Origin of the sequence: Spirosoma soli (genome assembly GCF_042684525.1) — a bacterium.
In the GTDB taxonomy this organism is placed as follows: Bacteria; Bacteroidota; Bacteroidia; order Cytophagales; family Spirosomataceae; genus Spirosoma; species Spirosoma soli.
Window position 1 is genome coordinate 1 of the sequence record NZ_JBHULN010000001.1, and the last position, 115,343, is coordinate 115,343.

At 50.0% G+C, this 115,343-nt stretch carries 88 protein-coding genes and 3 pseudogenes (1 of these 91 running past the window's edge); 40 read left to right on the plus strand and 51 right to left on the minus strand.

Going from position 1 to position 115,343, the window contains the following annotated elements; all coding sequences use genetic code 11:
- Positions 1-579 precede the first annotated feature (579 nt).
- Positions 580-1,890 carry a WG repeat-containing protein gene (locus tag ACFSUS_RS00005; RefSeq protein ID WP_381517294.1) on the plus strand — a complete coding sequence of 437 codons (1,311 nt, stop codon included), beginning with the start codon at positions 580-582 and terminating at the stop codon, positions 1,888-1,890.
- 108 nt (positions 1,891-1,998) lie between these two features.
- Here the strand turns inward: ACFSUS_RS00005 and ACFSUS_RS00010 are convergent, their stop codons facing one another.
- A complete protein-coding gene (locus ACFSUS_RS00010; protein WP_381517297.1) occupies positions 1,999-2,505 on the minus strand; it encodes a GNAT family N-acetyltransferase in 507 nt (168 codons plus the stop codon).
- Positions 2,506-2,550: 45 nt separating this feature from the next.
- Positions 2,551-2,904 carry a helix-turn-helix domain-containing protein gene (locus ACFSUS_RS00015; RefSeq protein ID WP_381517300.1) on the minus strand — a complete coding sequence of 118 codons (354 nt, stop codon included), beginning with the start codon at positions 2,902-2,904 and terminating at the stop codon, positions 2,551-2,553.
- A 154-nt stretch (positions 2,905-3,058) separates the two neighbouring features.
- Between ACFSUS_RS00015 and ACFSUS_RS00020 the strand changes: the two genes are divergently transcribed.
- On the plus strand, positions 3,059-3,661 hold the full coding sequence (locus ACFSUS_RS00020) for a DUF4254 domain-containing protein (RefSeq protein ID WP_381517303.1): 603 nt from the start codon (positions 3,059-3,061) through the stop codon (positions 3,659-3,661).
- Positions 3,662-3,769: 108 nt separating this feature from the next.
- Entirely contained in the window at positions 3,770-4,828 is a 1,059-nt protein-coding gene (locus ACFSUS_RS00025) for a glycosyltransferase family 9 protein (protein ID WP_381517306.1), read from the plus strand.
- Positions 4,829-4,950: 122 nt separating this feature from the next.
- Here the strand turns inward: ACFSUS_RS00025 and ACFSUS_RS00030 are convergent, their stop codons facing one another.
- From ACFSUS_RS00030 to ACFSUS_RS00060, 7 genes are all read right to left on the minus strand, one after another.
- Entirely contained in the window at positions 4,951-5,949 is a 999-nt protein-coding gene (locus tag ACFSUS_RS00030) for a glycosyltransferase family 9 protein (RefSeq protein ID WP_381517309.1), read from the minus strand.
- A gap of 166 nt (positions 5,950-6,115) precedes the next feature.
- Positions 6,116-8,338 carry a heparinase II/III domain-containing protein gene (locus ACFSUS_RS00035; RefSeq protein WP_381517312.1) on the minus strand — a complete coding sequence of 741 codons (2,223 nt, stop codon included), beginning with the start codon at positions 8,336-8,338 and terminating at the stop codon, positions 6,116-6,118.
- A 287-nt stretch (positions 8,339-8,625) separates the two neighbouring features.
- The gene (locus ACFSUS_RS00040) at positions 8,626-9,210 is read right to left on the minus strand and encodes a hypothetical protein (RefSeq protein ID WP_381517315.1); all 585 of its coding nucleotides are present in this window, start codon (positions 9,208-9,210) and stop codon (positions 8,626-8,628) included.
- A gap of 10 nt (positions 9,211-9,220) precedes the next feature.
- Positions 9,221-10,897, minus strand: coding sequence for a DUF6973 domain-containing protein (locus tag ACFSUS_RS00045; RefSeq protein ID WP_381517318.1), 1,677 nt, complete (start codon positions 10,895-10,897; stop codon positions 9,221-9,223).
- Positions 10,898-11,266: 369 nt separating this feature from the next.
- Positions 11,267-12,328, minus strand: a complete 1,062-nt coding sequence (locus ACFSUS_RS00050; RefSeq protein ID WP_381517320.1) for a DUF4249 domain-containing protein — start codon at positions 12,326-12,328, stop codon at positions 11,267-11,269.
- Positions 12,329-12,330: 2 nt separating this feature from the next.
- Positions 12,331-14,742, minus strand: a complete 2,412-nt coding sequence (locus tag ACFSUS_RS00055; RefSeq protein ID WP_381517324.1) for a TonB-dependent receptor — start codon at positions 14,740-14,742, stop codon at positions 12,331-12,333.
- A gap of 183 nt (positions 14,743-14,925) precedes the next feature.
- Complete coding sequence (locus ACFSUS_RS00060) at positions 14,926-16,632, minus strand: helix-hairpin-helix domain-containing protein (RefSeq protein WP_381517327.1); 1,707 nt, start codon at positions 16,630-16,632, stop codon at positions 14,926-14,928.
- 103 nt (positions 16,633-16,735) lie between these two features.
- Here ACFSUS_RS00060 and ACFSUS_RS00065 point away from each other — a divergent pair, with 103 nt between their 5' ends.
- The 3 genes from ACFSUS_RS00065 to ACFSUS_RS00075 all read left to right on the plus strand — a co-directional run bounded on the left by ACFSUS_RS00065 (position 16,736) and on the right by ACFSUS_RS00075 (position 18,367).
- Complete coding sequence (locus ACFSUS_RS00065; RefSeq protein WP_381517329.1) at positions 16,736-17,254, plus strand: DUF2306 domain-containing protein; 519 nt, start codon at positions 16,736-16,738, stop codon at positions 17,252-17,254.
- Between the two features lie 180 nt (positions 17,255-17,434).
- On the plus strand, positions 17,435-17,989 hold the full coding sequence (locus ACFSUS_RS00070) for a DUF2306 domain-containing protein (protein WP_381517332.1): 555 nt from the start codon (positions 17,435-17,437) through the stop codon (positions 17,987-17,989).
- Positions 17,990-18,076: 87 nt separating this feature from the next.
- Positions 18,077-18,367 (plus strand): 2TM domain-containing protein, encoded by a 291-nt coding sequence (locus ACFSUS_RS00075; protein WP_381517335.1) that lies wholly within the window; start codon positions 18,077-18,079, stop codon positions 18,365-18,367.
- A gap of 63 nt (positions 18,368-18,430) precedes the next feature.
- On the opposite strand, the gene ACFSUS_RS00080 is transcribed toward ACFSUS_RS00075, so the two are convergent.
- From ACFSUS_RS00080 to ACFSUS_RS00095, 4 genes are all read right to left on the minus strand, one after another.
- Positions 18,431-19,252, minus strand: a complete 822-nt coding sequence (locus ACFSUS_RS00080) for a thymidylate synthase (protein ID WP_381517338.1) — start codon at positions 19,250-19,252, stop codon at positions 18,431-18,433.
- Positions 19,249-20,133 carry a DUF3667 domain-containing protein gene (locus tag ACFSUS_RS00085; protein ID WP_381517341.1) on the minus strand — a complete coding sequence of 295 codons (885 nt, stop codon included), beginning with the start codon at positions 20,131-20,133 and terminating at the stop codon, positions 19,249-19,251. The genes ACFSUS_RS00080 and ACFSUS_RS00085 overlap by 4 nt, the downstream gene beginning before the upstream one ends.
- A 135-nt stretch (positions 20,134-20,268) precedes the next feature.
- Entirely contained in the window at positions 20,269-20,430 is a 162-nt protein-coding gene (locus ACFSUS_RS00090; protein WP_381517344.1) for a hypothetical protein, read from the minus strand.
- A gap of 218 nt (positions 20,431-20,648) precedes the next feature.
- Positions 20,649-21,107: an OsmC family protein gene (locus ACFSUS_RS00095; protein ID WP_381519130.1), complete on the minus strand. Its 459-nt coding sequence runs from the start codon at positions 21,105-21,107 to the stop codon at positions 20,649-20,651.
- Between the two features lie 75 nt (positions 21,108-21,182).
- On the opposite strand from ACFSUS_RS00095, the gene ACFSUS_RS00100 reads away from it, so the two are divergent.
- Positions 21,183-21,536, plus strand: coding sequence for a hypothetical protein (locus tag ACFSUS_RS00100; RefSeq protein WP_381517347.1), 354 nt, complete (start codon positions 21,183-21,185; stop codon positions 21,534-21,536).
- Between the two features lie 43 nt (positions 21,537-21,579).
- Here the strand turns inward: ACFSUS_RS00100 and ACFSUS_RS00105 are convergent.
- Both ACFSUS_RS00105 and ACFSUS_RS00110 read right to left on the minus strand, forming a co-directional pair.
- A pseudogene (locus ACFSUS_RS00105) lies at positions 21,580-21,816 on the minus strand (sensor histidine kinase); the annotation flags it as partial.
- A 212-nt stretch (positions 21,817-22,028) separates the two neighbouring features.
- The gene (locus tag ACFSUS_RS00110) at positions 22,029-22,217 is read right to left on the minus strand and encodes a hypothetical protein (protein ID WP_381517350.1); all 189 of its coding nucleotides are present in this window, start codon (positions 22,215-22,217) and stop codon (positions 22,029-22,031) included.
- 396 nt (positions 22,218-22,613) lie between these two features.
- On the opposite strand from ACFSUS_RS00110, the gene ACFSUS_RS00115 reads away from it, so the two are divergent.
- Positions 22,614-23,702 (plus strand): GntR family transcriptional regulator, encoded by a 1,089-nt coding sequence (locus tag ACFSUS_RS00115; RefSeq protein WP_381517353.1) that lies wholly within the window; start codon positions 22,614-22,616, stop codon positions 23,700-23,702.
- Between the two features lie 165 nt (positions 23,703-23,867).
- Here the strand turns inward: ACFSUS_RS00115 and ACFSUS_RS00120 are convergent, their stop codons facing one another.
- The 4 genes from ACFSUS_RS00120 to ACFSUS_RS00135 form a co-directional block, all read right to left on the minus strand.
- Positions 23,868-25,271 carry a glycoside hydrolase family 28 protein gene (locus ACFSUS_RS00120; RefSeq protein WP_381517356.1) on the minus strand — a complete coding sequence of 468 codons (1,404 nt, stop codon included), beginning with the start codon at positions 25,269-25,271 and terminating at the stop codon, positions 23,868-23,870.
- A 176-nt stretch (positions 25,272-25,447) separates the two neighbouring features.
- On the minus strand, positions 25,448-25,888 hold the full coding sequence (locus tag ACFSUS_RS00125) for a nuclear transport factor 2 family protein (protein WP_381517359.1): 441 nt from the start codon (positions 25,886-25,888) through the stop codon (positions 25,448-25,450).
- A gap of 44 nt (positions 25,889-25,932) precedes the next feature.
- A complete protein-coding gene (locus tag ACFSUS_RS00130) occupies positions 25,933-28,470 on the minus strand; it encodes a glycoside hydrolase family 95 protein (RefSeq protein WP_381517362.1) in 2,538 nt (845 codons plus the stop codon).
- A gap of 345 nt (positions 28,471-28,815) precedes the next feature.
- Positions 28,816-29,688, minus strand: a complete 873-nt coding sequence (locus ACFSUS_RS00135; RefSeq protein ID WP_381517366.1) for a hypothetical protein — start codon at positions 29,686-29,688, stop codon at positions 28,816-28,818.
- 62 nt (positions 29,689-29,750) lie between these two features.
- Here ACFSUS_RS00135 and ACFSUS_RS00140 point away from each other — a divergent pair, with 62 nt between their 5' ends.
- The 4 genes from ACFSUS_RS00140 (at position 29,751) to ACFSUS_RS00155 (ending at position 33,303) form a co-directional block, all read left to right on the plus strand.
- Positions 29,751-30,215 (plus strand): hypothetical protein, encoded by a 465-nt coding sequence (locus ACFSUS_RS00140; RefSeq protein ID WP_381517369.1) that lies wholly within the window; start codon positions 29,751-29,753, stop codon positions 30,213-30,215.
- A gap of 638 nt (positions 30,216-30,853) precedes the next feature.
- Positions 30,854-31,798, plus strand: coding sequence for a hypothetical protein (locus ACFSUS_RS00145; RefSeq protein ID WP_381517371.1), 945 nt, complete (start codon positions 30,854-30,856; stop codon positions 31,796-31,798).
- A gap of 750 nt (positions 31,799-32,548) precedes the next feature.
- The gene (locus ACFSUS_RS00150) at positions 32,549-33,091 is read left to right on the plus strand and encodes a hypothetical protein (protein ID WP_381517374.1); all 543 of its coding nucleotides are present in this window, start codon (positions 32,549-32,551) and stop codon (positions 33,089-33,091) included.
- Positions 33,092-33,123: 32 nt separating this feature from the next.
- A complete protein-coding gene (locus ACFSUS_RS00155) occupies positions 33,124-33,303 on the plus strand; it encodes a hypothetical protein (RefSeq protein WP_381517376.1) in 180 nt (59 codons plus the stop codon).
- 52 nt (positions 33,304-33,355) lie between these two features.
- On the opposite strand, the gene ACFSUS_RS00160 is transcribed toward ACFSUS_RS00155, so the two are convergent.
- The 7 genes from ACFSUS_RS00160 to ACFSUS_RS00190 all read right to left on the minus strand — a co-directional run bounded on the left by ACFSUS_RS00160 (position 33,356) and on the right by ACFSUS_RS00190 (position 50,669).
- Positions 33,356-34,285 carry a hypothetical protein gene (locus ACFSUS_RS00160; protein WP_381517379.1) on the minus strand — a complete coding sequence of 310 codons (930 nt, stop codon included), beginning with the start codon at positions 34,283-34,285 and terminating at the stop codon, positions 33,356-33,358.
- Between the two features lie 259 nt (positions 34,286-34,544).
- Positions 34,545-36,710, minus strand: a complete 2,166-nt coding sequence (locus tag ACFSUS_RS00165; RefSeq protein WP_381517381.1) for a rhamnogalacturonan lyase family protein — start codon at positions 36,708-36,710, stop codon at positions 34,545-34,547.
- A gap of 194 nt (positions 36,711-36,904) precedes the next feature.
- Positions 36,905-38,818 carry a RagB/SusD family nutrient uptake outer membrane protein gene (locus ACFSUS_RS00170; protein ID WP_381517384.1) on the minus strand — a complete coding sequence of 638 codons (1,914 nt, stop codon included), beginning with the start codon at positions 38,816-38,818 and terminating at the stop codon, positions 36,905-36,907.
- Between the two features lie 33 nt (positions 38,819-38,851).
- Complete coding sequence (locus ACFSUS_RS00175; protein WP_381517387.1) at positions 38,852-42,106, minus strand: SusC/RagA family TonB-linked outer membrane protein; 3,255 nt, start codon at positions 42,104-42,106, stop codon at positions 38,852-38,854.
- A gap of 210 nt (positions 42,107-42,316) precedes the next feature.
- Positions 42,317-45,616 (minus strand): rhamnogalacturonan lyase family protein, encoded by a 3,300-nt coding sequence (locus ACFSUS_RS00180; RefSeq protein ID WP_381517388.1) that lies wholly within the window; start codon positions 45,614-45,616, stop codon positions 42,317-42,319.
- A 347-nt stretch (positions 45,617-45,963) separates the two neighbouring features.
- Complete coding sequence (locus ACFSUS_RS00185; RefSeq protein ID WP_381517391.1) at positions 45,964-47,463, minus strand: RagB/SusD family nutrient uptake outer membrane protein; 1,500 nt, start codon at positions 47,461-47,463, stop codon at positions 45,964-45,966.
- A gap of 14 nt (positions 47,464-47,477) precedes the next feature.
- Positions 47,478-50,669, minus strand: a complete 3,192-nt coding sequence (locus tag ACFSUS_RS00190) for a SusC/RagA family TonB-linked outer membrane protein (RefSeq protein WP_381517394.1) — start codon at positions 50,667-50,669, stop codon at positions 47,478-47,480.
- A 574-nt stretch (positions 50,670-51,243) separates the two neighbouring features.
- On the opposite strand from ACFSUS_RS00190, the gene ACFSUS_RS00195 reads away from it, so the two are divergent.
- The 4 genes from ACFSUS_RS00195 to ACFSUS_RS00210 all read left to right on the plus strand — a co-directional run bounded on the left by ACFSUS_RS00195 (position 51,244) and on the right by ACFSUS_RS00210 (position 59,512).
- On the plus strand, positions 51,244-51,822 hold the full coding sequence (locus tag ACFSUS_RS00195; protein WP_381517398.1) for a hypothetical protein: 579 nt from the start codon (positions 51,244-51,246) through the stop codon (positions 51,820-51,822).
- 70 nt (positions 51,823-51,892) lie between these two features.
- The gene (locus tag ACFSUS_RS00200) at positions 51,893-52,525 is read left to right on the plus strand and encodes a leucine-rich repeat domain-containing protein (protein WP_381517401.1); all 633 of its coding nucleotides are present in this window, start codon (positions 51,893-51,895) and stop codon (positions 52,523-52,525) included.
- 56 nt (positions 52,526-52,581) lie between these two features.
- Complete coding sequence (locus ACFSUS_RS00205; RefSeq protein WP_381517403.1) at positions 52,582-53,100, plus strand: phage tail protein; 519 nt, start codon at positions 52,582-52,584, stop codon at positions 53,098-53,100.
- A 151-nt stretch (positions 53,101-53,251) separates the two neighbouring features.
- Positions 53,252-59,512: a putative Ig domain-containing protein gene (locus ACFSUS_RS00210; protein WP_381517406.1), complete on the plus strand. Its 6,261-nt coding sequence runs from the start codon at positions 53,252-53,254 to the stop codon at positions 59,510-59,512.
- Between the two features lie 35 nt (positions 59,513-59,547).
- Here ACFSUS_RS00210 and cysC read toward each other — a convergent pair whose 3' ends face one another.
- Positions 59,548-60,099 (minus strand): adenylyl-sulfate kinase, encoded by a 552-nt coding sequence (gene cysC / locus ACFSUS_RS00215; RefSeq protein ID WP_381517408.1) that lies wholly within the window; start codon positions 60,097-60,099, stop codon positions 59,548-59,550.
- 29 nt (positions 60,100-60,128) lie between these two features.
- Here cysC and ACFSUS_RS00220 point away from each other — a divergent pair, with 29 nt between their 5' ends.
- Positions 60,129-60,845 (plus strand): aspartyl/asparaginyl beta-hydroxylase domain-containing protein, encoded by a 717-nt coding sequence (locus ACFSUS_RS00220; RefSeq protein ID WP_381517411.1) that lies wholly within the window; start codon positions 60,129-60,131, stop codon positions 60,843-60,845.
- A 9-nt stretch (positions 60,846-60,854) separates the two neighbouring features.
- Positions 60,855-61,838 carry a sulfotransferase gene (locus ACFSUS_RS00225; protein ID WP_381517414.1) on the plus strand — a complete coding sequence of 328 codons (984 nt, stop codon included), beginning with the start codon at positions 60,855-60,857 and terminating at the stop codon, positions 61,836-61,838.
- Here ACFSUS_RS00225 and rhaM read toward each other — a convergent pair.
- Positions 61,835-62,149: an L-rhamnose mutarotase gene (gene rhaM / locus ACFSUS_RS00230; protein ID WP_381519133.1), complete on the minus strand. Its 315-nt coding sequence runs from the start codon at positions 62,147-62,149 to the stop codon at positions 61,835-61,837. The genes ACFSUS_RS00225 and rhaM overlap by 4 nt on opposite strands.
- Before the next feature lie 55 nt (positions 62,150-62,204).
- Complete coding sequence (locus tag ACFSUS_RS00235; RefSeq protein ID WP_381517416.1) at positions 62,205-63,737, minus strand: FG-GAP repeat domain-containing protein; 1,533 nt, start codon at positions 63,735-63,737, stop codon at positions 62,205-62,207.
- A gap of 78 nt (positions 63,738-63,815) precedes the next feature.
- Between ACFSUS_RS00235 and ACFSUS_RS00240 the strand changes: the two genes are divergently transcribed.
- The 3 genes and pseudogenes from ACFSUS_RS00240 to ACFSUS_RS00250 all read left to right on the plus strand — a co-directional run bounded on the left by ACFSUS_RS00240 (position 63,816) and on the right by ACFSUS_RS00250 (position 66,135).
- Complete coding sequence (locus ACFSUS_RS00240; protein ID WP_381517419.1) at positions 63,816-64,037, plus strand: hypothetical protein; 222 nt, start codon at positions 63,816-63,818, stop codon at positions 64,035-64,037.
- Positions 64,034-64,438: pseudogene (locus ACFSUS_RS00245) on the plus strand (alpha-L-fucosidase). The gene ACFSUS_RS00240 and the pseudogene ACFSUS_RS00245 overlap by 4 nt, the downstream one beginning before the upstream one ends.
- 422 nt (positions 64,439-64,860) lie before the next feature.
- Positions 64,861-66,135, plus strand: coding sequence for an alpha/beta hydrolase-fold protein (locus tag ACFSUS_RS00250; protein ID WP_381517422.1), 1,275 nt, complete (start codon positions 64,861-64,863; stop codon positions 66,133-66,135).
- Positions 66,136-66,371: 236 nt separating this feature from the next.
- Here ACFSUS_RS00250 and ACFSUS_RS00255 read toward each other — a convergent pair whose 3' ends face one another.
- The gene (locus ACFSUS_RS00255; RefSeq protein ID WP_381517425.1) at positions 66,372-66,902 is read right to left on the minus strand and encodes a hypothetical protein; all 531 of its coding nucleotides are present in this window, start codon (positions 66,900-66,902) and stop codon (positions 66,372-66,374) included.
- Between the two features lie 129 nt (positions 66,903-67,031).
- Here ACFSUS_RS00255 and ACFSUS_RS00260 point away from each other — a divergent pair.
- Positions 67,032-67,253 (plus strand): annotated as a pseudogene (locus tag ACFSUS_RS00260) (IS481 family transposase); the annotation flags it as partial.
- A gap of 151 nt (positions 67,254-67,404) precedes the next feature.
- Here ACFSUS_RS00260 and ACFSUS_RS00265 read toward each other — a convergent pair.
- The 9 genes from ACFSUS_RS00265 to nudK all read right to left on the minus strand — a co-directional run bounded on the left by ACFSUS_RS00265 (position 67,405) and on the right by nudK (position 79,020).
- Complete coding sequence (locus ACFSUS_RS00265; protein ID WP_381517427.1) at positions 67,405-70,290, minus strand: glycosyl hydrolase; 2,886 nt, start codon at positions 70,288-70,290, stop codon at positions 67,405-67,407.
- 219 nt (positions 70,291-70,509) lie between these two features.
- Entirely contained in the window at positions 70,510-71,649 is a 1,140-nt protein-coding gene (locus ACFSUS_RS00270) for a glycoside hydrolase family 88/105 protein (protein ID WP_381517430.1), read from the minus strand.
- Positions 71,650-71,809: 160 nt separating this feature from the next.
- Positions 71,810-73,030: an oligogalacturonate lyase family protein gene (locus ACFSUS_RS00275; protein WP_381517433.1), complete on the minus strand. Its 1,221-nt coding sequence runs from the start codon at positions 73,028-73,030 to the stop codon at positions 71,810-71,812.
- A gap of 13 nt (positions 73,031-73,043) precedes the next feature.
- A complete protein-coding gene (locus ACFSUS_RS00280; RefSeq protein ID WP_381517436.1) occupies positions 73,044-73,814 on the minus strand; it encodes a polysaccharide deacetylase family protein in 771 nt (256 codons plus the stop codon).
- Positions 73,815-74,399: 585 nt separating this feature from the next.
- Positions 74,400-74,615: a hypothetical protein gene (locus tag ACFSUS_RS00285; RefSeq protein WP_381517438.1), complete on the minus strand. Its 216-nt coding sequence runs from the start codon at positions 74,613-74,615 to the stop codon at positions 74,400-74,402.
- A gap of 335 nt (positions 74,616-74,950) precedes the next feature.
- On the minus strand, positions 74,951-76,057 hold the full coding sequence (locus ACFSUS_RS00290; protein WP_381517441.1) for an SGNH/GDSL hydrolase family protein: 1,107 nt from the start codon (positions 76,055-76,057) through the stop codon (positions 74,951-74,953).
- A 207-nt stretch (positions 76,058-76,264) separates the two neighbouring features.
- Positions 76,265-77,185 (minus strand): helix-turn-helix domain-containing protein, encoded by a 921-nt coding sequence (locus ACFSUS_RS00295; protein WP_381517443.1) that lies wholly within the window; start codon positions 77,183-77,185, stop codon positions 76,265-76,267.
- Between the two features lie 72 nt (positions 77,186-77,257).
- Positions 77,258-78,268 carry an aldo/keto reductase gene (locus ACFSUS_RS00300; protein WP_381517446.1) on the minus strand — a complete coding sequence of 337 codons (1,011 nt, stop codon included), beginning with the start codon at positions 78,266-78,268 and terminating at the stop codon, positions 77,258-77,260.
- Positions 78,269-78,435: 167 nt separating this feature from the next.
- Positions 78,436-79,020: a GDP-mannose pyrophosphatase NudK gene (nudK, locus tag ACFSUS_RS00305; RefSeq protein ID WP_381517449.1), complete on the minus strand. Its 585-nt coding sequence runs from the start codon at positions 79,018-79,020 to the stop codon at positions 78,436-78,438.
- A gap of 27 nt (positions 79,021-79,047) precedes the next feature.
- Here nudK and ACFSUS_RS00310 point away from each other — a divergent pair, with 27 nt between their 5' ends.
- The 4 genes from ACFSUS_RS00310 (at position 79,048) to ACFSUS_RS00325 (ending at position 85,296) form a co-directional block, all read left to right on the plus strand.
- On the plus strand, positions 79,048-79,827 hold the full coding sequence (locus ACFSUS_RS00310) for a DeoR/GlpR family DNA-binding transcription regulator (protein ID WP_456243007.1): 780 nt from the start codon (positions 79,048-79,050) through the stop codon (positions 79,825-79,827).
- Positions 79,828-79,879: 52 nt separating this feature from the next.
- Positions 79,880-83,737 carry a hydantoinase B/oxoprolinase family protein gene (locus ACFSUS_RS00315; protein WP_381519136.1) on the plus strand — a complete coding sequence of 1,286 codons (3,858 nt, stop codon included), beginning with the start codon at positions 79,880-79,882 and terminating at the stop codon, positions 83,735-83,737.
- Positions 83,738-83,826: 89 nt separating this feature from the next.
- On the plus strand, positions 83,827-84,270 hold the full coding sequence (locus tag ACFSUS_RS00320) for a hypothetical protein (protein WP_381517455.1): 444 nt from the start codon (positions 83,827-83,829) through the stop codon (positions 84,268-84,270).
- A gap of 87 nt (positions 84,271-84,357) precedes the next feature.
- Positions 84,358-85,296 (plus strand): sugar phosphate isomerase/epimerase family protein, encoded by a 939-nt coding sequence (locus ACFSUS_RS00325; protein ID WP_381517457.1) that lies wholly within the window; start codon positions 84,358-84,360, stop codon positions 85,294-85,296.
- A gap of 25 nt (positions 85,297-85,321) precedes the next feature.
- Here ACFSUS_RS00325 and ACFSUS_RS00330 read toward each other — a convergent pair whose 3' ends face one another.
- Positions 85,322-85,825 carry a DinB family protein gene (locus ACFSUS_RS00330; protein ID WP_381517460.1) on the minus strand — a complete coding sequence of 168 codons (504 nt, stop codon included), beginning with the start codon at positions 85,823-85,825 and terminating at the stop codon, positions 85,322-85,324.
- A 176-nt stretch (positions 85,826-86,001) separates the two neighbouring features.
- Between ACFSUS_RS00330 and ACFSUS_RS00335 the strand changes: the two genes are divergently transcribed.
- From ACFSUS_RS00335 to ACFSUS_RS00370, 8 genes are all read left to right on the plus strand, one after another.
- Positions 86,002-86,967, plus strand: a complete 966-nt coding sequence (locus tag ACFSUS_RS00335) for an NAD(P)H-quinone oxidoreductase (RefSeq protein ID WP_381517463.1) — start codon at positions 86,002-86,004, stop codon at positions 86,965-86,967.
- 148 nt (positions 86,968-87,115) lie between these two features.
- Entirely contained in the window at positions 87,116-87,640 is a 525-nt protein-coding gene (locus ACFSUS_RS00340) for a Dps family protein (RefSeq protein WP_381517466.1), read from the plus strand.
- A gap of 538 nt (positions 87,641-88,178) precedes the next feature.
- Entirely contained in the window at positions 88,179-89,279 is a 1,101-nt protein-coding gene (locus tag ACFSUS_RS00345) for an acyltransferase family protein (RefSeq protein ID WP_381517469.1), read from the plus strand.
- 294 nt (positions 89,280-89,573) lie between these two features.
- Positions 89,574-90,143 carry a Crp/Fnr family transcriptional regulator gene (locus ACFSUS_RS00350; protein WP_381517472.1) on the plus strand — a complete coding sequence of 190 codons (570 nt, stop codon included), beginning with the start codon at positions 89,574-89,576 and terminating at the stop codon, positions 90,141-90,143.
- Between the two features lie 91 nt (positions 90,144-90,234).
- Entirely contained in the window at positions 90,235-90,588 is a 354-nt protein-coding gene (locus tag ACFSUS_RS00355) for a nuclear transport factor 2 family protein (protein WP_381517475.1), read from the plus strand.
- 12 nt (positions 90,589-90,600) lie between these two features.
- Entirely contained in the window at positions 90,601-90,948 is a 348-nt protein-coding gene (locus ACFSUS_RS00360; protein ID WP_381517478.1) for a YciI family protein, read from the plus strand.
- A gap of 18 nt (positions 90,949-90,966) precedes the next feature.
- The gene (locus ACFSUS_RS00365) at positions 90,967-91,365 is read left to right on the plus strand and encodes a hypothetical protein (RefSeq protein ID WP_381517481.1); all 399 of its coding nucleotides are present in this window, start codon (positions 90,967-90,969) and stop codon (positions 91,363-91,365) included.
- Positions 91,366-91,441: 76 nt separating this feature from the next.
- Positions 91,442-92,668 (plus strand): NRAMP family divalent metal transporter, encoded by a 1,227-nt coding sequence (locus tag ACFSUS_RS00370; protein WP_381517483.1) that lies wholly within the window; start codon positions 91,442-91,444, stop codon positions 92,666-92,668.
- Between the two features lie 49 nt (positions 92,669-92,717).
- Here ACFSUS_RS00370 and ACFSUS_RS00375 read toward each other — a convergent pair whose 3' ends face one another.
- From ACFSUS_RS00375 to ACFSUS_RS00405, 7 genes are all read right to left on the minus strand, one after another.
- Positions 92,718-93,725: a hypothetical protein gene (locus ACFSUS_RS00375; RefSeq protein ID WP_381517486.1), complete on the minus strand. Its 1,008-nt coding sequence runs from the start codon at positions 93,723-93,725 to the stop codon at positions 92,718-92,720.
- A gap of 71 nt (positions 93,726-93,796) precedes the next feature.
- Entirely contained in the window at positions 93,797-95,599 is a 1,803-nt protein-coding gene (locus tag ACFSUS_RS00380) for a peptidoglycan recognition protein family protein (RefSeq protein ID WP_381517489.1), read from the minus strand.
- 43 nt (positions 95,600-95,642) lie between these two features.
- The gene (locus ACFSUS_RS00385) at positions 95,643-97,067 is read right to left on the minus strand and encodes a hypothetical protein (protein ID WP_381517492.1); all 1,425 of its coding nucleotides are present in this window, start codon (positions 97,065-97,067) and stop codon (positions 95,643-95,645) included.
- A 28-nt stretch (positions 97,068-97,095) separates the two neighbouring features.
- Positions 97,096-98,403, minus strand: a complete 1,308-nt coding sequence (locus ACFSUS_RS00390) for a hypothetical protein (protein ID WP_381517495.1) — start codon at positions 98,401-98,403, stop codon at positions 97,096-97,098.
- Complete coding sequence (locus ACFSUS_RS00395) at positions 98,400-99,260, minus strand: hypothetical protein (protein ID WP_381517497.1); 861 nt, start codon at positions 99,258-99,260, stop codon at positions 98,400-98,402. Before ACFSUS_RS00395 ends, ACFSUS_RS00390 begins: the two co-directional genes overlap by 4 nt.
- 263 nt (positions 99,261-99,523) lie before the next feature.
- Positions 99,524-102,598, minus strand: a complete 3,075-nt coding sequence (locus tag ACFSUS_RS00400; RefSeq protein ID WP_381517500.1) for a sensor histidine kinase — start codon at positions 102,596-102,598, stop codon at positions 99,524-99,526.
- A 7-nt stretch (positions 102,599-102,605) separates the two neighbouring features.
- Positions 102,606-103,220, minus strand: coding sequence for a response regulator (locus ACFSUS_RS00405; RefSeq protein WP_381517502.1), 615 nt, complete (start codon positions 103,218-103,220; stop codon positions 102,606-102,608).
- A gap of 418 nt (positions 103,221-103,638) precedes the next feature.
- Between ACFSUS_RS00405 and ACFSUS_RS00410 the strand changes: the two genes are divergently transcribed.
- On the plus strand, positions 103,639-104,445 hold the full coding sequence (locus ACFSUS_RS00410) for a hypothetical protein (RefSeq protein ID WP_381517504.1): 807 nt from the start codon (positions 103,639-103,641) through the stop codon (positions 104,443-104,445).
- Between the two features lie 75 nt (positions 104,446-104,520).
- Here ACFSUS_RS00410 and ACFSUS_RS00415 read toward each other — a convergent pair whose 3' ends face one another.
- On the minus strand, positions 104,521-104,850 hold the full coding sequence (locus ACFSUS_RS00415; RefSeq protein WP_381517508.1) for a tetratricopeptide repeat protein: 330 nt from the start codon (positions 104,848-104,850) through the stop codon (positions 104,521-104,523).
- A gap of 111 nt (positions 104,851-104,961) precedes the next feature.
- Here ACFSUS_RS00415 and ACFSUS_RS00420 point away from each other — a divergent pair, with 111 nt between their 5' ends.
- From ACFSUS_RS00420 to ACFSUS_RS00430, 3 genes are all read left to right on the plus strand, one after another.
- A complete protein-coding gene (locus tag ACFSUS_RS00420) occupies positions 104,962-105,699 on the plus strand; it encodes an electron transfer flavoprotein subunit beta/FixA family protein (RefSeq protein WP_381517511.1) in 738 nt (245 codons plus the stop codon).
- Positions 105,700-105,836: 137 nt separating this feature from the next.
- Complete coding sequence (locus ACFSUS_RS00425) at positions 105,837-106,814, plus strand: electron transfer flavoprotein subunit alpha/FixB family protein (RefSeq protein WP_381517514.1); 978 nt, start codon at positions 105,837-105,839, stop codon at positions 106,812-106,814.
- 104 nt (positions 106,815-106,918) lie between these two features.
- The gene (locus ACFSUS_RS00430) at positions 106,919-107,515 is read left to right on the plus strand and encodes a bifunctional nuclease family protein (RefSeq protein WP_381517516.1); all 597 of its coding nucleotides are present in this window, start codon (positions 106,919-106,921) and stop codon (positions 107,513-107,515) included.
- Between the two features lie 221 nt (positions 107,516-107,736).
- On the opposite strand, the gene ACFSUS_RS00435 is transcribed toward ACFSUS_RS00430, so the two are convergent.
- Positions 107,737-108,237, minus strand: a complete 501-nt coding sequence (locus tag ACFSUS_RS00435; protein ID WP_381517519.1) for a PPC domain-containing DNA-binding protein — start codon at positions 108,235-108,237, stop codon at positions 107,737-107,739.
- A 39-nt stretch (positions 108,238-108,276) separates the two neighbouring features.
- On the opposite strand from ACFSUS_RS00435, the gene ACFSUS_RS00440 reads away from it, so the two are divergent.
- A complete protein-coding gene (locus ACFSUS_RS00440; RefSeq protein ID WP_381517522.1) occupies positions 108,277-109,344 on the plus strand; it encodes a transglutaminase domain-containing protein in 1,068 nt (355 codons plus the stop codon).
- Between the two features lie 374 nt (positions 109,345-109,718).
- Here the strand turns inward: ACFSUS_RS00440 and ACFSUS_RS00445 are convergent, their stop codons facing one another.
- Positions 109,719-111,773: a hypothetical protein gene (locus ACFSUS_RS00445; RefSeq protein WP_381519138.1), complete on the minus strand. Its 2,055-nt coding sequence runs from the start codon at positions 111,771-111,773 to the stop codon at positions 109,719-109,721.
- 1,208 nt (positions 111,774-112,981) lie between these two features.
- Positions 112,982-113,743, minus strand: coding sequence for an HpcH/HpaI aldolase family protein (locus tag ACFSUS_RS00450; protein ID WP_381517524.1), 762 nt, complete (start codon positions 113,741-113,743; stop codon positions 112,982-112,984).
- Positions 113,744-114,097: 354 nt separating this feature from the next.
- Between ACFSUS_RS00450 and ACFSUS_RS00455 the strand changes: the two genes are divergently transcribed.
- On the plus strand, positions 114,098-115,343 hold the start of the coding sequence (locus tag ACFSUS_RS00455) for a ligand-binding sensor domain-containing protein (RefSeq protein ID WP_381517527.1). Its footprint extends 1,847 nt past the window's final position; the window shows 1,246 of its 3,093 coding nt (coding positions 1-1,246); its start codon is at positions 114,098-114,100; its stop codon lies beyond the right edge, outside the window.

Sequence of the window (115,343 nt, forward strand, 5' to 3'; positions counted from 1 at the left end):
GAAAGAACCGTCTACATTTGGTAAAAAGTGGCTTGGCCATAGTGGTAGTTTAGATAAGTTTTAGCGAACTTAAACTTACCATCGGTCAGCCACTTTTCTGCTTTTATCCCTCATGTCCAGTAATCTGTCAAAACGCGTTGATCCAGCCAACTTATATAAAGCCAGTAACCTTCCTCCTATTAAACTGCGAAACTATCTTAACATACATCAGGTGATGTATCTAGTCTCAATAAAGGCTCCTCAAAGCGAGACGACGAAGTCTGCATGTGTCCGCTCATTAATTCAGGTGATTGTTGATATGAACAAAGTAGGAGGCAACAACTGATTTATTCCCTTATCAAGAGAACTTGTAAATGCATCGATCAGCCAATCACGTTGATCCCCAACAAATCTTTAGTCTATATTTACCAGCGTAACTTTATGGAATCTAGAACGACACGACATCAAAGGAGAATAGTCAGCCTCTTTTCTTAAACAACGTGTATGCTCCAAAATTACTTCAGAAGTACCTGGCATAATTTAAATAGGCAGAAGGGGGCAAACCAACGTCTAACGCCCCTTACTACTTTTCGAACCTTTGTGCTTCTTTCCCTACTTTTACCATCAGTCAGACTATTCGCCCAGACCAACACCTCACCAAATGAGGCCTGGCTGACCAAATACGATGAATGCCAAGACTATGGCGAGGTCTATGTGGTCAAAAAGATTACTAAGCCGTGCCGTTCCTACCAAACCTTCCTGACCGACAAAAACGGACGTAAACTAACTCCAGCCTACCGCGACATTGGGGACTTCGAAGAAGGGCTGGCCGAGTTTGTCCCTATGAAACTTAATCAGCAAGGACATGGACTGCACGGATTTATTGATAAACAAGGGAAAGTCATCGTAGAACCTAAATACATTTCTACCGATCGGTTCCGCCAGGGCAAAACCTGGGTCATTTACCCCGCTGATACCCATTACGGGCTTTCCTATATTGATAAGACTGGAAAAGAGGTGTATAAGATCTCCATTCAGCACTATTCAAACGACTATCTGATTCACGACGCTACGATCGATTATGAATGTAACCACGACACTAAAGAAGATGTGTTGTGGTGGAGAGGATCAGACTTCTTTATTCTTAACTTCAATTTCACCCCTTTTGTCACCGAGCAGATCCAGCGATCCAAATACGTTACTGCCTTTAAATATCATGGGAAATTTGGCATCATCGATCACGCTTTAGTGCTGAAAGTTCCGGTGGCGCTTGATGCCATTGATGTGGACTACACTTATTCAGGCCAAGGCCTGCAACGAGTGCAATATGGGACAAAATACGGGTATGTTAGTCCTGTAACAGGTGAACTGATCGTTCCTTTTGACTACTCGGATACCCGCAAGCCTACCAACGGTCTGTTTTGGGTCAAAAAGAGGGGCAAATGGGGCTGTATTGACAAAACGGGTAAGCTACGCATCCCCCATCTGTACGATGAAGCGACGGGCTTTACAGTCGAAGATAGATCAGCCGTGGCCATTGATGGCAAGTTCGGCCATATCGACAAGTCGGGCAAGGTGCGCACGCCGTTGACGTATGATTTTGCTTCGTATTATCAGCATGGCCTCTCGATGGTTCGTATGAATAACAAATACGGCTTTATTGATACGAGTAGCCGTTTGATTATTCCCCTCATCTACGACGAAGCGTTCCCCTTTGACCATGTAACGACGCTAGTTGAGCGCTACTGGCTTCGGTATGAACTCTCACTGGACGGTGAGACGCATTTCGTGGGCTTCTCCTACAAGCTGAAAGCGCTGTTTATCATCGCTGGCCTGCTTATTTTTATTTGGCTCAGCAGGCTAGTAAAAGACTTAAGTAGCAAGTTTAGGGCAAAACTGCCAAGGCGTTAGCCATTTGATAGTTTGTGTTTTGAAGATCTGGATGGGACAATCCGCGCTGAAGTGTTCATCTAGTTCCGATTAACAACGTATCAATAATTGCTCCTAACAAGGAATGGACTAGAAGCTTAGCTTATAGAGCCAATAGCGTTTCCCATACATGGGGGATAACTCTTTCTCCCGTTGAAACCCTAAGTTTTCATACATTTGCCGGGCGGTATTCATGAATTCACTCGTATGCAGGGCCACCCCCATTTCACCACTGACCTGAGCATGATGGACACAAAGTTGGGTTAGTTTTCGACCGATCCCTAAGCCTCGATGCAAGGGGTCCACACCTAATAAACGAATATAACTCCAATCGGCAGGGAAAATAGTAGTGGGGTTACCTTTAGGTATCAGGAAGATGACACCGGCTGGTTGATTATCAATTTCACAAATAAAAGCAACGGCTTTATTGAGTAACTCGACAAACAAGCTCTCATTGGCTAGATTGGTTTCCATCCTAGCCCAATCAGCCGGGGCTAGAACCGCTTGATAATCGTGATAGGCACGCAGCGTTAGCCGAACGATGTTAGGAGCGTCGGTAATGATTGCCCGACGATAGACCAAGTGATGATTGACCATCCAATGGGTTGTAAAAATGGCTATAGGTTGCCAAAGTACGAAACTTCAGCTAACTACTTGTGCTTTATACGTCTTACTAAACGTTCCTTTTCGGTGTTGTTGCCGGAGCCAGTCAAAGAAAGCCGTTTCTTGTTTAAACTCCTGAGAGCGAATGTATTCCATGGCCATACCAGGTAGGAACACGTAGTCGCCCGGCTCAGCCTTTACGTCCTGATAGCCCATCACAGCCCCGAAATTCAGCCCGGCAGAGCTGGTTACCGGACATTGGAACGAACAGTACAGCAGTTGGTAAGACGCTCCATAGTCAACGGCTTCGTAAAAGACCTGCACTGGTCCAGTCAAATCCAGCACGTGTACCGAGGGCGGCACAACAAAAATTAGCTGCGGAATTCGTGGCATAGAAAAAGCGTCATTACAGTGCAAAAGTACCAGGTAATACCATACCTCAAGGGCCAATAACCGGACATTTTGGGCCATCGACCTACTCACTGTATACACGCCTGTTACCAGCATTCATAGGGAAACACGTATCTTTGCGGTTGATTAACCGCTTATGAACGCCAATTTTGCCAACGAACTATTTCGCCGGAGCATTCAGGATTACCACTTGACTGATAACGTCGATGCCCCTATTCAGAATCCATACCTCGACGACGAGATTGCGTCGCTACTGTATCAAAAGAATTGGATTGATACGGTTCAATGGCATCTGGAAGACATCATCCGTAGTCCGACGATTAGCCCCAATGAACTAGTTGCCATTAAACGACGGATTGATCAGTCGAATCAGGATCGGACGGATACCGTGGAGTTGATTGATACGTATTTCGACGCGCAGTTTTGCGGAATTACGCCAAAGCCAACCGCTCGTATGAACTCCGAAACACCCGCCTGGTTGCTGGATCGAATGTCGATTCTTCAACTCAAGCTCTATCACTTCCGCGAACAAACCGAGCGGGCCGACGTTTCGGAGGAGCATCGCCAGAAAACCCAACAAAAGCTTATTGTTCTGCACGAGCAGGAGCAGGATTTAGCCCAATGCTTTGACGAACTGCTGGAAGACATCCAAAACGGCGACCGTTACATGAAGGTCTACCGACAAATGAAGATGTATAACGACCCTACCCTCAACCCGGTGTTATACGGTCAATCGTAGTCATGAAATGCTTCGTCAAAAGTGGTCAAGAATGGTCAGCTGTACTCAGTTGCCGACAGATACCATCCTTGACTATACCTGACCATTCTTGATCCTGCCTGACAATTCATGACGAACCTTCTTCTCCTCCGCTTCTCGGCCATGGGCGACGTGGCGCTACTGGCGCCCGTTGTTCAGGCGTTCACCGAACGTTACCCGAATGTGGTTGTTACGTTGGTTACCCGCCCGAAGTTTGCCGTCTTTTTTGAGCAATTCTCCAATGTTCGTGTCGTGGGTCTCGACGCAGATGGCCGCCACAAAGGCATGTTCGGACTATACCAGTTGTTTCGTGAACTCCAACAGGTGGGCACGTTTGATGTTGTCGTTGATGCCCATCAGAATCTACGGTCGTTTGTGTTGAAAAGCCTCTTTCGGTTAGCGGGCATTCCGTCCATTACCATTGATAAAGGGCGGCAGGAGAAAAAAGAACTAACCCAAAAAGAGAACAAGATACGTCGTCCGTTGCTGCATAGCGTTAATCGGTACGCTTTGGTATTCAACCAGGCAGGCTACGCTATTCAGCCAGCTAAGCCGTTTCAATTTATAACTAGTACAGCCGCTGAAGATGAAGTAGCCACCTTTCTAAATCGCCAATCGCTCATCCCAGATGCCCCCTGGCTGGGTATTGCTCCCTTCGCGCAACATTTGCAGAAAACATGGCCGTTCGACCGGTTTGCTCCCCTACTCGAACAGCTCTACCAGACGCAGCCACTTAATATCTTCCTGTTTGGAGGTGGTGCATCGGACATCGCCCAGCTCGAAACCCTCAAGCAGCGTTTTCCGCAGGCCGTGCTAGTAGCGGGACAGCTTTCACTGGCGGCCGAATTAGCGCTCATTCGTCGGCTCAACGGGATGGTTTGCATGGATTCGGGCAACATGCACCTGGCCGCTCTGAGTGGTGTACCAGTGTTGTCTATCTGGGGAGCTACTCACCCCGACGCCGGTTTCGGTCCGTGGAGCCAGGGCGATGAAGCAATCCTTCAGGTGTCGCCCGACCAACTCACCTGCCGCCCTTGCTCGGTGTTTGGCAGTAAGCCCTGCTTTCGGGGCGATCTGGCGTGTTTAAAATGGATTTCGGTAGACGTAGTGGCCGCGAGGATTGGTCAGATGCTCGGTTTCGCCGTTTAAGCCTGTCTGTTATTAATTGTTATTACGCAGTTATGAAATTCTTCGTCAAAGGTGGTCAGGGATGGTCAGTTGCCAATAGATACCATCCTTGACTATACCTGGCCAATCTTGACTACCTTCTTCTACTCGAAGTTCTTTTTTTTCTGCCGTAACTCTTTGACTTCAAAGTCAAACGACAGGTCGTTCATGCACCGAAAATGCTGTAAAGGGCAATTACCGAATCCAGTATGTGAGCAGGGGCGGCAGGGCAGACCTGCCTTTTCGAGCCGTACGTAAGGCGTTTTGTAAGGGTAATAGCCCAGTTGTGGCGTAGTGCTTCCCCAAATCGAATATACTTTTTTGCCAAAGGCCGCGGCAATGTGCATCAGGCTGGTATCGTGGCTAAACACCACCCGCGCCCGCTGCAAAATTGATGCGGACTGGTTAATGTTAAATTGGCCGCACGCGTTATAAATGAGCCGCTTACCGATGGCTTCTTCAATCTGCGCCCCGGCTTCGTGATCGCTTTTGTCGCCTAGCAACACGATTGGGTAATTGATTTTCCGGCACAGTTCAATGATACGGGCAACGGGCAGTTTTTTGGTGAAATGCTGCCCACCAATCGCATAAGCGACAAAGTCGTGCTGGTGAGTTGGGGGAAGCCAATCGGTTTCGACCTCGTCTTTGTACGGAATGAAATAATCCAGCCCCATTTCGTCGTTCTCGACGCCCAGATTACGTACCGTTGCCATATACCGATCCACTACGTGCTGGTTAGGCATGGCGTTTATTTTCCAGCGCACATAGAGCCACTTGCGGAACGACTGTTTTTCGATGCTGTTCGACCGGACGCCGAGCGCCGTTTTAATCAGGCCGGTTAGCCAGTTATGTTGCAGGTCAATGACATGATCGAACTCTTCGGCCCGCAGCTGACGGATCAACTGATACAGATTATTGTCAAGGTAATGGCACTTGTCGATATGAGGATTATAGTCAACAATAGGCTGATAAGCCCGAGCGGTACTAAAATGTACCTCAGCATTTGGAATTTGCTGCTTCAGGCAACGTACTACAGGCGTCGTCAGTATAATATCACCGATGGACGAGAATCGAAGAACTAAAATTTTTGCCGCAGTAGCCATGCCCGTTATTACCTTTCTGCAAAATTATTGCATTTGTCCTGGCCTGCCAAACCGTTTAATAGACCCACCAGCGCGGTTTTACTGGGGTACGGTATAAATTGTTTTCACAGACAACACAGCCCGATGGTTGGGAGATGGTTACGGGTCCATAGACGGTGTCAGTCCACTACTTTTCGCGGTGTTCAACAGTTAACAGTTTCTTAGTTACCTGTGCCCCCTTTTGCAGAGCAAGTTCATCAGGATTCGCCCAGATTTGCCAGGACTCGCCGGTTGAGAGTTTCACTGTAACTTTTACAGCCTGTGATTCAGGCGCTTCTTTACCTTGTTTTTGGCTGACACGTTCCAGCGAAACACTTGGTGAATTACCCCCCAGGTCGATGCACCAGGCAACAGCGGTTTGGTTCGTTTTTTGCCGGAATACCATCACCGGTACGTTCTGACCAAGATCAGGTTTTCCGTAGCCGGTCATAACCTGCATCGGCGCTAAGCTGGCGGCATGTACACTGACCTCACGACCCGCTTTCGTAAGCGTAGCCAGCGAAACCCCTTTATCAGCCGGATGCTGTTGCCAATCCTGAACCTGGTTATACCCAATTTTATCGGAAGCCGTTGTCCAGGATTGTCCCGTTGGTCGATTCACCCAGGTACCAGCCTGATGATACACAATGTCCAATGTCTGAGGAGGCAGGGGGGTCTGAAACTGGTCGATGATGAGCATGAGATTTTCGTTTAGAAGCGCAGCTGACCGTATAAATCGAACCGAATCATAGGCGTTGGTCGTTTGGGTCATCATCAGCCTGACGCGGTTTTCTCCCCCGAAGAACAGGCACTGCCCTTTCGACTTCTTCTGTGGTTTTTCGTTGACAACGAAGGTGTTGTGCGCAAACGAAGTTCGATTCCATTCATTAATCTCCGGTGAGCTATATCGAACTGCCCCAGGAACAACGCTAATGGGCTCAAACCCTTTGAATAAGGCAAAACCTAACTCATCATAGTGTCCGTGCCAGTGATGTAATGAATCATAATTCAGGTAAAAGCTAAGGTTATCGCGGCCTTGCCACGTGGCTAACATGCCGACGCCCGCTTCGGAAAAATTCTTGCTGTAGACATACCAGGGACCAGGGGGCGACACGTTTGGCTCCCCGTACAGCAAGGCCCAGCCCGTAAAAATGGCTCCCAGATTCGTAAACTCGGCGCGGTCGTCGCCGTAGATGACATGCCGAAATGGTTCGTCTTTAAACATGGAGTACCCCCATTCATACAGGTACCGCTGAGACCGCTCCCGAAGATTAAGCATCCTAGAATCGTTAAACGCCGGTAAGGTCATCGCCCCGTTCGCCAGCAGCAATGGAGCATGAAACATACGACGTAACGGGAGTAGCCGAAGCGGGTACCCATAATTACGGGAAGCCTGAGCCAGGTTGGTCAGGGCCATGAGCGAATAAAAGTGATAACCGGGCGAGAGTTGCTTCTGAAATCCTTCCATCGTCAGGCCGGCCATCAGTTGCCGGTCATACCCTCTCAGGCTATCAAACATGGCCGTGTGAATCAAATCGGCATCATTGTTTAAGAAACCGACCATCCCAATGGCGGCATTCTTCCAGCACTGGATGTTGCCAACCTCACCTACATACTCAAACGCCCGGAGCATCTTCGCCGATGGGTAAAACAACTTTTCATTAAGTTGCTTTCGATCCGTTGGCGACAGCATATCCCAGATCAGATCAGTCCCCTGGACCAAATCCATCAGCCAAATGGCTTCGTTGAGCGTTTGCTTGTAAATCCGGGTACCGCCCAGCTTGGGTTCACGAACGCCCTGGTTATCGATTCTCGGAAAGCGGGCGTACCGCTCGGCATAGGCCAGCAGAATGGCGCGTGCCTTGTCCGCGTATTTCTTCTCATGGCTCACCTGATAGGCCAGCCCCAGTTGCAACACCCCGATAGCGAGTGCGTCATGGATGAAACCAATCACTACTCCGTCGTAGTCTTTAGCAATCACGGACGTATCGCCCCGAAAGACTTCGCCTGTTTTCACGTCCACGTGCTCCCATTGCCAGTCTCCAATCTGACGGCCTTTTTTTAGATTATTGGCGGTAGTTGGGCTGATGTAATAGTGATCCCAGTTGCCGCCCCGGGGTGGAATTTCAACCGGTTGCTGAAGGTACTTTTCAGCCGTGGCCTGAAGCTGTTTCCAGCTCTGCTGCTTCCAGGGTGTCGACTGTATCTCCTGGCGAAGCGTATCAAACTGCGCTTTCGTTAAAACCAGGTAGGGGTGCTGTAGAGCGGACCCGTTGAGCGAAACAGACGAAGGCAGAGACGACTGTGCTCGGCAGAAACAACTGCCTGCCAGCACGAACCAGCTCACGAACACAAAAAAAAGCTTATTCATTGGGTTGATTAGTAATACAAAAATTGCCTGTCCTATCTTTCTCTATAACAGAGAAGTAGCAAGTCTACTTACTCAATACAATTCTACTTTTACCGTACACTATCCTTTTCAGAATGTATCACATTCATCACCTGATTGGATTCCTCAGAGGCATTTCCCGAATCTGTTGAGCTATCCGCCAGTCAGTCTACCGCAGAAACACACCGGCAAACTGACTGGCGGGCAAGAGTCAAGTGTCTTTAGGCGCTGCTAAAACGAGATTCGCTTTGCGATCAACTATCTTGTAGTTAAAAACTGCTTAATCTTTTTCTTATTTCATCGTCTGTTTGATTATACATTAAAAAAACTTCGACGTTTCTACCTGCTTGCTCAGACAACACTGGCTTCTCACGAAGACCTATAGTCAATTGTGAATTCACTTTTAGGAGTTCATAGGTAATAGACCTACCAACACGTAAACTATCCGGTAAATTATATTTAGTGAAGAGCAATGGTTCAGTAGAGATTACTGACATCCTTTTATTGAACTTACTTTGTAAAGCGTTGTGCAAAGAATCTTGCAACCCTGCCCTCCATACATAGGAATGCACATAAGAGCGTACCAGCCGACTATATAAGACGTCTTTAGATTGATATTCATTGGCAAAATCGTCGGTTTCGTAGCTGTACTCCAAGGTTACAGTATTTCCATCAACTCCTCGTGCGTAATACAAACCAGGAGGCTTATACAGTAGCTTGTATTTTTCTACTGCCTCACCAACTGTTAATGGAAATATCCATTGGGTCTTGGCAAAATCTACGCTAATAGTTTTAGATGAGCTACAACTACTGATGAATAATACCAATCCTATAAAGACGAAAATTCTGACCATAGAGTACATGTTACGGAGTTGGTGTGCCATCAATTTTTATCAACCGCCCTTGCTGAAATGCCTCGATAACAGCTGCAGCTAAATTTGATAAATTACATCCATTCGCCTGCCAATTCTGGCCAATTGCTATACCTACATTATTGTTGTGGGTGTCCATATTAAACGACTGATTCGTCCCAAATCTGCGTCCGTCGCATTCTTCATGTAATTGTGCCAATGCTCGTGTATCATCAGCACCAATTGAGCATACGTTTATAGCTTGATACAAAGCATGTTTTATAGCATTTTCTGGGCTATCCCCGTTGTCGTTACCAGCACGAAAATTATCCCTTATAAATGCTTCAACAGTGCGTCGGTTAGCAAGTACTGATGGAGCGTGAATTGCATGATTAATCATGTAATTAATCTCGCAAGAATTTGCAAACCCCTCTTGTTGAAGAATAGCAATTGCTTGATCATTTTCAGAAGGAGGGTTTGGAGGGTTACACCCGACTCCACTGCACTCGCAGGGGTTGGCCGCTGCGTAGTTGCCACAGGCACAACTGTTAGGATTGGTCTGGCAGGGGTTGGGAGGGTTACAATTGGCAGGATTACACTCACAACTATTAGGATTGAGCAGGCAGGGGTTACAAATGGCCGGATTGCACTCACAACTGTAGGGGTTGGTCTGACAGGGGTTGGGAGGAGTACAATCGGCCGGATTGCAGGCACAACGATCATAACAGCCGCTGGATGGATCACACCGATTACAGTCTACGGGAGGTAAACACGACCCGGGTTGACATATACAGGGGTCATAACAATCGCTGGCCGGGTTGCAGACGTTACAACCTGGGTTAGGCTGACACTCTCCACCGCTTTGCAACCCAAGTTCGTCGGCGATTGATCCGGCTGGCTTGGCCGGAGGAGCATCGAGGCTATCGACCACCGACGAGTCTGCAGCCGAACGCGCTCCCTTGACTGAATCTTCGGTCCTGACAGATTCGATAGACAAACCACTTAACCAGATGGGCCGTCGGCTGTGGTTGATATAACTAATCCGGATGAAACCGTTCTCCGGAACCCGCGACGCGATCTCTGACAGCCACCAGCGTTTGCGGGCTCGACGAGAAATGGGCGCTTTACGGGTAGCGACCAGAACCGTATCCTGACTGTAGATCTCATACTGCAACCAGGCATCTGGTTTTTTATCGATGCGCAACAATTGAGATAGGGGCAGCATAATCCCCACACCCATGTTGAGCCGGTTGCGTTGATCGACTGACGGGCGGGCTTCCGGTATGGCCGTGAGCGGCAGAGGTTGATTGGCTAAGTAGGCCAGGGTTCCCATTTCGAGCGACTGTCGCAATGTGGTCTTGAGGTCACGCTTGAGGTTGTAACGCGTAAACAGTTCGGTTCGTACTGAGTCGCCTTTGCGAACAGCAATCAATGGCGTCTGCACCCGCGACAAGGCCGGTACCAGTCCGGGTAGCTGCTCTAACGTAAGGGTTTTAGGAGCAGCTTCACCTTCCGCTCTACTGTCGGCAGATCGCCTGAGGGTATCGTGCTGAGCGAAGCGGCCAGGATTATTTGGTTGGTCAACATTTACCGCCCCTGAGTCGGTTTGAAGAGGATAGAGTCGGTTTGGTTGGGCACACAGGCCGTTGCCAAACAGCAGGAGTAAGGAGAGTAAGTATACGTTTTTCATGCCCTCAATGTAGGGCTATCTAACCGATCAAGTCAATCTGTCAAGTTAGCTGAAGAGCTGAAATCACCTTTTATAGGACGAAATCACCCATTACCCCGTCATTAAGCTTAAAATAAGCCACTGTTGCTATTACCCCACCCTTTTGTACGCTGGTACCCGAATGTTATCATCAGGGTAGTACTATGTTAACGCTGGTATGATCTACTTAAAACATGGCTTAGTAGCTTTTACTCAAATATAAGTTTACTTTAAAAGACATATTTAAGTATAATGTGTATTCACACAAACTACTCTCAATCATGATTTAACCTGTTTTGGCATACCGGCATAACGACCTCGTACCAAGACAGAACGACAAGCGCAAACCGTTTAATAGACCCACCAGCGCGGTTTTACTGGGGTACGGTATAAATTGTTTTCACAGACAACACAGCCTGAGGGTTGGGGGATGGTTACGGGAGGATCAGAGTCCGGAATGGCCTGCCCTGCACTTCGGTCAACGTAAATTGATGTTTCCGATATACCCGTTGCGCCAAAGTAGCCATAAACCGACGCTGTCGGATCACTTACGCAACGGAGGTTTCCCCGTATGGTCGTTGGTGCCGCGTCGAAAAGTCCTCCCGTGTTGTTAACGAGTTGACGAACGCTCTTCCAGAATGCATAAGCGCCTTTGCTAATAGCCTGTTGCTGTACTTCCAGATAATAAGGCGCTCTTGATTTGTAAGGCACCTCCATGATGTACTGGCGGCTGATGGCCTGGCCATTGACGTTGGCGTCCGAGCTGACATTAATGCAGTTGTAGCAACGGGTAATGTCCCAACACTCTGAACAGCAGCCAAGTCCGGTCAAGGTACCGCTGGGCAATTCGGTTTTCTGACAGACAAACGTAAACTCATAATGCGTCCATAGCCACCGATAGTAGTTGCTCTGCTCGCCAGGATCTTTAGTGTCCAGATACACATCCCAACTTTCTTTTCGTTTCCCAATGCCCGGAATAGGCTCATTTCGGTATTCACTGTAGAGCTTCTGAATCGGCGGTGATGCCTGCAACATCTCAAAGTCAGACTCATATCGTCGGCCGCTTTGGGTCTGAATCGTGAGTTTATAACTCCGGCCAGCAACGCCCCGTATTCCACCACTACGTTGGGTAATGTACGTTCCAGTCTGGGTTAGCTCGGTTAAGGTTTCCCGATAGCCCAGATCATCTTCTATAGTGACGGTGGCCCCGTTTTCCAGCAGGTTAAGGCTGCGGATGGAATAATCAGCCGTTCGGGTGAGCCTGACGGTATAAGGGCCGGGTTGGTCCGTAATTTGTCCTTCTACAATCAAAGCAGGCGGCAAACTAAGATTATCGGGTTGGTATTCGGTCACACAGGCGGCCACGAGTAGCGCACTCCCCAAGCCACAGAAAACTGCCTTAAACTGATTCATGATCAGAATTTAAAGTTATAGGTTAGGGATGGGAAAGCGGTGCCGAATATAGAGAGCTTGTAAGCGTCTTTGTCGGCCCGATTGTCGAGTCGGTAAAAGATGGAATACGCATTTTTATGGGCGTAGACATTATAGATCGCGAACACCCAGCTACTCTGGTTCCGCTTCTTTTTGAGGGGGTTCTGCTCAAAGAGCATCGAGAAATCAAGGCGATGATAATCTGGGATGCGTTGCTGGTTCCGATCAATGTAAATAGGTACGTATACGCCGTTGATAGTCGCTCGGGCGTAGGGCTGCGTAATGGGACGACCGGTGCTGTAGGTAAAATTCAGCGATAAGCTAAACCAGGCGTTGGGTCGATGTGTGGCCAGTATGTTCAGCGTGTGCGGCTTATCATAATTAGCCGGATACGCCTGCCCATTATTGACCCGTTCGTCAATGTAAGGGCTGTTCATGGTCAGAAACGTGCGGGCGTAGGTGTAGCTGACAAAGCCGATCCAGTGGCCTTTGTTCTTACGCAACAGTCCCTCAAAACCGTAGGCCTGGCCGCTGCCCTGCACAATCTGGGTTTCGACCGCCTGGGCCAGTTGCAATTCGGCGCCATCCCGGTAATCAATAGCGTTGGTAAGGGTTTTGTAATACACTTCCCCCGAGGCCTCGATGGCGTTATCGGTTGTATTCCTGAAATACCCAAGCGACCATTGATCGGCAATCTGTGGTTTGGTATATGTGTCGCTCAGGTGCCAGCGCGAGGTGGGCAAGGCCGCTGTCGTGTTTGTTACCTGATGGATATACTGACGAAGCCGACTGTATCCTGCTTTAATTGATTTTCCCTCGCCCACCGACCAGCGAACGGCCAGCCGGGGCTCCAGTCCTCCGGTTGAATGGTAGATTTTACCGGCTCCATAGGTTTGCGTAGACGCTACGCTTTCGTCCTGAAGCGGCCCTCCTTCCTGGTACGTCCGCACCTGGGCTGGTCCCTGATTGAGCAGTGCTGAATAGCGTAGGCCCGCGAGTACCGATACGTTGGGGTTCAACTTCCATTCGTCCTGTAGGTAAATGCCCAGTTCGAGGGCGTGTTCGCGCGCTAAGTCAATCGGAAGCACGTTTGAATAAGGCCCCGGTATCCTCGTATTCGGTTGAATCTGATAATCAATGGCACTCACGCCCACCTGCCACTGGTGGGTTTCGTTGGGCGTGTAGGTCAGGTCTGATTTAAGTTGCCGGTGCCACACACCCGATTCTAGTTGAAACGCATTTGCTGAATCGGGTGCTGAAAGGTCAGCCCGGTAGCGGCTTAAAATAGCATACGTGGCCAGATTAAGCTGCTTATTAATGAGGTAGTTCCAGCGTAACGAGCCGTTTAGCGTCTGGTAGTTGAATTGCGTTGACGACGCGTTAATTTCCTGATTCGACAACGAATCGGACGCTAGCTTGAATACATCGCTGCTCAGATAGCCCGTAAACGTAAACGTATGCTTCTCATTAGGCTGGTACTTGAGCTTCGTGGTCAGGTCATAAAAATTGGCCCTGGTTCCCCTTAGGTTTGGAGGTGCCAGTTTAAACAGGAAGTCGTTGAAAGACACCCGCGCTGCGGCCAGAAACGACAATTTATTTTTGATAAGGGGGCCTTCAATGCCTAATCGGCTTGAGATGACGCCAATACCGCCATTTACACCCCACTTTTCGGCATCCGGCTCCTTAATCCGCACATCAAGCACGGATGACGCACGGCCGCCATAGGCAGCCGCCACTCCTCCCCGGTTCAGGGTTACATCCCGAACCACATCAGGATTGAATACCGAAAAGAATCCCATCAGGTGGCTCGAATTGAATACCGGAGCTTCGTCGAACAAAATCAGGTTCTGGTCGGCACTCCCCCCGCGCACGTTAAAGCCGGGAGCACCCTCGCCTACCGTTGTTACCCCCGGCAATAGTAGCAGGCTGCGGATGACATCTACCTCGCCAAGCAGGGGCGGAATACGCCGGATGCTGCGGATGGTCAACTGCGATACGCCTATCTCCACTTTACGAACGTTTCGATCGGGCGCTTCACTCGTTACAATGACCTCCTCCAGATCTTTGGCATCGTCCTGCATCTTAATTTCACGAAGCAGTAGTTTCTGCAACGAGATGGTATCCAGCACGGGACGATAGCCGACATGCGTAAATTTTAATACATACTTACCGGGAGGTAACGTAACAATGTAGAAGCCATCTTTAGCGGTTACGTATCCTTTAGAAACGTCTAATACAACAATATTGACGCCCTGAATGGGTTTACCGGTTTTGGCGTCACGAACGTAGCCAGTGGCCGAGTAGGTTAGTTTGGGTACGGTTTGGGCAGGTTGTTGCTGCGCCATTGCGCCACTGCTTAGGCACACCATCAGGCATAGTAAACGTAAAAATTGCATAGTGAAGGTTTAGGAACATGGAATAAGGGCAATAAAGTGATAGAGTACTAAGTCGCGCAACTGGTTGTAAACAACAGGTAAGAATAAGTAAAGGGGAGTTGAAACGCCTGTAAATTACTCTTACCTGTTTAACGATATACGGTAACTCCGCTGTCTACTTATAAGCATAAAGAAAATACGAGCCTACTTCTTATCTATCCGCGCTCGTCGCTGCCGAAAATAACTATCCATTTGGTTCAATGTCAGGGCATTAAACGTCATTGATTTTGTCAATCCACCTTTTCGGGCAATCGCTACGCCATAATGCATATCCAACAATCCCACAAGGTCGTGGGCGTCGGGGTTAATGCTTATCATAACCCCTTGCTCCATGGCGTAATCAATCCACCGCCAATCCATATCGAGCCGGTAGGGACTGGCGTTGAGCTCAATGATAACGTTATGTTCGGCACAGGCATCGATGATGGCCCGATGGTCGATGGGATACCCTTCGCGGGCCAGTATCAGCCGTCCCGTTGGATGCCCCAGGATGGTGGTGTATGGATTTTCGATAGCACGTAGTAACCGAGTCATCGCCTTGTCGAGCGACATGGTCAGGGTTTGGTGAACGGATGCCACTACGTAATCGAACGTCGCCAATGTGGCCTCGTCATAATCCAGCGAACCATCGCCCAGAATGTCCGATTCAATCCCTTTAAAGATCCGGAAGTCTGATCCATACCCAGCGTTAAGCTGATCAATCTCGACCTGTTGTTGCTGCACCCGCTCTATATCGAGTCCGTTGGCGTAGGTCGCCGTTTTCGAATGGTCGGCGATGCCGAAATAGGTTAACCCTAACTGTCGGCAGTACGCGGCCATATCGGCTACCGACTGCTTGCCATCCGACCAGGTGCTATGGTTGTGAAGTGTACCCTGCAGGTCATCCCAGGTAACGAGTTCATCATTACGGTGACGGCTGGCCCAGCGAAACGCAAAATCGTCCTCCCGCATTTCGGGTACAATATACGGCAGCCCCGCCCGCTGATAAATGGCCGGCTCCGACACATCAGTACTGGTGTAGGCTGCCTGTAACAACGACGCCCCGCCCGCGCCCACTTGCTGCAAATGCGGTTCAGCCGCTGTTTGAATGAATAGTTCACGATCCATCTGTTCAGCCGGCACTAAGAGCAATTCAACGCGCACGTCGAAGCCCTCCAGCTGCCCCCGCCACACAAACGGCGACGACTCTACTTCATGCTGCACCAGATTAGGCCGACCCGCCAGGGTTAACATAGCCGATATAGGGTCACTCGTTTGTAGCAGGAGTTGCACTCTATCGACCTCCTGCGCTTTTCGCCGAACCTGTCCGCTTATCTCGACCCGGTCAAAATACTGGGCTAATTCATCATGCAACAGGTTGGCAATCATAGCGGCCTTATCCATGCGAACTTTACCTTTCTGCTCCTGCAAAAACTCCAGAGCTGCCAGAATCTTTTCCTGCGTGTTCTGGCCAAAGCCTTTGATGGTAGCGATCTGACCATTTTCGCCAGCCAGTTGCAAATCGCGAAGGTTGTCAATGCCCAATTCGTGCCAGAGCGTCCGGATTTTCTTTACGCCAAGCCCTTTTATTCGGAACATGTCCAGCACGCCCGAAGGGGTCTGGGCCAGCAAGTCGTCGAGCTCCGTCAGGTGGCCGGTATCAACAATCTCGCGAATCTTGTTAGCCACGGCTTTTCCAACGCCCGGCAGCTTAACCAGGTCATCCGCTGATAGTTGGCTCAGGTCGGCAGTAGATTTATCGAGATTAAACGCAGCCGTTTGGAAGGCCCGTGTCCGGAAGGCGTCGTGATTGTGGAGCTCCATCAACCGCCCCGTTAGTTCGAGCAGGTCAACGATTTCGGAATTGGTCATGCAAAAAAGAAAATTTACTCCGCAAATTAACCAATTGGTCGGATTTAGAAGTTACCAGCGGCTCTTCCAACCCTATCTTAGTGATGTAAACCAAACTAATCCAATGTTAGCCACCTTTCTACATTCTCCAACGGGTATTTTTCACCTGACAGCTGCGCTGCTGGCTATGCTTTTCGGAGCGCTGACATTTTACACTGAAAAAGGCTCATTGCGACATAAGCAGGTTGGTTATGTGTATGTGGCGGCTATGGTTGTCGTCAACGTTACGGCCTTTCAGATTTACGCACTTTTCAACCGGTTTGGTCCGTTCCATGGGGCCGCCATCTGGAGTAGCATCAGCATTTTACTGGGTATGGTTCCTGTTATTTTAAAACGGCCGGGCAACGGCAAATGGCTGCACCTGCACTATTATTTTATGAACTGGTCGGTGGTCGGCCTGTATGCAGCGTTCTGGGCGGAGTCACTCGTGCGGCTCTTTCCTATCCAGTATTTCTGGCCCGTTGTGGTGCTGGCAACGGTTGGTACGGTGGTTATAGGTGCTCGGCTCATCCGACGCCACAAAGACCGGCTGGTTAATCAGGCTATTCAGTCGAAGCCAACAATCGAGCCAGTGCGTGCGTAAACAGATTGGTTTGCTTACTAAGCAACGTACCCCGGCAAGGTGAAAGCTTTACCGGGGTACGTTGCATTTGTCACTTCTCTGCTGACATCAACCTACTTTTTTTAAACAGAGTCGAAAAACGCGTAGTTGAATCTAAACAGGACAAAATACGTAACTGGTCACTTAGCTAGGTTCCAACGTATGAATAGCATTCTGCACTCTTCGGTCAGCGTGGTACATCTGCTGGCAGCGCTGACCGCGATGCTAACCGGCACCTACATTTTGTTTACCGAAAAAGGCACGATAAAGCACCGGATCATAGGCCGGATATACGTAGCGGCAATGGTCGTGCTGTTGCTAACCGCCTTTCAGATTTATTTTCTCTTTGGCCGATTTGGCGTCATTCACTGGGGTGCCGTGGGTAGCGTCTTAGCCTTAACGGTTGGTACAGCCTCGGTCGGACTGCGCCAGATCGTGCCGTCGTGGCTACGATGGCATTACATTGGCATGGGGGCCTCCGTTACGGGGCTCTATGCCGCCTTTCTGGTTGAGAGCACGTATCGTTTCTTTCCCCCTTCTTACTTCTGGTGGGTTACGATGGGCTCGGCCAATGCCGTCTTCGCGGTGGGGGCGATTTTGCTGTACCGATATTATCCACGTACGTTCATCCAGAAAAGTCGGTTGACAGAATCAACCGGTTTCATCGGGCCGGCTGGGTTATTAGCCCGACTGAACCGGCAGTTTGTCAGAAAGTGATTTGGGTATGTTAACAGCGCAGCTACCTTTCGACTGTATTCGCTGGTTGTCAGCGCAATCGAATCACTCTAGACAACATATCCGCTCATGGAACCCCAACGCGACCCTTATTTATGGAAACAAGCGAAAGCCCGGGTTGGCTTTCGGATGCACCTCCGCTCTTATCTGGTTGTTAACGCTGGTCTTTGGCTGATCTGGGCCTTAACCAGTTTCGCGATTCGCGATGAATACTCCTCTAGGTTCCTCTTTCCATGGCCGCTTTTCGCCATGCTTGGTTGGGGCATCGGATTGGTATCTCACTATTTTAGTGTATACCGCACGGGCAACCAGAAAGACATGATCGAAGAAGAATATAAAAAGCTGGCCGGTCGGCAGTAAAAAAGAACGAAGTACGATACAGCAGCCTTCGGCAGACATCGTACTTCGTATTGGCCAACTCACTTATACAGCTACCGGCGCTTTGATGGCGGGGTAGGGATCATAATTTTCGAGCGTAAAATCCTCGTACGTAAAGTCGAACACCGACTTCACATTTGGGTTCAGGCGCATGGTAGGCAGCGAACGAGGAACACGGCCCAACTGCGTTTCGACCTGCTCCAGATGGTTCAGATACAGGTGCGTATCGCCCCCCGTCCAGATAAATTCGTGAGCTACGTAGCCACACTCCTGCGCAATCATCATCGTCAGCAGCGCGTAAGAAGCAATGTTAAACGGCACGCCCAAAAATACGTCGGCACTGCGCTGGTACAGCTGGCAGGAGAGCCTGCTTTTATTCTCCCCATGTAGGGGGTCAGGGGGTATTACGTAAAACTGCATCAGCAGATGACAAGGTGGTAAGGCCATACTGGGCACGTCGGCCGGATTCCAGGCCGAAATAATCATTCGACGCGAATCGGGGTTGTTTTTCAACTGCTTTAAAACGTCTTGTAGCTGGTCAATGACCTGCCCGTCCGGGGCCGCCCAGCTCCGCCACTGTTTGCCATATACCGGCCCCAGATCCCCGTTTTCGTCGGCCCATTCATCCCAGATACTGACACCATTATCTTTTAAGTATTTGATGTTTGTATCCCCTTTAATGAACCACAGCAGTTCGTGAATGATCGATCGGGTATGAACTTTCTTGGTTGTCAGCAGCGGGAAGCCCTCTTGAAGATTGAACCGCATCTGGTAACCAAACACGCTAATGGTACCAGTGCCAGTACGGTCTGTTTTGTGGGTGCCGTTGTCGAGAATATGCCGAAGTAAGTCGTGGTATTGTTTCATTTATGCGGTTGTTGTACGGTAGTAGTTGGTTTTTGGGATTTAAAGGCAGATGGGTCCTTGACAGCTGAATAAATGAAGTACCCAATAAGTATTAGCATACCAAACGCGAAAAACGATAGGTAGCCGATTGCATAGCCAATAATTGAACGCCAGACAACGGAAAAAAACCGTACCCGACGCTGGAATAACTGATAATACACTATGACATTATAACCAAGCATCGCCACTGCCGATACCCACATAACAATCTTAAAAGCGGCAACTGATCCACCCAGCGCCCAGAACAGGACGACAATCGCTAGCGACAGCAACAGATGGATGTTGGTAATAAACGTTTGTGCGACGAGCATCTCCGGATAGTTGTAGCGCTGTCGGCGGAACATGAGCCGGTACCCAAACGCGAAGAACGGAATCATCAGAATATAAAGCAGATTCTGATTCCGCTCGATCCACTGATTCAATTCTGCCTGGAACGCCTGTGCACCAGCAGATGCGTCTTTCGAGTTGAGCATTTCCTGACTAGCCTTCATGTAACTCACCCCAAGACCGTGCTGAACGAACAGAAGAACCGCGCCGAGCATGAGTAGCAGAGCCAGCGGTCGATAGTGATTGACCCGTTTTCCTTCCAGAAACTCGCGTATGGTATGACCGGGGCGCGTCAGCAGTTGGCGTAGGGTATAGACAATGCCATGGTCAACGTGCCAAACACTGTGCGGAATTTCGTGCCAGATGTAATGCCAGTTTACCGGGTGTGTATCGGCCCGCTGGCCGCATTGGCTGCAATAGCGACCAACGTATTCATGATCGCAGTTCTGGCAATTTACTAAACCACCGGTTACCGAGTGGTCGTGGACATGAGTAGTTGAGGTAGCAGAGGTCATGTATTTTAGCGTTTAGGCGTTTGCCAAAAATAAACAATATCTGCTTTTATTCTACCCACAAAGTGTAACGACTCGGGCAACTATCGCAGGATAATTGCCCGAGTCGTTACACTTTGTCGGAAATCAAACAACGCCTTATGCCTGGGCTTTCTTCATGCAGCAGGCATGGCTACCGGCCTTCTCGCATTTCTCTGATTTTGCTTTAGCTTTCGCCTTTTTGTCTTTGCGAGCGTCGGCCGCGAACGAAACGGTAGTGAGGGTGGTCAGCAGGGCCAGACCGAGTAGGGCTTTTTTCATGATACGAACTGGTTTTTAGATTCCTAAACGCAACAGTGCGTTTAGCCGAATTTAGGCAAAAACTACGCCATTGTTCCAACTAGGCAGTCAAGTATGGTCAAGGGCAGTCAGGAGCCGTATGACTCTTGACAACACTTGACTACCCCATCAACCCGGAACTAACAACCCCACTTAGTTATTCTCTCCGTTCTCTGTGAGAACCTCCGTTATCTCCGTGTTTAAAGCAATTCAAACGAATACGTAATCTCGGTCGTTGGCCGAAACTGCGCCGTTGCCGAGCAGTACTTATCCATCGACAGATCAATGGCGCGTTTCACTTTATCAGCGTTGAGCTGCCCCTTCAGCAGATACGTAATATGAACTTTTTTAAATGGCGCGGGGGTCGCACCTTTCTCGCGCAGTCCGTCTACTTTCAGGCGGAAATCGTCGATCACCTGCTTTTGCTTTTGCAGAATCAGAATTACGTCGATGGCTGAGCAACCTGCCAGGCCCATGAGCAGCATTTCCATCGGACGAGCACCGGCATTATGCCCGCCGATGTCCGTAGCCGCGTCGATATGTTGCGCTACGCCCGATGTTCCAACGGCTTCGAAATGAAAGGCATCGTCAACACGAACGAGTTCAACGTGCATCGTATTAAATTCCTGAATGGTGTCAACCGGTTGTGAATCAAGCATCATCTTTTTGCGTTTATACCTAAGAGTTCGTATTTTCACCGCTCCAGCAGCCTGGCAATATAAACAAACAGAACCATGTCCGAAAAATTCACCGACGACCTATTCGATCTTAAAAACGACCGGCGGCTGAGTGTATATCTCTACCGGGCAGGTTTTGCGGCCTGGTTGCTGTACATTGTGTCGGGCGCTCGGTTTATGCACTCGGTCAGCATGTATCGAACAGATTTCGGGGTCTTCTCGTTCTTTTTGATGGTCATGGGGTTGTCGGCCTCCATGATCTACGACTACCATCATCACCCGGCGGAGTTCGCCCAAAAGAAAAAATGGCTGGCCTTTAGCTATGTAGTACTCGCGGGTCTGGTCTATTTTTTCATTCTACGTAATGAGCCCATATCGCTGGATCACCTTTTGGGCAGGGGGCCTTTCTGATACGTACTTGTACTCTCTTGGGCATTGAGCGATCCTGAAATCGCTAAGCGTCAACATAGTCGGCAGGCAAGTACACGGAGAATGTGGCCCCTTGACCTGGCTGGCTCACGGCCGTAATAGCGCCTTTATGGTTTTCTACTACTTTTTCGCAGATAGCCAGCCCGATTCCCGTACCGGCATACTGGTGGCGTCCATGAAGCCGTTGAAACACCTGAAAGATGCGGTCCAGAAGCTTCTCGTCGAAGCCAATGCCGTTATCCGATACATTGATCCGATGGTAAGTTAATACCTGATTGGACAGGCTTAGGGAAGGTGGAAGGTCATCGTTCGGTTAGCTCGGTGATGTCCAGAAAGAAACGATCCCGGAGAACCGCACAATCCGCCCCTGCTCATCGAGCATTGTGCAGCCTTTGGCGTGTACTCAGCGCTCTTTGTTATCAATTAATCCGATGGTTCGGAAAATAATATCATGATTGCCGTCGCTCTCGGGGCTTAGTATACGCAGATTAGCCAACCGCACCCCTCCCGATCGTCCGGATGCACACGTTCGAGCAGAATATCAGCGGTAACGCTGGTATCGGGGGCCAACCCAAACAATACCTTGCAGGTAGCCGACCACTGCACCTGACCCGTTACCAAGTTAAAATCCCGGGTCCCTGAAGCGGCCGCTTCAATAGCCATCGTTAATCGTTTTTCCCTTTCTGAAAGTTAATCTCGACCCGGTTTCGCTCAGTAATGTCAATAAGTACGTTACCAAGCATCAAATGTTTCCTGTGCTGAGCGCTTATAGTTATGCGCCACCATTATTATATGGATACTTTTCTACGAAAAATTACAATTATTTAATCCCTTCTTAACGCTAAGGATACCTGCCAGAACCCATAAAATACTTGATTTTATTGTAGCCAGCCTATGAAATATTCAATTTGGCATCGTTCCCGGGAACGATTGCATAAAAAAATAGGCCTTCAGATTTCATTATAATTCCATTAAAATGTAAGCTTCCTCCATGCAAACAGGTCGATTCCTGTATAAATGGAGTGGCATTCCTACAAAAGTACAATTCTCTCCTTCGTTATGATAGCAAGATCCCCTTCCACCAGTCGTAGCCCTTCAACGGGCTTCAAGGGTATCTATCGGATACCTTCCGTCTGCTCTTACCAACTACAGTTTAATCCGCTCGATAAAACGCCCAAATACAAGCAGATCGTCCAGTCAGTTATTACGGACATTGAACGTGGCGTTTTGAAGAAAAATAATCAGCTCCCATCGATTAGCGAGTTGAGCGTTGAATATTACCTGGCTCGTGATACCGTTGAGAAAGCCTACCGTGAATTACGCGAACGGGGCTATATCACCTCCGTGCAGGGGAAAGGGTATTATGTACAATCGGGTGACTCAACGAAACTAAAAATCCTGCTGATCTTTAATAAGTTAAGCTCTTACAAAAAGATTATCTATTATTCGTTCCTGCAGGCACTGGGCGACCGAGCCACGGTTGATTTGCAGATTCACCACTACAGCGCCCGCAACTTTCAGGACATTGTGGAAAAGAACCTCGGCAAGTACAACTATTACGTGGTGATGCCGCACTTCACACAGGATGCCGACGACGTTGATTATCGCAAGGTGTTAGCTATGATTCCGACCGATGAACTGGTGTTGCTCGACAAGGACTTACCCGAGCTACCCGGAACGCCCCTCAGTGTTTTTCAGAACTTTGAGAAAGACATTTTTGCCGCCCTTGAAACCGGCCTCGACCTACTCAACAAATACAAACGGCTCGTTTTGGTACTACCCAGCGACGGTAACTATCCCGTAGAAATTGCCCGTGGGTTTCGTTCGTTTTGCATTGTCTATGACAAACAGTTTACGGTGAAGGAGAGCGCTCTGGATGAGACGCTACAAGCCAGTACGACCTACGTTGTTGTGGAAGAAACGGACCTGGCTGAGTTGGTCAAAAAAGTGCGTCAGTCTACTTACCGATTAGGACAAGACATCGGTATCATCTCATTTAACGAAACGACGCTTAAAGAGCTTTTGGGCATCACGGTTATCACCACTGATTTTGAAATGATGGGTCGGACAGCGGCCCGGTTACTGCTCGACAAGCAGCGAGTTAAGGTAAAGAATCCGTTCTACATGATTCGACGTGCATCGGCCTAATGACCTTCCATTAAAGCCTTACGCTTTATCAAGCTATTTTCCGTGTAAATTTTTGTTTTATCATAGGTAAGTAATTAAGCCCACCAGACTCCTGATGGGCTTATTTGTTTGTACTTGATACGTTACCTTTGATTAGAAAAGCTACCCGCATGGCATTGATAACTACTATAGATGTACGCCCATACTATTTTTCACTACAACAGGCTGATTGTCTTTTGCTTTTATGACTACGTTTTTGAACGTCCAGTTGCGCCCGTAGTCAACCTCACCGGCAGCATTGGCAGTGATGGTCACATCGTTTAATCGGAAGTTCTCTAAAGGCGATTCCGCCAGGCCGCTGGCCATTACGGCCCGCCGGGCATCGGTTACCGTCAGGCGCGACACCTGCACGTTGCGGAAGTGCGGAATTCCTCGTTCAACTGGTTCTACTTTCTTCAGCATAGCTTTCCAATGAGCGGGCAAGGTAGCTTCGGTATAGCCATCCGGCAGGGTCGAATAGCTGTAGCTGGGGTTCCAGTTCATGGTTACTTCGAGCGGTACACCTACACTTTGCATGTGAATATCTTCCAGGTAAATATCTTCTACGGTGCCCCCTCGGGTCATGGCAGACTTAAATCGAATGCCAACGCCCGTTCCTTTCGCTTTGAGATTGCGCGCCAATACGTGCCGGATGCTGCCCGACGTTTCGCTGCCGAACGTAATCAGTCCGCCACCGGCACCGGAAACGCAATCTCGAATGACGATATACTCGGTAGGCCGATTCACCCGCAGGCCGTCCCAATCGCGGCCCGCTTTCAAGCAAAAATTATCGTCGTTGCAATCGATGTCGCAGTTCTGGACGAGTATATACGTCGAGGAGTCGATATCGATTCCGTCGGTGCTGGGGCCGTGCCCACCAATGTTGTTACGGATTACGAGTCCATCGGCCGTTACATGGTCTGAATACAGAATGTGTACGGTCCAGAAACCCGCCTGCTGGAGCGTAATTCCCTTCAGCGTGACATTTGATGAACCTGACACTAGTAACGTACGGGGCCGTTTAGCATCGTAGTCGACAATCCAGCGCAGGCCTTTCTGTTCATACTCCTTGCGCAATGCCCAGTAACTATCCCAAAAGGGTTTGCCCTGGGCATTAACCGTTCCCTCACCCGTTACGGCAACGTTGCTCTGATCAATGATGTTGATGAGAGCGGCTGGCCACTTCATTTCAATACCGGCTACCCGCGTATCAATCTCGGCATAATCAGCGAGCGACTGACTGCCCAGCAATTCGACTCCTTTGTCGAGGTGCAGCGTAACGCCCTTTTTGAGAAACAGCGAGCCGGTAAGATAAGCCCCTGGTTTGAACGTAACAATACCCCCTCCTTTGGCGGCACAGGCATCAATAGCTGCCTGAATCGCTTTTGTGTTGAGCGTTTTTCCATCGGCTACAGTGCCGTAACTGGCAGTGGCAAATACCGTCTTTTTCGTCGGTACGGTCCGCGCACCTACTTCTTTCACCCACGGCAGCGGATCGTTACTGGCTGGCCCATTGAGCCAGAGTGAGATCAACGTGATCAGGAAGAGCATAGGCGATGATTGCTTGGATGTTGTTTTTCATTTGATGTGGGCCGGTTAGCCGTAGTCTCCAGATTAAGGCCCGGCGTTATCCGGTCTGTGACCGAAAATGTGCACCTCATAATCTAGACCGGTCAGAGACCGGATAACGCTCGAGCATAGTCTGGAGACTATGCTCAACAAACGACCTAGATTTTCACCGCTTGTCGGGCCAGCAGTTTCCAGTCGCCTTTTTGCTTTACCCATACCAGCAACACCGCCAGCTTGACCTGGCCCGCTACGCCTTTGTTGCTTGTTTCGCCGGATAACTTATGGCGCACTAAGGCCGTGTTATCAACTACAGTGATCGTCTGGTCGGTGAGGTCCATCGTTTTAAAGTCCGATGCACCGCTGACGAGCGCTTCGACAAAAGCGGCTTTGTCTTCAACATTCCCGCCCGAATGTCCATAACTTAACTCATTCGTGACCAAGGCCTCAAGCGTGGCTTTGTCGGGATCGATCATGGCTTTGCGGAGCTTCTCCACCGCCTGCGTAACGGCCTGTTTGTCATCAGCGGGCGTTTTTGGTTTAGCAGCTAGTAATATGACAAAGGCAAACAAAGCAAATGCAAGTGTTTTGATGTAGTTCATTTTGATTGAATTGGTTATGATGAACGGAAAGAAATTACATAGAGTTATTGAGCCATCAGCACATATTCCTTACCAGCTTGGGTAGCCAAATCATATACCACAGCGCCGTTAGCAGCCGTGTCGGGCGAGGTTTCTTGGTACTGATTGGCGGGCATCTGATAAAACGGATTCGGATTAGTGCCTTTGGCAGTTGTCAGTTTGGCCGCTCCGGTTGACTTTAGCTGGTTGTACACCCGCAGGCGACAGTTGCCGCCTTGCTGCGAACGAACGGTCAACTTGGTCAGCTTACCGTCTTTCCAGCTATAATCAAGTTCAAACCCGCCCCGTGCTTTAAGGCCTTTTACGGCGCCCTCTTTCCAGGAATCAGGAATGGCGGGTAACACGTGAACAACGCCGTCGTGGCTTTGCAGCAGCATCTCACCAATGCCCGATGTACCACCGAAATTACCGTCGATTTGAAACGGAGGGTGCGCGCAAAATAGGTTCGGATACGTTCCACCTCCGTCGGCGTAATCAGTGCCTTCCACACCAGTCAGCTTAAGAAGCTCGCGCAGGAGTTTATAAGCGTGGTTGCCATCGTGCAGTCGCGCCCAGAAATTAATTTTCCAGGATTTGCTCCAGCCGGTTCCGCCATCACCGCGAATATCTAAGGTCTTGCGGGCGGCTTGCGCATACTTTGGTGAGGTCAGGGGCGAAATCTGCCGACCGGGGTGTAACACAAACAAGTGTGATACGTGACGGTGCTGCGGGTCCTGGTCTTCCCAATCTTTATACCACTCCTGCAGATTGCCTTTTTTACCAATCTGCAGTGGGAACAGTTTGCTTTTCTTTTCGACCAGCATCTTACGGAAGTCGGCGTCGATCCCTAAATGCTCAGATGCTTCGATGACGTTCGAGAACAAATCCCAGATCAAGCCGATGTCCATGGTCGTGGCGATGGAGACGGATTCCTTATCGCCTTTTTCGGTTATAAACACGTTCTCGGGCGAGGTCGATGGAGCCGTAACCAGATGACCTTGTTTATCTTCCACCAGCCAATCGACGCAGAATTGAGCCGCGTCTTTCATCAAAGGATACGCTGTTTTTTGCAGATAAGCCCGGTCGCCGGTGAAGGCGTAGTGCTCCCATAAATGTTGCGACAGCCAGGCGCCACCCATCGCCCAGTTCGCCCACATAGGTCCGCCTTTGCCGCGGTCGCCCACGGGGTTCGACGTCGCCCAGATGTCGGAGTTATGGTGAACGGTCCAGCCGCCTGCTCCATAAAAGTTTTTAGCGGTTTGTTTGCCGGTTACGGCCATGTACCCAATCCATTCGAGCAGTGGCGTATGAAACTCCGACAGGTTCACCATTTCGGCAGGCCAGTAGTTCATTTCGGCGTTGATGTTCGTGGTGTAGTTGCTGCTCCAGGGTGGGCGGGTCATTGGGTTCCAGATGCCCTGTAGATTGGCGACGGTGCCTCCCGGTCTGGAACTGGAAATGAGCAAGTACCGCCCATATTGAAAATAGAGTGTTTCCAGCGCGGGGTCGGCTTCGCCACCGGCATAACGCAGGAGTCGCTCGTCGGTGGGTAAGGCGGCCGTCCTGGTAGCACCTTCAGCGTCGTTCAACGTAAACGATACGCGGTTCAGATAGCGCTGATAATCCGCGATGTGATCTTTCCGAATAGCGTCGGCACTCTTGGTTAACGCCTTTTTCAGGTAGTTTTCGGCCAGCTTTTTTTCATCCTTACCCTCCCTATCGGGGCACTTATTGTAGCCATTGAAACTGGTTGCCGCCGACAAATAGAACACGGCTTCTGTAGCATCGGAAATACGAATGCCCGCCGTATCAGCTGCAACTTTACCGTCGGATGATTTCAGTTTTAACCGCAGATCAAAGCGGGTTCCCCGGCATCCCGTCGAATCTTCGTAAATAACGGGCACCTTATTGTAGCGAACGTAGTTCGGATCGGCATGAGCTGGTGATTTCCCCCGCATCGCCAGTTCATCGCGACCAATCACCGCTTTGGTGACTGGATGGGGACTCTTCGTGCCTACTGTTACGTTCAACTTACCTTTCTGGTCGGCCCGTAGCCGCACGATAATCACCTGATCGGGTGCCGACACAAAAATTTCGCGGGTGTAGCCAACCCCACCGACTTTGAAACGGATAGTAGCGCTGGCATCGGTAATGTTAAGGTCGCGGTAGTAATCCGTTGGTTCACCGGCGAACGTCTGTTTAATCGTCAGATCTCCCAGGGGTTGGTACGCTTCGGTGTACAATCCCTGCATTTTCTTGACCAGGTTGTCGGCGGCTTTGTAATCTTCGCGAAACAAAGCTTCGCGCACCTGGGGCAGGTATGTGGCCGCGTCGGGTGTTGGATTTGGGTTCACCGGTCCGCCCGACCAGAGCGTTGCTTCGTTGAGCTGAATTAGTTCGTCGCTCGCCCGCCCAAAGACCATAGCCCCCAGCCGACCATTGCCGACCGGCAGGGCTTCGTTCCAGTTACGAGCGGGTTGCTTGTACCAAAGGGTTAACGGTTTCTGGGCAAAAGCTGCGAAAGAAGCAAAAAAGAAGAGGGTAAAAGAGGCTATTCGTATCATAGATGCACGTTGCAGCAGAGTTTATGAAACAAAGATAGACCCACCACATTGTCTACCCACCTGTATTCTCCTGACATCTCGAATTTATCTACACCAAAGCTGTACCGGCAAGTACAGGAGGGTTCTATGCTTCTTCCCCGATACGTTCGGATCAGAAACGATTTGCCTGCCTATATGTAGCCTAAGTTACCCAACCAACGATCCGAATGAGAGCCGTTGCTCTATCCGTTGCCCTGACTACTGAGGCCAAGTTCGGGATCATGATGCACTCAGGTTTGTAGGCTGTGCCTTCACCTGGTACGTAATACAGCTATGTCAGGGCTCGATGACAAACCGAAGATTGATTTATTGACTGGATACAAACCCGTATCGACCACTACCGCGCTGCCATTTGTAGTCAATGAGTTGAACCGGTAAGGGGGCGTCTTTGGGCACCGGCTTTAGGAGGACTTGCTGGGGGCCATCTGCTGTCACGGTTAGCTCCACGTTGATAGCCCCATCCGTACTGATGCCTGACCATTGATCGGTTCCTGGCAGTTGGCGGAGCCCTACTTTGTAAGGGCCAAAGTTACCGTACCGATTCAAGATCTGGACTGTATCGGCACTTACTGCTTTCAGAGCAATCAAACCCACCGGTGTTTCCTTCATGTTGCTAATCAAGCTTCCGTCGCCGGAGTAGAATCCGGCACTTCGGTCGGCGATGCTACCCGCAGGGGGTGGTTGAGTGGATTTATATAAAGACAACGGCTGGTAACGCTGAGTCACGCTTAAAGAAAATATATTGAGGTCAATTGCCCCCGGACGGAATGACCGTAAGTTACGGCGTATAATGTACAAGGTGCCAGGTTGCCCTTTGTTGAGTTTGACACTCAAGTCTAAAAGCTCATTTTTTTCGGAAAATATGGAATCACCTTTGGTGTAGAGTTTAATTCGGTAAGGAGTCAGAAAACCAACTAGTGAGTGCAATTTGACCTCACTCGGTGCCACTCGTTTCAGCAGGATGATACCATCGAAAGCCCAGATGTAAATGTCGGATGGTGACTGGCTGGTCAAGTATCCTCCGTAAACGCCTTCAATCAGCGCAGCAGGATCGGGCGGTGGAGCAATGGGTTGGGGTTCCTCGCGACAGGCTACCAAACCGACCAGCAGGCCAAGCGTTATAGCGAAACAGGACCAGCCTTTGTTCATACGTTTCTCCTGGCTATGTTGGGGGGTCATTAGCGTCTAAAAGATTAGTAAACTCATTACAACGGTTAAGATACAATAAAGGTCATAGCGATATGAAAACTTTAGACCTGTTTCGCCCCATAGGGGTTATATTCCTGCTTTTTTGTACGCTAAGCTGCGGGTTAAAGCCTGTTGAACGCGAGACCTATATAGAAGGAAAAGTCTTGCTGAGCAGTGGCCAGCCGGCAGTAAACTATCCCTTGCAAATTAATTATTACAAAGCATCGGAGGGGTTCTACGGGCGGGGCGAGTTGGTTGTCCTCCAAAAGCTAACGACAAACCAGGACGGCGCTTTCTCTTACCAGGGACTATTTAAATCAGGAGGCTTAGGGGCTGGACACTATGAGTTAAGCTATGGGTATAGTGTTTACCTGAACAACCAGTATTACACCGTAGATTCGGTTTCGGCCGAGATCCCTGGCCAGTATGCCCAGGGGCAGATTAACCATCAGTACGACGGCAGTTTGTTTCCATCTAAAAGGCACATTATCAAAATCGTCCTGAAAAAGGGAAATTGACAGGTAAGTAAAGACAGTTTAGCTGAACACGTAGCCAATATCAGTACACCGAGAGGGATTAAGCTTACGCTTATCACATTCTTTTGATTCTCAGCTTTAGCAATATGCAATTGGCAAATTTTGTATTCATCTTAATAGCTTGTTGCATTCTGACTGGTTGTGGATGTGACTATAGATACGGTGATACACCAGTACGGCTAGAAACAGCTGTTTTAGCTGTTGAATTTATTAATGCCCAAAATGGAGACAATCTATTTCGCAATGCGTCGCAATCATCAATCCACTTGGTGGATTCTATTCGATTGCTCAATACAACGAACTTAATAAAAAAGGTTTCATTAGGTAATGGCGATGTCGTTTTGCATATCGACTCAATTTATACGAGTCAGAACCAAATTGATCAGCCAGTAGACAAATTGTTTTATATCTACCTCAACCAATCTGACACGGATACGCTTCGTTTGACTTTCTCGCCGACTGTTGGTAAATGTGCTCCCTATTTTACCAACTATAAAGTTTTTTACAATCAGAAATTGGTCACTACAAGCGAGAATACAATTAGTTCGTCCATCAAAATTTCTAAACCTTGATAGGGAGTCAATACGCCAACTTACCCAACCATGCTCTTACTCACCCTTATGAACAACCATCTACTCCGCCCAGCCAACGGATGTGTGTCGACCCGGTTTGTGGTGATGCTGTTCTTACTAGCCGCTACGCTGTGGGGGTGTGACACCGTTCAGCCGCTACAACCCCAACCTCCTAAAGGTCCATACCTGAGCCGAGTGGTGGAAAAGCGTTTCACGCCACTCGACAGCGTCAGCATCACATCGCTTTACAATCCACAGGAGCAGTTACTCGAAGAGCAATACACTTCTCAGTACTTACGCCGGGCTTACTCGCTGCTCTGCCTCTATACCCCTACCAACCTGGCTAATGGTCAGGACATCAACAACGAGTTTCGAATCTATCGCCTGGATGACCGACAGCGAGTAGTCGGCATTAAGCAATACTTTTCTAAAACTGTCAACTACTGGGAGGTTAGGGAGTCTGACTCGTTAATCTATCAAGGAGAGGTCCTGATTGGCCAGCTACACCAAGACTTCTTTTTTTATGCAGATCGAATAGGATACGGTAATCGATATCCTCTTTGGGTGACTAAGCGACGCTTTACTTATGACAGCCAGAAGCGGGTTATTGAGGAGCAGGATTCGGTTTATCTCACCCACGATTTCCCGGTAGGAAGCAAGGTGATTCATCCGGCACCCGCTAAATACCAGTTTACGAATCGGACTACCTACGAGTACAATGATAAAAACGAGGTCATCAGGAAGACGACGGTTTCCGGAGCCGACGAAAACCCAACCCTCACCTTCAGCAATGGCTGGTCACTCTACTATCAAATCAGCCCTGCTTATTCCACTTACAGCAGATCCTGGACGGGTCGTCTGCTGAGCGGAACGACAACATACAGCTACGAACACAACGCCGATGGTCGGGTAATCAGCAAACAAGCCCGCTTCGAAGATAGGAAGACAAAAAAGGTGTTCATCAGCAGTTTCAGTTACGAATACGCATTGTGATGGCTAAAGACAAAGCGATGAATGGTGAGCAGTTTCAAACGGTTAGCAAGTAAGAGAGCATAAAAAAGACCGGGGTATTCTGTCTAGGTCAGCCAGGGCAAATGGTACGACTATCACTGTATTCGTAAAAAAGTAAACTACAGTCCAAGTTTTAGAATTTGTTTCACCTCCTAAGTTTTTTTATGCGCTCTAAATTACAGGGCATTTGCGGTAGCAGACTATCAACATTCTCACGAAACATTCTATCTATTTAAGACAGTACACCTTTTAACAGCATATTATCCTTACTAATGCCTACTAAATAAATTTTTGGTTCAATTTAAAAACTGGTTGAAATGGCAGGTTACTCAACTTATTGTAACCGGACATCTTGGTAAAAGACAGGGGGAAGTCATTCGTCACAGCAATCATAGTAGAGCCCTAATTTCCTAAAAGCTTATACGTTAACGGTTGAATTCCGCCGTTTCGAGCTCGTAATTGAGACGACTTATATATAAATAGTGTCCGTTGGGGCTATTGGTAGTTAGTGTAATTAACAATATGAGACGCATGAATTGGCTTTAGGAATAGTTGCTCATCCTATTCAACGACGACTATCTCTAAAGCCAATATTTACCCTGGGTGAAGAAATAATTATGTTTGGCCTCAACGACATGCAGATGATGTGAGTAGCCCCTTTATGCAAGGCCATCACACTTAATTAATAACAAGGTTAGTTAAAATAAAGTCAACGCAAAACACCTTACTGTTATGAGAACGAACCTATTGTCAAGCTTAATTCAGTGCGTCATGCTGCTGAGTCTTTTGTGGGGCTGTGGGCCCAAACAGGTTGATCCCCAACTGCCCCCCGAAACAGCAACGGGGCAAAACACACTGGGTTGTTTAATCAACGGGAAGGTATGGCTGCCGGGCGGCAAGTACCGCTTTGGCTTTGGTGCCGTAACGATGAGCTATGATCCCGGTTATCACCAGGTTTTGAATATATCTGCTGAGTATAATCGAGGAGAGCAGTCATTAACTTTTAAAAAAAATGGTGTCAAGGGACCGGGCACCTACCGGTTTGAAGGGGATTCAACTGCCGGGTTAGTTTATCGGGATGAGAGCCTACCGCCCGGCTGTGGTGACTTTCTGGGGGGCACACGCTATCAGCCCATCCAGGAAGGTCGGCTCACCATCACCCGCTTAGACGTAGAGCGCCGGGTGATTGCAGGCCGCTTCTCGTTTACTTTAGTTCAACCCGGTTGTGATACCATCCGCATCACCGAAGGCCGTTTTGATCTGCCTTTACGCTAAATCTTCCTACAAACCTCTAATTCATTCAACCCATGAAAACGTTTACAGTGATTACGCTGCTCTGGGCAGCGTTGGGCGGAGCTTTGTATCTAGTTCAGGAGCCGGTTGCACGTTCAAGGATCAGCTTGTTTGATTGGCGAGTAATAGCAACTCCTGATTTGAAGGGAATCAATAAACTGCATTATCAAGAACCAGATATTGTTAATCTATAATGGAGTACAGCTAGCCCCGCTTTTGTACAAAGGATCTATTGAAACGCCAAGCTTACAGATATTCTTCCTTATTCGTTTCTATGTTGATAACAGGGAGGCCTTTCAGGAGCGCGCTTCGTTCGGCACCGTCCAGAAAAGACATGACCCCTTCCTGATTGCGGTTTTCCCGAAAACGAGAATACACATACCCCTCCTCAACCGATAAAGCAGATAAGCCATTCAATTTCTCTTTTTTCACGAAGTACGCATTGTTACCCGCCTGATTACAGCCCACAAACGCATAGCCCTTTTCAATCGCTAAGGCATACAAAGCGGGTAGTGACGCACCAAAGTACAGATACGAGTAATGCGCTTCCTCCCGCATAAAATCAGGTTTATACGGTACACTAATCGCTCGCTCAGCCCCAAACAAACTATTGTATTCAATAACCACAATGTCGGCCTCTACCGCCGTAATGGCTTTCCACACCCAGTAATCATTGCCGTCGATGTCAATACTAAGCAACCCGATCTGACCAACAATCCCGTTGCTCACCAGCAGTTGGTTGATGTTTTCGGCGGTAACAAAGCTCGTAACGGCTTTTAGGCTATAGCGCCAATAAAATGAACTACTCTTAATGTGATCAATGAAGGTTGACGAACCATCAATAATCAATCCCTTCCAATTATCATTCATCAATAAGAAGCGCGTGTTGGCCTCTTCATAATCTTCAACGCCGAATTCAACAAAGGTATCCACGCGCGGTTTGACGTAATTGATTAAGTACTGGATAATGCCATCATCGCCAAACTGGGAAAATATTTTAAATTCCGCTTCCTTCATTGAGTTAGCCTGCTTAACTAGCTTGGCCAGCGCTGCCCCCATCACTAGTTTAGTAGCCGCGTTATCTTCTTTCGCTTGTCTGAGCTGGACTTGCACTTGGTGGAGTTGCGCTTGCAGCGGCTCAAGAAGGAATTGCCTTATTTTTTTGGTTACTTTCATAGAATATAAACGTTAAGTCTATCCGCAGAGAGGGCCAGCCGACCTCAAGTTATGAAGCATTTTATTGAACGTGAAACTAGCCTTAGTTTTTGATATTTGGCAAATACAGGCCGTAACATACCAGTACGCGAGTGTTTAGAGTCGAGTCAGCCTTCTGCTACAGAAACAAAAACACTTGGTCAGGTGCATCCACGATGCCCAACCAAGTGTTCTACTGGAGTGCCTATCTAATTATCTGTTAATTCGCCTGTAGCTCCGGCTATTGCTTCACTACTTTAATTGCCTTCTTTCCCTGCTCGGCCTGCACGTTGACAATGTACAGACCAGCTTTCAACTGCCCTCCGGCGGTCACCTCATCTTGGCCCTGCCCTTGCTCCAAGGTTCGGCCCTGCTCATCGCTGATCTGGAACGAGAACTGCCCAGCCGCCTTGATAACGAAGCTGCCCGTTGTGGGATTGGGATAAACGACGGCGATGGAGACCTTCTCCGCCGATTCGGTGTCGCCAATCCGGCCGCTGCCCGTACCAACCAGCGTAATGTTTGGCGTTGGTGGCGTACTCATGCCCGTGCCAAGGTAGAAACTTGGATGTGGGGGTTGATTATAGGCTGAATTCTGGTGAGCCACCGCAACGCGATACTGTGCATCGTGCATCAGGGTGTAGATGCGGGTAGACGTAGTGGCAGTCGTCGTAAAGAGCAGTAGTTGGGTGCTGTTGCTATTGCGGTACACCATCTCCTCCCGCCAGTCGCCCAATAAGTCAGCGGTGACGCCGGGGTTGTTCTTGGAACCGTTGATCGGCGTAGCGCCCCCTGAGTTATAAATCGTGAACAGGCGGTTCGTGGTACTGGTGTTGGGGTCCCATTTGTTGAGCGTAGCGCCGTCCAATATCTCGCGCGACAGGTCGCCGTCCCACCAGATGGCGAAGTTAGCCGACGACGGCTTGGCGGTGCTGATCTGCTGCCCTTTACAAGTGTACAGACCACCCGTCGATCCCCAGCACTCGTAGCCTTTGTAACGCGGGTCAATATCGGCGGCTAGGCCCCGGCCAACATCGCCGGTAGCGGGCACGCCCCACAGTGGCTGACCGGTTCGGGCATCGCGGAACTCCAGGCCATAGTTTCCATAAGAACCGGGATCTTCGTGCGGCTGCCACACCTCCTGACCCGGCCGATCGGGGTCCATATCACTCATGTGCAGGGCATCGCCGTGCCCTAAGCCGTTGGCATATAAGCCAGCCCCATTATCATTGATTACACTGGAGCCATTTACGATTTCATCCTTCCCATCACCGTCAAGATCGCCGGTAGTTAACTGATGGTTTCCCTGGCCGGCATAGTTGCTGTTCCCTGGCGTTGACGAATTACTATCGAACGTCCATCGGCGTGTGAGCTGACCATTCCGCCAATCCCAGGCTACGCGCACCAGACGCGTGTAATAACCACGCCCCATAATCAGGCTGGGTCGCTGACCGTCGACATACGCAATTGTCGACACAAACCGGTCGACGCGGTTGCCGTAGCCATCTCCCCAGGACGAAACCGTACCGCGAGCCGGTACGTAGTCGGCTGTAGCCATGGCCGCACCGGTCTGGCCGTTGAAGATGGTCAGAAACTCCGGCCCCGTCAGGATGTAACCGCTAGAATTACGGTAGTCGGCACTGGCGTTTCCTATCACGGTTCCGCGACCGTCGCGGGTGCCGTCGGCAGTTTTGCAGGCTACTTCGGCTTTACCGTCGCTGTCTAAATCATAGACCATAAACTGGGTGTAATGCGCCCCGGCCCGGATGTTACGGCCCAAGTCAATACGCCATAGGCGTGTACCATCGAGTCGGTACGCATCGAGGTAGACGTTACCCGTATAACCCGCTTGTGAGTTGTCTTTTGAGTTAGAAGGGTCCCACTTCACCACAATTTCGTAGTCGCCATCGCCGTCCAGGTCGCCCACGCTACAATCGTTAGCGCTGTACGTATAGGCTTCTCCGGTGGGCGTAGTGCCTCCCGGAGGGACCTGGATTGGAATGGACAGGTAGTTCTGCGCCCAGACTGAGGCCGATTCGGAAGCCGGCTGTTCAACACCATTAATCACCGGCCGAACGGTATACGTAGCGTTCGTACTCGTGTTATCAACAATATTCGTTGAATTGGTAATGGGCGATGAATTGATCTTGGTTGATCCCCGGTACACGTTGAAGGCAACATTGGCTGGCTCGGTCCCGAACATTCGCCAGCCAACGTATACCTGACTAGCGCTGGTACGGACGGCCACTACGCCCCGGTTCAGCCGCTCCATGCGTTTCTGTGCATAACCATGAAGGCCGTTTAACACAATGAACACGACTAGTGTCACCGACATAAGGCCCAGATGAGTATAGAAGTAGCGCGACAGGCAGCTGTACCACCGCCCAACAAAAGGAAAAGTTTTCATAAAAAGGAAGAGTTTAGTGTACCTACGAAGCTAGCCAGAGTAACTATGTCCACTCTCCTGACCCTACCTGTTTTATTAACTTTTTAAAGAAAAAATATACTTATTAATTTTTTTACAAAACAAAAACACTTGACCAGATACGTTAAGCATGCCCAGTCAAGTGTTCTTGTACGCTACCTCCAGTAATATCGTGGCTAATATCCCGGATTCTGCTCGGCCTGCCGCTCGGAGGTTGTCAGTGGAGCTCCGTTTTTGAAGATTCGTTCCAGGTGCGTCTGCGGAATAGGGCGTAGTTTGTGATACGGCTGGATGTTCTGCGCCTGCGGATTGAATAGCTTAGCCCGCTCAATCAATGTTTCGGTACGTACCAGGTCTTCCCAGCGGTGCAGTTCGCCCAACAGCTCACGGGTCCGTTCATTCAGGATGAAATGGATGAATCGCTGGGGCGTGGTGGTAGCCGACGGCGGGTACTGCTCAGCCGGGTCGTTGGTCGTAAACTTGGCGTCTGTAACAGTGATGGCCGGTAACGTACTGCTGACGTCGCCCCGCTGCCCACCTTCCACCATCCAATATTGGGGCACCTTCGTTTCGCCCTGTTTGTAGGCCGCCCGCTCGCGTAACTTATTGATGTAGGTCAACGCTTTGGCATAATCACCTTTTCGGCCGTAGGCTTCGGCGGCAATCAGATAGGTTTCGCCCAGGCGAGCAATAATTCCGTCGCGGGTTCCTTGCTGCTGCGCTACGCTGAGCCGGTTTGGATCAATGTATTTAAGCAGCGTCGGGAACTTGCCGCCCCCGGCAGCCGCGACACCGTCTACCAGTGAATTGTCGCTGGCTCTGCGGTAATAGCGGGCATAAAGCCGGTATCGATTCTTTGCCAGATCCGTGTCTTTTAGGGTGGTTTCTTTACTGTTCACCACCACCAGAATTGCGGTATCACCCAGCGTGTATTTAGCCCTACCCACCAAGCCAGCGTTGGGAGCATCGGTCGCTGTCCACCGTGGAATACTGGCCGCATTATTAGCCTTGTAGGCCAGCTTCATGCTTTTGTAGAAACGTGAATCGTTCTTGCGGTCGTAAATATCCATGGCATAATCCGAAGGCCGCAACCGCCGGAACGGCCGTCCGTTTACAATATCCCGAACCATGCCCGGTTCGCTGGTGTCGTAGGCCATCAGGAAATACATGTGCATCTGGTTGCCCAATCGCCCCGCCAGGTTCAGGTTAGCATTAAACTGCGCCGAAAAGATGATTTCTTTACTGCGCTGGGCAGCCGCCAGGTTATTGGCTACATTCGAGGTGGCAATGTTGGTAAAATCCCAGAGCGTACCGTAATCAGGTTCCAGGGCGTACACCGATGAACCAATCACCTGATCGGCGTAGTAAGCGGCACTATCAATGTCAGTAGGCAACTGCCCCCGCTGGTCCGTTACGGCACTCCCCCGGGTCAGATACGCATCAGCCAGGATGTGCTGCGCAGCGCCTTTGGTTGCCCGGCCAAACTCTGACTGTGTAGCGGGCAGATTATCAGCCGCAAACCGTAAATCACTGACGATACGTTTGTAGATATCCGCAACGGGTGACCGGTCGAACTCCAGCCGAACTCCTTCCGATGGCTCGGTAATGAGCGGAATGGGCCCAAATTGCTGCACCAGTAAGAAATAGTAGTAGCCCCGCAGAAACCGCACCTCGGCTAAGCGGGCGGCTCGGGCTGCGGGGGTCGTGAGCGTACGCACGCCCGGCACAGTCGGAATGCGCTGAATAGCAATGTTACACCGGTTGATGCCGTCGTAGTAGGCTCCCCACACATCGCTGAAGAAGCCGTCGAGCGCATTCAGCCGGTTGTCGTAGTTGTTATAATAGTTGTGATTAAGCTGGTCGCCCTGCACGAACTCATCATCCCCGAAGTTGAACATAGCGTACCCATGTTCATAGCCAAACTTATAGCGGGTCGTTTCGTAAGCGGCTTTCACTAAATCTTCGACTCCCTGTTCGGTATCATAATACTGATACGTCAGTGTAGACACTAATTCTTCCTCCAGGTAGTCTTTACACGAAGACCCCACCAGAGCGGTAAACGTCAGCAGCAATGCCGTTAATTTTTTCATTGTTGTCAAGGATATATTGTGCTGAATGTCTTTTTAGAAACCAAACCGCAATCCCATTACCAGGCTTCGGGTACTTAGATTGTTGGAAACAGCCAGGTCGTTTTGAGAAGCGGCATATCCCGATGTAAACTCGGGGTCTAATCCTCTGAACTTCGTGAACAAGAATGGGTTAACAGCATTCACGTACACGCTCAGGTTGTTACCTTTAAACCTGGACGTGAACGTCTTCGGGAAGGTATACGTCAGCGAAATGCTGCGGATCTTCACGAACGAACCATCCTGATACTGCAACGACGTGCCGTATTCATTGATGTCGAAGTTCTTGTTCGGACGAGGAAACTCATTGCTTGGGTTCGTGGGTGTCCAGTAGTTTACGTCCAGGAAGGGGTAACGCCCCGACAAGCCCGGCCGATACGCCAGACTATTGAGCGTTTGACCAACGCGGGCGTATACGAATACCGACAACTCAAACCCTTTGTAAGCAAACGTATTGGTAATACTACCCGACCATTTCGGTACGGTCGACCCCAGGATGGTGTAATCGTTGGCGTTAATGAGCGAGTCGCCGTTCATGTCGCGCACCTTCACTGTACCGGGCGCGAAGTTGGCATTGGGCGCTTTTTTCTTGTAGGCAGCAATCAGCTCCTGGTCGGCGGGTGTGTTCTGGAAAATACCGTCGAACTTGTAATCATAAAATACCGTAATGGGCTGACCAATGAACCAGCGGTTCCCCACGAGGTCATTCTTGCCACTCGACAATTCGACAATTTGCTCTTTGTTTTTCGTAAACATGACATCTGTCCGCCATTCAAAACCAGTAGCCGTGCGCATGTTCACGCTCGACAAACCAATTTCAATACCCTGATTACGCGTCGCTCCGATGTTCGTCAGGATCGACGAGAAGCCCGACGCCGTGGGTAGCTGACGGTCCAGCAGCAGGTCTCTGGTATCGGCCCGGTAAAGATCGACCGTACCGGTCAGCCGATTGTTGAAAAAGCCAAAATCAACACCCACGTTAACGTTATTGGTCCGTTCCCATTTCAGGTCCGGATTGGGCAATCCATTGGTAGCGGGTGCGTAGCCGTAGGCAGCCGTTTCGTCCCACACATACGCCGTTCGCGTCAGAAAGCCCCCCGTCTGGTACGGATCAACAGCTGAGTTGCCCGTTGAGCCATAGCCGAGTCTAAGCTTCAGCTCGCTAATGGCGGGCACACTCCGTACGAACGGCTCTTCCTGTAATTTCCAGGCAAACGCAAACGAGGGGAATAGCTCCCATTTGTTACCAGCCGCCAGCACCGACGAGCCATCGTAGCGGGCGGTGGCGGTAAACAGGTATTTGTTCAGCAGCGTGTAATTGATACGTCCCATCCACGACGCCAGCTTGTAGTTCGAGAAGCCACTACTGTAAGCGTCCGGATTCGGGTTATAGGTCGACCCCACGTTGTAAAACTTCTGACTGTCGTAAGGCAGGTTCGACACGCGAATGTCTGATCCTTCATAGCGGTTGTCCGAGATGCTTTGCAGGAACGTTAAACCAAGCGTGTGTTTCCCCTCGTCGAATGATTTGTCGTAGTAGAGCAGGTTTTCGAGCGTGTACGAAAATCGCTGTTCCTGCTGGTAGCGGGCATACGACGTTCCTCCCTGCCGGAACGACGACAGAGCCGCCTGAAACTCGCCATTGCGGTAATAGCGGAGGTCTGGGCCGAAATTGATACGGTACCGCAGCCCGTCGAACAATCGAACCTCACCGTAATAGCTACCAAAGAATCGGGTCGACCGCCGTTCGTTCGTCACCAGTTGCGGGTCGCGGATGGGATTCACAATGTTGATGTCGCCACCCGGCAGAAAGATGTAATTACCCGTCGTGTCGTACGGAACGGCAAAGGGCAACTGCCCCAGCGCCTGGTTGTACGTATTAACGCCTATGTTCTGAACCGAATAACTCACGTTGGTCGATCCACCTACGCTGATCCGGTCGTTAAATTTATAATCCAGGTTCAGCCGGGCATTGTAGCGCTTGTAGTCCTGGCTGAGCTGAACACCCTGTTGGGTCAGGTAACCGCCCGAAAACAACGCCCGGAGCTTTTCGCTGCCTCCGCTTACACTCAACTGGTGGCTTTGATTAACGCCGGTACGCAGGGCCGCATCGGCCCAGTCAAAATTTCTGACGTTGGCCGGGTTATAAATCGGAATCTGGTCAACCCCATACCGTTGTTTTTCTTCCGCCGTTGTTGGCCGGTAGCGGGGAACGCGGTTGGCGTAATTCTCCCATTCGTAGCCTTTGTAAACGGATTCGAGGGCGTAGGGGTCAGCGCCGAATAGCTTGGCATCATCGACCGGATTAGGATATAAGGTGGTGTATGAAGGCGAGGTGGCCGTGTTCACCGTCCGGTAGGCTTCCCGCCGAACTTCGGCCAGTTCAGCGGCATTGAAGTTGTCTAGCTTAACGAGTGGGTTGTCGAACCCAATCCAGCCGTCGTAGTTGATGTTCACCGTACCCGCTCTACCCTTCTTGGTCGTTACCAGAATCACGCCGTTAGCCCCGCGCGATCCGTAGATAGCCGTAGCGGAGGCATCTTTCAGGATTTCGACGGATTGAATATCGAGCGGGTTAAAGTCTGAAATACCCGTTCCCGGTGCCAGCGGAATGCCATCTACCACGTAAAGCGGATCATTGGACGCCCGCAGCGAGCGGTTGCCCCGTATCCGGATAGCAGGCGTACCACCCGGCCGGAAATCCGTAGCGGCTACGTCGACACCAGCGGCCCGACCTTGTAGCGCCTGCGACAGGTTCTGCACCGGCACCGCCTGAATCTGTTTAGCATCAACCGATACCAGTGAGCCCGTTACGTCGCTTTTCTTAACGGCTCCGTAGCCCACGACCACCACCTCGTCCAGCGATTTGGTGTCGGCCACCAACTGCACGTCAATAGTTGAGCGATTCCCAACGGCTATTTCCTGAGACGCGTAACCAATGTACGAGAAAGTTAGCGTTCCGGTGCCGTCGGGCAGGTTCAGTCGAAACTTCCCTTCAACATCGGTCACCGTGCCCGTTGAGGTGCCTTTTAACAGCACACTGACACCGGGAAGTTTTTCGCCATTATCGGCCGTAACAACACCCGACACAGCAAATACCGACGGAGCTTTGGCCGACTTAGCCGTCGACAGACCATTTGCGCCGGGGGGTAAGGAGGCTTTCGCAACAGCGACTCCCTGAGCAAGGCTGGTCACGGGTCCGTGGGCCATCAGTGAGCTTAACAGCACAAGACTCACATTTCGTAGATTCATGATCACAGATAGCAGTTTTAGTGATAGTTACCCTAAACTATCTGCTAAAAATATGGTCACCCGATGCCTGAACCGTTCTGTACTCTTCTGCCCGAATCCAGTTTTTTACCTAAAATGTGCTAATTCTGGTACTATTAGTTCTGGTATATAAAAAGCAAAACGGGCCCGGGACGTAACGCCCCAGGCCCGTTCTTACGTTACGAGATTCACTTACTGCTTGATCACTTTCAGAGTTTGCATTTGTCTGGCTGTGCTCACTTTCAGCAGATACAGGCCCGTTGCTCGCTGGCTAATGGGTAAGCGCTCCTGATGACGGTTCGTAAGCACTTCTACCGACCGGGTCACTACCGATTTGCCGTTCAGATCGGTCAGCAGCAACTGTACTGTCTGGCCCTGCGCGCCGTCGATGCCTACGGTGACCTCATCATGAACCGGATTGGGATAGACCGTTGCTTTCCACAAGCCGCTGGGTTCTTCGGCGGTCCGGATACCCTGACGGCCACCACTGTTCACGGTGATTTGGAACGTGGTTGACGCCGATAATCCACCCGGATCAGTCGCGGTTACCACAACCGGGAACGTACCCGTCTGCGTGGGCGTGCCGAAAATGAGCCGGGTCGCAGGGTTAAACTCCAAGCCCTGAGGCAGACCACCCACCGCAAACGTCAAACTGGCCCGGCTGTCTTCCTGGTCGGCAAAGGTGTACACAGGCAGTACGAATGAGTAGGATTGGTTCAATCCGGCCGTTTGGTCCGGTATCGTCGCCGTTACGTAGGGCCCGGTGTTCCCCGCCGGACAATTCGTGAGGGTAAAGTTCAGGCCGACTTCTACCCCATTCTGACGGGCTTTCAGTTCCAGCGTCTGTCCCTCCTGACGTAACCAGGGGTCAACGGTATGCGTTGGGTTGGTGGTCCAGTTGGTAAGACCAACCGCAAAATATTCGACCGCTGAACCGTTGCCCCCGCTCGTCCGGAAAGTTAGTTTACCAATAGCGCAGTCATAAACGGGTGCAAGCATGGCCAGTTGACCGCCCACGTTAGCTGGGTTAACGGTTAAGAGGAAGGTGGTGTTGCCCACTAACCCCGCGGGATCGGTTGCCGATAAGGTGAGCGTAAAGCTACCCGACTGGGTAGGCGTTCCGCTGATGATCCGGCTCGATTCGGCATAGGTCATGCCCTGTGGCAAACCAGTCAGGCTAAACCGCAGCGTTGATCGGTTGTCTTCCTGATCGGCAAACGTCGTGATGGGCGTCTCAAAAAGGAACGGCTGATTCTCGTTGGCGACCTGATTGGCAATCGGCAGATCGGCATAAGGCGCGGTATTTCCGGCCGGACAACTCGACAGTTTAAACGAGCGGGACACCTCTACCCCATTCTGACGGGCTTTTAGCTCCAGCGTCTGTCCCTCCTGACGTAGCCAGGGAGCAATGGTATAATTAGCATTGGTTGACCAGTTCGTTACGCCGACGGCAAAGTACTCCACCGCCGACCCGTCGCCCCCGCTGGTTCGGAAGATCAGCTTACCTGTGGCACAGTCATACGTAGGATCGAGCATTTCGAGCGGCCGGGTCACCAGCGCAATGTTGGGCTTCGGGGGAGCATTCATGCCAGTGCCGAGGTAGAAGCTCGGGTGCGGAGGCTGATTATATCCCACGTTTTGCCAGGCAATGGCCATACGATACTGCGGATCGTGCATCAGCGTGTAAATGCGTGGTACGTCGTCGGCCGTTGGCGTAGTGGTCGTGAAAATGATTAATTCCTGGTTGTTCGTGTTTCGCCAGATCACTTCTTCGCGCCAGTCGCCGAACAGGTCAGCGCTTAACGAAGGATTAGCTTTGGTACCATTGTTAGAAGCTCCTCCAAAGCCGGTTGCCTGTAATAGCCGGGTGGTGTTGCTGGACAGGTGGTTCCATTTGTCAATAACCGTCCCGTCGAGTAGTTCACGCATCAGATCACCGTCCCACCAGACGCCAAAATTGGTAGAGGATGGAGCATTGCTGATTCGTTCGCCGTTGGTGATTTTTTGTAATCCGTTTGAGCCACCCCAGACTTCGGCCCCCAAATAACGCGGGTCAATATCTGCTGCCATACCGCGACCCACATCCCGGCCTAGGTCTCCTTTGAAGACAATAGCACCGGTTCGGGCATTATACAAAGCGGTTCCGGCCGAATCGACGCCCGCAATGCGCACTTCATTTTCGTGAACGCCCCACACTTCCAGATCAGGGGTGCTGGGGTCCAAATCGCTGACATGGAAGGCATCGCCGTGCCGTAGTCCGGTGCTGAACAGCCCCTGTCCATTATCATCTACGACCATGGAGCCGTACACGATTTCATCTTTGCCGTCTTTATCAACATCAGCCACCGAAAGGCTATGATACCCCATGCCCGAGAATGGATTGGCCCGGTTTTGTGAATCAAACACCCAGCGCGATGTCAGTTGCCCACCCCGCCAATCCCAGGCCGCCAATACCGAGCGGCCGTAGTATCCGCGACACATCACCACGCTGGGTAGTTGCCCATCCAGATAGGCTACGGCGGCCAGGAAACGATCAGCCCGGTTGCCCGTAGCGTCTGAGTTACCATTACCGCCAACACCGCCCCATCCCCCCAGCGGATCACGGGATGGGATGTACGTTGTCGTAGCTAATTCAGCTCCCGTTTTACCGTCAAAAATGGTAAAGTACTCCGGTCCGGCCAGGATTTTACCAAATTTGGCATCTGAAGTTGCCGCTACCTGTTGCCCCAGCGGTGTAGCGTCATTCGCTACGGTCAATGAGCGGTAATCTTTAGTGGCGTCGCCAATGACTTTCCCTCTTCCGTCGACGGTTCCATCGGCCGTTTTACAGGCAATTTCAGCTTTACCATCACCATCCAGATCGGCCACCATGAACTGCGTATAATGGGCGCCCGACCGGATGTTGATGCCTAAATTGATCCGCCACAGGAACGTACCGTCCATTTTGTAGCCATCAATAATCGTGGGTCCCGACAGTCCGGCGGATGCGTTGTCACGCGAATTTGAGGGATCCCATTTCAGCACAATCTCGTACTCGCCATCGCCGTCCAGATCACCGACGGAGGCATCGTTGGCGTTGTACGTATAACTGCTGGCACCAGGTAGTCCGGCACCGGCAGTCCCTCCGGCCGGTCGTCGAATGGGCACCCGGAGGAAATTCTGGCTCCATACGTTAGCCGGTACGGAAGCGGGTTGCTCAGCGCCGTTGATCACCGGCTTTACGCTGTACTGACCATTTTCGCTCGTCTGGTCGATGTAGTTGGTCGAACTGGTAATCGGCGTTGCGTTCAGCTTCGTCGCGCCCCGGTACACGTTGAACGCGACGTTCTCAGGATCGGTACCCAGCAACCGCCAGCCCACGTAGACCTGACTAGGACTGGTGCGTACGGCGACGACACCACGGCCGAGCATCTCCATCTTTCGCTGGGCATGCAGCGTTCCGGTAAAGGCCAGCAAACCGGTCAATAGACAGTAAAGGAATTGTTTTTTCATAGAAGAGTTAGGAAAAGGTATAAGATTATGACTTCGCGCCTGGTAGAAACGGACGTTGGAATAGATTTTCTGTGTTTTCCATTGGGAGTAAGTACCTATATTCAGATCAATAAAGCACTGATGAGTTAATGCAACCGGTTACGCATACACCAGGAATAGCATTAAATACATGCCAAATTTGACTTCAACAAGACAACCATCCCTCCCGTACCCTCCTGTTACTCTATCTTTATTATCGTTTCTTTTGAAGCAAGAATGGCAGAAACCCGGTTGACCGGGTTTCTGCCATTCCTTGAGTTTTTGTGATATATCAACAGAAACGCTCAACACACACTTACTATTCAGGACTAATACCCCGCGTTCTGTGTATATAATCCCGGTTTAACGTCCAGTTCTGTTTGGGGAATCGGGTACAGAATGTAATCTTTCTGAAACGGCAGCATTCGTTTCTGCACATCGTCGGCCGCGATCCAGGCGGGAATAATTGTCGTGATTTGACCGCTTCGGACTAAATCGTGCCAGCGCAATCCCTCGGCGGCAAATTCTTTTCGGCGTTCCTGCAACAGCTGATCGAACGTTACGTTCGTGAACGCAGGAACCTTAGCCCGGGCCCGAACCTGATTCACAATGGCGTCAACGTCGGCCTGGGTACCGCCCGTCTTGCCCCGCAGGATACACTCGGCTTTCAGCATCAACACGTCAGTGTAGCGGTACACAATGAAGTTGATGGGCCAGTCAACCCGGTTAGCGGGGACTTTGGTCAGGTCAACGTACTTCTTGAAGAACGACTGCGTCTCTGCTACGCCGTTAAACGTATACCCTGTTTGAATGGAAAAGGCTTTACGAATGTCGGCGGCTTCGTAAGACTTGAGCAGGTCATTCGACACTGGGCGAATACTAAGTCCTCCCTGTACCGGTTTCCCATTGGCCTGAAACCAGGTGTCGGGGGCCAGCAGCCAGGCAAACGTACTACCCACCACCGGACTCAGCCCCGTTGCGTATTGTACGTCAAAAATAACCTCGGCGTTGTTCTCATTCGTGTACGAGAAAATATCGCTGTAGTTGGGCAAAACCGAAAACTTGCCGCTCGCAATGATCTCGTTTAATAGCGTCAGGGCCTTATCCCATTCATTCAGCCCCAGGCCCGGCCCTTCAATATCGTAGGTTGGTCCCGAACGCGTCATGTGCACCAGCGCCAGAGCCGTCTTAGCCGCCCATCTGGTGGCTCGTCCCCGGTCAGCGGCTGCGTACGTATCGGGTAAATTAGTAGCCGCGAACTCCAGATCCGACTGGATGAATGTGTATACATCGGCCAGGGGACTCCGCGGAATAGTCAGCGCCTGACTCGCCACTACCGGCCTATCGATCACCGGCACTTTACCGAACCAGCGTACCAGATCAAAGTAGAAGAACGCCCGCAGAAACCGGGCCTCTGCTTCTAGCCGGGTACGTAATCCGGCGGTCGTAATGATGGCACCATTCGTTTTTAATTGGTCGAGCAACACGTTGGCCCGGTAGATGCCATTGAAATTAGTCGCCCAGGCCTCTGTTACGTATGGATTGCTCGCGATGGTTTTCTGAAAACTGTTAATGCCCTCCCAGTCGCGCACACCACCATCAGAAACGGCATACAGGTTATCGGATCGGGTTTCTGACAAATTCAATTGTCGGTCAGGATACGTACGTAGGTCACTGTAAACCGCATTGACCGCCTGAATAAAATCGTTCGGCTGCGAGTAAAACGTGCTCGTGGTAGCGGCCGATATAGGCACCTGATTCAGGTCGTCCGAACAGGATACCAACAGCAGCGGCAACGCTATGCAAAGAAAGAGACTACTTTTTTTCATGACTAGGGTAAGGATCAAAACGTCAGGTTGAGGCCAAAAACAAGGGAACGTGGTAAAGGAAGCCCGCCATAATCGCCCGGTTCGGGAAATGTGCTACTACCGCTCAGATCAGTGTTGCTGGCTTCGGGGTTGAAGCCGCCTTTGTACTTGTCGAACCCGAAGAAGTTTTCGGCCGTCACGTAAACACGCGCTCCCTGAATCTGCTTTACTTTAATCAGGCTACCCAAATCGTAGCCCAGCGTGATGTTCCGTACCCGAACGTAATCAGACGGATATAACCAGTCGGTATTTTTGATCCGGCCGAAAGTTGAATACGCTTTACCAACCTCGCCAGCACCGGGGTTGTCCGGCGAGCGCCACCGATCTCGGAAGAAGCCGAGCGCATTGTCGGTGAAGCCTTGTCCGGTACGGCCGAGGGCCCGACCCAGCAACGAGTAAATGGAACCACCATTCTGCCCCTGCACCAGCACACTCAGATCAAAACCCTTGTAACGGATATTATTGGTGATGCCCCAGATGTAGTTCGGGTTTGGATGGCCCACGATCACCCGGTCGTTGGCATCAATCACGCCGTCGCCGTTCGCGTCGAAATACTTCGGATCGCCCACCGTTTGAGAACCATAGAGAGCCGCCTTGCTGTCGATGTCCTGCTGGGAAAGAATGCCCACCTGCTTCACCACATAGATGCTATACAGCGGCTCGCCCACCCGAAGAATTGAATGCGAAATATCGAAGGATGACGGAATCAGAATCTGCTGCTGACCACCGGCTAAGGCTACCACTTTATTAGCGTTATGGCTAAAATTGACCGACGTGTTCCATTTAACCTCGCCAGTCGTGTTGCGGGTGTTCAGCTCAACCTCCCAGCCGGTGTTCCGAACGCTACCCGCGTTGCTCAACGTCGATCCGAAGCCGGTTGCGCCCGGAATGGGTACGTTCAGCAGCAGGGCTGTGTTGAGCTTGTTGTAATAATCGAACGACGCGCTGATGCGGCTGTTCAGGACGGTTACGTCGAAACCGACATCAAACGTTTCCGATTTTTCCCAGGTCAGATCTGGGTTGACAATGCCACCGGGTGCCTGACCGATACCCGCTACGCCGTTGAACGTGTAGTTGTAATTGGCCAGGGTGGGCAGGCTGCTATAATCGCCGATGTTGTAGTTTCCTGACTTACCCCAGCTGGCCCGCAATTTCAGATCGTTGATCAGGTTAATGCTTTTCAGGAAGGGTTCTTCCGACAAGCGCCAGCCCACCGAAGCCGATGGGAAAAGTCCCCATTTGGTGTTGGCTCCAAACCGCGACGAGCCGTCCCGACGTAAGCTGGCCGACAGTAGATATTTGTTCGCGTAGCTGTACTGCACCCGCCCGAAATACGACAAGAGTACGTTCAGCGTCTCGGTCGTATTGCCCGTTAAGGCGTTAGCCGCGTTGAGCGTCGTGATAACGTTACTGCTGAAGCCACCGTTGGAACTCATGTTGGCCGCTTCGAACTTGTCGCTGTTGTACGACAGACCGGCCAGCAACGCCAGATCGTGTTTATCCTGAATGACGGTTGAATAAGACAGCGTATTTTCATTGACAAACGTCCGTCGGCGGTAGGTATTATACGTACCCGAGGTCAGCGTTGTGAGTTGAGCCTGTCGGGTGGGCAACGTACCCGCGATGCTATATGGTACGTATGTCTTGGCACTGTTATCGGTATTATCGAGGTTGACGGTTGTTTTAAAGAACAGCCCTTTGGCCAGTTGATACTCACCGTACAACGAACCCAGCGTCCGGAACCGTTTGGTTTGACCAATGGTGTATTGCAAACGCCCAATCGGGCTGCTGGGCGATACGCTCCACCGGTATTGGCCATTGTTGCCGACATTCGGATACAAGCCCATCGTATCTTCCTGCACCGGCGTAAAGCTCACTAACTGGTGCAGGATGTTGTCCTTACCCTCTACCCCTGGATCGTTGTTGATTGAGTAGGTAGGGGATAAATTAACGCCTAGTTTCAGGTTTTTGCCCGCGTTTACCTCCACATTGGCGCGGGCCGAGTACGCGGTGTAATCGGTATTAATCACCATGCCCTGCTGCCGAACGTAATTGCCCGACACGTAGTACTTCACAAATTCATTACCGCCAGTAGCCGAGAGCTGGTGGTTTTGTACCAGACCTTTGCGAAAGGCTTCGTCCTGCCAGTCGTGATACCGCAGGCCCGGATGCCCCGGCTGCGCCCAGCGATCATCGGTCATAAAATTGGTATTGACCTGTCCCACCGGCAAGCCCAGAATGACCCGGCGCTGTTCGTTGGTTTGCGTTGCCGTCCGGTTCGGTCCTGAAGCCACCCACTGCGCGTTGATCATCTCGGTGGCCCGGTCAACCCACTCATCGGCGCTGAGCATATCCAGCTTACGGGTCCGTTCCATAAAACCGGCGTAGGTATTCAGCGTGATGCGCGCCTTGCCCGACTGACCGCGTTTGGTCGTAATGAGCACCACACCATTGGCCGCTCGGGAACCGTAAATGGCAGCCGCTGCCGCATCTTTCAGTACCTGTACCGACTCGATATCGTTAGGGTTAAGGTTGTCCAATGGGTTACCAGACCCAAAGTTGCCTGACCCGTTGGGAGACGCCGTTGACAGCGGAAAGCCATCGATAACGTATAGAGGTTCGTTACCGGCCGTAATCGAGCCAGAACCCCGCACCTGCACACTAAAGCCTTTGCCTAAGCCACCGCTCGTCTGCCGCACTTGTACGCCGGCGAGCTGGCCCACCAGCGCCTGATCGACCCGCAGGATGGGCCGCTGCTCAATGTTTTTCGCATCGAACGACGCAACAGCTCCCGTCACGTCGGCTTTACGGGCGGTACCGTAGCCAATCACAACGACCTCATTCAACGAGCGGTTATCCGGCGATAATTTCACCGAAATAGTCGATTGATTACCAACGGGTACTTCCTGGGTTATGTAGCCAATAAATGAGAAGGTCAACGTGGGTGGGTTTGTCCCACCCGCTAACCGCAGTGTATAATCCCCGTTGGCGTCGGTGACGGCCCCAGTCGTGGCACCTTTTTGTACTACGTTCACTCCCGGTAGTCCTTCGTTATTCTCCGAAGACGTCACTTTGCCGGTAATGACCTGGCCGTAGGCTATGGTAGTTAATAGGAAGAATATAGCCGGAATTCTAAAAATACCAGCCATGCTATATAATTGTGGCATAAGAGAACCAGATTAAAATGGTATTATATAAACCACAATTATACTTATAACAAGTTACACTACCCTCCCGTACTCACCTGCAAAGCACAATTATTTCAAAATTTCGGTCAGTAAACACTATTGCTGATAAGGTTGACTTTGTAGTACCTATTTATTCATTTAAGGCATTAGTGATCCTGACCACAATTAAACAATTGGTAGGATGATGTTAGTCTTTTTGACGATTTATAACTGCTATACTTTAAAGATGACATCTAAGTAAATCAATAGCTTGTAACTAAACTTATTATTACAATTACAAACATTGCACTCACGCATTAGACCTTTATAGTAGCATTGAACCAACAACTTATCACTAATTTATAAACATATAAGTATACTTATATAATTAGTTGTAAATTAACATACTACTTACCGAAATGTGTCTTTATCGTAAATTTTGGATATATGTTGTACCGCTTACTAAATTTAACAACCTACTGCCTATATCTTTTTCTAGCATTGCATAGCCACATTTATAGTTCAAGAATTATAAAGTGTAATTCCACCTTCCTTTTATGTAACTATTCTACTCATGAACCGTCGTTTATTCGTTGGTCGATGCACTGCCGGGTTAGCCCTTGGCATAGTGCCAATTTCCCTTACTCTCGGCGCTTCTTCATCGTCAGCTAACCAAGAAGAAACACCTCCTCTTAATGAAGCAGCTATCTTAATCCAAAAAGGGGCTCTTGGAACGTCTCAACGCCTGACGTTTACACACATTTACAGCCCTGAACGCACTTCACTAGCGACCTTGCTAGCCAGGGGTCCGCAGGATCTTGCCTTAATTAGCAAGCTAACTAATGTCGACCTGGCCATTGATCCTGCGCTTTTCCTCGCCAACACATGTTCAGCCAGCCACGGCTCTCCTTCAGTCCGGCTGGATACAGCAGATTTGACTATAACCTGGCAAGCACTCGCTCGGGTTGGTGGTCAGGCCAGCGCCCCCACAGTAAGCACGTTGCGCATTATGGGTAGCCAGGGCATTTTGCTGCTTGATACGAATGATCTGGGTTACAGATTGATTGATTTTCGGGGACGAGTAATTCAAGCCGAGAGCCAGTCGACGTTGGCCACTCGTATCGTTACGCGTCGACATGTCTTTGGTGCATAAGTAGGCTTTTGTTTACGAGAAAAGCTTTTGCAGTGTCACTTCAAACCAATTCAACCTTCCTACTAATTTCATGACAATTGAACCAGCTTCTTCTGTTAAACCGTGTCCACCAATAGCTGATACGCACGCTAAACGCTTGAAATGGTGGATGGAACTGGAACCTCAATGGCGAGCCGCATTCCAATTTGCTTTCTTTGGGCATAGTAATCAGCCAAGCTACGAAGACCTGGAAGCACTGTGGCAAACCCCAACGCTACGCTTTGCTGGCCCCACGGCGCCTTACGCAAACATGAGCTTTGAATTAACTAATTGCTCAGGATTAAAAGGTATGAGCAATCTGGAAGCCCTGATGATCATGCATCATAAGCTTTCGTCAATCAGCGAGGTAGCCGACATGACTCATCTTAAAACGCTCTTTGTGAATAACAATGCGATTGAGAGCTTAGAGGGCATTGAGAAGCTGAAAAAACTAGAACAGCTGTTTGTTCAGGTTAATAATATCATCTCACTTGAACCGATACGCGACTTAACCAATCTTCGGCAGCTCTACGTCAGCCTCAATCCGCTGAAAAGTTTGAATGGACTTACCCAAAAACACACCAAAGCCCTAAAGGCCTTTTTCTGCCTGCCTAACGACAACCTAACAGATCGGGAAATTATGCGGGTAGAACGTACCGTTGGCATTCGATGCCGATCACTTTAAGCACACAATAGCATTTCATACGTCAACCATACATTCACCCAAACACCTTATTTATCATGGAAGGATACATTGCCGAAGTAAGACTTTTCGCCGGAAACTTTGCCCCTCGCGGTTGGGCTTTTTGCCAGGGGCAAATAATGAGCATTGCCCAAAATACAGCCTTGTTTTCTCTACTTGGAACGACGTATGGCGGCAACGGACAAACCACCTATGCCTTACCGGATCTACGCGGCCGGGTAGCCGTAGGGCCCGGACAAGGCCCTGGCCTTCCTGCTGTTAACCTGGGCCAAGTGGCCGGCGCACCTACTCATACCCTAATTATAACAGAAATACCGGCTCATAATCACCCTCTAAATGGTGTCACTGAACCAGGGGATGTTGCCTCTCCAGCGGGTGCTTATCTGGCCGGTACAGGGGGCTTAGATCCAGAGTATCGAGCCTCAGGCACGTTAGTGGGTATGGCTCCCCAATCAATTGGCATAGCGGGTGGTAGCCAACCCCACAACAACATGCAACCCTACCTGGGGCTCAACTACATCATTTGCATGGAAGGCATTTACCCATCACGCAACTAAAGCACGTTACGCCAGGCTTTCGTTTGCGGAAGCCTGGCGTAACAGATCAATTTGATAAACCACTCTTTGGTTTCGCGGTAACCAACGGTGTTTACCATCAAAGTTCTAACCACATAAACCATTACTATTTCAACCTTTACTCGTTCTACACATGAATCACTTTTCCTATAGACCTGCACCGGACAAGCTTCTCTGGTCGGCTAGCTGGTTAGGCCAGTTACGCTGGGGGGTCGTATTATTACTTATCACGCTCAGCGTTCGAGTTAATGCACAAACCGCCCCTGCTTCTATCACAGTTACAGGAGGTTGCCTTGGAGGAACATACGTACTGAATAAGTTCGCCGATCCTTATGAAAACACTAATCGGCCAGCTTATCGAGGAATAGGCGCATTCACGCTAACACCACAGTCAGGTTCGCCAACAACGTATTCCAATGAAACTGTTGACGTCTATTATGTGCCTTCAGCCTCTAAATGGGTACTCTCAACAGGGGGGCTTATAGCGCTCTCAAACGCGTCAACGTCCGCACAACCTCCTACGACAGGTTGGGTAACGGAAACCAATGCTCAATTTGGCAATTGTAATCAAACGACTCCCTTCAATGCCGCCACGGGCACTGCCAGTGTGACCCCAACCGTTGTTGCTGCCGTTTGCGTAGGTTCTCCGGTTAGTTTCACTGCTACATCCACGAACCTAACATCGCCCGTTAGTTATACATGGAGCAGTAGCCCCGCGGGATTTTCCGGTTCTGGTAATGTATTCACCCAGAATGCGCCAAATGTTGGTTCGCAGACAACATTTACAGTTAGCGTTACAGCCATCGCTTCTGGCGGGGCTCAGCGAGCAATAGCCAGTGCTAGTGTGACTGTAAAGCCTGCACCAACGATAACCGTTGGAGTCGGGTCTAACCCTACCTCTTGTGGTGGTACAAACGGTAGTATCGCTTTTACGACCGCCAACTTGCCTGATGGATCTTACTCGCTGAGTTACACGGGAACGGGGACTCCTAAAAACGTTACTGTCAGCGGTAACGCATTTACGTTAACAGGCCTTCCGGCGGGCAACTACAGCAACTTTTCGGTTACTAACAACGGTTGTACTGGATCTGTTGCTACGACTAGAACGTTGAGTGACCCACCCGCTCCGATCCTGACAGTAGGCGCGGCTACGAGTACGTCTACCTGCGGAGCCGCCAATGGTAGCATCGCTTTCACAACAGCCAACTTAGGTAATGGTAATTATACACTTAATTACACCGGCCCATCCGGTGCAAGTTCTAAAACCGTTACCGTAGCTAGTAACGCCTTTTCGCTGACAGGCCTGTCAGCGGGTAGTTACAGTAACTTCTCGATCACCAACAACGGCTGCACCGGATCAGCCGCTACAGCCAGAACCGTGTCTGACCCTGCTCAGCCCATCGCCAGCGTTAGTGCCAACCAGACCCTGTGCACCGGAACCAGTGCCACCTTGTCCGCTACCGCTACCAACGGTACGGGCGTTTGGAGTGTGTTGAGCGGCCCCTCGACAGCTTCGGCTCAGTTCAACAACACCGCTTCGGCTTCGGCCAGCTTCACCCCCGCCGGTGGCGCAGGCACCTACACCCTGCTCTGGACGGTGACCAGCGGCAACTGCACACCGGCAACAGCGGACGTAACGGTGACGGTTAACCTGCAGCCCACCCTCACCCTGGGCGCCGGTGTCAACCCCGCCAGTTGCGGAGGCAACAGTGGTAGCATCGCGTTCACCACCAACCTACCCGACGGGCTGTACTCGCTGACCTACACCGGCACAGGTAGCCCTAAAACGGTCACCGTGAACAGTGGAACCTTCTCGCTAACGGGTTTATCAGCGAGCAGCTACAGCAACTTCGCCATCAGCAATAACGGCTGTACCGGCTCGACTGCTACGTCTAGAACGCTGAGCGATCCTCCGACTCCAACTTTGACGGTAGGCAGTGCAACTAACCCCACCAGTTGTAGCGGAACCAACGGTAACATCGCCTTTACGACGACAAACCTGCCTGATGGTCCTTATTCATTGAGCTATACTGGTGCAGGAAGTCCTAAAACGATTACGGTAAGCGGTAACGCTTTCTCGCTAACGGGTTTATCAGCGGGCAGCTACAGCAACTTCGCCATCACCAACAACGGCTGTACCGGCTCGGCGGCAACAAGCAGAACCCTGAGCGATCCTGCCGCTCCGACCCTAACGCTGGGCGCCAGTGTCAACCCAACGACCTGTGGAGGAGCGGAGGGCAGTATCGCCTTCACGACCGCCAACCTACCCGATGGCCCTTACTCGCTAAGCTACACCGGCACCGGTAATCCCAAAACTATTACCGTAAGCGGTAATGCCTTCTCGCTGACGGGTCTGACAGCGGGTACTTATAGCAACTTCTCGATCAGCAACAACGGTTGTCTAGGTTCAGTCGCTACGTCGAGAACCTTGAGCGGTCCTTTACAACCGACTCTAACGGTGGCCAATACGGCTAATCCGTCTACCTGCGGAGCCGCCGATGGCAGCATTGGCTTTACTACCAACTTGCCGAACGGCCCTTACTCACTGACCTACACCGGTGCAGGTAGTCCTAAAACGATTACTGTGACAGGTGGCGCTTTCTCACTAACTGGGTTATCAGCGGGTATCTATAGTAGCTTTTCCATCACCAGCAACGGCTGTGTGGGATCAACTCCTACGTCAACAACGCTGTCTGACCCGGCCCAGCCTATCGCCAGCGTCGGTGCGAACCAAAGTTTGTGTACTGGAACCACCGCCACCCTTTCAGCTACCGCTACCAACGGTACAGGTGTGTGGAGCGTGGTGAGCGGCCCCTCAACAGCCTCCTCCCAGTTCAGTAACACCGCTTCGGCTTCGGCTAGCTTCACCCCAGCGGGTGGTGCAGGCACCTACACCCTGCGCTGGACCGTGACCAGCGGTAACTGCACACCGGCCACAGCGGAGCTAACCGTTACGGTCAATCTCCAACCTACGCTGACCTTGGGGACCCCTGTTAGCCCTGCCACTTGCGGGGGCGCTACAGGGAGCATCGCTTTCACCACTAACCTGCCCGATGGTCCGTACTCGCTAAGTTACACCGGCGCGGGCAGTCCCAGGACGGTCACTGTGAGTGGTGGAGCCTTCACCCTGGCAGGCCTGACGGCAGGCAGCTACAGCAACTTCGCCATCAGTAACAACGGTTGTACCGGATCAGTCGCTACGTCTAGAACCCTGAGCGATCCAGCAGCTCCTACTTTAACGCTCGGCGCTAGTGTTAACCCAACCACCTGCGGGGGAGCGGAGGGCAGCATCGCCTTCACCACCACCAACCTGCCTGATGGACCTTACTCGTTGACCTACACCGGGACGGGTAGTCCTAAGATCATTACCGTAAGCAGTAATGCCTTCTCGCTGACGGGGCTGGCAGCAGGTACTTACAGCAACTTCGCCATCAGCAACAACGGTTGTATCGGATCAGTCGCTACGGCTAGAACCTTGAGTGATCCTTTACAACCAACTCTGACGGTGGGCAGTGCAACTAACCCCACTACGTGCGGAGCCAGCAATGGTAGCATTGCCTTCACGACCACCAACCTACCCGACGGGCCCTACTCGCTAACCTATACAGGGGCCGATAGCCCTAAGGTCGTGTCGATCATCGGTGGGGCTTTTAGCCTGACGGGTTTAGTGGCGGGCAGCTACAGCAACTTCGCCATTGGCAACAATGGTTGTGTGGGCTCAGCCGCTACGACCCGGCTCCTGAGCGATCCAGGCCCTGTGCTGACGGTGGGCAGCTCAACCGATCCCACTACGTGCGGAGCCAGCAACGGCGGCATCGCCTTCACCGTTACCAACCTACCCGACGGGCCGTACTCACTAACCTATTCGGGAGCCGGTAGTCCACAAACGGTGACCGTGAGCAGTGGGGCCTTTAGCCTGACAGGTCTGCCCGCGGGCAGCTACAGTAATTTCGCCATTGGCAACAACGGCTGCATCGGTTCGGCTGCCACGACCCGACTCCTGAGCGATCCAGGACCGACCCTAACAGTCGGCAGTGCAACTAACCCCACTACGTGCGGAGCCAGCACTGGTAGCATTGCCTTCACGACCACCAACCTACCCGACGGGCCCTACTCGCTAACCTATACAGGGGCTGGTAGTCCCAAGGTCGTGACGGTCATTAGTGGAGCCTTCTCGTTGACGGGTTTAGTAGCGGGCAGTTATAGCAACTTCGCCATTGGCAACAATGGTTGTGTGGGCTCAGCCGCTACGACCCGACTCCTGAGCGATCCGGCGGCACCAATGGCTGGCTTGATAAACAATGGGCCCTTCTCCTGCACCACTGTCAGCATAACCTTGACAGCTTCGGGCGGAGTGAGTTATGCGTTTAGCAGCGGAGCCGCTCAAATTGGGGGTAGCATAGGAAGCACGGCCACGGTGACGAGTGCCGGTACTTACTCAGTCATTGTGACGGGCGCTAACGGCTGTACGGCCTCGGCCAGCACGACCGTCGGCGGTAGCAACGATGTGCCCCCCTCCCCAGATCTGAGCAGTCGCACGGTTAGCCAGAACTCGGGCGATCTGACATTAACGGCTACCAATTGCTCGGGGACACTCAACTGGACAGGGCCAGCCAGTACCAGTGGCACAGGCTCCATTGTGGTTCCAACCAGTACTGTGGGCAGCTTTATTTACTCGGCGACTTGTGTGCTAGGGGCTTGTAGCAGTACGCCAACCAATTTCACAATAACGGTAACGCCTGCTGGTAATCAGCCGCTCCAATTAGTAACGCCTTTGTACAACTGCCGCACGGGTAGTATAACGTTCCAGACGCTTGGAGGAAACGGCTCGTTAATTGAGTACCGAGCCGTGGGAGTTACCGACTGGTCACCCAATCCAAGTCAAACGGTCGATGCTGCACTCCGCGCCGATGTGAACAGCAGTGGTTTGCTACAGTTGATGGCCCGCCAAAACGGCACGGTCGTTATGCTGGACTTCGATTTCCGGGCATTCTGCGCGGGTAGCAATGGCAATCAACCACCCCAGGTCATGGTGCCCATTGCCAATCAGCAGGCGACCCAGGGCAGCGGGTTCAGCTTCACTATCCCAGCCGGTACGTTCACGGACCCAGAAAACCAGACATTGACGCTAAGCGTACAGGGTTTACCGAGTGGTTTGACGTTCACTGGCGGAAACACCATCAGTGGTACACCAACCCAATCAGGTACCTTCCCCTTGTTACTGACCGCTACCGATCCGGGAGGCTTATCGGCGAACACCACTTTCCAATTGATAGTGGCGCCTTCGGGTGCTGTTCAACCGTTGGTGCTGATTGAGCCGCTATACAATTGCCAGACGGGTGCCATTACCTTCCGCACAACGGGGGGGGATGGATCACTAATTGAATACCGGGCGGTGGGCGTTACTGACTGGTCACCCAATCCAAGTCAAACGGTCGATGCAGCCTTACGGGAAGATTTGGGTAGCTCGTCAGTACTAACCTTGATGGCCCGCCAGAACGGCGTGATGGTAACCCTGGCGTTTGATTTCCGGGCCTTCTGCCAGAACGTACCGATCAACAACTTACCGCCGGTGTTCCATGGTCCATTAGCCAGCCAGCTGGGCACGCAGGGACAGGCGTTTAGCTACCAGATTCCGCAGGCCGCTTTCAGTGATCCTGAAAATGGACTACTCACCTATGCCGCGACCGGATTGCCCGCTGGCCTGAGCTTTACGGCTGGCAGTCGAACCATCAGCGGAACACCCACCCAGGCGGGTAGCTTTACAGTTACTATTACCGCCACCGACCCTCAGAACGCAAGTATAAGCGGTCAGATGGTGCTGGTTATCGAGCCAACCGGCACCGGTCCGCTGCCGCTCCAGCTTGTGACTCCACTGTATAACTGTCAGACGGGGGCGATTACGTTCCAGACAACCGGGGGTGATGGTTCACTGATCGAGTTTAGAGCCGTTGGGGTAACTGATTGGTCGGCTAGTCCTAATCACACAGTCGACGCGCCTTTACGTCAGGATCTCAACAGTTCGCCGGTACTTACTTTGATGGCTCGCCAAAACGGCACGATCGTTATGCTGAACTTTGATTTCCGGGCGTTCTGCGCTCAGGGTGGCCGGCTAATCGCGAAAGATAGCGAACGCCAGCCTTTACAGGTAACAGTACTGGGCAATCCGGTAGTCGGTGAGCAGGTTGAGGTTGACATCAAAGGTGCTCAGGGGCAACCCCTGCAACTGGTATTGACCGATACCAAAGGGCATTCGATAACCGACAAGTCTGTTCCGGTAGCTACTGGCCACGAACTTCACACACTGAAAATCGGACGCTCAGTCGGTGGACTGCTGTTACTGCGGGTGAGCACACCAACCCAACAGCAGGTGATTAAGGTAGTCGTTCGTTAGTTTGCAGCTACCTACGGTGACGACTCCACAGCGCATCAGATCTGATACGCTGTGGAGTCGCTTTTTAACCAGTTCAGGATGGCGTTCAGCAGCTTTTGTTCACTGATTGCTTCGGTTTCCAGGCTTGTGTTGATGAGCAGATCGGGAGAGGCAGGACGTTCATAGGGGTCATTAACGCCCGTTAGGTTTGTGATTTTGTCGGCATGGTCTTCGGGTAATAACGCCCGGGCGTACAATCCTTTGGTATCGCGTTGCATTAGTGTCGGAAGGTCGCAGTCAACAAATACCACTTTAGACGTTGGCATCATGGCTTTCAGTTCAGCCCGGATGTGCTCGTACGGGTTAATGGCCGCCAGAATCACAACCAAACCGTGGTGCGTCATACGTTGGCCGATGAACCCCAGACGCCGGATGTTCTCCTGTCGGTCCAGGGCCGAAAACGTCAATTCAGGCCAGAGTCGCTGTCGGTATTGGTCGCCGTCGAGGACTTCAACCCCATAGCCGAGATTGGTTAATTGACTGGAGACTCGTCTCGATAAGGTGGTTTTCCCGGCTCCCGACAAGCCCGTAAGCTGAACAAATAGCATAAACGCTCAGGCATTAATTTACACATCAAATGAATACTAATTTTTTCAGATTGCCTTTCACTTTTGATGAAGAAGCGCTAGCCAAAGACCTGGCTACGTGCCAACGATTGCATTGGCAGCAGCACTTCAACCAAAAAGATTATTCGGGTACCTGGACCAGTATTTCGCTCCGATCGGCGACCGGGCGGGCTGAAGACATTTACGCGCATTCAGCCAATAATACGTTTACAGATACATCTCTGTTGGCTGAGTGCAGCTACTTTCGGTACATCTGCGACCAATTTCTGTGCGAAAAAGAGGCCATCCGATTACTTTCTTTAGCGCCGGGCAGCCGCATTAATGAACATACGGACCCAGGAACGGGCTATCCACACGGGATGTTTCGCGTTCACATTCCGATACAGACCGTTGAAGCGGTTCGTTTCCGGGTAGCGGGCGTCGATCTACCGATGCGCGCTGGCGAGTGCTGGTACGCTAATTTTCACCTCCCCCACAGTGTACAAAATGACGGCCTGCTTGAGCGGGTTCATCTGGTCATCGACTGCCAACGTAACAGCTGGTCCGACGAGATTTTTCGGCAGGCGGGCTACGACTTTACCGAAGAGGCCCGAGCACTTGACCATAGCCCCGAGACCAAGCGCCAGATGCTTGCCGAGCTGTCGCGATTAGACTCCGACGCGGCCCGGACGTTGATCATTCAACTCAAACAGGAGCTTGGTGAAGTCGTCAAAAGTAAACGTTCGTAACGTCCAGCTATGTCAATCGACACTCAACCTCATCCCCTTCGTCACTGGATCCCTTACAAACTAATCCCCGATAATCCGCAGCCGAGCTTACGGTGGTTATACCTGGGGGATCAAAAGTTTGACAGTCCATTTTTTGATGATACTCAGCGACGGTGTTTAAGCCATCCTTATAATTCAAATCCGATAGCGGTTACAAGCTCACTGGATGGTCTGGTCGAGATGGCCCAGACGGTTCCTTCGGTGGCACCATCGGCGTTCATTTTCCATGTGTCTCGTTGCGGATCAACGTTATTGTCGCAGCTCTTGAGCCTGAATGAACGGCATATTGTCTTGCCAGAAGTACCTTTATTGGATACTCTGCTACGTCTGCCAACCCATGCCGAAGGCGTGTCTGTTCACCAGCGGGAACAAGCCTTCCAGGCAGTGCTGCAACTCCTGAGCCAGAAACGAACCGGCCAGGAAACCCACGTTTTCGTCAAAACTGACAGCTGGCATATTCTTGCTTATAGCACCCTCCGTCGTCTGTACCCAACTACTCCGTTTATTCTGTTGTATCGCTCACCCGATGCTGTCGTTCGGTCGCAGCGCAACCACCGTGGCATGCAGGCGGTTCCGGGGGTAATTGCGCCCGAGTTATTTGGCTTTACGTCCGCCCAACTCACGGGTATGGATTTAGATGTTTACATGGCGAATGTGCTGGAACGCTATTTTGAAACGTTTTTGAGCGTGGCCACGCAAGACAAAAATTGCTTGCTGGTTAACTATCATGAAGATGGCATGGTCATGATGCACCCGTTGATTGATTTCCTTGGCTTAACGCTTACGCCAACGGAATACACGGCTATGCAACAACGTTGCGGCTATCACGGCAAACACCCTAACCAAATATTCCGCGAGGAACTCGTAGAGCAAACCCCTCCTGACTACCTGCAACCAGCCCTCGCCTTGTATCGACAACTCGAAGTCAAAAGAAAGTGGACTGAGGCTGCTTAATCGGCGTGAAAGACCAGTTCCAGCGGCTGTACGACCGGCGAGTTGTCGGGGTTGGTATCCATCAGGTCAGCCATGTAGGCCCACCACTTCTGCATAATGGGCAAGGTCGGCAAGTTGTCAGCTCTGTGGTCGTCTACGCGTTTCTGAACGGCGAACAATGTACCGCTGGATCGGTCGAGGTAAATAGAGTAATCCCGGATGCCCGCTTCAGTCAGGGCTTCGGACAAGTCCGGCCAGATTTCATCGTGACGGCGTTTGTACTCAGCTTCAACGCCCGGTTTGAGTTTCATCGTGAAGGCTACTTCCTGCATAAATGAGATGCGATTTACTCCTATAAGCATGAACGAAAGCCATTTTACCCGATCTTCAGGGACGACGACGATTGATTAATACGACCAGTTTGTAGTCGACAGTATTCCACTGTTGCTGCAAGGCGGGTGGTACCGCCACAGGCGAAAATGAAAACTGCCCGAGTAGTAAATCCAGGTCACCATCCTGGTCGACATCGGCTTTTTCCAGCGTGAGCGACTTAACCGGCACGGGCGTATCGAGCGTGAATGGCGTAAAGCGGAATTTCGGCGGATTCGTGTTTTCCAGATACACAAAACTTTCCGAGGCCAGCCGGGTGAGTTCAGGGAAAAACGCCGAGATGGCAAAATCAATATCGCCGTCCTGATCGAAGTCGTCGGCCTGGACACGCGTGGCCCCGTACAGCGGATAGAAAAAGGCTTCGGTATATACCTGATTTTTACCACCAAGCAATAGCCGTAGACCGTGAAAGCTTTTCAGGGAATACGAATAATCGGCATTGTCGCCATGCACAACCGCTAGATCGTCGATGCCGTCTTTGTTGTAGTCGAGTATTACAAAATCGCTGGTACCGTACTCCGGCTCAAACTGGAGGACCTTTTCGGGGCGGAACGTTAGATCTCCGATTTGGTAAAATATATAAATGGCTTCTTCGTTCTGGGCAAACAAGGCAATAATGTCTTTCCGACCATCTTTGTTCATGTCCCGCACGTAACACTTCACCGCTCCCGGTATGTTTAGAAGTGTCTGTTCCTGATAAGCGCGCTGGTTTGGTTGTTTGACGTAAAGCGATAATGAGCCCGATCGATGGCCATAATTAGCCGTAAGTATCTCCTCTACGCCATCATCGTTCAGGTCAGCCGTCAGCGAACATACAGGACGATGGTTCCCCGTTTGCAGGGCGTTGAGGCTATCACCGACCAATGCATAGATCGATCCTTTTGCCAACTCCGACGGCAGGAGCGTACCGATTTCGGTCAGTAGTGAACGCCCATCATTCACTTCAATATCAACGACCGTACCGGATAAGTCATAATTATGAGTCAACCCCTTGGTCCAGTTCCAGCGGTAAAGTTTCTCGGGCTCGGCAACCCACAATTCATGCCGGGTGGTATCGTACGCAATGGCCGTCACTTTAGCTCCGCTTGTTTTGCCGAGTGACACGTATTTGGTATTAAACAGGCTCAGTTTGTGGTTTCGTTGCAAGCGAGCGGAGTCTATACGGCTCGTCGTGGGGGCGTTCTCAACGTAATAATCGACGATTTTTTGCCAGACGTCATCGGTTACTACGGGTGTAGTGGGATAGATGTTCTGAGTGGTCAGAAGCGCTACTTCGTCCTCGCTCAGGTTGCGGTAGGGGTCATACTCCATGTACCGAATCCCGAGGTAGCTGGCCATTACAGGCAACACATTGACTTGCCAGGTATATTTGGTCAGGCTCTTGGGGTTAGGTGCCACATGACACGAACCACAATACTGCTCCGCTAACCGCGCGCCTTCGTTCGGATCGACTCGCCGGAATGATGACAGAAAGACCGCCAGGAACGAAGCAAAAATCAGTGCAGTGAGCACTCGTTGCGGTACAATCATCGATTAGATTACAGGTTGAGTACAACCATCCGGACGTGGCAGTTGAATCTCCCAAACTTACGAAAAACGACTAAGTCTATGGCTAATTATAAGTCAGCTGTACTCCTGATGATGAAAGCCGTTTTAACCGGTAATCGTATTTATTCAGGGGGAAAGGTAATAGCCGAAGGCGTAATGACGAAAGCTGGCGTTTATCGTGCCGGTGTTGTGTTTGTTTTTTATAGCTTGCGCGGCTATGCCGTTACCCTGCGCGGTCTAAGTAGATATGAGTCTTTAACGATCGACCAACTACATCAATGAATCTTCGATTTTTGTTCTTCGGCATCCTATTGACAATCAGCCAATCTGTTGCGCAATCAAGACTTTCTCAGGACCAGCGGCTTCAATGGTGGCTGGATAGTCGCCTGGGTCTATTTGTGCATTGGGGTCCGGTGGCCCGTATCGGTCAGGAAATAAGCTGGTTGCGGCAGGGCTACGGACCAAGCCGGTACGACTCGCTTTATTTAAACTTCAACCCTACCCGCTTCAACGCCCGCGAATGAGTCAGGCTGGCCAAAGCCAATGGTTTCAAAACCATCGTGCTGACGGCCAAGCACCACGATGGTTTTTGTCTATGGGACACCAAAACAACCACCTACAATATTATGTCCTCGCCTAGAGTCAACTGTGGTGCAAGCTTTACGCATATTCTTCAAAGCTGACCCATAGGCCGTACTCCTCTACGTATGCAGTACTGAAAATGATCAGGAACGAATTAGAAGCCGTTTGTTTGGGCAATGGTTCGCTCGCCACCAGGCAGGATTTGAGAAGTTTAATTTCAATTACCCTGAATAACGCTTATGCATGTCGGCTATCGTTCGGCGAGACCTGCCAGAAGGTTGGCTGGTTGAGCTGTCAATTTTGCAGGCTGTTGAACAGAATAAGTAATAGCTTCTTGTATGGTCAGTTTGGTAAGGCGCACTTAGTTAACCCCTATCTTCCTGCTCCGGAGGTACTCTGTTTTCAATAAGTATGGATAATAACGAATGTTTCTTTGTCTTACGGAGGAGCGTTTAGGGAGAATCCTAACTTTGGTTTGCTCTAAAGATCCTGTTTTAATAGTTAACCACTCTTTTTGCGGATTATGAGAATCACGCGCTGGCATCCAATCCTACTATCGGTGTTTGTTACCGTATCCTATTTGGCACAAGCTCAAAACAACAACATCGTTATTGGCCACATCGACAGTATTTCCTCAAAAATTCTCAACGAGAAACGTAAAATCTGGGTACATATCCCCGATAGCGACCAAAACGGGGTGTATGCCAAACGACGTTACCCGGTGGTTTATCTGCTGGATGGAACCAGCCACTTTTCGTCGGTGGTGGGCATGATTGACCAACTCAGTACCGTCAATGGCAACACGATTTGCCCGGAAATGATCGTGGTGGGGATTCCCAATACCAATCGGCAACGGGATCTGACACCCACACCGGGGGGCGGAATGATTCCGTCGGCGGCCGACAGTACAAGACGCAAGAACTCGGGCGGAGGGGAGACATTCACCGCATTCATCGAACACGAGCTGATTCCCTACATTGACTCGCTGTATCCCACGGAGCCCTACAGAGTATTCATCGGGCATTCGCTGGGTGGGCTGCTGGTCATCAACACGCTCATTCATCACTCCAACCTGTTTAACGCCTACGTGGCCATTGACCCGAGTATGTGGTGGGCTGATCAAAAGCTGCTCAATACCGCGAAGCAGGTCATCGCCAGCCAGCAATATGGGGGAAAAGCCTTATTTTTGGGAATTGCCAATACGATGGAGTCGGCGATGGATACCTTACGGGTACAGGCCGATACGAGTGGTGCTACCAGACATATTCGCTCCATCTTAGCCCTGAACCGTTTACTGAAGATCAATAGACAAACCGGGTTACGCTACCAAGGGAAATACTACGATCTCGAAGACCATAGCTCCGTGCCACTCATCACAGCATACGACGCACTCCATTTCATTTTTGATGCCTACACATTAAAGCTGACCGACCAGGACTATGAGGAAGATAATACCCAATTAGCCGATAAACTGACAACCCATTTTACTACCGCCAGCAGGCAGCTGGGCTATCCTGTGAAGCCCCCGGAAAGTTTAGTCAATGAACTGGGCCAGTATATGGTCTCCCAGAAGAAGTTTAAAAAAGCCGAAAGTCTATTCAAACTCAATGTGGCCAATTACCCAGCCAGTTTCAACGCCTATGATGCGTATGGGGATTACTTTGTGGCCAAGAAAGACACCATGAGTGCCATAGCCAATTTCCAGAAATCTCTTTCGCTGAAAGAAACGCCCGCAACGCGGAAAAAGCTGAGGGCTCTTTTAGGTCGGACCACCCCGGAGCCAACAAGGAAGAACTAATCCTTAAACGCCACGCTGATTCGTCGGGGCGGTAGTTTTCCCTTTCCCCGCGTAGCTACCCCTAAGCACTAGGCGTTACCCATGCGGCCAAAATATCCTGTGACTCCAAAAAGTGCTATTGTAAACGCCCAAGTTAATGAGCAAATACATGAATACTTCTTTGTCTCAAGCGGGAGCGTAAAGTGGGATTCAACAAAATAGTGACTACCCACCATGAACAATTGGTAAATGCCTTTTTACCGGGTGAAATAAAAGTTAATTGATCCTTGAAAACTTGGCTGAACCCAATTAGTCTCCGTCAATTGCCCAATTCTAGATACGCCCTCCAAGGACACCCGTCGATAAATAGGCAACTCGAGGCCAAAACCAGCCGTTAGTTTGGGACTGTATGAGAGTCGAGGAGGCCCAACCTGGTCACTGTCTAAAATTTCGCGAAATTGCCCATAAGAAACCCCGGCTTCTGCGAAGCCCGAGACAAAACCACCTTCCCATAAGTAGTAGCGAGCAAAAGCCCCCAGCTCAACACGCGCTTCAGAAAAAACAGTTGCTTCTCCGCTTATGCCAATCCAAGTACGATCGGCAACAAACTTTCCTGCCTTGGCGGTGAGACCAAATACGGTGCCTCCACCGCCAATTAACCATTGGCTCTTTTGATGATTAGCTACTGAAACAACTCGCCAGTCTTTGTCTGTATCCCCAGTCTGCGCGAAACTATCAGCGTTCCAACTACAAACTAACCCGAGTATCAACCAATAAACGTATTTCATAAAGCAGTAATCGTTAGCGGACAAACGACGATCCAAATCTGTTATATGGTAATAATTTGCCTAATATATTAGGTGTATAGTCCCAGAGTGTGATGGTGTATCTTCACTGCTCAAATTTCGCAGTAATTTATGAGACAATTACTTCACGGTAGCGCCCGAACAACGGCGGTAGTAGGAGCGGCCATCCAACGTAGTCAGGACAGTCTATTGACCATAGCCAAACGCCATAGCATTAATCCCAAGACAGTAGCCAAATGGCGCAAACGTACTGCATTGGCAGATGCCCCAATGGGGCCTAAACCTGCTTCTTCAGTGCTTATACCTCAGCAAGAGGCCATTGCAGTCGCGTTTCCACAACAACCTTAGTTGAGCGGAGTCTCCAGACTCCGCTCGGGCGTTACCCGGTCTCCGACCGGTTTATTTCTATTAATTAAACAGACCGGTCGGAGACCGGATCACGCTCGGGCACAGTCGTGAGACTATGCCCAGCCAAACGCCCTCCCTACTCACCTTTCACCGACACGCCATTACCCGCTAACGACCCAACTGGAGTCAGCGTTACGGGCCCTAGCAGACCGGACTCTTTTGGTGACCAGCGCTCAGCCGTAAAGTTTCCATTTTCGTCCCGATCCTCTTTCAACCGGGCCGACATGTTGATGTTGTAAAACTTCTTCCAGTTTACATGATTCTTGTCGAGGTCAATAATCCGGTTAGCCATACTGTTTGATACGCTGACCGTTAACGTGTTGCTTTCTTTCAATTGATTGTTCGGAATAACGAGCTGATAGGTCGGACCAATCAACGTTCCGAGTGGCTTCCCGTTTAGTAGCACCCGGGCGCTTTCGGCCACCTGGCCCAAATCGAGCAACCAGCTATCGCTGGTACCGGTTGGCTTTGGGAACGTGATTGTATAATCAGCAGTCCCCGAGAACTTCTTTACGGCATCCCCTTCTTCTTTCGTCCATGACCCCAGTTTGTCGGTCTGTATAGGCTTAGGCAATTCTGGACCACCCGATACAAACCTGATATTCCAGTTTCCTTTAATTTCCTGCGGTTGTCCGGCTGGCTTTACGTAGGCATAGGCCGGACCGTTGACTACTAATTCACTGGTTTCCAAAACGCACGATTCGCCCGGAGCCAATTGAAGGTACACTTCGTTTGCACCATTCGCTATCTTGTGCTGAGCCATGCCCAGCTTTTCCGTCATTGGGTTATACAGAGCGACTGACTTTGCCGACGTCTGGAGAGGCACCCAGCCATCCACGGCTTTATCGCTCCAGTTGGCGATAAAATAATAGTGACCTTTATCGTGTCGTCGCCGGATATACTGTAGCCCGTTGTCTACCAGGGCTTCCCGCTTCACTTCCGCAGCTGCTAGTAGTTGATCAATGTCTTTCCCAACCAGCATAGCTCCTCTTCCAACCGATGCTTTCTGAACATTGCCCTTCCCCGTATCCGCAAAACGCAGCTGCCCCACCAATTTCCTGAACGCACTTCGCTTATTGTCCAGGTCGCTTAGACCTGATACATCCTCCGGTAGGCTATTGACAAACACCACTCTGGCACCGTTCTGCGCAAGCTTGTAAAGCTGGTTGAACGTAGCCAGCGGCATGTATTGAGCCTCCGGCACCAGAATCGTCTGGTACGTGTTGCCGCCCGTCTGGAGTTCTTTGCCAGAAGCCGTTACGTTCATCAGTTGTTTATCCGAGATAAAATCAAAGCCGTAACCTTTCTCCAAAAGTGTTTCTGCGTGTTTCTCAACGGGCAGTCCCTTAAAGCCATGGTCGATACCGTCGAAATGTTGCAGAAGTACTTTACCGGGTCGGGTGTAGGCGTCGTAAATGGGCAGGTACACCAGCACATCGTTGTTCGGTTTTCCGGCCTGGAGAAACGACTGGCAACGGGCAACGTACTGGTTCAGCTTGCCAAAATCCGTCCAGAACGTATTGTTGGGGTTAAAATGAACGGCCGCGTAGAATAACCAGCCGGGCCAGGCCGCGCTCTGGGGCGAGTAGTTGGTGCCGTGGTAAAACGTATGGTTCACCCCACCAAGCAGGAAGCGGTCCATGTCCTTTTTGATGTCGCTGAGCTTTGACAGGAAGTGCTCGTTATCCCAGGTGGCCGACTCCGACGAGGTCAGCTTTTTGCCGGTCACGTTAGCCGCCGACGACGCGAATTTGATGCGCAGCAGCTCCGTTCCTTCAATTTCGGGAATGTCGGTTATGGCGTAGAGATCGAGAATGTTGGCCGGTGAGCCGTGAGCCTGGTTGCGGATGATCTTCCCCTTTCCTTTGGCCCAGTCGCTCCAGGTTTTGGTGTAGTTTTCGAGCACCAGTTCCGAGATCGTTTCCCGGTAATCGCTTAACACCCGCTTGTTCATGTCCTCTTTGTCCTTGCCGGGCAACGCTTTGCCGAATAGGGCGGGCAGATGCTGACGCAGGTCATAACCGCGCCGTTTCTGAAATTCAGCAAACAGGGCCGGGGTCCAGTTGCCTTCGCCCTGCGCATCGTCTACCTCGTAAGAATCGTTGAAAAACGCCCGCAGCGATTTCAGGTCACGCCCTTTGAAGGCTTCGTCGAATCGCTGGAGGTAATGCTGCGTCGCCGTTTTAGAGAAGTGGTCGATCACGTCCCCCTCCCCGCCCGGTCCGGCCCGCTCGACCATCTTGCCGTGCCAGCCCTGAAAAACGGCGTATAGCGTCCAGTTTCCACCTTGTGGCGCCGTCCAGTTCAGCTTGCCACTGGCATCTACTTTGCTGGTCAGGTCAATGGCTTCTCCCTGCTCAGGGTACGCCATGAGCGATTGCAGCGGCAATGGTTTCTCGAAGCGCACCTGATCAAACGCATGCAATTGCAGGTCAGAGTTTTTGGTGATGGGCTCGACTAACTGCTTAATGTCGATCTTTTCGCCCACCGTTCGAACGATTGGTTTTTGCACGTACGTAACGGCGTCGGCCAACTGCTCCCCACCTTTAACCGTATATGTCTGATAAGCGACGTACTTGCAGGCGTCAGCGGCCGTAACCCAAGGTCCCCCAAACGGCCAGCCCGATGCCTGCGCCAGATCGACGCCCATACCGAGCCGGTTCGCTTCGGTCAGGGTGTGCGTCAGGCGGTCCATCCAGGTCGGCGACAGGAACGGGATAAACTGTTTTTCTTCGCCTTTAACGCCGTAAATAGGTGTAATCTCGACCCCGCCCAAACCAGCCTTCTGGTATTGCTCCAGCAGGCTGGTCAGGTCTTTATCGTTGACCGCGCTGCCCATCCACCACCAGCGGGTCCAGGGTTTGGTCTGCTGGGTGATGGTCGGCCATTTGGGTTGGCAGTAGGCGGCCTGACCGGTTGCTAACATTGCCAGAAGCAGGGCATTCGTTATTTGTTTTTTCATATCTCGTTTGGCTACCATCCTAACGTGAATAATGGCTCATTGAGGGGCCACAAACGGTCAATTTTTGTTATCCCGACGCCAGGAGGAATCTTAAAGCATACTGACTTGAGGGTTAGGATACAGTAAGATCCCTTCTGGCGTCGGGATGACAAAAGTCCCTACAGCAAATAGCTGATATTTAACCAATTACGTTTACACCCATCCATTATTCACGTTATTCTATAACTTATACACTTCGCTGCCCGCCAGCAGAAAACAGCCCAAACCGTAATCCTCAAAATCAGGCACGCTGTCGTAGGTGACCGGCTGACCGTCTTTCGGCTCTTTACCCGTTCCCTGCACGTAGCCCAGTCGACCGGTCGGGTCGACGCACTCGTTGGCCATAGCATTCCAGGCTTTACTCACGATTGGCTCGTACTGTTTCTTGTCGAGCAGGCCGTTGCGAATGCCCCAGGCCATCCCGTAGGCGAACAGCGCCGTCCCGGTTAATTCCTTGCCTCCGAAGTTAGTCGGGTCGTGCAGGCTGACGTTCCAGAAGCCATCCGGCCGTTGCAGTTTGGGCAATGCCCGCATCATTTCTAAATACGTTTTCTGGTATTCGTCGCGGTGCGGAGCGTCCTTCGGCATACTATCGAGCACCCGCACCAGTGCGGCCACGACCCAGCCGTTCCCCCGCGACCAGTAGCAGTCCTGGCCGTTCGGTTCTTTGTATGGCGGCACGAAATCCTTGTCCCGCCACCACAAACCATCTTCCGGATTGTAAAGTCCCTTGCCACCGTGCGACACCTTCGAGTAATTGTAGATCTGGTACATCTTCTCGAAGTACTCGGGCTTATTGTACATCACACCGAACTTCGCGAAGATCGGCATGGCCATTTGCAAAGCGTCAATCCAGTTCCAGTCGTCTACTTTCGGGCTGGCCACCATCGAATCGATGGATGCTTTAATGTCGCGAATACGCTCCGGCTTTTTATCGATCAGGTATAAGTCGATGTATGTCTGACCGCAGCATTGGTCGTCGGCGTTGCGGGTTTTAGGGCCACTGCGCATACCCCATTTGTGCTTTTCACCCCAATCCACCGCGTAGTCGTAATACCGTTTTTGTTTGTCGATACCGTACAACGCCATCAGCCCCTCGTAGTACACGGCCCGCGTCCAGATGTTGCTGGGGCGGGTTTTGTTGGTGACAATTTCCTTACCCGTGTCGGGCCACTTCTTCATAAAGTAGTCGTTGGCAACCGTCATTTTCTGGAGGATTTCCTTCTTGGGCGGCAGCTTCTGGGCCTGTAGCGGCAAGGCCGTTGCCAGCAAACAGCCAACGGTGAGTAGTCGGTGGGCAATTGTAGGTACTTTTTTCATGTTGTATTCCTGGGTCAATTAACGTGTAAGTGGCTGTTGAGCCTTATTTACTACTTTTTTCCTGGTTGCGATGTTGTTTGAACTACGTTGGCTGGCTTCTCATACACTTACGCTTCTACGATGCCCAGCCACACAAGGGTGCGGTTGCTGCGATTTGCGCTCATGAGTTTGCTTTGGCAATTTCGACCGCGTAAACCTGGCTTTTCCCTTCAAAGTTGGCCCGGAAGATGATCCATTTCCCGTCGGGCGAGAAGTGTACATTCGGCTCCAGCTTATAGCCGTGATGCTTCATATTGACCAACCGCTCCGATTTGAGCGTATCGCCTTCGGGCCGGAATAAGTACAGCCACATGCCGTCCCTGGCTTTGGCTACCTGACCAGGGTCGCCACCGTCGCCCGCGAAGAGTTTCTGATCGGGCGAGATGTTGAAGTGGATCGACCACTCGTCGCGGGTCATTTCGTAGACCGTTTCTTTACCCGTTGCCACATCCGACCCGGCCAGGTAAAACGTTTCACCCCGTGGTTTTTGCAGATCGAACCAGATCGTTTTTCCATCACGGCTAAAGAACTCATGGCCCGCAATTTCGCCGTCCATCGAACGCTTGTGCATTAGTTTTACCGCCCCGGATTTCAGGCTAATGTGCCAGATACGGTCGACCAAATGCCAGGGACCTTCGTGGCAGAACATGAGCAGATCGGGGTCCGTCGGCGAGAATTGTACGTGCCCCAGCCAGGTGTTTTCCTGATGAATCTTCTTTAGTTCGCCCGTCTGTGTATTGATCGTGAAGAGCTCATGCGGCACCTTTGCTTCGAAAATGCGGGGGAAGAAGTCTTTCTTTTCGGGGTATTTTCTCAGGATTTCGCGGGCGGCCTCTCCCCCACGCGACCCGGCCAGTACGGTCTCATCCGCATTGAGCGTTGAAATACTGGCTTTAAAGTCAGCGGGAAAGACGTAGACCAGCCGTGTTTTTTTAGTATCAACATGCGTGGCAAACACGCTGTCCTGACGCTGGTAGATCACTTCTCTCCGCTTTGGTGCTACAATTTCACCACTGGCGCGACCTGATTCACTACTAAGCGGCTCGGCCTGCAAGGTCCTTAGATTGAGGGCATATAGCCGCTTGCCGGTTGGTGTCGTGTTGTAGAACACCATCTTGTCGCCCTCACCCGCCCGTTGCTTCACGAAAGGATTATTATGGAAATAGAAACTTTCATTGTTACCCTCTAATTGAGTCAGGCGAACGAGTTTGTGGCCGGTATCCTTGTCAATCCATTCCGCAGGCATCGGCTTCTGCGAACCAGTTTCCAACCTGGGTTGGGCCTGTACCCGAACACTCAATAACGCGAGGGCGCTGCTTAGGAGGTAAACAATCGTTTTCATTACGTCAGGCAGGTTAGGGTTTGAGCGCGATGGTCGTGAATGCCTGCTCTACGTTTACGTAAGCAGCCAGATCACGGAGTGCAATAACCGTATACCGATTATCATGCAGAAACTTCATATATTCCAGAAAGAGGTCGGGGGGTGTAGTCACCCAGTCGTGCGCATTATCGGGGACGCCATGGATAGTCAGCACAACGATTTTCCCGTTTTTAGCTTCCTGTAAAGCCGCTAGTACGCGTTGTTTATCCGTACCGGTTGTGCTGAAGCTGGGAATCAGAAATGGATGATCGGTAGTGGGGTCATAGGTCCGGCTGCCACCGACGCGGGCGAACGCATAGTTTTTTTCTTTAAGTACCGAAAAAGCCGTTGGATGAGTGTCGTAGCCGGGGTAAGCAAAGGTAGTTGGGTGGGTGATGCCGTACGTCAGACAGCGAAACTCCAGCGAATCCAGCTCAGCCGTAAATTGCTCCCGCGTAAGTTTGTTGACGTGCTTGTGCGTGAGGGTATGGTTACCGATTTCGAAGCCCATGCGATCTAACTCCCGGATTTGCGCCCAGCTCATGTACTTGCTCTTATCAAAGAAATTGGGCGGAAACTCGCAGATAAAGAACGTACCGCCGAAGCCGTATCGCTTGAGCACCGGAGCCACGAACCGGGCGTGGCTGATGCTGGCATCATCGAAGGTCAGCACGACAAGCTTGTCGGGAATGGGCTGGCGGATGATCTGCGCGTTCCCACTCCCCAAAGCGAATAAGGTCACCAGCAAAAGGGCAAGTCGTTTCATGCGAAGAGTCTACGAATTAGTTTACAAAAGAATGGAATAATCTAAATCAGCTCTCCTGTACTCTTCGGTATATTGCATAGACTCTATGGCTCAGCAAGTGCCTGGATGCAGAAAACATGGGCTGACGTCCGCCGTTGCGGCTCTTACCATTATGCTGACCAGCCCGTGTCGTGAGCGTATGTACTGTATTACAGACTAGCTTCGACAGGAATTCGTGAAAACTTTAAAGATGTGAATCTTTGCTTTTAGTCAGAGGATGGAAGCAAGTATCGTTACTTCCCTACAGGTACCCTTCAGAACAATTCATCTAAAAAAATAACAGGACTATCTACGGCATTGGAAGCTTACCTGATGCCGTAGATTTTATTTCGGCTATATAATTTGCTACTTAATTGAAACTACCAGTACCCTTGTCTTCTTACGAGCTCAGTGATCAAAACTTAGCCTTCCGCTTATCACATGAACTTTCTGCTTATTTGCGGAAAGTGATTTTTGCCGGATTGGAATCAGTGATTACAGCTTAGACACTGTGTCTAACTTGTCGCGTAAAACCAGGGTAATGCACGTTCCATACACCGTTATTCGTTAACGGGCGTAGGAAACATCTTTAGACCATAAGTAGCCTGCCACAAAAGCCAGAATACCCCCCAGTGGCCCCAGAATGATAGCGCTTGTTGTTGCGGCTTCAACCTGGCGGTCGTACATATTTGACGAAAAGCGCATGATCATAATGTAGCTGACCGTGGTCATGAGCATGTAGCTGATGATACCGCAGAGTAAGCCAATACTTAAATGTTTCATGGATCAGTTGAAGGTGATTAGCAGTAGCCCGATTCAAAAAAGTTGAACGAAACAACACCATCAGCAACAACAGACCAAGTAAAATTGAACAAGCCGTGAGAGTAGACCGATGAATGGCCCACAACCAGTCATTAATTGTTTTATCGATACGCAGCTCGTTGGTAATGCCCTGAAACTTTGCCGGCTGTTTGAATACACGACTAAATCTTGACCGGTTCTTATTAAAGGGTATGCCCAATGTATGCCAGATGGATTCTGCTGGCTTTGTAAAGCGTATGAGTGAGAATACTTCGCCTTAATTAACTGCTCAGCCGTTATGGCCTGTGCGAGAATATTTACTTCACCAATTGCCTGAAAAATGGAAGAAGCTCCTGGGCCAGAATCCCGTGGTCTTCCACATTAGGGTGGCCACTACAACCTCTGGCACGCATGGGCTGAAAAAAATGCAGGGCTACGGGTTTATCGGATGGGCTGGCAGCATCAATAGCCGTTTTCACGGCCGTTAAACAGTTTTGCAGCTTTTCCCGATTCTTCCCATTTATCATTGGACTGCTCAGCAATGCAATTTGCGCTTTTGGGTACTTCGATTTCACCACCTGAACAAACGTTACGTAAGTACTAACATAACTCGCACTATCAAAAGGCAGGCGTTCTTTTTTACCATCGCCCTGGCTGAGATCGTTCGTTCCTAAGGCGATGCTGACCACTTGCGGGGTAAACATCTTAAAATCCCAGCGCGTTGGATTTCTGGCCTGAAAGTCAACTTTCTCGTATACCTCCGGCATGGTAGGACCGTTGCTGTTCCAGTTCCGATACACGCCAATGCCGCTTACGCTGCTCAGCACAAACCGCGCCCCCAGAGCTTTGGCCACTCGGGGACCATACGCCATATAGGCATTATGCTGGTCATGATACTGACCACTCCCGCAAGGCACCTCCGAAGGGTCTGCCGCTGCCCCACAGGTAATACTATTACCAATAAATTCAATGAGTGGCCCTTTATCTTCCCGCAGGGATTTTAGGTTATCCCCCGTAATTTTCTGGATAATGATGGGTCCGGTATGGGCTTCAGTAGCTTTGTAAATCCATACGGTATGGTTGCCTTCTGTTGGTGCAGTAATGAGAATGGGGTCGTTGCTGGTTGTGGCTACTTTAATGCGTTTTTGATACACGCCGTCTAACTCGTATTGCAAATAATTGTGCCCACCGGCGTTTGGAATAGAGGCAAATAGCTGGCACTGTTTACCTTTAAAACTAAACCCAAAGTGCATGGCCGAACTCACCATTTCCAGGTTCTGATCTTGGTTAATTACAAATCGGCCGTAAGGTTGCAGGGCGGTTGCCGGTAAGGAATTAGAATCTCCCGTCTTCTTTTTAAGGGGTGCACAGCTCACATAAACCGCACAAAACGCCACTAGCAGCCAGTTGTACTTAAATTTCATATAGATAATAGAGGTTATAAAAATGAAAGATTATCAATTTTTCTGTTCTTTTCATTAAAATGACCCAAGCTTACCCAACGGCCCATTCAGCAGATACATCCGTAGCTTTCACGCTCGGCCAAAGTGCTTACGACAAACGCCCTCGACTTCCACCAATCTCAAGGATAGTAAATAGAAGCCGGGGCGAAGTTGCGAAAATGATAACGGTCAGTTAAACGAGTGCCTGAACTCAAGCGGTGATACGTTCGTCTTGTTCTTGAAGAGCTTACTGAACGATTGTGGGTATTCGAAGCCGAGTTGATACGCTATTTCACTCACCGATAAAGACGTAGTGCTCAATATTTCTTTAGCCTTATCAATCAGCTTGTTGTGGATATGCTGCTGGGTACTTTGCCCGGTTAGTGCCCGTAACGAATCGCTCAGATAACTGGGAGAAAGATAGAGTTGATCGGCCAGGTAATGAACCGTAGGAAGCCCTGATTTCTTGACTTCGTCGCTGTTAAAATAATTAGTAAGCAGTTCTTCAACACGAATCAGTAAGTCGTTACTGGCCTGCTTACGGGTAATGAACTGCCGGTTATAGAACCGATTGGAATACGTAAGCAGCAAGTCAATGTGCGATAGTATGACATCCTGGCTGAACGTATCAATTGCGGAGCGATATTCCAGCTCGATGTTCTTCATGATGGACGTGATCATGGCTTCTTCTTTCTCGGAGAGATGCAGGGCTTCATTCACCGCGTACGAGAAGAATCCGTACTCTTTAATACGCCTGGCTAACGGATAATTTTGAATAAAATCAGGATGAACGACCAGCCACCAGCCGTTAAGTGCCTGCTCGTCAGTAGCATCGGTTGAGATTACCTGACCGGGCGAAAAGAAGGTCATGGTTCCTTCGTCGAAGTCGTAATACTGCTGCCCATATTTTAGCTTTCCCTTGAAGTCTTTTTTGATACAGATTGAGTAAAAACTATAGACGAAACTACCCATCAGCTCCAGGCAGGACTCTCTCAGATCACTTAAGTTGATCATACTAACCAACGGATGCTCTGGTTTAGGGAGCGACAGCAGGCGATGCAATTCAGAAATTGATTTGATAACGTAGGGCGTATTCGCTATTTTTTTCATAGATATGTCGTATAAATCAACCGGAAGAGCTACCGTTAGTACACGAAGCTCTTCCGGTTGGTTCTGCATCCCTTACTTATCTATCCACGTCATGCCCACTTCGTCGTAGCGGGCACCTACCGATGCTCCCAACGGAATAATGGCTTCTAAACGGGCCAGGTCGTCTGCGCTCAACGTAATGTTAGCTGCGGCCAAATTCTGCTCGACGTATTTAACGCGTTTCGTACCTGGAATTGGCAATGAGCCTTTTGCGATGGCCCAGGCAATGGCCAACTGCGATGGCGTAGCTTCCTTTTCGGCGGATAGCTTTTTAATCTCGTTTACCAGCTCCAGATTTTTGTAAAACTGCTCACCCTGAAACCGGGGAATTCCTCTTCTGAAATCATCATCCGCAAAATCGGCCGGGCTTTTAATGTCTCCCGAGATGAAGCCTCTGCCCAACGGCGAGTACGCTACCAAGCCGATACCAAGCTCGTTGAGTGTATTCATGATGCCTGCTTCTTCCACTTCACGCTCGAACAACGAATACTCGGTTTGTACCGCCGTCAACGGATGAACGCTGTGCGCTTTTCGAATCGTTTCCGACGATACCTCCGAAAGGCCGATGTACCGCACCTTACCTTCTGTTACGAGTTCGGCCATGGCGCCAACTGTCTCTTCAATGGGCGTGTTCGGATCTAGACGGTGCAGGTAATACAGGTCGATGTAATCGGTGCCAAGGTTTTTCAGGGAACGTTCAGCCGCTTTCTTTACGTAGGCTGGCTGTCCGTTGAATTGCCAGGTCAGCTGCTCATTGTCGTCAATCTCGAAACCGAATTTAGTGGCGATGACGTACCGATCGCGGTTTCCTTTAATCGCTTTAGCCACGAGTCGTTCGTTTTCCAGCGGGCCGTAGAGATCGGCCGTGTCCAGAAAGTTGCCGCCCAATTCTAACGAACGGTGAATGGTAGCAATAGCTTCCGATTCATCGGCCTGACCGTAAATATCGGCTCCATTAATCTTAGTCATGCCCATGCAGCCCAGCCCCACTAATGGAACAACAAGCCCCTGGCTACCCAGTTGAGTTTTTTGGATACTGTTCATTTGCTTTTTTATGTGGTTAATCAACACCACAAATGTCAGCAGCCTCACGAGGAGAAAAGTAGCCTAATCGCTGGTTGTTGTATCCAAAGTAAGGTCGCCAGCAGGTCAGAGCTGAGAGCACTCCAGGTTAGCGTACCAATATGACGTAGCCAGGATGCTCCCGCCAGTTAATTCATGGTAGTCAGTTGTCGTAACCGCAAATATTGCAGCAGCATGATGGTTTTGCCGTCCATAATCTCACCACTGTCAACCATGGCCAATGCTTCACTGACAGGCAGTTCCAGTATATCTATCTCTTCTTCATCAATACCACCCCCTGCCTGCCGCTCGGTATCGGCGGTGTATTGGGCGATGTAAAAGAACAGCTTCTCCGTTACTGATCCAGGGCTCATGTAGGCTTCCATTACTTTTTGCACAGACTGAATTCGGTAGCCGGTCTCTTCTTCGGTTTCCCGCCGGATAGCATCGTCGGGGTGTTCATCGTCCAGCAGTCCGGCACAGGCTTCAATTAACATACCAGTTGGATTACCATTCACAAACGTCGGCAGGCGGAATTGCCGGGTCAGAATTACTCGGTTCGTTTCTGGATTGTGAAGCAAAATCGTTGCCCCATTACCCCGATCATAAGCTTCGCGCTGTTGGGTTGTCCATTGCCCGTTTTTGCTGAGATAATTGAACGTAAACCGCTTTAAGGTGTACCAGTTGTCGGAAAGCAGCTTCTCCTCTGTTATTTGTACTCGTTCATTAGCCATATTGTTTATTTTTGTTTGAAATTGTTTATTTTTGAACAAAGCAAATCAATCTCTATGAATTTTCAACATCGAAAGCGGTTAATTGTACAAACGGTCGAAGAGCGGGGCTCTGCTGAGGTCCATGAACTCGCCGATTTGCTGCAAACTTCGGAGATGACTGTCCGGCGGGATTTAACGCAATTAGCCGCTTCGGGACTGATTTATCGAACGCATGGCGGGGCTATGAAGGTGAGTCTGGCGACAGATACGCATCGGTTCGCCAACAAGACCGCCGTTAATGCCGGGCTAAAAGATTATATCTGTCAACTGGCCGCGCAGGAGATTCAGGAGGGCGACGTCTTGTTTATGGATTGCGGCAGTACGGTGTTTCGGCTTTGTCAGTTTATCAGAAACAAACGTGTCACTGTCGTAACAAACTCGTTGCCGGTTGTGGCAGAACTGATGTCATCGGAGGTTTCGGTGAATCTGGTTGGGGGCGAAGTGGATAAAGAGCGGCAGGCCGTGCACGGATTAATGGCGGAGGAACACATGGCTCGTTACCGGGCGAACCGGGCTTTTATTGGAGTCGATGGCATCTCGCTTCAGAATGGGTTGAGCGCCCATAGCGAAAAGGAAGCCAGCACCGCCATAACGATGGCCCGGCAATCGGCGAAAACATACCTACTTTGTGACTCGTCGAAGTTAGAAACCAACAAATACTTCTATTTTGCGCCCCTGAGCCTGTTCGACGTATTGGTTACAGACAACGAAGCGAAACCCGACGTTGTGAACGCATACCGACAGGCCAGTATCACGATCATCAATTAGTCTACCTGATGGTGCTTTCGGTTTCACGAAGTCAGCTCCATCCATGAACCTTATGTGGCAAATCTGGATTGACACCGGCGGCACTTTTACGGACGGTCTTGCCCGAGACCCAAACGGCATTCTCCATCGAACAAAAGTTCTCAGTAGTAGTCGGTTGCGTGGCCGCCTGGTGAATGGCAAAGTAGAAGCGCCCTGGCTAACCACTCCTATCTTCGACGGCTACGAACTCCGCATAGTTGGAACGGACGAAAAGTATAAAGTTGTTTCGTTACAAACGGATGGGACGCTGGCCATCAGCAAAGCTGATCATACAGGCGCGCACTCTGATCCGAACAAGAGCTCAATGGCACAAACCATTGAACTGTTCACCGGCGAAGAAGCCCCTATCCTGGCGACTCGCCTACTTACCAGAACGCCCATAGATCAGCCCTTTCCTGCTTTGGAGATGCGGCTTGGAACCACCAAAGGAACTAACGCCCTCCTGGAACGTAAAGGCGGGCGGGTTGCCTTGCTGGTCACAAAAGGCTTCAAAGACCTTCTTCAAATTGGCACCCAGCAGCGCCCCGACTTATTCCAATTAGCCATTCCGCCTGCCGAAGTGCTCTATGACACGGTTATTGAGATCGATGAGCGCATGGCTGCTGATGGCGAGATTATTACTCCTTTGTCGGAACAGACAATTGCTGACGCCCTTGAGCAGCTGGGTAAAAGCAAGCCCGACGCGATAGCGATTTCGTTTATGAACGCTTACCGAAACCCAACGCACGAACGTCAGCTTCTGGATGTGGTTTCCCGGGCAGGCTTTTCACTTATAACGCTGTCTACGGACGTATCTACAGCCCCAGGTTACGTAGCAAGAACGCAGACGGCGGTAGTAGACGCTTATCTAACCCCAGCGCTTCGGTCATACTTAACGAATGTGCAAACACAACTAGGTGGTCAGATGAAAGAAGACCATCCGGTCCGGGACCATCCAGTCCGGGACCATCCGGTCAGGATAATGACAAGTGCGGGGGGATTAGTCAAAGCCGATCTGTTCCGCCCTAAAGACAGCTTGTTAAGTGGGCCAGCGGGGGGCATTATCGGCTCCGCAGCGATTGCCCAACAACTCGGCATTGATCACGTGTTGACTTTCGACATGGGCGGCACCAGCACCGATGCCGCTCATTACAACGGCAACGTTGACTATCAATTCGTCACCCGGATTGCTCCATTCGATTTACAGCTTCCATCACTAGCCATTGAAACAGTAGCGGCCGGGGGCGGTTCGGTTTGCTGGTTTGATGGCTCGCAATTACGTGTAGGGCCACAAAGTGCCGCAGCCAATCCCGGTCCGGCTTGCTACGGTGCCGGTGGCCCCTTAACCCTTACAGATGTCAACTTATTACTAGGCAAACTACATTCAGGCCAATTTGGTATTCCGGTGTTTTTAGAAAAAGCAGAAGCGGCCTTACAGGAAGTAATGGCGCAACTCCGTAGCTCCGACAGGCCTGTCGGAGCTACGGAGCTACTACGTGGCTTTGAGCGGATCGCGAACGAAACAATGGCAGGTGCCCTACGCAGGATTTCGGTAGCACGAGGTTTCGACCCAACGGAGTACAGCTTACTTGTGTTTGGGGGTGCCGGTGGGTTGCATGGTTGTGCCATCGCTCACTTGCTGGGGATGGAACAACTGATTCTCCCCTTCGATGGCGGCTTATTGAGCGCCTACGGCATCGGTCAGGCACAAATTGAACGCATGGCCTCGCGGTCGGTGCTACGCTTACTGACCGACGTCGGCGCTGAGTTACCTGACTTGATTGACCGGCTAAGTCAGCAGGCACGTTCAGAATTACAGCAGGACATTGGCAGCGAGACGCCAGTTCATGTGCAATCAGTACTGATGTTCTTACGTTTGCAAGGGCAGGAAACAGCACTCCCTCTTCCAGTAGCCGCGGGTTTAAATCCAGGGCTAGTGGAAGAATCGTTTCGCAAGGCGTATCAACACCTCTACGGCCACTTTCCGGTTGATTCCAACGGGCAGCCGAGGCCCATCGAGGTAGAAAGCATCCGGGTGATTGTCGGGACCGCTGCCAGCCCAGACCCAGTCAGTGGGCGGCCGGTGAGCCACCGCCATGCTGTGCCATCTCTTGAAACAGATGCCTATCCGGCCTACGACTGGACGCAACTCCAGGAAGGCGATACGTTCCGAGGGCCTGCCCTACTCCTCAACACAACGTCGTCGGCCTTTATTGAAGCCGGCTGGAGGCTCGTTGTACAGCCGAACAAAAACGCCGTTGTTGACTATATCGAAGACGTGGAGGGCGCTCCCCTCGCCCACTCTACTACCGAGGTTGGCAGTAGCTCCACAAACGACGTCATTCAGCTTGAACTGTTCACACAGCGTTTCCGTGGCATAGCCCAAGAGATGGGTGCGCAATTACAACGAACGGCGTTCTCCGTAAACATTAAAGAACGACTTGACTACTCCTGTGCCCTGCTTGATGCTGGGGCGGCTTTGGTAGCCAATGCGCCCCATATTCCAGTGCATTTGGGAAGCCTGGGCGTATGTGCGCGATTGGTATTGGAGAAATTATCTATTGGTCCCGGCGATGTAGTCATCACAAACCACCCAAAATACGGAGGCTCACACCTCCCCGACGTAACCTTACTCAGTGGGGTATTTACGGACGAGGGCGAATTAATTGGTTACGTCATCAACCGCGCTCACCACGCTGAAATCGGTGGCAAAGTACCTGGTTCAATGCCTCCCGACGCGACTTCATTGGTGGAAGAAGGGGTTGTGTTAGAACCTATGTACATAGTGAAGACCGGTGAGTTGCACTGGGACGGGCCAACGGGCGTACAACGACATTTTACCGACAGCCGGTATCCAACCCGGGCCTTAGCCGAAAACAGGGCCGATATTGAAGCCGCGCTGGCATCGTTACGAGCTGGCGAAACGGCACTGCGCAACCTGGTCAGGCAACATGGTCTGTCAACGGTTCATCACTACATGAGGCAACTGCAAGAGTCAGCAACCAGAGCCATTGCCACCGTTTTAGAACCGCTGAACGGGCAGACTTTCGCAGCTGAAGAAGCGCTCGACGACGGACATACCATTCAGGTAAAACTGGCAGTGAACAATGAAAGTATTACGTTCGATTTCACCGGCACCTCGGGCGTTCACCCCAACAACCTCAATGCCAACACCTCGATTTTATACAGCGCTGTCCTTTACGTGTTACGGCTTTGGGTCGATAAAGACATCCCCTTGAATGAGGGACTCATGGCTCCCGTTACGTTGGTCTTACCCGAATCATCGTTCCTGAATCCTATTTTCTCTGATCAGCCAACCGAATGCCCGGCCGTAGTAGGTGGGAATACCGAAGTGAGTCAGCGGCTGGTTGATACGCTGTTGAAAGCCTTGGGATTAGCAGCCTGTAGTCAGGGCACGATGAACAATTTTCTGTTTGGCAATGGTACATTCGGTTATTATGAAACCATCGGTGGGGGTGCCGGGGCAACGACTGGCGCAGACGGCCGCTCGGCGGTGCATCAGCACATGACAAATACCAAACTTACCGACCCCGAAGAATTTGAACGACGCTACCCCGTGCGGCTTCATCAATTTGCTATCCGGGCTGGCTCAGGTGGAGCTGGCAGCGGTCCGACAAATCGGTGGAAAGGTGGCGACGGCATCCTTCGCGAGATTGAGTTTCTGGAGCCGGTGCAGGCCACACTCCTGAGCCAACACCGGGTTGTAGCGCCCTACGGCCTGAACGGTGGAGAACCAGGCCAAACCGGTCGTCAGATGCTGATTCATGCGGACGGTAACTCGGAAGACCTACCAGGCATTTTCACGCGAGCCATGCAGGCAGGCGAGCGAATCCGAATTGAGACGCCCGGTGGCGGGGGTAATAGCCACTAAACCTTTTCTAAATATATTATATCATGGTAAATACGGTTAAACGAGCTTTTTAACGAGCTTTTTCTAACGTACAAACTGATTGTGTACAGATGACGATGAACCCGGTAAGTGCATTCTGTGAAGATCAGCAAAGCGTTTATATGTCGGGAGGACTGGCCCATATGATACTGGTTCATGGGAGCATCATCACGTTTAAAGATGGCGTTGGTAGAATGATGTTATTATCCGAAAATCGAGAAACGCCCGTCAAGGCTGAATTTATTGACCCAACAACCGGTAAAAAGCAAACGCAAACAGGAACTACCTGGACAGGTGGTCAGATGATTGGTCCTTCTGCTTACAACCCTGTTGTCAATTGCCTGTATTTCTATTCGCAAGATGGCTTTTTTAAAGGAAGCCTGCGCACAGACCTCTCAGACATTAAACACTGGCAAAACGTATTGAAGCCGAAACTAACGTGGACCGGAGGCAGGCCTAACGCTGTCGGCCCTGCTATGAACGTACTGAAAATGCAGTTTGCAGCCGATGGATGATTATTCTTAACAGAGCACGAAGGGCTTGGTATTTATGACGAAAAAAACGTACGTTTCGTGCGGTAAATAACCAGCCCTCAACTTTTCATGTCCTCCAGCCGTCGCCATTTTCTCTCCTCACTCACTGCTCTTACCGGCGCTACGTTGTTAACTGACAATCAACAACTACGAGCGGGTGCCGTTGCGAGGCCGCAACCCATTTCGTGCAACGCTTACACCTGGAACACATTTTACGGGCGAGAGAAAAAACAATGGATGGCTAACCCCGATGCATCGTTAACGGAGTTTACTCAGGCAGGTCTGACGGCGTATGAGCCATCGTTCAACACGGCAGATGAGGTTAAGAAACTAGCCCCTTATCTGCCGAAGTACCGATTGAGCATGCCGTCGCTCTACGTAAATAGTACCCTCCACCGAGCCGACGAAGCCCAAAAATCGATTGATTCGGTGCTGGCCATTGCAGATGCGGCCAAGCCACTCGGCACAACAATCATCGTAACCAATCCAAGCCCGATCAAGTGGGGCAGCGAAGACGATAAATCGGATGCCGACCTCATGGAGCAGGCCAAGAACCTCGACCGGCTCGGGGCCGAGCTCCGCAAACGCGGCCTTACGCTAGCCTACCATACGCACGCGCCCGAACATCGCCAGGCCGCCCGCGAATTTCACCATATGCTGCTAGCCTCCGATCCTAAGAACGTATCGCTTTGTCTGGACGCACACTGGGTATATCGTGGCTCCGGTAACTCACAGATCGCCCTGTTTGATGTGGTGAAACTGTATGGCAAGCGTATCGTTGAAGTACATATCCGCCAGTCGAAAGGTGGCATCTGGCAGGAAATCTTTACCGACGGCGACATTGATTACCGACGCCTAGCTGCCGACCTCAAAGCGCAGGGTGTTCGCCCATTGCTGGTGTTGGAACAATGTCTGGAAAAAGACTCGCCTAATACAATGGGGCCCATTGAAGCCCACAAGCAGGATTTAGTGTATGCCAAAGAGGTGTTCGCAAGCTTACTGAGTTGATCATACACCCTACATATTACTCACATCAACTTTCCCACGCGTTTAGCAGCCGCCGAACGATAATTATTTCCCCGACATGGTAAGCGGTGTGATCGGCAATCAACAAAGCTTCTCGCAGTAAGTTTTGCCCATCGCCGTACGCAAAGGGCGCGTACAAATCGCGCTCCAAATCGTTCAGCAACGCCACAAAGGCATCCCGGTCCTGCCGAATCTGTTCTACGGCGTTATCCCAGACCATATCATCAGCGGGTGCCACCTCCGTTGGCCAGTATCCGGCAGGCCAGGGTGGCGATTGATGAGTGTCATCCCGCGAAAACTCCAGAATATCCCATTGGGCAATCCGGATGTGATCAACCAATTGCCAGATGCTGTAAGGTAATTTTTCTGGTTTCACTCCACGTAACGAAGCGGGTAAATTCTTGATAGCAGTGTCAAACGACTGGTGAGCATTGCTGCCCGTTAATAAGGCTACCAACTGCTCACGCACGGCTGCATTTGCATCATTGATAGACTGAGTTGCTGGATTCATAACGTTCTTCTGGTGTTATATCCTGGACGGCTTTCTGGGCATACATCACGGCTCCCCCACCGGACGCGGTCATCGGATACTATAAACATACCCGTTTTCTTATACATTGTTTTTGTCTGTGAACGACTCCGGCACAGGCTTTCCCATCAAAATTGGCTTGTTATAGTTATTGATGTATGAAAGCAATCGTTATAACGCGTCCTGGCGATGCATCTGTTCTTGAGCTACAGGAGCGCTCTACCTCACAACCAGCCAGCGGCCAAGTATTGATTCGGGTCCGGGCCGCCGGAGTCAACCGCAGCGACATTCACCAACGGCAGGGCGGTTACGGATCAGACCCAAGTGGGCAGATTCCTGGCCTCGAAGTCGCTGGAATTATTGAAGCCTGCGGTCCCAATGTGAGCCGTTGGCAGACTGGCAATGTTGTATGTGCTCTGATTAGCGGAGGAGGCTACGCTGAATACGTAGCCGTCGACGAACGTCACTGTCTGCCAGTTCCCCCCGATCTGACGTTTGCAGAAGCCGCATCCTTACCCGAAACAGTGCTCACTGTCTGGTCTACCGTCTTTCAGTGGGGCCATCTGACAAGCGGAGAAAACTTGCTGGTGCATGGTGGAAGTAGTGGCATTGGCGTAACGGCCATCCAATTAGCCAAAGCATTTGGCGCGAATGCTTACGCAACGGCGGGCAGCGACGAGAAGTGTGCATTCTGCGAACAGATTGGAGCCGTCAAATGTGTCAATTATAAATCCAGCGATTTTGAGCAAGCCCTGGCCGACGCGAAGATCAACGTAGTACTTGATATGGTTGGTGGCGATTACACACCCAAAAACCTGCGTTTGCTCGCTATGGACGGGCGGCTAATGTTTATCAATTCAATGCAAGGGGCCAAAAGTCAAATTCACATCCCGACCTTAATGCAGAAGCGGATAACGCTTAGCGGCAGCATGCTTAAGCCCCGGGGAGCTGATTTTAAGGCGGCATTGGTCACCGATGTCGAAAAGCAGGTCTGGCCTCTGCTAACCGATGGCCGACTGAAACCTGTTGTTTACCGGCGCCTTCCCCTTTCAGAAGCCGCTCAGGCGCAGCAGTTAATGGCCAGCAGCGAGCACATAGGTAAAATTATTCTTGAACTCCCTTAGATCGCCACTGAGGGTCACACTCCTGCGTTGATCTTAAGATTGCATTAAATAAGACGAATAGTTGGTCAATAGACTAGCAGTTAGGCAACTTCTGGTAACAATTTTAGTCCAGGCGGGTTATCAAAATATTACATACATACTCATTGTTATGACTACCGATCTAAACAAACCGGAGACACAGGAAAAGGCCGTAAAGAACATAAAGCCAAACATTGGCCTCGAACAGGACGTCCTGAAACAAGACAACGAACTGCTCAACGCTTACCTGGCTGATCTGCATGTTCTGTATATTAAAACTCGTAAGTACCACTGGAATGTGGCTGGGCCAAGTTTCAAAGAGTATCACGAGTTTTTCGAAGAACAGTACAAAGAACTCGAAGAAATCATCGACCAGGTGGCCGAACGTATCCGGACGCTGGGCGGCAAACCGCTCTCAACCATGGCCGATTTCGTAGGTAGCACTAGCCTGGAAGAAGACCATAGTGGTGAAGTAAAAACGGTAAACATGTTTGAACGGCTCCTGGCCGACCACGAGCAGATCACCCGCGAGCTACGTGAGGATGTCGACAAATGCGACGAAGAATTGAAGGATGCGGGTACGGCTGACTTCCTGACGGGTCTGATGGAGGCTCACGAGAAGATGGCCTGGATGCTACGCAAGTACCTGTCGTAGTTTGTTCCTTTATCATTCCCTCAAGTGGCAAAAGCCGCGTCAGCCAGAACTGAACGCGGCTTTTGAGCTAAACTCGAATAGTAAAGTATCTTACGTTGTTTGTACTGTTGCTAAACTGGCACTCCTCAGCCGTTTGGTCGCTTTCTTATGCATCGACTCCCCCGATAGCTTGTCGGGCAGCGTATTAATGCGCCCCTAAAGCCCGCCCGATAGCCTGAAGGGCATAAGCTAACAAAAGCTGTAGTAGATTGTTAGCAAGAAACGGTGACGTGTACATCACACCGGTTGGCAAAACTATCTTTTTGTAAGATATTGTGTTAGTATAATGCTTGTTGACATAGCGGCCATAACCACCTCGACAAGAAGCAGTTTAACGATCGCGGTTTCGTATTATTACCTTCCTTGCCCACAGACTTGATACTACAATTTGAACTAGTGCTATGCCTGGCATAGGTCATTCCCGTATCAGGCTGTAGCCAATAGCCTGTTCAGTAAAAGCTTTAGACTCTTATACATTATTTGATAAACTAACAACAGAATGATCAGAGTTCCTGGTGGATACATGCCTCAACTAGATGCCCTGCGGACGTTTGCGGTCCTGCTGGTGATTGTCTACCATTGGTTCCCGATTGGAGAGGGCATCAATCGGCTACCGAATGGGACCATTGGCGTTATGATCTTTTTTGTCATTAGCGGATTTCTCATCAGCCGAATTTTGCTTAACAGCCGCAATCAGGTCAATGCGCATCAAAGCACGTTGATCGATACGTACGGCAACTTTTTCGTCCGACGGGCTCTACGAATCTTTCCGCTATATTATTTGGTAATTACCTTTACGCTGCTTGTATTTCCACAGGTATCCGACATCGATCAATACCCTCTATACTATTATTTTTACGGTTATAATATTCTGCTACAGCAAACCGGTAACTGGTCTGATTTACTTTCCCCTTTCTGGACATTAGCCGTTGAGGAACAGCTTTATCTGGTCTGGCCGTGGCTAGTCTTACTAACCCCGCGAAAAGCATTTCGGTGGTTAGTTTTGGCAATGATTTGCCTGGGGGTCGCCTTTCGCGGTTACTGTTACGCCCACGATGACCTCGACGGGGTGCTAACACCCGCTAGTCTGGACGCGTTTGGTTTAGGAGCGCTCTGGGCTTATGTTGTCACCGAACGCCCGGAAGCTATATCCCGTTTTGTACGACAACTAACAATAGCCGCAGGGTTGGCCCTGTTGGGGTTTATTGGTCTGCTTTTGCTGCCTAGTGATCACCTCTTCGTTGTTTTATGCCAACGGCTATTCATTTCTGTCCTGTCGCTGTACATCATTGCGTGGGCCAGTATAGGTGTCAAAGGCGCAGGCGGACAATTACTGAACAACAGGGCGCTGCAATACGTGGGTCGTATCAGCTACGGTATCTATGTATTTCACATGATTGTCCCAGGCTATCTGGTGCCGTTCCTTTTACGTATAGTGAACTACGTAGGTATACCATTGACCCTAGACTACTGGTCGCACCGATTACTTAGTCTGCTTGTCTTATTAGGTTTAGCTTCTTTATCGTGGTATGCCTTCGAGAAGCCTATAAATGAGTTGAAACGGTACTTCTCGTACAAAAGAGTAGCAATGAGCCATTAACACAACACCCACATACGCCACAATCCGACGCAGTAGGCTTCGCTCAACTACTTTAAACCGTTCAGTAAGGAGGTTCCGATAGCACTCTGCGGGTGTAAGCATCAGCTCGTTCTTGGCTAACCGGCGCTGAATGAACCATGTCGCAACAGGAACCTACTCCTGCCGGCTCAACGGCGGCAATCATTCATGCCGGTTTTGAAGTGATCGCACATAGCATTAACTCGCTTATTTTATTAAGAAATATATGTAAGTTGAGCTTCATCGTTTACCCTACCGTTTCTAACCACCTAAAACATGATAGCCGTCTTAGAACAACACATCCGGGGACGTATTAACCCCAACGATGAACAATTGGCCAGCGTTCTCGACCATTTTACGCTTGTTAGGGTGAAACGCAACCAGTTGTTATTGCGCCAGGGCGATGTGTGCCGATGGTGTTATTTCGTGGCAAAAGGGTGTGTTCAGGTGTTTACCTACGATAGCAATGGCGACGAAAGTACGCGGGATCTTGTAACGGAAAACAACTGGGTTACCGAACTATTTAGTTTCGGCAATCAGCTTCCGGCTAATGAGAACCTCCGCGCCGTTGAACCCGGTTACCTGCTGGCCATTGGTTTCGACAATTTCCAGAAGATGGTACAGACAGTGCCCCCTTTTGAGCAGATCTATCGGCAGATTATCGAACAGTCTTACGTCAACTCCGTTTTTCGCCTTAATTCGTTTGTTGCCATGGACGCTCTCGAACGCATGCAGTGGATGCATGCCTACCAACCTAAACTGCTTACCAGGCTATCCAGTAAACTCATCGCGTCATACCTCGGTATCTCTCCTGAAACTTACAGCCGACTCAAAGCAAAACGCTGAAAACCTTGACTTTTATCAAGAGCCAAGCAAAGCAAAACGGCCAATTTTGCATAGATATCTGACTTATTAACTACCAAACAATCACACAACTATGCAAACTTTGAACGAGCGAGTTCAGGCCCTCAACACGCTGGTGGCTCAATTCCGTTACCCCGAGGCATTCGACCAATTTTACCACGAATCGTTACTCAACTACGAGAACGAGCAGGCTCCGATGATCGGCTTACAAGCCGAGCGAGAAGCGATGGAGCACTTCCTGAATTCTGTCACCAACCAATCAGCTGAACTCAAAACAGTAATCGTAGCGGATAATACGTCTGTCAGCGAGTGGCTATACGACTTCACTCACAAAGATTGGGGGCGAAGGCACTACACCCAGATTACCGTACAACGCTGGGAAGACGGCAAAGTCGTTCACCAACGCCATCATTACGCCACCAATTAATCCGCAACATCCATGAAAGAGTTTATGCTTTTATTGCGGAACATCGGCGGTAACGGCCAATACATCACAACGCCACAGGATATGCAGGACGACATGCCTAAGTGGCAGCAGTGGATGGGTGATATTGCCAGGCAGGGGAAGCTGGTTTCCTCTAAACCCATTGACTATGCCGGTGTGGTGGTTAGCAACCAGGGCGTGACCGAAGGACCTTACAAGGCCATCAATGAGCTGGTGGCTGGCTATCTGATCTGTAAGGCCGACAGTCTTGAAGAAGCTATTGCCTTTAGCAAAAGCTGCCCGATCCTGAAGTACTCACAAGGCAGCGTAGAAGTCAGGCGTATTTTACCCTTTGAAGTTTAACCAAAAGCTAATACGACTATGAACAAGATCATTGCAGCAGGTCGATGGTTATTTCTACTTTCCCTGTCACTTTACGTATTCCTGCATTTCGCGTTGGCCGACTTCGGCGTAAAAGAGTTTATCCCAAAGTACATGCCATTCCCGTACTTCTTAAATTATTTCACGGGCATCTGCATCCTGGCGTTCATCATCAGCGGTCTCATTGGGAAGTTTGACAAACTGGCCGCCTTACTGTTTACCCTGTATTTATTGTTGGTCATTGCCATTGTTCACATCCCTGACGCTGGACAGAACCAGCAGGATTTGCAGAATATTTTTCGGGCCATGAACATGATGGGGGGTGCATTAATGTACGCTGGTGGGTTCGCCCGCGACAAACGGCTGCGTTTTTCGACACCCGGCCCGGCACCCGCCTGATCAGTTAGAATTAGGAATGATCGTCTACTTTAGCTTATATTCATCATTTATCATTCCTAATTTATCGTTCTTACCCGTGCCCAAATCCCTTTCCTTTCGTGCCGGTCTTGGTACCGTTTTATTCTGGTCTGTCATTTCAGCCGCTTTTATTGGACCCGGTTCGGTTACGGCCTGTGCCATCGCTGGTTCTACCTATGGTTTACAACTGCTTTGGGTGCTAACGTTCGCTACGCTGGGCACCGTCTGGCTGCAGGAAGCAGCTGCCCGCATCACCATCGCCACCGGCCAGGATCTGGGACAAGTCATCGTCAGGACGTACACCGGGCCACAAGGCCGAATAATTGCCTGGGCACTATTTTTGGCCATCTTTCTGGGCTGTGCAGCCTATCAGGCCGGTAATATTCTTGGTGCAGTGTCGGGATTGGCCTTACTAACCGGCTGGCCCATACCAACTTTAACGGTTGGCTTTGGTCTCGTCTGTATTATTCTGCTTTGGCTTGGCTCTACGCAAGGCCTGGCTAATATGCTGGGGTTAGTTGTTTTCCTGATGGGCGGGGCTTTCGTTTACGTAGCTTTCGGCACGCCCGTCACACCCATCGCCTTAACCAAAGCCCTGGTCATACCTGCCTTTCCATCAGGATCTCTCCTACTCATTAACAGCCTGATTGGCACAACCATCGTGCCTTACAACTTATTCTTCGGCTCGAGCATCGTGCCTACGGCCGCCGAATCCACGGCGGCCGTAGGCACGTCCTCTCAGTCATTGAGCGAAATGCGACTGGGTATCTGGGTAGCGGTTGTCCTTGGGGGTATTATCTCGGTCGTTTTACTGTTGGCAGGCTTGCTTATTCCCAATGATTTCTCCTACCCTCACATGGCGCAGGTTCTGAGCGACCGGCTTGGCCCCTGGGCAGGCACCTTGTTTGCCTTTGGCCTGTTTGCGGCCGGATTTGCCTCATCGTTGACGGCCCCGCTGGCGGCTGCGGTCACAGCCAAAAGTCTGCTCGGCATCCGGTCTAACTCCGTGGCTTACCGGGGCATCTGGTTAATGGTCCTTGCTACAGGCTTAACGTTTGGGCTGCTCAACGTAACGCCCATTCCGGTCATTGTCGCCGTGCAGGCTATTAATGGTATTCTACTGCCGTTTGTAACCGTGTTTTTGTTTATGGCGGTTAACAACCGCAACCTCTTGGGGCAACACCATAACTCACCGGCTCAAAACATAGCAATGGGGTTTGTCGTATTAGTCACCGCAATTTTAGGTGGCTGGAATGTGTGGCTGGCGGTATCGACAGCTCGATAAAAAGAATAGACCTAACCAGTATGCAGCCGAATTAGGTCTATTCTTTTTATTATTTCTTTGTGCTTACTTTATGCTCTAACTGCTCTATACGTTTCTGTTGCTCAATCAGGCGAAGGGTCAGCTCTTCGTTTTGTTTCACCAGCGCAGCCAGCAGGGTTGTCAGATCAACGCCCTGTTTCACCATTTCACCAGCGCTCGGAATACCCGGTAAATGCTTGTTCTGCTGAATATATCGTTCTAGTTCTGACAGCGGTTGTAGTTGATACGTTGATGCAAAAACGTAATCGGCCCATTGCCGCTCAGATGCTGGCTGCACCTGCATAGCAACCGCCGATAACCGGCGAGCCAGGGTTACATCGCCTTTATCATTAACAGTCAAAAACTTACCAACGGTCGATTCGGAGGCAGGTGAGTTGGCGGTCATATTAGTCAACCGTAGTCCACTACGTCCATCTTCACCCGCAGCAAGTTCAAGTCGATTCTGCGGAGCCGATGTACCAATACCAACATTAACGTTGTTGCCTAAGACCAACGAATTACTGCTTAAAACACGGGCGTTAGCCCCCACGGCTGTTGCATTTGATAGCCCTAAACCTACAGCAACGGCGTTGGCTCCTAGCAGGGTATTGTCCTGGCCATCTGTGCCGTCAAATCCGGCATTAGGCCCAATGAAAAGGTTACGACTGCCCCGCTGATTGTATTGTCCGGCGTTAAAGCCGATAAATACATTATCATCACCACCTGTGTTCGTTTTGCCGGCTTCATAGCCGATAAATGTGTTATGACTACCTACTGTATTTGGGAAACCCGCTTTATACCCATAATAGGTGTTATAAGAACCAGTCGTGTTACTCTGTCCAGACTGACTACCCATGAATGTGTTATAAGTACCGCCCATTACTGCACTTGTACTTTGACCAATAAATAGGTTAGTGGTACCATTGGTCGATTGAAAACTAACCACCTGATTATCGGGGGTAATCACCTGACTTTGCGCAATAGTTTCTGTTGTCAGGCCAATACTAAGTGCTAGAATTACGGCAGTAGATGACTTCATAGTGAATTTGGTTATAAAACTTCGGATTAAATATAACAATTTTCACTTATGTAAATAAAAACTAACCACAATCATACAAACTGCTTGAACTCCTTAGCATATTTTAAAACGTCGTCAGTGTTCTTTATGCCATTTGCCAGGGGCCATCGGCCTTTCCGGTTAATACCGGCCTGGATTTCAGCGCTATTAGCTGCGCAAAACGCCTTGAATGACTCCCAGCTTGTTGGAACAAAACCTTTTTTCTTCATAACCTCAACGATGTTTTGAACACCGTAGGGCAGCCAGTGCATTAGTTTAGTTAGAGCCAAATAAACTTCTCCGTTAGTTGGTACCCCTAGTATGGCCGCATATTTTGCCGCACTTTTTCCTCTAAGATTCACCAGTTGAATACCTGCCTGAATCGAGTAATCACGGTCTACACTTAATCTAGGATGGTCAATTTGTAGCGTTTTGGATTCATCAGGGTGCAATTGAAAGTAGCCACGCTCATCGAGCGATGTATGGCTTTTGATGCTTCCGTCCGACTCTTTTTTAATCCAGGCCAATAGAAAATCAAGTGGCCAATTTCCGCGGTATTTGGTTAAATCAGGCACTAATACCCGAAATCGATCAGGCATCGACGTTGTCACGGAGTGCTTTGGCGCATTAACCACTAAGCCCATCGTTTTTTTGAGCATCGTCCATGTATTTGGGCCTAAAACCCCATCATCCTGAAGCCCCTTACTACGTTGCCACCCTGCCAAAGCCCTGGCGAACGCTTCTTCGCCAAGGCTTACGTTCGATAAACCAGAGTAAGGCAGTACAATATCATTCAGTTGATTAACGTATTTTCCCCAGCCTAACGTCTCAGCAAAGCGCCGGTTCTTCAGTACACGATCACTATCTGTTTGTACCGACTGCTCGCCTATATCACGGGTTGTACTGCTTTTGTTTTCTGGCTGTTGTCTCCTCCACTCGGGTCGTATTGGGTTACCAGTTCCGCATTTGTAGCTGGCTCCTCCGTCACTCAACCCCAGGTTCTTCATTCCCCATTCGCCAACGTTAAACCAGATAGCAGGTCCTGGGTCATTTTCACGATCTTTACTGCTTTGACGATGCGCTAATACGTGTTTCAGGTCAAGAATTGCGTTTAAGTATGTCAATAAAAAACGGCCAGACTCAAACTGAGCCTGCGTTGGTGTATCTTCATTTATTTTGATTTTCTTTCCTGTCTTTTTATCGGTAGGGTACCACCACCGACCTTGTATATCCGGAAAATTACCTTCAAACTCAACCCCTACGCTTCTTAGGCTCGTACAGTTCGAGTGCCAGATGAATCTGGATACAGGATGATGCTGCATGATACGCCCATCAAGCATAATGCAGAAGTGAGCACCTACCCCCACGTACTTTTCGGGATTACTGTATGCGCCTTTATTATCTTTAACTTTATACGCCATATGGTGCAAAACAAGCGCCGTAAGTTGCCGTGGGTCACGGAACGTATTTAGGATCAGGTTCTTTTTGGCTGCCGGTATGACCGCTTTATCAGTCCAGTCTTCTAGCTTTGTTTTTGCTTCGTTTAATACCTGACTGACTTTACTACTTGACGAGCCTGCACGACTCAATGCACTTTGTTCAAGCAGCGCTCTTTCTGTTTTAAAGTCCAGCTTGCCCGTTTGCCCTAATTTATTGGATGACTGAAATTGGGTGAGGACTTTTTTATACTCATCTGTCAATTGGTTATCATCGGGAAGCGAGGTCCCTCGCCATTCATTAAGAACACCTTTCGACCAGGCAATGCGCCCAACTACTGGCTTCTTCACCTCAAATTCCAACTCTGAGCTGAATAGAAGCGATTGAAGTTCATTAAACAGAAGATCGCGCTGTATCATGGATGTAAGTGAAATTAGTTAAACGGGCTTGCTTCTGAGGCAACTACACAATGGCCGCAACCTTCTCGGGTACCGTGCCGTAGGCGTTACGGTAGCCTTCTACCAGTCCTTCTACATCGTTGAGCCAGACATCCAGCGTGGAGCCAGTCGCTATTGTGGTCAGCTGCGTCAGATCAGACGTTTCAATGTCGGTTAACAGGCGATAGCCGTACGACGCACAGTTGTCGTAGACAATGAACCGGTTGCTTTCATTTAGCGTGGGCGAGCGTTTGCCAACCAGAATATCGTAAGCCGCCGGTATAAACTCTTCGGGTTTGTCATACTGCGTCGGAATGCCAATCTCGGCTTTCAGCATGTTGACCAGACAGAGCGTAGCGTGCACCATGGCAATGCCCAGAAACGTATTGATCTGGTTACGGCCGTATTGAAAAGGTTCAAATTGCTGTTTCAACACATTCATCGTATCACGGATGGATGTTTGCGTCGCTACTGACGACCGGGGTAAAATGTTGCCCGTCTGCGCCTGAATAGCCTGTGCTAACTGCTTAGTTTTATAATACTCCAGCATGTAGTCGATCAGCTTATTGAAGGTGTTCATAAAACCGGTGTTCCGCTCACTCTCAATCCCCAGGTTATTCTCGATCGATACACCCAGCACCCGTTGATACGTACAGATTCGGTCGCGTAGGTTTGAGCTTATGCCCAGGCGATGCAGCGTACAGATCATATCCATCAGCTCCGAATACGCAATGGCAACGGCTTTATCGTCGAACCGACTACCCGAGATGGTGTATTTGCCCCGATAATTGTAATCGTCCATCAACGCACCAAGTATTTTAAAAACACCCATTCGTTCGTAGTAGTACAGCCACATGACCGCCCCCACGGTCAGGCCATTTGTTCGGAACGAGATATCTAACGTTGGTGGTAGTTGATTCGGTGGTATCGATGTGGTGCGCTCGTAGAGGAAAACCGGGCTTATATGATATTCAGCCGGCCCTGCATCGTAGCACCCCTCATAATAGGCCTGTCTAACAGCTATTTGTGCCTTTTGCACGGCGTCTTCTTTCCCGATGATTTCCTGCTCGGCCAACTCCCTTGCTTTACTGGTCGCCTTACTGCCGTTTCCGAAACCTAACAAGGCATTTTTGGCATTTTGTAAATCTAGCTTAGCGTTACCCAAATAGTCTTGTTTAGCCACGAGCGTCGCTTTAGCGTTTGCAATAGCGGTGGTCGTACCTAAATCATTTTTTTCGTCGAGGGCATTTTTGTAGATGATACCGCCCGTGCATAAGCCTATCGATAAGCAATAATTCTTGTTCAGAAAAGGAGGTATGCCGGAGCCGTATTGATTGGCGTATTCCAGTAAGACGCGATTTAAAAGCTCATTGTATTGACTCCTGATTGCCCAAGTCTGTATATTATTCCAAAAGAATGTATTCTTCGGCTCCTGAAATAGCTTTGCCATTATCTTAAATGTTATACGGGTTTACGATTCACTTCTGTACCAGATTTTTCAACCACTCGTCCATTCGCTGATCAATATCCGCTTGCCTGACAGTTCGCTTTTCGCGCATGAGTCGAAAAACGGCTAACTGAACACCAATGGGTTGCTTCTTGAATTGGTCAGTGCTTGTGCCCGGCATCGTCGCCATGCTTTTGAGCGTAGACGGGGCTAACGTATTAAGAGCGAATAGCGTCGTTATGGGTTTATTGCCCAGCTTTCTGAACCGAGTCATCAGCAAAGCTTTGCTGACGACCGGTATGCATTGCCTGGCTTCCTTTATTAATTGACGGGTGGTTTCGTCCAGGCCTCCTAACGGATACAAACGTACCCACTCCTCTTCCCAGGCATCCCAGTCGCCATGCCCCCATAGTTGCCGACACCAGTCCGTCGACAGCAGGAAGCGCAGGTACGAAGGCGGGTGCGGCTGGATGGTCGAAACGCTGAACATCATGCTGGCCGGTAGAATGAGTACATCGCGTACACTACACGTTTGAGCCATACCCGACAGGCAAAACGCCCAAAAATCAGGCACAATCTCTTTCGACCAATTGGCGTACAGATTGCAAAGCAAGGGCGTAGCGCCCGCTTTTTTTAACGCTTCGTAAAGCACTTGTTGCCACAGCTCAACCATGTTGAGTTTAACGACTGCCTGATGCCCGGCTTCGTGGAAAATAGAGATAAGGTTGTATTTTTCGTTGATTCGGCTGTAAGGGATGGCAATGACCGGAATTGGGTTCGGCGTGTTCTGATTGATACGAACCCCTTCGCGCAACACTGAGGCCCCAAAGCCCCGGTCGCAATACACCAGAGGAGGCACCGTAATATCGGAGATGTTACCTCGCTGGAGCGCATGAGCCGCAATAGCATCGCAGCCTCTCAGCAACGGGCCAATATCGTTGCTCAGCCGCTGGGTCAGAATATCCATGAACGTATCATAGAAACCGTAGGCGGTAGTGAGTTCAACCTCTAGTTCGCCCAGTCGATTAACAAGCGTCTGCCGGATGAGCGGATCGTTTCGCTCCGAAAAGTACTTATCGGTGTAAAGGCGTAATTGCTGCCTTATCTTGTTTGAAACCGTGCTTAACTGCGATTCAAGCACCTCCCACTGCTCGGCCGAAATGTCTTGATGCGGTTGCAGCGAGAGCATCTTCCGCAGGCTAATCAACAACCGCGCCCGGGTTCTGAGCGAGTCTATTTTCAACAGTAGCGACGCGTTGATTCGGCTCGATGTTTTTGGCAAGGTTTCCACAACAATGGTAGTGACTACAGAGTAAGACGTTTCAGCGGCTACGATCACACACGTTTGTACGTAATGGTCACGATTTTATACAGACCATCATGGGTGTCCTTTACCTTGCGGTCGACGCGTTTGTATCTGGCCGTTGCTGCCCCAAGCCGAACCGTTCGTTGCGCTTTTCTAAAGGCATTTTTGGCCGCCTGGTTCATTTGCCCTCTCGCTTGTGGTAAGCTGCGGCTGAAATTTGTTCGACTAATCTCCTCGGCGAAGTTGGTGTAGGCTTCTTTAGCTAAAGCAACGGTATCCCGAGCAGCTTGCCGGGCGGCATCGTCGGTTTCCATTTCCTGACTTCCTAGCACCGCCCCTAACGCTAAGCCAGCTCCAGGTACGACAGCGTTCAACGCTTGTGGGCCAAATTTCATGGCTAGCGTTTTCAGCAAGCCCCGGGGGTCTTTAGTCACCTGCTTAATAGCCGTCATCAGGTTACCGCCACCGGGTATAGCTCCCAGGGCTGTCTTGGCCAATGGAGCCAGTTTCTTACCAAACTTTTTCAGTTTACTCCAGAAGAAATCACGCTCAACTTCGTGCATAACCTCGTTGAAATCGTTTTCGAACTCAAATTCGTTTTCGTAACTGTTCGTAAAGATTTCATACAAGCGAGCTTCGTATCGACCTTCCGGCGTATTCTCGAACTCATTGTCCGATTCATATTCACTGTCGGTTTCAAATTCAGACAGGTAATCAGCTTCGCTGTCGACGCCAAAGTCGGCTTCAAATTCCGAATCGGTCTCCCACTCGCTTTCAATCTCCGACTCGTCGTTTACCAATTCAAATTCATTGTAGTTTTCGGTCGACTCACTATCCATCTCGAACTCCTGCTCAAATTCGCTCAGATAGTCATTTTGATACCCCTTCATGATTATGAGAATTTAAATAGTTGTTACTGCATACACACCGAAAAAGCGCACAGTTTTAAATCAATAGGAGTCCTGCCACCGCGATAACAGCGGCCAGGATCGAGATAATCAGCCAGATAAGAGCTTTATAATCCTTCGCTGACTTCATCGTGAATTGACGATTTTATTAAGCCAAAGGTCAGCGTAAAGTAGAGGGAGGTAAATACCAATATATTGGTATTTCGTTAGGTAGTTCTACGCAAACTCATCAAAAATGAAGCAGACTACCCAGCCAAGGGAACCACAATGTCAACGGTAGTGCCCTGATCCTTAACAGAGTCGATATGGCAGGTACCTTTCAGCAAAGCTATTCGCTGACGCATGTTCACCCGGCCGTTACCCGATAACCGATCAACTAAAACCATATCCAGGCCCCGACCATTATCGCGGTATGTCAATGAAAGGGTATTGGTATTACACCGAAGATAGAGCCAGATCGTACTGGCATTGGCGTGCTTCAACGCATTCTGAAGTAGCTCTTGTATGACCCGAAACAAGTTAATTTCTATACTCTCGGGTAGTTTGGCTGGTACATTTTGCGTGTCGAACATGACATTCAGGTGCTTACTTTCATTCATGAGTTCCACCAGATCAGCAATTGTAAGCACCAGCCCTGACTCAGCGAGGCTACGTGGATGTATATCATGAATGATGCTCCGAATATCATCGAGTGATGCCTTGAGGATAGCTGCCGAGCGCGTTTTAAGTTCTTCAATTGACAGAGTTGGCGTACCAAGCGCATTCAAATACATTTTTAGCACCGCCAGATTAGCGCCAACTCCATCGTGCAATTCTTTGGCCAATCGCTGCCGTTCAAGTTCCTGCGTTCTGATTGATACCGCTAATTCCTGCACCTGACGGAGCTTCAGCATACGAATTCGGTACCAATAGATACCGTAAAGCCCACCAATCAGTAAAACAATGAGTAATAGCCGAAACCACCAGGTTCCCCAGAATGGCGGCTTTATCACGATCAGGATAGAGGCTCCCTGCTCATTCCAAACGCCATCATCATTGCTACCTTTTACCCGGAACATGTATTCGCCGGACGGCAGCTTTGTGTAGTTGACAGTATGTCGATATTGAGCGTCTACCCAGTCTTTGTCGATGCCCTCCAGCCGATATTGGTACTGATTCTTCTCGGTATTCGAAAAATTCAGTGCGGTAAATTCAAACGTTATAAAGTTCTGGTCATGACGCAGCAGTAGTTTGTCCTGATTAGGCGCATACGTACTGTCTAGTACCGTTACGTTCGTGATGCGAACCGGGGGCACAAATGCGTTATGTTTCAGCTCATTTGGTCTGAAGAAATTAATGCCGTTTACGCCCCCGAAAAACAACGTACCATCGGCTCGTTTATACGCACAATTTGTATTGAACTCGTTGCTCTGCAACCCATCGTTTATGTCGTAATTCTTGATTACTCCTTTTTCGGGGGAAAAGCAGGTTAAGCCTTTGTTACTGCTCAGCCAAAGAAGCCCTTTGTCATCTTTTAAGATGCCATAGATTACGTCATTTGGAAGCCTGAAGGTCGCCTTCTTCCCTTGCGTTGACACGTGCTGACGTACGGTCAGCGACGCTTTATCTAAGCCAAAAAGTCCACAGTCCGTACCGACCCAGAGGAGTTCGTTATCCTCGAGGAAGCCAAAAATATTGGCACACAACAGGCCTTGTCTCTCGCCCAAGGCTATACTCTTCTTGGTTACAGGGTCATACCGAATCAAGCCGTGGCCAAAGGTGCCTAACCAGATATGGCCCTGGCTGTCTTCGTGGATCAGGCGAATCACGTAATTAGAGATGGCAGCCAGCGCGGGTACATCGGTCCAGCTTTTCCAACGCCTGGCTAGTACATCAAACCGAGCCAACCCTTGATGACCTCCAGTCCAGACTTCTGTTTGATTACGTAACACCTGTACGGTGTAGAGATACATTAAATCACTTGCCTTGTCGTACGGATAGGCAACAAACGATTCGTTCACGGGCGTAAACGAGCACAAGCCTTTACCCGTAGCTAACCAGATACGACCACCAGCGTCGGCAGACAAATCGTAGACTTGCCCGTGCAAAATACTGTTGGGGTTCTTAAGGTCAGGTAAAAACGTTTTTACCTGATTTGTCTTGAACGAGTACTGATTCATGCCCCCCGTCTGGGTGCCAATGTATAAATCATTGTTATGCTCCAGGATTGAAAAAACCATATTGTCGGCCAGGCTCGTCAGTGGCCGGTCGGTGTCATGTTTCAGCTGGTGGAACGAGTATTTCCGGGGATCGTACTTGTCAATACCTCCTCCACTGAGGCCTATCCAGACGTTTGACTGCTCATCCTCATAGAAAGACAAAACGTAGTTTTCCCCTAAACTGCGGGGGTTGTTATCAGTGTGCCTGATCTGCGAAAAAGAGCCTTGGATAGGGTCATAAATCGAAATTCCGCCGGTACGAGTGCCAATCCAGATTCTGCCTGCTTTGTCGCGTAAAAAGCAGACTACATCATTACTGCTCAGGTGTTGATTAGTGTTCCCCTCTGTATAGTGACGAATGGCTAGCGGCTGACGTGGATTCTCGATTACAAATACCCCCGTTCCGTACGTCCCAATCCATAAACGACCTGCGGTATCAAACACGAGGGCGCGCAGAATTGTCCTGGCAGGTAGCTTGTATCGTGCTTCCACCCCTATGGGCTGTAGCCGATCCTGAACAGGATCGAAATAATATATTTCCCGATCAGTAGCGACCCAGACGGTGCCATCAGGTGCCAGTGTAAAGCCCGCCAGGGCGTTACGTCCCTGTAAATACGTCTTAACTTGCCTGGTCTGGGGATTGAAACGATACAGCCCTTGCTCATCGGTCATTATCCAGACCCCACCCTTCTTATCTTCAAGTAATTTTTCGATAGAAGCGGTATCAACAAGATGGTTTACACTGAAAACAGTACTGAACTTATCGAAGCACATCGCCCCACCGCGCTTGGCAGTATAGAGATTCAATCCTCTGGTTGTACCGACCCAGAATCGGCCGCTTTTATCGGTCAGCAATGCCTGAATAAAATTAGCATTCACGCTACGCCCACCACCAGCCCGGAATACAGTAAAGTTGTAGCCATCAAAACGATTTAAGCCATCTTGAGTGGCAAACCATCTAAACCCATCAAAACTTGTTGTGGCATAGCCGCTTCCCTGCGAGAGACCGTTTGTTTGCGTGTAATGTTCGAAGAAGTAGGGCGTTGTACGATCACTCGTCGACGTTTCGGCAGCCGCGGAATAAGCAGCCACAAGCAAGACAATGATTGTACAGCGAGCCATTTTATGTTCAGATGAGATGATGGCTTTTGGCGTACAACGTAAGCTCAACGTTGGTGTGAATGCCTAACTTCCGATAAATATTTTTTCGGTGCGTTTCTACCGTTCGCTTACTTAAAAAAAGTGTCGAAGCAATTTGGTTGGTTGTTCTTCCCTGGCTAATGAACTGAATGACTTCAGTTTCCCGATCCGTTAACAACCTATCTTCGCTGACTTTAGGCTCCTTACGTAGTTTGAAGTAAGCCGAAGGCAGGTAAATACCTCCGTTACCTACTGTTTCAATTGCGCTGAATAAATCATCTTGACCAGCGCTTTTTATACAATATCCCGAAGCACCTGCCTCCATCATACGTTCGATTGAGTGTGCATCATGCAGCATAGACAGGACTAATATCCTCGTACGAGGGTAAAGGTGTCGGATTGGTTTTAGTAGCTCAAAACCCGAAATATCTGGTAGGTTGATATCCAGCAGCAGTACATCAATTTCATGGCGGGCTAAAAAGGGAATTACCGCCTGACCAGTATAGACAATGCCAGCAACTTCGTAATTAGTCGTGTGCTCAATCAGGAATTTAACTCCTTCCGCGAACAGGCGGTGATCATCAACAATCAAAAGCTTTTGCATAGCCTATACTAAAAGTTGATTAAACGGTCAGAGACCGCCAAAATCTTTTCAACTATACCAACATTAATCGTATTGTTAGGGGTTGGTCGCCTTATCCAGTACAAAGGGTATCAGGAAAGCAAAGCTTTTTATTTTCCGTGGATCAAAGCACTATGATTTCCAGGCAAGAAGCCCCGGGCAAAGAAACATCAGTACGTTCCCGGGGCCGGTACATCTATGTCTATCAAAGATGTAGTTTTTCAAGCCCCCACCAGCAAATGTTTTTAGTAATTGGTCATGATTTTGATACTATTTATTCATTGGTAACGTCTTTTTGCCGTCTGTAAAAACATAGTATGATTCTAATCGCTTACATCTTTTTCATACGTACCTTTACAACTGACAGCGAGTAACTTACCTCACTTATACCATGTGAGCTATGAAAACATTATCTACTCTATACCGATTTATAAGCGTTGTTTTCACCGCAGGCGTTCTAGGCAGTTGCGCTCCTACCGTGACCACCTACCAGCTTGAACCCGTTTCGGGTGATCTGGCAACGATTGACGGGCGGCCAGTTACCAAAGCCGAACGTAATGGCGTGGGTGTAGTAGCTTCCTTCGAGCGCGAGGACATGGAGTTTGTCACGCTTGATGTTGAAGTTAAAAACCGAACGGATCACCCAATAGAAGTCAATCCCGCCGATTTTCATTTTGTAGCTCTCGGAGCATCCCAGGATACGCTGACCGATCCGCTCAACACTAGTCTATTGCTCATGCGGAATGCTGCCGATCCGGCCTACGAAGCAGGCCGTGTAAGTAGGAAGCGAAAAGCCGAAGAAAAACGGTTGAAGCGAGCGAAGGTCTTTAACACAATTTTGATGGTAGCCGTCATTGCCTCCGACGTATCGTCATCAGGAAAGAGTCGTTCGTATGGCGAATACGTCAACAACCGAGTGACGCACAATCTGGCCTATCAGGGCATTGCGGTGAAGCGAGCCATCGACTATAGCACCTTTGCCAATCGAATGGAGCGGTTCGATTACGAAGAATATCGCTGGCGCGAGCTGGCCCTCAAAGCAAACACCCTGGCTCCCGGCGAATCGGTACGTGGTTTCGTTTACCTGCCCAAAATTACAAGTGCCAAATACCTATCAGTCAGCTACTCAATTCCTGAGCAGGCAACAGTTCCTCTGTTGTTCAAGCAGGAGTTGGTGCAGCAAAAGAAAAAACGCCAGCGTAGATAGCAGAGGGTGTAGGGCTTGGGGCTATGAGCCTGGAAAGTAAAATCTTTTGCCCTTAGTCCTTTGCCACACACCCCTTCACCACTCATCGTCATCGTCTTCAAACGCTTGCTGGGCGCGCTGCAACTCCTGAAGCGTTTTCTGATTAGTCTGGGCTCGTGCTAAAGTAATTCCTTTCTCGTACAGCTCAGCAGCCCGTTCGCGCTCGTCAAGGTCAGCGTAAAGAGCTGCAGCATGATAATACGTCGGCAGATAATCCGGGAATTCGACTAACAGCTGATCGAAGTACTGACGTGCCTGTTCTGGCTGGTTGTTCAGGAATTCCATGGCTAATGCATAAACATTGAACGGTTCACCAGGTTCTTCCTGTACAAATCGAATTAATTGTTGGATGCGTTCGTTATTCATTCAGCAAGAAAAATAGTATGCATGCATACTTTATTTAAGAGTGTTTGTACTTTTGCTCCGTAAAATTGGTCGGTAACGAACCGATTTCCACTAACTAAAACCGCATAGCCAATGAAAATTTTAGTGTGTGTGACGAGTGTGCCCGACACCACCACCAAAATTGCCTTCACAGACAATAACACCAAGTTAAATAAAGCTGGTGTAACCTTCATTACTGGCCCTTATGACGACTATGCCCTGGCGCGGGCCGTTGAGTTAAAAGAAAAACTCGGGGCCAGTGTAACAGTACTTAACGTAGGAGAAGCCGATTCTGAGCCGGTTATTCGTAAATGCCTGGCAATTGGCGCTGATGACGCCATTCGGGTAAATACTGAACCCACCGACGCCTATTTTGTGGCCGAACAGATTGCCGCCATTGCGAAAGAAAATAACTACGACCTGATTTTGATGGGTCGCGAGTCGATTGACTACAACGGTGGTCAAGTTCATGGCATTGTTGGCGAAATGCTGGGAGTACCCTCGATCTCGCCTGTTATGCTGCTCGACATTGACGGTAATACTGCCAAAATCACTCGCGAAATTGAAGGTGGCAAAGAAGAACTAGAAGCGAAATTGCCGCTGGTACTCGGTTGTCAGGAACCCATCGCCGAATGGAAAATTCCGAACATGCGGGGTATCATGACGGCGCGGACCAAGCCGCTCAAAGTTGTTGAACCCATCGGCACCGACAAGCTCACAACCGTCGGCGGCTACGAACTTCCAGCCCCACGTGGCGCTGTGAAGATGATTAAAGCCGAAGAAGCCGAAACGCTTATTCAACTCCTGCGCACCGAAGCTAAAGTTATTTAACAACGAGTTCTAAACCGGACCGCCGGGGCGGTTGTAAAGTCATATAGTTCTGAAGTTGCTCAGCCGTACTAAGCTGATGAACAGAGCAGCGAAACTGTACAACATTACAACCTTACAACTCTATAACTTCTCATAAAATGTCAGTTCTCATATTCGCCGAATTAGACGAAGGCAAGATTAAGAAATCCTCACAGGAGGCTATTTTCTACGGCGCGAAGGTCGCCCAAATGACAGGTACGTCTGCTACGGCCGTTATTATTGGTCAGGCCGACGAAAGCGAACTAGCTTCGGCTGGTCGCTTTGGAGCTGCCAAAGTTCTGCACGCTACTGACCGCGACGGCGGCCCGGCCAAGCTTAATGAACCCAACGGCATGGCGTATGCTACCGTGGTGGCTGCGGCTGCTCAACAGGAAGGTTCTAAAGTAATTGTACTGGCCAAATCCTCATTGGGTGATGCTATGACTGCCCGTCTGGCCGGAAAACTAAAAGCTGGCTTAGCCGCTAACGTGATCGAGTTACCGGATTTATCCAACGGTTTTCGCGTCAAGAGCAGCATTTACACGGGTAAAGCATTTGCCTTTAACGATCTGAAAGCCGACGTTAAAATTCTGGCTATCAAAAAAAATACTATTACACCGGAAGAGACGGAAGCTACGGCCACGGTCGAATCGTTTGCTCCCGCTTTGAACGATAGTGACTTCGTTATTTCCGTAAAAAGCACCGAGAAATCATCTGGCGATATTTTGTTGCCCGAAGCAGACTTTGTGGTATCGGCAGGCCGCGGTCTGAAAGGGCCAGAAAATTGGGGTATTGTTGAGGATTTAGCCAAAGCACTGCACGCGGCTACAGCTTGTTCTAAGCCCGTTTCTGACTTAGACTGGCGGCCTCACTCTGAACACGTTGGCCAGACAGGCATTAAGATTAGCCCAAATCTTTATATTGCCTGTGGTATCTCAGGAGCAATACAACATTTGGCGGGCGTAAACTCCTCGAAGGTAATTGTTGTTATTAACAAAGACCCCGAAGCCCCGTTTTTTAAGTCAGCGGATTATGGTATCGTCGGCGATGTGTTCGATGTGCTACCGCGTCTTACCAAGGCGGTGCAGGCATTATAAGTGGGCAGTTGGACAGTCAAACGGTTGGTCAGCGATTGATATTTACTGATTAACTAACCGACTTACTGGCTGTCCAACTGACTACTTTTTGTTAAATTCGCGCCGTGGACAAGATTAAGCTGGAAATATTAGGACTGTCGCCCAGTCAGTCGCAATCGGGTTCGTTTGCGCTGGTCTTAGGCGAAGAATATGGTAACCGCCGGTTACCAATAATTATTGGCATGTTTGAAGCACAGGCCATTGCTATTGAAATAGAAAAGATTGTGCCCAACCGGCCGATGACGCACGACTTGTTCAAGCAGTTTGCGGAACAGTTTAAATTCACGGTACGTGAAATCATGATCTCCGATTTGCGCGAAGGTATATTCTTCGCGAAAATTGTTTGCTTCGATGGCGTTCGGGAAACAGTTATTGACGCCCGCCCGTCCGATGCCATTGCTATCGGTATCCGGTTTGATGTACCGATATACACCAATGAATCAATTCTTTCGGAAGCAGGCATCACGGCCAGTGGTACTGATGAAGATGAAGAGCAGGAAGAACTAGTACGTTCGTCGAGCCGTTCATCATCCCGTTCGTTCGGCGACCAGTTGAAGAATGCATCTTCTGAAGAATTACAGCGGATGCTCGAAGAAGCGCTTGGTAATGAAGAATACGAACGAGCAGCTAAGATTCGCGACGAAATGAGCAAACGGAATTAATTTATGTTGAGCATAAAAAAGAGTCGTCTAATTGCTTAGACGACTCTTTTTTATGCTCAACATTTTCACGGTAGTCATCCGTTTGAGAGTAAACTTAATTACTTACCCAACTATGACGCGTGGTATGGCATCCTCCAGGGTATTATAATGCTATTCTTAACCATTCGCCAAAATACGTGTAGTTGGCATTTTATCCCATGAACAATCGATAGTGGAGCCTCTCACTTTCGGCTTCGTTTTCGAATTACTAACTCACGGTAACCAAAGGTTGGATCGGGTTCTCTGACATAGGTGATATCTTGCATCACACCAACAACCAGCTCAGCCGTTGTATAGATTTTACACCCTTCGAGCAGATGCCCACCGAGGGTTCGGCCTGTGGAGTCAGACACGGATAAATGTATGTGACTTCCGTTGACGGATAGTGTCCCTACCAAAGAAACAATCTCGAAGTGACCCTGCCATACGCTAGGGTCATCCTGGTTAGCTAATCGTAGTGTTACGTCCGTCAGGCTACCCACGCAAGTCAATATAGCGCCTGCTCCAATTCGCTGGCGACGAACAAGTTCATCTAACTCTTTTTTCAAGTCCTGACCCGGCCGGAGTCGAAATGAGAGGGTCTGCATTGAAGCAGTAACTGGAGCCGGATTAAACGGTTGCGACCGGGCGTTGTCCATAGTGATGAAACCAAAAAGCAATGTCAGCAATAAAAAACTCTGCATTTGTGTTATGGAATTGTGAGATTGAATCGAGGAATAAGAATGCGAAACTACACAATTTGGCCCCAGCTAGGGATCGTGTCTCTGGCCCTTTTTGTCTTCTTTTTTAGTACTGCTCTGACGTTTCCCTCCCGATTGGGATTGACTGGACGGTATCCGGTCGCCTTTAACACCGACATTCCGCGGCCATCGAAATATGTCGAGATTGACTATAGCACAATTGATGCCTACGCCCGCGCCACTCCAGAATCGGCCACTCGTAGTTTAAATACACTAAGTGATTATCTAACATCCCCTGCTCGCTCAGAACTGGCTAAGGCTCGCTCAGTATATAGCTGGATTACATCGCACGTTCGGTACGACGAATCGGCTTATAGTGGCCAGCGTTACTCGTCGGAGGTTGAATATGCTAATCGGGTGTTACGTAGTCGTAGGGCTGTTTGCACTGGTTTTGCTTTGCTCTACAAGCATTTGTTAGATCGAGCGGGTATTGAAGTAGCCAACATAAAAGGGTATTCTCGCACCAATGACAGCGAAGCAGGTTTGCCAATTCAGCGCATAGACCACGAGTGGAATGCGATAAAGCTTGATGGCGACTGGTATTTGCTCGACATCGCCTGGGCTCAGACAACGGCAAAAAAAGGCCCAGATGGCGAGCTCATGCCGAACGATTTCTACTTTTTAACAGAACCGGTGGCTTTTGCGGCTAACCACCTCCCGTCTGACCCGCGCTGGCAACTGCTCCACTCGCCTATAAGCAAAACCCAGTTCGATCGGTTTCCTAAATTATATGATGCCTATTTTCGATTAGGCTTCAACGAGGACTTTCCCAAAAATGGGTTACTTCAAAGCGGGGGCAATGTGCTAACGTTAACGCTCCAAAATGATAAAGATGTCGAGTTTATGTGTTCGTTGAGCCGGGTTGGTGGTTCTACAGCGACTCATATTCCAGTGAACATCCAGCGTTCTGGAGAAACCTATCACTTGACAGTTCCCGTTACTCAGCGCGGAAATTCTACCTTATACGTTTTTGCCAAACCAAAGGGCGCCCGGTCTGAACGAGTGAAATCATATGAAGGCATTGCTTCGTTTACTATTGTTAAGGGTTAACACGTTTTATCACTTACATAACTATTGAGACAAGAAACGGGGAACAAGGTTGATTAGACCTGTTACCCGTTTCTTGGTTTAGCCTAGCAACTAACGCTCTTGGATGTAGTTTTACAGTACTTAACACTTATAGTCGTCAACCAGCAGTGAATTGTCCATCAATCCACGTACCGACTAGTCGTGTCAATCAAGTAAATAGCCTCAAGCACAGTCGAGCCTTACTAGTCGGTTCTAAGTGTAGATAATCGACTATGAGCTTCAGGAGAACACTTATAAGCCTTGAAGAGGCTACTAAACGTTATTCATATAAGGCTTATAAACACAAAAAACCGGAAGCGTTGGCTTCCGGTTTTTTGTGTTTATAAGCTTGCCTCTTATTCTACACCGAACATCGCATCTGACCGACGGCCGCTGTTACCAGCCCGACGACGTGGTGCTCTCTTCTTCACTGGTGCAGGCGGAGCCAGCAGTTTTGTTTTCTGAGCATCAGTTAGCGGCTTCAGGTCAGTGATCGAGTAGCTGTTGTCGCTAATCGTCGTGTTGAAGCTTCCAACTGGCTGTTCAGGCTGACCGTTGCATGGCAGTTTCGTAACCGTGAATACCGCGCGGAAGTACTGCACTTGCGGACGTACCCGACGACCTCTGTAACGAACGGCGTTGCCGCTTTCGATCTTAGCTTTTTCAGCTTGCAGCTGTTGAGCTAAGCCACCTGGCAGATCACGTAGGTTCAGGATAACTGTGTTTGTATCGAATTCAACTGCGCTCGTAGCCAGACGACGGTTCAGACCGCGGTAGCGTAGGCGAGTAACTGTGTCGCCAACCGACGTGATTGTTCCGTTACAGTAGCAGACATTAGCAATCTCACGTGTGTATGGCGTGCGGTAGTAAACCTCCAGGCGCTCCAAGCGGTGACGGTATTCGCACTCAACAACTGTGCTTCTTGGGCGAATGCTGGCGAAGCTCGTTGTAGCCACTTCACTCATACAAGAGCCACACTTAGCCGTTTGCCGGTTGTGGACCGTTACGTAATAGAAACCAGGCGTAATCTGACCACCTGAGAAATAAGCTGCGGGGAAAGTTAACGTTGTGTCCGTTGTGTTCTCCAACTGCGCAATAACTAAGTCTCCTCCGTTAGCACCCGTCGTGCTGGTAGCGCCAGTGGCAGCGCCAGTAGACACTGAATCCGCGCGATAGTATAAACGAGCCGTGAAGGTTTCGTTCTTCGGGTTCGGAGTCGTGCTGCGCCAGCTGATAACTGGAGCCGTTGCTGCGGTATTAACCGGAGCCGACTGCTGAGCATTTGTGCTGTCAACGTAAGACAGCGATGCTCCTTTGAGTGATGCGCCGTTGAACTGAACACGTAATTCAGGAATAGAGTCGCAAGTTGGGCAGACCGTTGGTGTTTTTGGGATCAACTTCTTCTGAACGAATCCTTTACGAACGGCTAAACCAGCGTTGAAACCACCGTGTTTCCGCTTAAATTCATACAACTGGTCTTCTCTTCCGTTGACGATGATGTAATTCAACTGAGTGTAAAAGCCCTGCGCCTGTACGCCAATGTTCCAGTTATTGCGGAGCGGGAAGAAAACGCCCAGTGAGAGCAAGCCACCCGGATGATACAGTCTGTAACTTGGATTAACCGTACGAAGCAGTTGGCCACCTTCTACGAGTGGGCCGTTAGGCTGACCGGTGAACTGTTGCGGAATAAAGGCGGCAATCGTGGCAGCCTCCGTCCGGAACAAGCCTCCGCGTAGACCTAACTCGATAAACGTAGCAGCTTCGGGATTACGACGGCTGCGAGCGAGGGTAAATTGCAGCACCGGACCAACTGTCAGGAACATATCTTCCGAAGCCCGCTGGCGAATCGTTACCTGATCGCGACCTACACCTTGTGCTGCGGCCAGACCATATAAGTAATCGCGGTAGATACCACGTGTGATATAGTTCTGATAGCCGAAAGCCGTCCCTAAGCCGAAGCGGAGTCGACGAGTGTTGGGCGTCAGATAATAATCAACGTTACCGGTAATGTTAAAGCCAGCGCCGTTATACAAAGTGTTGTCGCGCCGGTTAGGACCAAACGTGTTTTCCCAAGTACCGCAATACGCGAAGTTTGGCCCGGCATACAGCCCGATACGCCATGGTGACAGACGCCGGACCAGAATGAATGTTTGGAAGGTAGTGTCGCAGTCATCGAGCTCGGCAACATCACTTGCCTGTGCCTTGAACTCGTCTCGACGTAACGTGTCGGTGTAAACTCCTTTACCCAAACGGTAAATATTCTCACGAGGGTCCTCCCTTCTGGGCGTGGTCGTAGCCGGGCTTTGTTGACCTGTGGCGGGTTGGACCGCGTCCCGCCGGACCGTGTCAGCCTGTTGAGCAAGGCTTACAGAAGGTATTGCAAAACTTAGCAACACGAGTCCAGCCAGCATCCGCATAGGGTGTTGTTGGATAAATGTTCGCATACTTATTGAGTTAATTTGACGCAATGTTTCTAACTAAACTTTTATTCTCCCAAATGCTGATTAGGAAACTTAGGGAACGGTCTATCCACCTAAACGATGGATTTTTCCTATTTCTTAGCCAACTCTCTATGCCATAGGAACCTACCAATGGCTCTGACATGTGTTAGTGGTTATTTTCTTTTCTATTCTCATTTAAACTTTAATTTAAAGTCATTTAGAAAAGTGTTGAAAGTTGACCATTTGTCAGTTGGTTCGTCCCTATAAACTTGCCAGTATCGCTAAGCGCCTGATCATTCATTTTGGTGAACAATGACCTTATAACTCCTTTTTTTCTGCAATGTTAAGCGGGAATTGTAAAAGTCAATTCATCATTTCATTTTTTTTTACAAACCTTTTTCATCTCAGCGCTCAAACATCACAGAAAATCAGCAATTTCCATGCAAAATCCATGACTTATTAACTACAAAGACTTTCTACCTAGTAATGGCATAGAAAAAATGCTAATTGTGACCGGAGAAGATAAAACTCATCATTGGTGGTCAATAATAGTCATTATAATGTGATTAAAAAACAATTACCTCTTCTACAACCAAACAAATGAAAGGTTGCTAGTTTTTCTTTAATTCTTCCACAGTTTCATCGATCGCTTGGTTTTGTTCGATAGTCTGTTCAACTGCACTCGGTTTTTGTTGAACAATACCTATAATGCTGGCGAACTATTCCGCATGCCAGAGCTGACGTTCTCCTATTTCCTCGACCGGAGGTTCAAAACTGGCTACGTTTCTACAAGTATTACGTCGCCTTTTGCTTCTGCAACTGTAATAGTTAAAACATGCGTGACGTTTTGTCTTCGAAAAAGCACGGCCTTTGCCCTTACGCTTTGTCATCCGAAAGTAGCCTATTACTGATTACAGCATTGCGAATAATGCAGACGATCACAGGTAAGTTTCACCAGGTCTGACGTTCAATTCATTTCTCCCAAACACTAAATACAGTCCAAACGCTGCTATCGTCATAATCAGGAGAGTCATGTGATTGATAAAAGGTTGCAATACGTTCATTATTATTAGCAGATGCGCTAAATTTTAGTAAGTCTGCTTCATTGAAACCAACCGTCGTCTTCCTGTTATTTACGTTTCTAAATCCAACCTATGGTCATAAATCACCACATGGGTCTACTGCCTTCCTTTCATAAAGTCAGTGGCGGCTGATTTTAATAAACCCGCAAACGAATTCAAGCAAAATAATACTCCCCGGTCCACGAGCGCTTTAGCTTGATCACCGGTAGCAGCAGTAGTGCCAACCACCAAACCAGCTTTCCGGATTCGGTCAACAACTCCCGCAATGGTTCGTTTTACTTCGTCATGCCCCGGTCCATCGTAATAACCCATGGACATAGCCAAGTCACGTGGGCCAATAACGAAGCCATCAACACCTTCTACGGCCATCATCTCATCGAGATTGTCGATGGCTTCCTGATCTTCGATTTGAGGTAACACCAGTATTTGGTCATTGGCGAAATCCACGTATTCACCCTGATTCATGGCTCCTAACAAATAATCGACGGATCGTACCGGAGCAAAACCCCGCACTCCTACGGGCGGGTATTTTACAGCCTTTACCAGTGCATCGACCTCCGCAGCGTTTTTAACGCCTGGCATCATAATACCCATGACACCCGAATCCAGAAACTGAAGGATTAGTTTAGGGTCGTTGCTGCGCACCCGGGCCAAGGGTGTAATACCGCTTACTTCGCAAGCCCGGACAATGTCCTGTACTTGTGCCGTTGTTACAGGACTATGCTCACCATCAATCATATAGAAATCTAGCCCCGAAAATCCGCAAAGTTCGGCAACGGTCGGATCAGAACTGTTGGAAAGGACGCCTAGAACGGGCTGGCTGTTTTTGAGCCGGGCTTTAACAATATTTTGCTTCATTGAATGGTTCGCCAAATTCTGGCTATGCGTATTGATTATAATTGATTGATAGCTTCGGGATAAGACTTGAATCGTAAGCCCACCCGTCACGATATGACAACTTAACAACAAGATTGTTCATTGCAGAGAAAAGCTTGGCCCTGCTTTCTGGCCTAATAGTTTCAAACAGCATTTGTAGCGTTTAAGTCAAAACTACTGGATTATTTGGTTATCCTGGTTAATCTACTCAAATAGCAAGGCAAACGTATCTGAGCTATCTGGCACAAGCTTCGACTCAAATACCCTGAATTAGGTATTTATTGAACCTGGTTTCTGAAGTAGCTTTAGGTCAAGATTCCACCCCATGACGTTGCCATGCGCTGCCTGATTATAAGTTTGTTATTCTTTGCAAATGTGGGCTGGGCGCAGCCTTCTTTCCAAATCCGCCACCTGACCACTCGGGACGGCTTATCGCAGGGCTCTTGCTTTTACATTCATAAAGATTCACGGGGGTTCGTCTGGATCAGCAGCCAGAACGGTTTAAATCGTTTTGATGGCGCACGATTTACCAATTACCGCTTTAATGATACTGATACAACCAGCATAGGCAAAGGTGAAGTCCGAGGGATAGTTGAGACACCCAATGGCGATCTCTGGGTTGGCACCGAAGAATGCCTGAGTCGATACGTCCGCCGAACTAACTCATTCAAACGTTATTACCCTATTGATAGTCAGGGTCGGCGAAAGTACGCGCTTCAGGAGCCTTTCTTCGCTGATGATTCGACAGTATGGTACGCGAGCAGCGCAGAGGGCATTATGAAACTAAACTATCGTACCGGGCGCAAAACAAGTATTAATCCTTCCGTCAGACCTAAATTCAGCATCGCCACTGAGTGGATTGAGCATCAGCCCGGCCGACAAACGCTCACGTTTCTGTTACCAACAGGTTTTGCTCAGTACAATTATCAAACAAAAAAACTGTCAACCTTCCTGACAGGTCAGCCAGGTGACCAGCCTGTTGACGCTCCTGCCAGGGTGCGAATTGCCAAATCGTACAAGTTTCATTCGATTCATCACTGCCGAAGAGCCGGACTGCACACGGATCATTATTGTCTTGTTGGCCCGCAAGGCATTTTTGAATTTGATGCCAATATATTCCGGCTTGTGCGACACCATCCTCTCCGACCCGATAGCAAGAACTACCGTTTTGTCAGCATGGACGAAGATTCTAAAGGGCGATGGTGGTTGGCGGCACAGGGAAGAGGTGTTTGGTTATACGACCCAGCCGGGATGAAAATAGTACGCGAAATCACCCCTGGGTCTGTAACTCAAACCGCCCTGTTAACTAACCAGGTCTCAGCCGTTTACATTGATGATCAAGACTTGGTTTGGGTGAATGATGACCCATTCGGCGTTGCTATTATCTACCCTGATGTTTATACGATCCAAACAATGCCCGACAACCCAGTCGACGTTACTGACCTTAACAACCATCCTATTCGTGGATTGTGTGAGGACCAGCAAGGGCACATCTGGATTGGAACGTCGGACGGTGGCATTCGGCGACTCGACCCGACGACTGGCCTCATGCGGGCCTATACGGCCGAACAGGGTGTTACGA

Bases quoted from the DNA above. Each gene is read 5' to 3' on its own strand.
- ACFSUS_RS00375 (WP_381517486.1), bottom strand. From the start codon at position 93,725: ATGAAGTCATCTACTGCCGTAATTCTAGCACTTAGTATTGGCCTGACA.
- ACFSUS_RS00355 (WP_381517475.1), top strand. From the start codon at position 90,235: ATGCAAACTTTGAACGAGCGAGTTCAGGCCCTCAACACGCTGGTGGCT.
- ACFSUS_RS00280 (WP_381517436.1), bottom strand. From the start codon at position 73,814: ATGAAACGACTTGCCCTTTTGCTGGTGACCTTATTCGCTTTGGGGAGT.
- ACFSUS_RS00065 (WP_381517329.1), top strand. From the start codon at position 16,736: ATGTTAGCCACCTTTCTACATTCTCCAACGGGTATTTTTCACCTGACA.
- ACFSUS_RS00195 (WP_381517398.1), top strand. From the start codon at position 51,244: ATGAACCGTCGTTTATTCGTTGGTCGATGCACTGCCGGGTTAGCCCTT.
- ACFSUS_RS00420 (WP_381517511.1), top strand. From the start codon at position 104,962: ATGAAAATTTTAGTGTGTGTGACGAGTGTGCCCGACACCACCACCAAA.
- ACFSUS_RS00130 (WP_381517362.1), bottom strand. From the start codon at position 28,470: ATGATACGAATAGCCTCTTTTACCCTCTTCTTTTTTGCTTCTTTCGCA.
- ACFSUS_RS00080 (WP_381517338.1), bottom strand. From the start codon at position 19,252: ATGAAACAATACCACGACTTACTTCGGCATATTCTCGACAACGGCACC.
- ACFSUS_RS00255 (WP_381517425.1), bottom strand. From the start codon at position 66,902: ATGAAATACGTTTATTGGTTGATACTCGGGTTAGTTTGTAGTTGGAAC.
- ACFSUS_RS00440 (WP_381517522.1), top strand. From the start codon at position 108,277: ATGCGAAACTACACAATTTGGCCCCAGCTAGGGATCGTGTCTCTGGCC.
- ACFSUS_RS00170 (WP_381517384.1), bottom strand. From the start codon at position 38,818: ATGAAAAAATTAACGGCATTGCTGCTGACGTTTACCGCTCTGGTGGGG.
- ACFSUS_RS00190 (WP_381517394.1), bottom strand. From the start codon at position 50,669: ATGCCACAATTATATAGCATGGCTGGTATTTTTAGAATTCCGGCTATA.
- ACFSUS_RS00205 (WP_381517403.1), top strand. From the start codon at position 52,582: ATGGAAGGATACATTGCCGAAGTAAGACTTTTCGCCGGAAACTTTGCC.
- ACFSUS_RS00165 (WP_381517381.1), bottom strand. From the start codon at position 36,710: ATGAAAACTTTTCCTTTTGTTGGGCGGTGGTACAGCTGCCTGTCGCGC.
- ACFSUS_RS00115 (WP_381517353.1), top strand. From the start codon at position 22,614: ATGATAGCAAGATCCCCTTCCACCAGTCGTAGCCCTTCAACGGGCTTC.
- ACFSUS_RS00400 (WP_381517500.1), bottom strand. From the start codon at position 102,598: ATGGCTCGCTGTACAATCATTGTCTTGCTTGTGGCTGCTTATTCCGCG.
- ACFSUS_RS00275 (WP_381517433.1), bottom strand. From the start codon at position 73,030: ATGAAAACGATTGTTTACCTCCTAAGCAGCGCCCTCGCGTTATTGAGT.
- ACFSUS_RS00175 (WP_381517387.1), bottom strand. From the start codon at position 42,106: ATGAATCTACGAAATGTGAGTCTTGTGCTGTTAAGCTCACTGATGGCC.
- ACFSUS_RS00210 (WP_381517406.1), top strand. From the start codon at position 53,252: ATGAATCACTTTTCCTATAGACCTGCACCGGACAAGCTTCTCTGGTCG.
- ACFSUS_RS00270 (WP_381517430.1), bottom strand. From the start codon at position 71,649: ATGAAAAAAGTACCTACAATTGCCCACCGACTACTCACCGTTGGCTGT.
- ACFSUS_RS00380 (WP_381517489.1), bottom strand. From the start codon at position 95,599: ATGATACAGCGCGATCTTCTGTTTAATGAACTTCAATCGCTTCTATTC.
- ACFSUS_RS00185 (WP_381517391.1), bottom strand. From the start codon at position 47,463: ATGAAAAAAAGTAGTCTCTTTCTTTGCATAGCGTTGCCGCTGCTGTTG.
- ACFSUS_RS00395 (WP_381517497.1), bottom strand. From the start codon at position 99,260: ATGAAGGGGTATCAAAATGACTATCTGAGCGAATTTGAGCAGGAGTTC.
- ACFSUS_RS00290 (WP_381517441.1), bottom strand. From the start codon at position 76,057: ATGAAATTTAAGTACAACTGGCTGCTAGTGGCGTTTTGTGCGGTTTAT.
- cysC (WP_381517408.1), bottom strand. From the start codon at position 60,099: ATGCTATTTGTTCAGCTTACGGGCTTGTCGGGAGCCGGGAAAACCACC.
- ACFSUS_RS00020 (WP_381517303.1), top strand. From the start codon at position 3,059: ATGAACGCCAATTTTGCCAACGAACTATTTCGCCGGAGCATTCAGGAT.
- ACFSUS_RS00035 (WP_381517312.1), bottom strand. From the start codon at position 8,338: ATGAATAAGCTTTTTTTTGTGTTCGTGAGCTGGTTCGTGCTGGCAGGC.
- ACFSUS_RS00135 (WP_381517366.1), bottom strand. From the start codon at position 29,688: ATGACCCCCCAACATAGCCAGGAGAAACGTATGAACAAAGGCTGGTCC.
- nudK (WP_381517449.1), bottom strand. From the start codon at position 79,020: ATGGCTAATGAACGAGTACAAATAACAGAGGAGAAGCTGCTTTCCGAC.
- ACFSUS_RS00155 (WP_381517376.1), top strand. From the start codon at position 33,124: ATGAAAACGTTTACAGTGATTACGCTGCTCTGGGCAGCGTTGGGCGGA.
- ACFSUS_RS00285 (WP_381517438.1), bottom strand. From the start codon at position 74,615: ATGAAACATTTAAGTATTGGCTTACTCTGCGGTATCATCAGCTACATG.
- ACFSUS_RS00090 (WP_381517344.1), bottom strand. From the start codon at position 20,430: ATGAAAAAAGCCCTACTCGGTCTGGCCCTGCTGACCACCCTCACTACC.
- ACFSUS_RS00075 (WP_381517335.1), top strand. From the start codon at position 18,077: ATGGAACCCCAACGCGACCCTTATTTATGGAAACAAGCGAAAGCCCGG.
- ACFSUS_RS00435 (WP_381517519.1), bottom strand. From the start codon at position 108,237: ATGCAGAGTTTTTTATTGCTGACATTGCTTTTTGGTTTCATCACTATG.
- ACFSUS_RS00265 (WP_381517427.1), bottom strand. From the start codon at position 70,290: ATGAAAAAACAAATAACGAATGCCCTGCTTCTGGCAATGTTAGCAACC.
- ACFSUS_RS00015 (WP_381517300.1), bottom strand. From the start codon at position 2,904: ATGCCACGAATTCCGCAGCTAATTTTTGTTGTGCCGCCCTCGGTACAC.
- ACFSUS_RS00295 (WP_381517443.1), bottom strand. From the start codon at position 77,185: ATGAAAAAAATAGCGAATACGCCCTACGTTATCAAATCAATTTCTGAA.
- ACFSUS_RS00220 (WP_381517411.1), top strand. From the start codon at position 60,129: ATGAATACTAATTTTTTCAGATTGCCTTTCACTTTTGATGAAGAAGCG.
- ACFSUS_RS00160 (WP_381517379.1), bottom strand. From the start codon at position 34,285: ATGAAAGTAACCAAAAAAATAAGGCAATTCCTTCTTGAGCCGCTGCAA.
- rhaM (WP_381519133.1), bottom strand. From the start codon at position 62,149: ATGCAGGAAGTAGCCTTCACGATGAAACTCAAACCGGGCGTTGAAGCT.
- ACFSUS_RS00120 (WP_381517356.1), bottom strand. From the start codon at position 25,271: ATGCTCTTCCTGATCACGTTGATCTCACTCTGGCTCAATGGGCCAGCC.
- ACFSUS_RS00140 (WP_381517369.1), top strand. From the start codon at position 29,751: ATGAAAACTTTAGACCTGTTTCGCCCCATAGGGGTTATATTCCTGCTT.
- ACFSUS_RS00415 (WP_381517508.1), bottom strand. From the start codon at position 104,850: ATGAATAACGAACGCATCCAACAATTAATTCGATTTGTACAGGAAGAA.
- ACFSUS_RS00010 (WP_381517297.1), bottom strand. From the start codon at position 2,505: ATGGTCAATCATCACTTGGTCTATCGTCGGGCAATCATTACCGACGCT.
- ACFSUS_RS00335 (WP_381517463.1), top strand. From the start codon at position 86,002: ATGAAAGCAATCGTTATAACGCGTCCTGGCGATGCATCTGTTCTTGAG.
- ACFSUS_RS00030 (WP_381517309.1), bottom strand. From the start codon at position 5,949: ATGGCTACTGCGGCAAAAATTTTAGTTCTTCGATTCTCGTCCATCGGT.
- ACFSUS_RS00425 (WP_381517514.1), top strand. From the start codon at position 105,837: ATGTCAGTTCTCATATTCGCCGAATTAGACGAAGGCAAGATTAAGAAA.
- ACFSUS_RS00050 (WP_381517320.1), bottom strand. From the start codon at position 12,328: ATGAATCAGTTTAAGGCAGTTTTCTGTGGCTTGGGGAGTGCGCTACTC.
- ACFSUS_RS00180 (WP_381517388.1), bottom strand. From the start codon at position 45,616: ATGAAAAAACAATTCCTTTACTGTCTATTGACCGGTTTGCTGGCCTTT.
- ACFSUS_RS00085 (WP_381517341.1), bottom strand. From the start codon at position 20,133: ATGACCTCTGCTACCTCAACTACTCATGTCCACGACCACTCGGTAACC.
- ACFSUS_RS00200 (WP_381517401.1), top strand. From the start codon at position 51,893: ATGACAATTGAACCAGCTTCTTCTGTTAAACCGTGTCCACCAATAGCT.
- ACFSUS_RS00330 (WP_381517460.1), bottom strand. From the start codon at position 85,825: ATGAATCCAGCAACTCAGTCTATCAATGATGCAAATGCAGCCGTGCGT.
- ACFSUS_RS00325 (WP_381517457.1), top strand. From the start codon at position 84,358: ATGTCCTCCAGCCGTCGCCATTTTCTCTCCTCACTCACTGCTCTTACC.
- ACFSUS_RS00025 (WP_381517306.1), top strand. From the start codon at position 3,770: ATGACGAACCTTCTTCTCCTCCGCTTCTCGGCCATGGGCGACGTGGCG.
- ACFSUS_RS00095 (WP_381519130.1), bottom strand. From the start codon at position 21,107: ATGCTTGATTCACAACCGGTTGACACCATTCAGGAATTTAATACGATG.
- ACFSUS_RS00345 (WP_381517469.1), top strand. From the start codon at position 88,179: ATGATCAGAGTTCCTGGTGGATACATGCCTCAACTAGATGCCCTGCGG.
- ACFSUS_RS00235 (WP_381517416.1), bottom strand. From the start codon at position 63,737: ATGATTGTACCGCAACGAGTGCTCACTGCACTGATTTTTGCTTCGTTC.
- ACFSUS_RS00320 (WP_381517455.1), top strand. From the start codon at position 83,827: ATGACGATGAACCCGGTAAGTGCATTCTGTGAAGATCAGCAAAGCGTT.
- ACFSUS_RS00445 (WP_381519138.1), bottom strand. From the start codon at position 111,773: ATGCTGGCTGGACTCGTGTTGCTAAGTTTTGCAATACCTTCTGTAAGC.
- ACFSUS_RS00125 (WP_381517359.1), bottom strand. From the start codon at position 25,888: ATGAACTACATCAAAACACTTGCATTTGCTTTGTTTGCCTTTGTCATA.
- ACFSUS_RS00450 (WP_381517524.1), bottom strand. From the start codon at position 113,743: ATGAAGCAAAATATTGTTAAAGCCCGGCTCAAAAACAGCCAGCCCGTT.
- ACFSUS_RS00365 (WP_381517481.1), top strand. From the start codon at position 90,967: ATGAACAAGATCATTGCAGCAGGTCGATGGTTATTTCTACTTTCCCTG.
- ACFSUS_RS00040 (WP_381517315.1), bottom strand. From the start codon at position 9,210: ATGGTCAGAATTTTCGTCTTTATAGGATTGGTATTATTCATCAGTAGT.
- ACFSUS_RS00110 (WP_381517350.1), bottom strand. From the start codon at position 22,217: ATGGCTATTGAAGCGGCCGCTTCAGGGACCCGGGATTTTAACTTGGTA.
- ACFSUS_RS00250 (WP_381517422.1), top strand. From the start codon at position 64,861: ATGAGAATCACGCGCTGGCATCCAATCCTACTATCGGTGTTTGTTACC.
- ACFSUS_RS00315 (WP_381519136.1), top strand. From the start codon at position 79,880: ATGTGGCAAATCTGGATTGACACCGGCGGCACTTTTACGGACGGTCTT.
- ACFSUS_RS00070 (WP_381517332.1), top strand. From the start codon at position 17,435: ATGAATAGCATTCTGCACTCTTCGGTCAGCGTGGTACATCTGCTGGCA.
- ACFSUS_RS00300 (WP_381517446.1), bottom strand. From the start codon at position 78,268: ATGAACAGTATCCAAAAAACTCAACTGGGTAGCCAGGGGCTTGTTGTT.
- ACFSUS_RS00055 (WP_381517324.1), bottom strand. From the start codon at position 14,742: ATGCAATTTTTACGTTTACTATGCCTGATGGTGTGCCTAAGCAGTGGC.
- ACFSUS_RS00225 (WP_381517414.1), top strand. From the start codon at position 60,855: ATGTCAATCGACACTCAACCTCATCCCCTTCGTCACTGGATCCCTTAC.
- ACFSUS_RS00360 (WP_381517478.1), top strand. From the start codon at position 90,601: ATGAAAGAGTTTATGCTTTTATTGCGGAACATCGGCGGTAACGGCCAA.
- ACFSUS_RS00100 (WP_381517347.1), top strand. From the start codon at position 21,183: ATGTCCGAAAAATTCACCGACGACCTATTCGATCTTAAAAACGACCGG.
- ACFSUS_RS00350 (WP_381517472.1), top strand. From the start codon at position 89,574: ATGATAGCCGTCTTAGAACAACACATCCGGGGACGTATTAACCCCAAC.
- ACFSUS_RS00340 (WP_381517466.1), top strand. From the start codon at position 87,116: ATGACTACCGATCTAAACAAACCGGAGACACAGGAAAAGGCCGTAAAG.
- ACFSUS_RS00410 (WP_381517504.1), top strand. From the start codon at position 103,639: ATGAAAACATTATCTACTCTATACCGATTTATAAGCGTTGTTTTCACC.
- ACFSUS_RS00145 (WP_381517371.1), top strand. From the start codon at position 30,854: ATGAACAACCATCTACTCCGCCCAGCCAACGGATGTGTGTCGACCCGG.
- ACFSUS_RS00060 (WP_381517327.1), bottom strand. From the start codon at position 16,632: ATGACCAATTCCGAAATCGTTGACCTGCTCGAACTAACGGGGCGGTTG.
- ACFSUS_RS00240 (WP_381517419.1), top strand. From the start codon at position 63,816: ATGGCTAATTATAAGTCAGCTGTACTCCTGATGATGAAAGCCGTTTTA.
- ACFSUS_RS00385 (WP_381517492.1), bottom strand. From the start codon at position 97,067: ATGGCAAAGCTATTTCAGGAGCCGAAGAATACATTCTTTTGGAATAAT.
- ACFSUS_RS00405 (WP_381517502.1), bottom strand. From the start codon at position 103,220: ATGCAAAAGCTTTTGATTGTTGATGATCACCGCCTGTTCGCGGAAGGA.
- ACFSUS_RS00150 (WP_381517374.1), top strand. From the start codon at position 32,549: ATGAGAACGAACCTATTGTCAAGCTTAATTCAGTGCGTCATGCTGCTG.
- ACFSUS_RS00045 (WP_381517318.1), bottom strand. From the start codon at position 10,897: ATGAAAAACGTATACTTACTCTCCTTACTCCTGCTGTTTGGCAACGGC.